Source organism: Streptomyces flavofungini (genome assembly GCF_014650815.1).
Taxonomy (GTDB): domain Bacteria; phylum Actinomycetota; class Actinomycetes; order Streptomycetales; family Streptomycetaceae; genus Streptomyces; species Streptomyces flavofungini.
Genome location: NZ_BMVR01000006.1, coordinates 516,415 through 630,218 on the forward strand (window position 1 = coordinate 516,415; position 113,804 = coordinate 630,218).

At 72.9% G+C, this 113,804-nt stretch carries 100 protein-coding genes, 3 pseudogenes and 1 riboswitch (2 of these 104 only partly in view); of the genes and pseudogenes, 57 read left to right on the forward strand and 46 right to left on the reverse strand.

The window, feature by feature from the left end:
- Nucleotides 1-303 carry the 3' end of a type I glutamate--ammonia ligase gene (glnA, locus tag IE274_RS18760; protein ID WP_190116929.1) on the forward strand. It extends 1,107 nt beyond the left edge of the window, so only the last 303 of its 1,410 coding nucleotides appear in the window; the start codon falls outside the window, past its left edge; its stop codon occupies nt 301-303.
- Nucleotides 304-468: 165 nt separating this feature from the next.
- Here glnA and IE274_RS18765 read toward each other — a convergent pair whose 3' ends face one another.
- A complete protein-coding gene (locus IE274_RS18765; protein ID WP_190116930.1) occupies nt 469-777 on the reverse strand; it encodes an antibiotic biosynthesis monooxygenase family protein in 309 nt (102 codons plus the stop codon).
- Nucleotides 778-967: 190 nt separating this feature from the next.
- Nucleotides 968-1,927, reverse strand: a complete 960-nt coding sequence (locus tag IE274_RS18770) for a GlxA family transcriptional regulator (protein ID WP_190116931.1) — start codon at nt 1,925-1,927, stop codon at nt 968-970.
- A gap of 199 nt (nt 1,928-2,126) precedes the next feature.
- On the opposite strand from IE274_RS18770, the gene IE274_RS18775 reads away from it, so the two are divergent.
- Nucleotides 2,127-2,858 carry a DJ-1/PfpI family protein gene (locus tag IE274_RS18775; RefSeq protein WP_190116932.1) on the forward strand — a complete coding sequence of 244 codons (732 nt, stop codon included), beginning with the start codon at nt 2,127-2,129 and terminating at the stop codon, nt 2,856-2,858.
- A 226-nt stretch (nt 2,859-3,084) separates the two neighbouring features.
- Nucleotides 3,085-3,246, forward strand: coding sequence for a hypothetical protein (locus IE274_RS18780; RefSeq protein ID WP_190116933.1), 162 nt, complete (start codon nt 3,085-3,087; stop codon nt 3,244-3,246).
- Between the two features lie 7 nt (nt 3,247-3,253).
- Here IE274_RS18780 and IE274_RS18785 read toward each other — a convergent pair whose 3' ends face one another.
- Nucleotides 3,254-3,823 carry a hypothetical protein gene (locus tag IE274_RS18785; RefSeq protein ID WP_190116934.1) on the reverse strand — a complete coding sequence of 190 codons (570 nt, stop codon included), beginning with the start codon at nt 3,821-3,823 and terminating at the stop codon, nt 3,254-3,256.
- Between the two features lie 65 nt (nt 3,824-3,888).
- Nucleotides 3,889-4,683, reverse strand: coding sequence for a helix-turn-helix transcriptional regulator (locus IE274_RS18790; RefSeq protein WP_229909632.1), 795 nt, complete (start codon nt 4,681-4,683; stop codon nt 3,889-3,891).
- A gap of 213 nt (nt 4,684-4,896) precedes the next feature.
- On the opposite strand from IE274_RS18790, the gene IE274_RS18795 reads away from it, so the two are divergent.
- Nucleotides 4,897-5,658, forward strand: a complete 762-nt coding sequence (locus IE274_RS18795) for an SDR family oxidoreductase (RefSeq protein ID WP_229909633.1) — start codon at nt 4,897-4,899, stop codon at nt 5,656-5,658.
- Between the two features lie 139 nt (nt 5,659-5,797).
- Here the strand turns inward: IE274_RS18795 and IE274_RS18800 are convergent, their stop codons facing one another.
- From IE274_RS18800 to IE274_RS18830, 7 genes are all read right to left on the reverse strand, one after another.
- Nucleotides 5,798-6,088: a DUF6355 family natural product biosynthesis protein gene (locus IE274_RS18800; RefSeq protein WP_190116936.1), complete on the reverse strand. Its 291-nt coding sequence runs from the start codon at nt 6,086-6,088 to the stop codon at nt 5,798-5,800.
- Nucleotides 6,089-6,204: 116 nt separating this feature from the next.
- Nucleotides 6,205-6,702 (reverse strand): MmcQ/YjbR family DNA-binding protein, encoded by a 498-nt coding sequence (locus IE274_RS18805; RefSeq protein ID WP_190116937.1) that lies wholly within the window; start codon nt 6,700-6,702, stop codon nt 6,205-6,207.
- 99 nt (nt 6,703-6,801) lie between these two features.
- Complete coding sequence (locus tag IE274_RS18810; protein ID WP_190116938.1) at nt 6,802-7,665, reverse strand: ABC transporter ATP-binding protein; 864 nt, start codon at nt 7,663-7,665, stop codon at nt 6,802-6,804.
- Nucleotides 7,662-8,720: a FecCD family ABC transporter permease gene (locus IE274_RS18815; RefSeq protein WP_372447247.1), complete on the reverse strand. Its 1,059-nt coding sequence runs from the start codon at nt 8,718-8,720 to the stop codon at nt 7,662-7,664. Before IE274_RS18815 ends, IE274_RS18810 begins: the two co-directional genes overlap by 4 nt.
- Before the next feature lie 110 nt (nt 8,721-8,830).
- Nucleotides 8,831-9,874, reverse strand: a complete 1,044-nt coding sequence (locus IE274_RS18820) for an ABC transporter substrate-binding protein (RefSeq protein ID WP_190116939.1) — start codon at nt 9,872-9,874, stop codon at nt 8,831-8,833.
- A 59-nt stretch (nt 9,875-9,933) separates the two neighbouring features.
- Nucleotides 9,934-10,118: riboswitch (cobalamin riboswitch) on the reverse strand.
- A gap of 8 nt (nt 10,119-10,126) precedes the next feature.
- On the reverse strand, nt 10,127-10,591 hold the full coding sequence (locus tag IE274_RS18825) for a VOC family protein (protein ID WP_190116940.1): 465 nt from the start codon (nt 10,589-10,591) through the stop codon (nt 10,127-10,129).
- A complete protein-coding gene (locus IE274_RS18830) occupies nt 10,588-11,499 on the reverse strand; it encodes an AraC family transcriptional regulator (protein ID WP_190116941.1) in 912 nt (303 codons plus the stop codon). The genes IE274_RS18825 and IE274_RS18830 overlap by 4 nt, the downstream gene beginning before the upstream one ends.
- A gap of 233 nt (nt 11,500-11,732) precedes the next feature.
- On the opposite strand from IE274_RS18830, the gene IE274_RS18835 reads away from it, so the two are divergent.
- On the forward strand, nt 11,733-12,881 hold the full coding sequence (locus IE274_RS18835) for an HAD family hydrolase (RefSeq protein ID WP_229909634.1): 1,149 nt from the start codon (nt 11,733-11,735) through the stop codon (nt 12,879-12,881).
- A gap of 108 nt (nt 12,882-12,989) precedes the next feature.
- On the opposite strand, the gene IE274_RS40230 is transcribed toward IE274_RS18835, so the two are convergent.
- From IE274_RS40230 to IE274_RS18845, 3 genes and pseudogenes are all read right to left on the reverse strand, one after another.
- On the reverse strand, nt 12,990-13,250 hold the full coding sequence (locus tag IE274_RS40230) for a hypothetical protein (protein WP_307822182.1): 261 nt from the start codon (nt 13,248-13,250) through the stop codon (nt 12,990-12,992).
- A gap of 272 nt (nt 13,251-13,522) precedes the next feature.
- Nucleotides 13,523-14,020: pseudogene (locus tag IE274_RS40235) on the reverse strand (asparaginase domain-containing protein); the annotation flags it as partial.
- 234 nt (nt 14,021-14,254) lie between these two features.
- Nucleotides 14,255-14,614 (reverse strand): hypothetical protein, encoded by a 360-nt coding sequence (locus IE274_RS18845; RefSeq protein ID WP_372447246.1) that lies wholly within the window; start codon nt 14,612-14,614, stop codon nt 14,255-14,257.
- A 221-nt stretch (nt 14,615-14,835) separates the two neighbouring features.
- On the opposite strand from IE274_RS18845, the gene IE274_RS18850 reads away from it, so the two are divergent.
- The 5 genes from IE274_RS18850 to IE274_RS18870 all read left to right on the forward strand — a co-directional run bounded on the left by IE274_RS18850 (nt 14,836) and on the right by IE274_RS18870 (nt 19,198).
- Nucleotides 14,836-15,204, forward strand: a complete 369-nt coding sequence (locus tag IE274_RS18850; RefSeq protein WP_190116943.1) for an arsenate reductase family protein — start codon at nt 14,836-14,838, stop codon at nt 15,202-15,204.
- Nucleotides 15,205-15,373: 169 nt separating this feature from the next.
- Nucleotides 15,374-15,844 carry a hypothetical protein gene (locus IE274_RS18855; RefSeq protein ID WP_190116944.1) on the forward strand — a complete coding sequence of 157 codons (471 nt, stop codon included), beginning with the start codon at nt 15,374-15,376 and terminating at the stop codon, nt 15,842-15,844.
- Nucleotides 15,845-16,036: 192 nt separating this feature from the next.
- Nucleotides 16,037-17,083: a glutamine synthetase gene (gene glnII, locus IE274_RS18860; protein ID WP_190116945.1), complete on the forward strand. Its 1,047-nt coding sequence runs from the start codon at nt 16,037-16,039 to the stop codon at nt 17,081-17,083.
- 379 nt (nt 17,084-17,462) lie between these two features.
- A complete protein-coding gene (locus IE274_RS18865; protein WP_190116946.1) occupies nt 17,463-18,077 on the forward strand; it encodes a winged helix-turn-helix domain-containing protein in 615 nt (204 codons plus the stop codon).
- Nucleotides 18,078-18,202: 125 nt separating this feature from the next.
- The gene (locus IE274_RS18870) at nt 18,203-19,198 is read left to right on the forward strand and encodes an NAD-dependent epimerase/dehydratase family protein (protein WP_190116947.1); all 996 of its coding nucleotides are present in this window, start codon (nt 18,203-18,205) and stop codon (nt 19,196-19,198) included.
- Between the two features lie 152 nt (nt 19,199-19,350).
- On the opposite strand, the gene IE274_RS18875 is transcribed toward IE274_RS18870, so the two are convergent.
- Nucleotides 19,351-21,537 (reverse strand): MMPL family transporter, encoded by a 2,187-nt coding sequence (locus IE274_RS18875; protein ID WP_190117068.1) that lies wholly within the window; start codon nt 21,535-21,537, stop codon nt 19,351-19,353.
- A gap of 248 nt (nt 21,538-21,785) precedes the next feature.
- Here IE274_RS18875 and IE274_RS18880 point away from each other — a divergent pair, with 248 nt between their 5' ends.
- The 3 genes from IE274_RS18880 to IE274_RS18890 all read left to right on the forward strand — a co-directional run bounded on the left by IE274_RS18880 (nt 21,786) and on the right by IE274_RS18890 (nt 25,306).
- Entirely contained in the window at nt 21,786-23,063 is a 1,278-nt protein-coding gene (locus tag IE274_RS18880) for a sensor histidine kinase (RefSeq protein WP_190116948.1), read from the forward strand.
- Nucleotides 23,048-23,698, forward strand: a complete 651-nt coding sequence (locus IE274_RS18885) for a LuxR C-terminal-related transcriptional regulator (protein WP_190116949.1) — start codon at nt 23,048-23,050, stop codon at nt 23,696-23,698. Before IE274_RS18880 ends, IE274_RS18885 begins: the two co-directional genes overlap by 16 nt.
- A 75-nt stretch (nt 23,699-23,773) precedes the next feature.
- Complete coding sequence (locus IE274_RS18890; RefSeq protein WP_190116950.1) at nt 23,774-25,306, forward strand: DUF1996 domain-containing protein; 1,533 nt, start codon at nt 23,774-23,776, stop codon at nt 25,304-25,306.
- A 117-nt stretch (nt 25,307-25,423) separates the two neighbouring features.
- Here IE274_RS18890 and IE274_RS18895 read toward each other — a convergent pair whose 3' ends face one another.
- Nucleotides 25,424-25,855 (reverse strand): hypothetical protein, encoded by a 432-nt coding sequence (locus IE274_RS18895; protein WP_190116951.1) that lies wholly within the window; start codon nt 25,853-25,855, stop codon nt 25,424-25,426.
- Nucleotides 25,856-25,968: 113 nt separating this feature from the next.
- On the opposite strand from IE274_RS18895, the gene IE274_RS18900 reads away from it, so the two are divergent.
- From IE274_RS18900 to IE274_RS18925, 6 genes are all read left to right on the forward strand, one after another.
- Entirely contained in the window at nt 25,969-29,106 is a 3,138-nt protein-coding gene (locus IE274_RS18900; protein ID WP_190116952.1) for an alpha-N-acetylglucosaminidase, read from the forward strand.
- 420 nt (nt 29,107-29,526) lie between these two features.
- A complete protein-coding gene (locus tag IE274_RS18905) occupies nt 29,527-30,024 on the forward strand; it encodes a tetratricopeptide repeat protein (RefSeq protein ID WP_190116953.1) in 498 nt (165 codons plus the stop codon).
- A gap of 77 nt (nt 30,025-30,101) precedes the next feature.
- Nucleotides 30,102-32,057: a hypothetical protein gene (locus IE274_RS18910; protein ID WP_190116954.1), complete on the forward strand. Its 1,956-nt coding sequence runs from the start codon at nt 30,102-30,104 to the stop codon at nt 32,055-32,057.
- Between the two features lie 132 nt (nt 32,058-32,189).
- Nucleotides 32,190-33,104: a metal-dependent hydrolase gene (locus tag IE274_RS18915; protein WP_190116955.1), complete on the forward strand. Its 915-nt coding sequence runs from the start codon at nt 32,190-32,192 to the stop codon at nt 33,102-33,104.
- A gap of 3 nt (nt 33,105-33,107) precedes the next feature.
- Nucleotides 33,108-34,205, forward strand: a complete 1,098-nt coding sequence (locus IE274_RS18920; RefSeq protein ID WP_190116956.1) for a PDR/VanB family oxidoreductase — start codon at nt 33,108-33,110, stop codon at nt 34,203-34,205.
- Nucleotides 34,206-34,330: 125 nt separating this feature from the next.
- Nucleotides 34,331-35,038 carry a TetR/AcrR family transcriptional regulator gene (locus IE274_RS18925; protein ID WP_190116957.1) on the forward strand — a complete coding sequence of 236 codons (708 nt, stop codon included), beginning with the start codon at nt 34,331-34,333 and terminating at the stop codon, nt 35,036-35,038.
- Between the two features lie 42 nt (nt 35,039-35,080).
- On the opposite strand, the gene IE274_RS18930 is transcribed toward IE274_RS18925, so the two are convergent.
- Nucleotides 35,081-35,440 carry a 5-carboxymethyl-2-hydroxymuconate Delta-isomerase gene (locus IE274_RS18930; protein WP_190116958.1) on the reverse strand — a complete coding sequence of 120 codons (360 nt, stop codon included), beginning with the start codon at nt 35,438-35,440 and terminating at the stop codon, nt 35,081-35,083.
- Between the two features lie 114 nt (nt 35,441-35,554).
- Nucleotides 35,555-37,321 (reverse strand): fused response regulator/phosphatase, encoded by a 1,767-nt coding sequence (locus tag IE274_RS18935; RefSeq protein ID WP_190116959.1) that lies wholly within the window; start codon nt 37,319-37,321, stop codon nt 35,555-35,557.
- A gap of 297 nt (nt 37,322-37,618) precedes the next feature.
- Here IE274_RS18935 and IE274_RS18940 point away from each other — a divergent pair, with 297 nt between their 5' ends.
- The 3 genes from IE274_RS18940 (at nt 37,619) to IE274_RS18950 (ending at nt 41,378) form a co-directional block, all read left to right on the forward strand.
- Nucleotides 37,619-39,328, forward strand: coding sequence for a glycoside hydrolase family 13 protein (locus IE274_RS18940; protein ID WP_190116960.1), 1,710 nt, complete (start codon nt 37,619-37,621; stop codon nt 39,326-39,328).
- Nucleotides 39,329-39,376: 48 nt separating this feature from the next.
- Nucleotides 39,377-40,414 carry a LacI family DNA-binding transcriptional regulator gene (locus tag IE274_RS18945; RefSeq protein ID WP_190116961.1) on the forward strand — a complete coding sequence of 346 codons (1,038 nt, stop codon included), beginning with the start codon at nt 39,377-39,379 and terminating at the stop codon, nt 40,412-40,414.
- A 94-nt stretch (nt 40,415-40,508) separates the two neighbouring features.
- The gene (locus IE274_RS18950) at nt 40,509-41,378 is read left to right on the forward strand and encodes a phosphatase PAP2 family protein (RefSeq protein ID WP_190116962.1); all 870 of its coding nucleotides are present in this window, start codon (nt 40,509-40,511) and stop codon (nt 41,376-41,378) included.
- Nucleotides 41,379-41,390: 12 nt separating this feature from the next.
- On the opposite strand, the gene IE274_RS18955 is transcribed toward IE274_RS18950, so the two are convergent.
- Nucleotides 41,391-44,420, reverse strand: coding sequence for a bifunctional [glutamine synthetase] adenylyltransferase/[glutamine synthetase]-adenylyl-L-tyrosine phosphorylase (locus tag IE274_RS18955; RefSeq protein WP_190116963.1), 3,030 nt, complete (start codon nt 44,418-44,420; stop codon nt 41,391-41,393).
- A 119-nt stretch (nt 44,421-44,539) separates the two neighbouring features.
- Between IE274_RS18955 and IE274_RS18960 the strand changes: the two genes are divergently transcribed.
- Together IE274_RS18960 and IE274_RS18965 are read left to right on the forward strand one after the other, a co-directional pair.
- A complete protein-coding gene (locus IE274_RS18960; protein WP_190116964.1) occupies nt 44,540-45,052 on the forward strand; it encodes a pyridoxamine 5'-phosphate oxidase family protein in 513 nt (170 codons plus the stop codon).
- A 54-nt stretch (nt 45,053-45,106) separates the two neighbouring features.
- Nucleotides 45,107-45,535 carry a VOC family protein gene (locus IE274_RS18965; protein WP_190116965.1) on the forward strand — a complete coding sequence of 143 codons (429 nt, stop codon included), beginning with the start codon at nt 45,107-45,109 and terminating at the stop codon, nt 45,533-45,535.
- Nucleotides 45,536-45,629: 94 nt separating this feature from the next.
- Here the strand turns inward: IE274_RS18965 and glnA2 are convergent, their stop codons facing one another.
- Nucleotides 45,630-46,991, reverse strand: a complete 1,362-nt coding sequence (gene glnA2 / locus IE274_RS18970) for a gamma-glutamylpolyamine synthetase GlnA2 (protein ID WP_190117069.1) — start codon at nt 46,989-46,991, stop codon at nt 45,630-45,632.
- Nucleotides 46,992-47,222: 231 nt separating this feature from the next.
- On the opposite strand from glnA2, the gene IE274_RS18975 reads away from it, so the two are divergent.
- Nucleotides 47,223-48,557, forward strand: coding sequence for a globin domain-containing protein (locus IE274_RS18975; RefSeq protein ID WP_190116966.1), 1,335 nt, complete (start codon nt 47,223-47,225; stop codon nt 48,555-48,557).
- Here IE274_RS18975 and IE274_RS18980 read toward each other — a convergent pair.
- Nucleotides 48,452-48,940 carry an RrF2 family transcriptional regulator gene (locus IE274_RS18980; protein ID WP_190116967.1) on the reverse strand — a complete coding sequence of 163 codons (489 nt, stop codon included), beginning with the start codon at nt 48,938-48,940 and terminating at the stop codon, nt 48,452-48,454. The two genes, IE274_RS18975 and IE274_RS18980, sit on opposite strands and share 106 nt — an antisense overlap.
- 221 nt (nt 48,941-49,161) lie before the next feature.
- On the opposite strand from IE274_RS18980, the gene IE274_RS18985 reads away from it, so the two are divergent.
- Both IE274_RS18985 and IE274_RS18990 read left to right on the forward strand, forming a co-directional pair.
- On the forward strand, nt 49,162-49,836 hold the full coding sequence (locus tag IE274_RS18985; protein WP_190116968.1) for a thioredoxin-like domain-containing protein: 675 nt from the start codon (nt 49,162-49,164) through the stop codon (nt 49,834-49,836).
- Nucleotides 49,837-49,843: 7 nt separating this feature from the next.
- The gene (locus tag IE274_RS18990; RefSeq protein ID WP_190116969.1) at nt 49,844-50,479 is read left to right on the forward strand and encodes a DUF305 domain-containing protein; all 636 of its coding nucleotides are present in this window, start codon (nt 49,844-49,846) and stop codon (nt 50,477-50,479) included.
- A gap of 95 nt (nt 50,480-50,574) precedes the next feature.
- On the opposite strand, the gene IE274_RS18995 is transcribed toward IE274_RS18990, so the two are convergent.
- Together IE274_RS18995 and IE274_RS19000 are read right to left on the reverse strand one after the other, a co-directional pair.
- Nucleotides 50,575-50,997, reverse strand: a complete 423-nt coding sequence (locus IE274_RS18995; protein WP_229909635.1) for a DUF5990 family protein — start codon at nt 50,995-50,997, stop codon at nt 50,575-50,577.
- A 66-nt stretch (nt 50,998-51,063) separates the two neighbouring features.
- Entirely contained in the window at nt 51,064-52,035 is a 972-nt protein-coding gene (locus IE274_RS19000; protein WP_190117071.1) for a hydroxyacid dehydrogenase, read from the reverse strand.
- 454 nt (nt 52,036-52,489) lie between these two features.
- On the opposite strand from IE274_RS19000, the gene IE274_RS19005 reads away from it, so the two are divergent.
- From IE274_RS19005 to IE274_RS19020, 4 genes are all read left to right on the forward strand, one after another.
- On the forward strand, nt 52,490-53,344 hold the full coding sequence (locus IE274_RS19005; RefSeq protein ID WP_190117072.1) for an ABC transporter permease: 855 nt from the start codon (nt 52,490-52,492) through the stop codon (nt 53,342-53,344).
- 29 nt (nt 53,345-53,373) lie between these two features.
- A complete protein-coding gene (locus IE274_RS19010) occupies nt 53,374-54,237 on the forward strand; it encodes a carbohydrate ABC transporter permease (protein ID WP_190117073.1) in 864 nt (287 codons plus the stop codon).
- Between the two features lie 34 nt (nt 54,238-54,271).
- Nucleotides 54,272-55,948: an extracellular solute-binding protein gene (locus IE274_RS19015; protein WP_307822181.1), complete on the forward strand. Its 1,677-nt coding sequence runs from the start codon at nt 54,272-54,274 to the stop codon at nt 55,946-55,948.
- A gap of 132 nt (nt 55,949-56,080) precedes the next feature.
- Complete coding sequence (locus IE274_RS19020; RefSeq protein WP_190116970.1) at nt 56,081-57,145, forward strand: LacI family DNA-binding transcriptional regulator; 1,065 nt, start codon at nt 56,081-56,083, stop codon at nt 57,143-57,145.
- A 105-nt stretch (nt 57,146-57,250) separates the two neighbouring features.
- Here IE274_RS19020 and IE274_RS19025 read toward each other — a convergent pair whose 3' ends face one another.
- Genes IE274_RS19025 through gadC form a run of 3 tightly spaced genes read right to left on the reverse strand, consistent with a single transcriptional unit; the run spans nt 57,251 to nt 60,343 of the window.
- Nucleotides 57,251-58,072: an alpha/beta hydrolase gene (locus IE274_RS19025; RefSeq protein ID WP_229909636.1), complete on the reverse strand. Its 822-nt coding sequence runs from the start codon at nt 58,070-58,072 to the stop codon at nt 57,251-57,253.
- A 2-nt stretch (nt 58,073-58,074) separates the two neighbouring features.
- A complete protein-coding gene (locus tag IE274_RS19030) occupies nt 58,075-58,830 on the reverse strand; it encodes a DUF998 domain-containing protein (RefSeq protein WP_190116972.1) in 756 nt (251 codons plus the stop codon).
- A gap of 13 nt (nt 58,831-58,843) precedes the next feature.
- Nucleotides 58,844-60,343: a glutamate/gamma-aminobutyrate antiporter GadC gene (gene gadC, locus IE274_RS19035; RefSeq protein WP_190116973.1), complete on the reverse strand. Its 1,500-nt coding sequence runs from the start codon at nt 60,341-60,343 to the stop codon at nt 58,844-58,846.
- A gap of 70 nt (nt 60,344-60,413) precedes the next feature.
- On the opposite strand from gadC, the gene IE274_RS40240 reads away from it, so the two are divergent.
- The 3 genes from IE274_RS40240 (at nt 60,414) to IE274_RS19050 (ending at nt 65,207) form a co-directional block, all read left to right on the forward strand.
- Nucleotides 60,414-61,061 (forward strand): hypothetical protein, encoded by a 648-nt coding sequence (locus IE274_RS40240; RefSeq protein ID WP_190116974.1) that lies wholly within the window; start codon nt 60,414-60,416, stop codon nt 61,059-61,061.
- Nucleotides 61,062-61,195: 134 nt separating this feature from the next.
- Entirely contained in the window at nt 61,196-62,872 is a 1,677-nt protein-coding gene (locus IE274_RS19045) for a multicopper oxidase family protein (protein WP_190116975.1), read from the forward strand.
- 583 nt (nt 62,873-63,455) lie between these two features.
- Nucleotides 63,456-65,207 (forward strand): NAD+ synthase, encoded by a 1,752-nt coding sequence (locus IE274_RS19050; RefSeq protein ID WP_190116976.1) that lies wholly within the window; start codon nt 63,456-63,458, stop codon nt 65,205-65,207.
- A gap of 343 nt (nt 65,208-65,550) precedes the next feature.
- Here IE274_RS19050 and IE274_RS19055 read toward each other — a convergent pair whose 3' ends face one another.
- From IE274_RS19055 to IE274_RS19070, 4 genes are all read right to left on the reverse strand, one after another.
- Nucleotides 65,551-66,774, reverse strand: a complete 1,224-nt coding sequence (locus IE274_RS19055) for an MFS transporter (protein WP_190116977.1) — start codon at nt 66,772-66,774, stop codon at nt 65,551-65,553.
- A 211-nt stretch (nt 66,775-66,985) separates the two neighbouring features.
- Complete coding sequence (locus tag IE274_RS19060) at nt 66,986-68,008, reverse strand: endonuclease/exonuclease/phosphatase family protein (protein ID WP_190116978.1); 1,023 nt, start codon at nt 68,006-68,008, stop codon at nt 66,986-66,988.
- A 304-nt stretch (nt 68,009-68,312) separates the two neighbouring features.
- The gene (locus IE274_RS19065; RefSeq protein WP_229909637.1) at nt 68,313-68,984 is read right to left on the reverse strand and encodes a TetR/AcrR family transcriptional regulator; all 672 of its coding nucleotides are present in this window, start codon (nt 68,982-68,984) and stop codon (nt 68,313-68,315) included.
- A gap of 123 nt (nt 68,985-69,107) precedes the next feature.
- Complete coding sequence (locus tag IE274_RS19070) at nt 69,108-70,709, reverse strand: MFS transporter (protein ID WP_190116979.1); 1,602 nt, start codon at nt 70,707-70,709, stop codon at nt 69,108-69,110.
- 285 nt (nt 70,710-70,994) lie between these two features.
- Here IE274_RS19070 and panB point away from each other — a divergent pair, with 285 nt between their 5' ends.
- From panB to IE274_RS19085, 3 genes are all read left to right on the forward strand, one after another.
- A complete protein-coding gene (panB, locus tag IE274_RS19075) occupies nt 70,995-71,876 on the forward strand; it encodes a 3-methyl-2-oxobutanoate hydroxymethyltransferase (RefSeq protein WP_190116980.1) in 882 nt (293 codons plus the stop codon).
- 281 nt (nt 71,877-72,157) lie between these two features.
- A complete protein-coding gene (locus tag IE274_RS19080; RefSeq protein WP_190116981.1) occupies nt 72,158-73,192 on the forward strand; it encodes an ATP-binding cassette domain-containing protein in 1,035 nt (344 codons plus the stop codon).
- Nucleotides 73,189-74,046: an ABC transporter permease gene (locus IE274_RS19085; RefSeq protein WP_190116982.1), complete on the forward strand. Its 858-nt coding sequence runs from the start codon at nt 73,189-73,191 to the stop codon at nt 74,044-74,046. The genes IE274_RS19080 and IE274_RS19085 overlap by 4 nt, the downstream gene beginning before the upstream one ends.
- 52 nt (nt 74,047-74,098) lie before the next feature.
- Here IE274_RS19085 and IE274_RS19090 read toward each other — a convergent pair whose 3' ends face one another.
- Nucleotides 74,099-78,142: an AfsR/SARP family transcriptional regulator gene (locus IE274_RS19090; RefSeq protein ID WP_190116983.1), complete on the reverse strand. Its 4,044-nt coding sequence runs from the start codon at nt 78,140-78,142 to the stop codon at nt 74,099-74,101.
- A gap of 583 nt (nt 78,143-78,725) precedes the next feature.
- Between IE274_RS19090 and IE274_RS19095 the strand changes: the two genes are divergently transcribed.
- Complete coding sequence (locus IE274_RS19095; protein WP_190116984.1) at nt 78,726-79,523, forward strand: site-2 protease family protein; 798 nt, start codon at nt 78,726-78,728, stop codon at nt 79,521-79,523.
- An 18-nt stretch (nt 79,524-79,541) separates the two neighbouring features.
- Here IE274_RS19095 and IE274_RS19100 read toward each other — a convergent pair whose 3' ends face one another.
- From IE274_RS19100 to IE274_RS19110, 3 genes are all read right to left on the reverse strand, one after another.
- Complete coding sequence (locus IE274_RS19100; protein WP_190116985.1) at nt 79,542-79,739, reverse strand: hypothetical protein; 198 nt, start codon at nt 79,737-79,739, stop codon at nt 79,542-79,544.
- 106 nt (nt 79,740-79,845) lie between these two features.
- Entirely contained in the window at nt 79,846-80,568 is a 723-nt protein-coding gene (npdG, locus tag IE274_RS19105; protein ID WP_190116986.1) for an NADPH-dependent F420 reductase, read from the reverse strand.
- Between the two features lie 47 nt (nt 80,569-80,615).
- The gene (locus IE274_RS19110; protein WP_190116987.1) at nt 80,616-81,728 is read right to left on the reverse strand and encodes a sialidase family protein; all 1,113 of its coding nucleotides are present in this window, start codon (nt 81,726-81,728) and stop codon (nt 80,616-80,618) included.
- A gap of 79 nt (nt 81,729-81,807) precedes the next feature.
- Here IE274_RS19110 and IE274_RS19115 point away from each other — a divergent pair, with 79 nt between their 5' ends.
- On the forward strand, nt 81,808-82,410 hold the full coding sequence (locus tag IE274_RS19115; RefSeq protein ID WP_190116988.1) for a hypothetical protein: 603 nt from the start codon (nt 81,808-81,810) through the stop codon (nt 82,408-82,410).
- A 98-nt stretch (nt 82,411-82,508) separates the two neighbouring features.
- The gene (locus IE274_RS19120; protein ID WP_190116989.1) at nt 82,509-83,783 is read left to right on the forward strand and encodes an MFS transporter; all 1,275 of its coding nucleotides are present in this window, start codon (nt 82,509-82,511) and stop codon (nt 83,781-83,783) included.
- A 252-nt stretch (nt 83,784-84,035) separates the two neighbouring features.
- Here the strand turns inward: IE274_RS19120 and IE274_RS19125 are convergent, their stop codons facing one another.
- Nucleotides 84,036-84,263 (reverse strand): hypothetical protein, encoded by a 228-nt coding sequence (locus IE274_RS19125; protein ID WP_190116990.1) that lies wholly within the window; start codon nt 84,261-84,263, stop codon nt 84,036-84,038.
- Nucleotides 84,264-84,321: 58 nt separating this feature from the next.
- Between IE274_RS19125 and map the strand changes: the two genes are divergently transcribed.
- Nucleotides 84,322-85,179: a type I methionyl aminopeptidase gene (map, locus tag IE274_RS19130; protein WP_190116991.1), complete on the forward strand. Its 858-nt coding sequence runs from the start codon at nt 84,322-84,324 to the stop codon at nt 85,177-85,179.
- Nucleotides 85,180-85,366: 187 nt separating this feature from the next.
- Nucleotides 85,367-86,044, forward strand: a complete 678-nt coding sequence (locus tag IE274_RS19135) for a biliverdin-producing heme oxygenase (RefSeq protein ID WP_190116992.1) — start codon at nt 85,367-85,369, stop codon at nt 86,042-86,044.
- A gap of 124 nt (nt 86,045-86,168) precedes the next feature.
- On the opposite strand, the gene IE274_RS19140 is transcribed toward IE274_RS19135, so the two are convergent.
- The 3 genes from IE274_RS19140 to IE274_RS19150 form a co-directional block, all read right to left on the reverse strand.
- Nucleotides 86,169-86,819 carry a PhzF family phenazine biosynthesis protein gene (locus tag IE274_RS19140; protein ID WP_190117076.1) on the reverse strand — a complete coding sequence of 217 codons (651 nt, stop codon included), beginning with the start codon at nt 86,817-86,819 and terminating at the stop codon, nt 86,169-86,171.
- A gap of 311 nt (nt 86,820-87,130) precedes the next feature.
- Complete coding sequence (locus tag IE274_RS19145; RefSeq protein WP_190116993.1) at nt 87,131-88,708, reverse strand: HtaA domain-containing protein; 1,578 nt, start codon at nt 88,706-88,708, stop codon at nt 87,131-87,133.
- Between the two features lie 202 nt (nt 88,709-88,910).
- Nucleotides 88,911-90,473, reverse strand: coding sequence for an HtaA domain-containing protein (locus tag IE274_RS19150; RefSeq protein ID WP_190116994.1), 1,563 nt, complete (start codon nt 90,471-90,473; stop codon nt 88,911-88,913).
- A 146-nt stretch (nt 90,474-90,619) separates the two neighbouring features.
- Between IE274_RS19150 and IE274_RS19155 the strand changes: the two genes are divergently transcribed.
- The 7 genes from IE274_RS19155 (at nt 90,620) to IE274_RS19185 (ending at nt 98,175) form a co-directional block, all read left to right on the forward strand.
- The gene (locus IE274_RS19155; protein ID WP_190116995.1) at nt 90,620-91,642 is read left to right on the forward strand and encodes a heme/hemin ABC transporter substrate-binding protein; all 1,023 of its coding nucleotides are present in this window, start codon (nt 90,620-90,622) and stop codon (nt 91,640-91,642) included.
- The gene (locus tag IE274_RS19160; RefSeq protein ID WP_190116996.1) at nt 91,639-92,760 is read left to right on the forward strand and encodes a FecCD family ABC transporter permease; all 1,122 of its coding nucleotides are present in this window, start codon (nt 91,639-91,641) and stop codon (nt 92,758-92,760) included. The genes IE274_RS19155 and IE274_RS19160 overlap by 4 nt, the downstream gene beginning before the upstream one ends.
- A complete protein-coding gene (locus IE274_RS19165; RefSeq protein ID WP_190116997.1) occupies nt 92,757-93,605 on the forward strand; it encodes a heme ABC transporter ATP-binding protein in 849 nt (282 codons plus the stop codon). The genes IE274_RS19160 and IE274_RS19165 overlap by 4 nt, the downstream gene beginning before the upstream one ends.
- Before the next feature lie 125 nt (nt 93,606-93,730).
- Entirely contained in the window at nt 93,731-94,888 is a 1,158-nt protein-coding gene (gene efeO / locus IE274_RS19170) for an iron uptake system protein EfeO (protein WP_190116998.1), read from the forward strand.
- Nucleotides 94,889-94,918: 30 nt separating this feature from the next.
- Nucleotides 94,919-96,241 carry an iron uptake transporter deferrochelatase/peroxidase subunit gene (efeB, locus tag IE274_RS19175; protein ID WP_190116999.1) on the forward strand — a complete coding sequence of 441 codons (1,323 nt, stop codon included), beginning with the start codon at nt 94,919-94,921 and terminating at the stop codon, nt 96,239-96,241.
- Nucleotides 96,242-96,245: 4 nt separating this feature from the next.
- Nucleotides 96,246-97,109, forward strand: coding sequence for an iron uptake transporter permease EfeU (gene efeU, locus IE274_RS19180; RefSeq protein WP_190117000.1), 864 nt, complete (start codon nt 96,246-96,248; stop codon nt 97,107-97,109).
- 91 nt (nt 97,110-97,200) lie between these two features.
- Complete coding sequence (locus tag IE274_RS19185) at nt 97,201-98,175, forward strand: SCO2278 family lipoprotein (protein ID WP_190117001.1); 975 nt, start codon at nt 97,201-97,203, stop codon at nt 98,173-98,175.
- 63 nt (nt 98,176-98,238) lie between these two features.
- Here the strand turns inward: IE274_RS19185 and IE274_RS19190 are convergent, their stop codons facing one another.
- Complete coding sequence (locus tag IE274_RS19190) at nt 98,239-99,009, reverse strand: bifunctional DNA primase/polymerase (RefSeq protein ID WP_190117002.1); 771 nt, start codon at nt 99,007-99,009, stop codon at nt 98,239-98,241.
- A gap of 170 nt (nt 99,010-99,179) precedes the next feature.
- Here IE274_RS19190 and IE274_RS19195 point away from each other — a divergent pair.
- A pseudogene (locus IE274_RS19195) lies at nt 99,180-100,034 on the forward strand (glycerophosphodiester phosphodiesterase); the annotation flags it as partial.
- Between the two features lie 26 nt (nt 100,035-100,060).
- On the opposite strand, the gene IE274_RS19200 reads toward IE274_RS19195, so the two are convergent.
- Complete coding sequence (locus IE274_RS19200; protein WP_190117003.1) at nt 100,061-100,693, reverse strand: TetR/AcrR family transcriptional regulator; 633 nt, start codon at nt 100,691-100,693, stop codon at nt 100,061-100,063.
- Between the two features lie 178 nt (nt 100,694-100,871).
- Here IE274_RS19200 and IE274_RS19205 point away from each other — a divergent pair, with 178 nt between their 5' ends.
- Entirely contained in the window at nt 100,872-101,051 is a 180-nt protein-coding gene (locus tag IE274_RS19205; protein WP_190117082.1) for a DUF6243 family protein, read from the forward strand.
- Nucleotides 101,052-101,179: 128 nt separating this feature from the next.
- Nucleotides 101,180-102,076 (forward strand): annotated as a pseudogene (gene ddaH / locus IE274_RS19210) (dimethylargininase); the annotation flags it as partial.
- A 90-nt stretch (nt 102,077-102,166) separates the two neighbouring features.
- Here the strand turns inward: ddaH and IE274_RS19215 are convergent.
- The 5 genes from IE274_RS19215 to IE274_RS19235 all read right to left on the reverse strand — a co-directional run bounded on the left by IE274_RS19215 (nt 102,167) and on the right by IE274_RS19235 (nt 109,897).
- Nucleotides 102,167-104,122, reverse strand: a complete 1,956-nt coding sequence (locus IE274_RS19215) for a glycoside hydrolase (protein ID WP_190117004.1) — start codon at nt 104,120-104,122, stop codon at nt 102,167-102,169.
- A gap of 377 nt (nt 104,123-104,499) precedes the next feature.
- A complete protein-coding gene (locus IE274_RS19220) occupies nt 104,500-105,504 on the reverse strand; it encodes a small ribosomal subunit Rsm22 family protein (RefSeq protein WP_190117005.1) in 1,005 nt (334 codons plus the stop codon).
- Between the two features lie 9 nt (nt 105,505-105,513).
- On the reverse strand, nt 105,514-106,659 hold the full coding sequence (locus IE274_RS19225; RefSeq protein ID WP_373305751.1) for a serine hydrolase domain-containing protein: 1,146 nt from the start codon (nt 106,657-106,659) through the stop codon (nt 105,514-105,516).
- Nucleotides 106,660-106,718: 59 nt separating this feature from the next.
- The gene (locus IE274_RS19230; RefSeq protein WP_229909639.1) at nt 106,719-108,089 is read right to left on the reverse strand and encodes a multidrug effflux MFS transporter; all 1,371 of its coding nucleotides are present in this window, start codon (nt 108,087-108,089) and stop codon (nt 106,719-106,721) included.
- A 179-nt stretch (nt 108,090-108,268) separates the two neighbouring features.
- Nucleotides 108,269-109,897 (reverse strand): alkaline phosphatase D family protein, encoded by a 1,629-nt coding sequence (locus IE274_RS19235; RefSeq protein ID WP_190117006.1) that lies wholly within the window; start codon nt 109,895-109,897, stop codon nt 108,269-108,271.
- Nucleotides 109,898-110,030: 133 nt separating this feature from the next.
- On the opposite strand from IE274_RS19235, the gene IE274_RS19240 reads away from it, so the two are divergent.
- From IE274_RS19240 to IE274_RS19250, 3 genes are all read left to right on the forward strand, one after another.
- Nucleotides 110,031-110,834, forward strand: a complete 804-nt coding sequence (locus IE274_RS19240; RefSeq protein ID WP_190117007.1) for an SDR family oxidoreductase — start codon at nt 110,031-110,033, stop codon at nt 110,832-110,834.
- A 171-nt stretch (nt 110,835-111,005) separates the two neighbouring features.
- Nucleotides 111,006-111,470: a lamin tail domain-containing protein gene (locus IE274_RS19245; protein WP_190117008.1), complete on the forward strand. Its 465-nt coding sequence runs from the start codon at nt 111,006-111,008 to the stop codon at nt 111,468-111,470.
- 67 nt (nt 111,471-111,537) lie between these two features.
- Entirely contained in the window at nt 111,538-112,422 is an 885-nt protein-coding gene (locus IE274_RS19250; protein WP_190117009.1) for a PhzF family phenazine biosynthesis protein, read from the forward strand.
- 74 nt (nt 112,423-112,496) lie between these two features.
- Here IE274_RS19250 and IE274_RS19255 read toward each other — a convergent pair whose 3' ends face one another.
- The gene (locus IE274_RS19255; protein ID WP_190117010.1) at nt 112,497-112,820 is read right to left on the reverse strand and encodes a nuclear transport factor 2 family protein; all 324 of its coding nucleotides are present in this window, start codon (nt 112,818-112,820) and stop codon (nt 112,497-112,499) included.
- 77 nt (nt 112,821-112,897) lie between these two features.
- Here IE274_RS19255 and IE274_RS19260 point away from each other — a divergent pair, with 77 nt between their 5' ends.
- Nucleotides 112,898-113,398 carry a MazG-like family protein gene (locus IE274_RS19260; protein WP_229909640.1) on the forward strand — a complete coding sequence of 167 codons (501 nt, stop codon included), beginning with the start codon at nt 112,898-112,900 and terminating at the stop codon, nt 113,396-113,398.
- 19 nt (nt 113,399-113,417) lie between these two features.
- Nucleotides 113,418-113,804 carry the 5' end (the start) of an SAM-dependent methyltransferase gene (locus IE274_RS19265; protein WP_190117011.1) on the forward strand. Its footprint extends 468 nt past the window's final position, so 387 of the gene's 855 nt are visible here — the first part of the coding sequence; the start codon lies at nt 113,418-113,420; its stop codon lies off the right edge, out of view.

Sequence of the window (113,804 nt, forward strand, 5' to 3'; positions counted from 1 at the left end):
GCCTTCTCCGCGCTGCTCCTCGCGGGCCTGGACGGCGTCAAGAACAAGATCGAGCCCGCCGAGCCGATCGACAAGGACCTCTACGAGCTGGCCCCCGAGGAGCACGCGGGCGTCCCCCAGGTCCCCACCTCCCTCCCCGCGGTCCTCGAAGCCCTCGAAGCGGACAACGAGTACCTCCAGGCCGGCGGCGTCTTCACCTCCGACCTCATCGAGACCTGGATCGACTACAAGCGCGCCAACGAGATCGCCCCGATCCAGCTGCGCCCGCACCCGCACGAGTTCGAGCTGTACTTCGACATCTAGACCGCAGGTTCGGGCGACCTGGGCCAAGGTTCTGGAAACCTGCTGTGACTTGCGGAAAGCCTTGCTGTTGAGGGCCGCCGTCCCCATTCCCGGGGCGGCGGCCCTCGACGTTCTTGTGCGCAGCAGGTCAGGCCTTGTGCCGATCTCCGGGGGCGCGCCCGTCCATCAGGGGCACTCGGCGACGACCTGGTAGAGGCCGGGGCTGGCGCTGGCGATTTGTTCTGCTTGGGAGACAGAAGCGAGCACGGTGGGGTTGGCGCCGGCGGCCTCGCATGCTTCGGCGCTGTCCCAGTGTGCGATGTTGACGAGCTGGAATCGCGCGTCCGGCAGCAGCGCGCGGTGCAGCCGGACGTCGCGGAACCCAGGCGCTGTGCTCATCAGGGCCACGCGTTCGCGCCACTGCTCGACGAATTCGTCGACCTGGTCGGCGGGTATTTCGATGACGTTGATGAAAGTGACGGCCTGATCAGTCATAGGAGGATTCCTTTTCTGTGATGACGCCCTGCTTCTGTGATGACGCCCTGCCCGCGCTGTCTGCTCACTCCTGCGCGGATCCGTCCAATCGCCCCAGCGGCTCGCGTCGAGGGTCATCTGCCAGGTGGTGTAGGGACGTTCGGGGTGGAGCTGGTGGAGGATCCCGCCCGGCAAGGTCCGTCGGGACCCGCTAGGCGGAGGCGGAGGAGGTCGTGCGGAATCGCGCGCGGTACGCCGCGGGCGGCGCGCCGAGTACGCGCAGGAACACCCGCCGCATCGTCTCGTCCGTGCCGAACCCGCAGGTGCGGGCAATGGTGTTCACACCGGCGTCGCAGGATTCGAGCATCGCCTGCGCCGCCTCCACGCGGACGCGTTCCACGTACTGCCCGGGGGTGCCGCCGACTTCGCGGCGGAAGAGCCGGGTGAGGTGCCGTTCGCTGACGGCGAGCCGCTCGGCCATGGCGGCGAGGGTGTGGTTCCCGCCGGGGTCGGCCACCACGGCGTCCAGTACCCGTCGCAGCCCGGCGTTGCGGGGCGGGGTCACCGCGCCGCGCACGCTGAACTGCGACTGGCCGCCGGGGCGTTGGAGGAAGACGACGAGATGCTTGGCCGCGGTACGCGCCAGCTCGGGGCCGTGGTCCTCCTCGACCAGCGCCAGTGCCAGGTCGATGCCCGCCGTCACCCCGGCGGAGGTGATGACCGGCCCGTCACGTACGTAGATGGCGTCGGGCTCCACCCGCACCCGCGGGAAGCGTCTCGCCAGCGTTTCGCACTCGGCCCAGTGCGTGGTGGCCCGCCGGCCGTCGAGCAGCCCGGCCTCCGCGAGGAGATACGCGCCGGTGCAGGCCGACGTCGTGCGCCGCGCGCCCGTGCCGAGGCGGCGTACGTGCGCGATCAGCTCCGGCGGATGCCCGTGGCCTTTCACCGTCGGATAGCCCGGCACCATCACCGTGTCCACGGTCTCGGGGACGTCCTCCAGCGCCAGTTCGACTCCCAGCGGGATCCCCGTGTCGCTCACCACCGCACGCCCGGAGGGCGAGGCGAGCCGGACCCGGTAGCCGGTCCCGTGCAGCACCTGCACCGGACCGGCCACATCGAGCAGCACCACCCCGTCGCCCACGACCACGACCACATCGCTCTCGGTCTTCACGCTCCTCAGTCTCGGCGCCCGGCCGGTATGTCCTCAAGGACAAGCAGCCCACACATCCGGACATCCCCTTCCCCGCACCTGAGGCCCGAGGGGACAGTCGTCTGGCCCGCGTTCCGCAGCCCGGAACCAGCGCGTTCCTGACGCTGACCACCTCACTCCGCCACTCCCCCGACACCGACCGGCCCAAGGAGCACACGACATGCAGCGCCGACACATTCTCCGTACGGGCGCCGCGGCCACGGCCGCGACCGCGCTCGGCCTCGGCACCTCCTCCACCGCCGCTTCTGCCGCCCCCGCCGCCGAGCAAAAGCGCGAGCGCACCCGCGAACTGCGCGTGCACACCGTTCTGTTCGACGCCGTCGAGGAGCAGGACTTCGCGGGCCCCGTCGAGGTGCTCGGCATCCTCGCGGACGCCGACAAGCGCCCGATCAAGCAGAGCTTCGTCACCGCCGACGGCCCCCGCACCGTACGGACGTCGTCCGGAATGCACATCGACGTACGCGACCCCTGGGCCCCACAGGACGCGGACGTCCTGCTCGTGCCGGGCGGGGGCTACGGGAAGGGGTCAGGGGTCGATGACGAGATCAGGCGCGGCGTACTGCCGCGCGCGCTGGCCAGGGCCGAGCGGCCCGGGCTGATCATGGGCGGGATATGCACCGGCGTGATGGTGATGTCGGCGGCGAAGATCACCCGCGGCAGGCCGTGCACGACGCATTTCGCCGCCCGCGAGGATCTCGCCAAGGAGGGCGGGAAGCTCACGTACGGGCGTGTCGTGGACGACGGGGACCTGATCACCTGCGGCGGCGTCACCTCGGGCCTCGACCTGGCCCTCTGGCTCGCCGAGCGCCTCTACGGCCCGCAGGCCGCGCTGCGTGCCGAGATGGTCCTGGAGTACGAGCGCCGGGGCACCGTCTGGCGCGCGAAGAGCTGACCGCGGCGGGCACGTTCTTCGCCGGGTGGCGGTCTCGTCAACGGAAGCCATTCGCCCTGGCCGAGGACCTGTTGTGGCTGTCCTTCGACATTTAAGAACGCCGCAGGTCAGGGCGGGTTCGTTCGCGCGCTCCTGGGCCGTCTGTGGGCCGTCGGCCGTGGCCTCCCTCCGCGAGGGGGCCACGACCGTCGGCATGTCCCCCTGTGAGGCCGGTTAGAGTGCGGGCATGAACGGGGGAACAAGGATTCGGACGCTGCCGTGCGGCTGGTGCCACGTGCCCGTGCCGCAGCCGCGCAGTCGGTGGCGTACGCGGCGCTATTGCAGCAAGGCGCACCGCCGCAAGAACCGCGTCGTGGAGGCCGTCGGGAACTTCCTGGACAGCGTCTAGGCGTCGGCTACCGCTCGTCGCAGCCGCTGATGTCGTCCGGGCATTCGTCCACGTCGTCCGGGGCGATGGTGTTCAGGCGCCAGACGATCCCGGCGAGGTTCTCGGACTGCCTCTTGTTGGGGGTGATGCGGGCCGTGAACGGGGTGGAGCCGGGCGGGATGTTGAACTGGTCCGCTTGGCGTTCGTTGCAGGGGACGGTCCACTCCTGCTCGTCGTCGCCGCGGCCGAGGGTGAGGGTGATGTCGCCGGTGTTCGGTGCCGCGCAGGTGATGTCGAGGCGGTAGGGGCGCTTTCCCGGGGTCGGGAACTTCTTCTCCAGTCCGTCGGGGAAGGAGGCGACTCCGGTGTCCACCAGGTCCGTTGGCGTGTCGTCGTAGGCGAGCGCCCTTTCGGCCCGCCGCAACCCGTCTTCCGCGTCGCCCTTGCCCCATTCGACGAGCTGACGCCGCTGGTCCGGGTGGTGCGCGCTGGTCGAGGGCGAGGCGTCGGAACGGTCCTCCGCGGGGGCGCCGCACGCCGTGGCCAGGAGTACGGCTGTCGCGCCGCCGAGCAGCGGGAGGGCGGGGTGGGGCTTCATGGTGCGCTTGTCTTGCCTTCTTCACGGGCCCCTGTCGGGGCGGCTCGGGGCGACTTCAGAGGTTCTCAGGGCTTGAGCGGGGTGTAGATCACCAGGGTGTGGGTGGGGTGGTCTGCCGAGTGGAACGCGGTGTACGCGAACTCGGTCACCTGGCCGTCGGGTGCGCGGAGGCGTTTGTGGCCGCTGTGGCGGGGCTGGACCTCGTGCTGGGGCCACCAGGCGCGTACTTCGGCGCTGCCGGTGTGGAGGTCGTCGATCAGGCGGCGGTAGTGGGGTGCCTCGGGGTGGTGGGTGGTGAGGGTGCGGAGGCGGGCCAGGAGGCCGCGGGCCTCCGGTTCCCAGTCCACCAGGGTGTGGCGGGCCGCGGGGTCCAGGAACACCCAGCGCGCCAGGTTCGGTGGATGCTCCGTGGGGGCGGTGAGGTTCGGGAAGAGGTCCGCGGCCGCCTGGTTGTGGCTGAGCACGTCGTACGTGCCGCCGATGATGTACGCCGGGTTCGGCTGGAGGAGGTGCGGGACGGCCGCCGCCTCCGGGGGCAACGGCTCCGCGGGCGCCGTCGGTTCGGCGGCCGACGTGTGGCCTGCCAGGTGGAAGAGGTGTCCGCGTTCGTGCGGGTCGAGCCGGAGCGTCGTGGCGAGGGCTGTCAGGACCTGCTCGGAGACACGGATGTCCCTGCCCTGTTCCAAGTACGTGTACCAAGTCGCGCTGATCCCGGCCAGCAGGACGAGTTCCTCCCTGCGCAGGCCCGGCGTCCGACGGCGGCCCGTGCGCGGCAGGCCGACCTGGTCCGGGGCGATGCGCTCCCTGCGGCTGCGCAGGAAGGCACCCAGGTCCCGGCGTCGGGCTTCGGCGGGGTGCACAGGACGGTTCGGTGGACCGGGGTTTCCCCCGCGCTTCGGGGTGAGGCTCTCCCCGTGCTTCGGGGCGGGGTTCTCCCCGTGCTTCGGGTCAGTGGCTGGCATCTCTGGTTCCAGGATAAATGGTCGTCTGGATACCAGGGTACGGGCGGGCCAGGGTGGAGCGCGGGGCGAACAGATCGCCCGGATGCAGGGGTTGGGAAGGAAGTGGTTCTCGTGGTCGCAAGCTCGGTGCGGGGTGTCCCGGGCGTCGAGGGCAAGGTCGTCGCCGTCACCGGGGCCAGTGGCGGCATCGGTGCGGCGACCGCCATGCTGCTCGCCGAGCGGGGCGCGCGACTCGTCCTCGGCGCGCGGCGCGACGAGCGGGTCGCGGAGTTGGCGGGGCGGATCGAGAAGGCGGGCGGCTCGGCCGTCGGAATCCGTACGGACGTGACCCGGCGGGGCGATCTGCACGCCCTGGTCGCCCTGGCCCGCGAGCGGTTCGGGCGGCTCGACGTGCTCGTCGGCAACGCCGGGTCCGGGGCCGTCTCGCCGCTCGACGACCTGCGCGTCGACGAGTGGGACCGGATGGTCGACGTCAACGTCAAGGGAGTGCTGCACGGCATCGGTGCCGCCCTGCCGGTGTTCCGCGCGCAGGGCACCGGGCACTTCGTCACCGTGGCCTCCACGGCGGCGTTCCGCGTCGTACCGGACATGGCGGTGTACGCCGCCACGAAGGTCGCCGTCCGGGCCCTGTGCGAGGGGCTGCGCCAGGAGGCGGGTGACCGTCTGCGGGTGACCACGGTCTCGCCCGGCTTCGTCGCGACGGGCTTCGCCGAGGCGTCGTCCAACCCGGAGGTCAGGGAGCGGCTCACGGAGTCGCGGGACCGGATCGCCATTCCGCCCGAGGCGATCGCGCGGGCCATCGCGTACGCCGTCGAGCAGCCGCCCGACGTCGACGTGAACGAGGTCGTGGTGCGGCCCACCGCCCAGGCTTGAGGGCTTGGCGGGCGGGGTGGGGGCGGGGGTGCGTGGATGGGGGGGGAACGGCGGCGGCCCGGGGCGCGCTGGTGCGCGTTCCCGGGCCGCTGGTGAGGCCGCCCGCCGGCAGCTTCACCTTCTCACCGAAGTTCGGGGATCAGCAGGTGCGGCCGACGTAGTGCGCGCCCTGGATCTTGCTCGCCGAGCCCAGCCACGTCTTGCCGGGGCCGACGCAGCGCTCGTAGTCGGGTGCCATGGCGACCCGGACCTCGATGACGACACGGGAGCCGTCCGACGTGCAGTGGTTGTAGAAGGCGTCGGCGGAGGTCTCGTAGAAGCCGCAGGGGTCGGCGGCCGCGGGCGTCGCGGTGACGGTCACCGCGCCCAGGGAGGTGAGGGCGAGGGCGGTGGAGGCGAGGGCGCTGGTCACCAGGCGGCGGACGGGCACGGGGGAACTCCTTGATCAGGGGGCCGGTACGGCCCGGATCGGTGAGCGGTCCGGGCCGGCTTTCGGCCTGAGGATCGCAGTCCCGTGTCAGCCCGGTTGGCCGAATTCAGCGCCGTTCACCTGGAAGAACGTTCACTCCTCCGCCGATCGGATGGATCTCCTCCGTTTTCCGGCGGGGGCCCGCTCGCCGGGAGCGCGCCGCCGACCCGGGCCGCGAGCCGCTTCGGTGCCTGAACGCAGTAGCTCTCGGTGAGGAGTTCCGTCACCTCGGCCCAGTCCGTCGCCTCGTCCAGGCGCATCCCCACGACGTTCCTGCCCCAGGACAGGCGGAAGAACGGGGCACCCGCGTTCGTCAGCGCCTCGAACTCCTCGCCGTGCGAGCGGAACGTGAGCGTGGTCGTGAGGCCCTGGGTGGCGATCGCCCGCGCCGACGGGGAGTCCGAGCGGGTCCAGTCGGTCAGGTACACGTGGGCGAAGGTCGCGGTGCGGATGCGCCAGCGGACACCGGTCCAGGCCGGTTCCTCGTACGCGTCGGGGAGGTTCAGACAGACGGCACGGAGGTGGGCGAGGACGTCGAGGGGGACCTCGTCGTCGGGGGTCCGTTGACGTGTCATGGGTGTCCCTCGCTGGCTGCGGACCGGCTGTGCGCTGTCCCGCGAGTCTAGGTACCCGGTCCCGCCCACGACATCGGCGTTCTCAGGACGGCCGCGCCCTCAGCAAGGCCGCGCCCTCAGGAACCGCACCGACGGATGGTCCAGCGGATCGTCGGGGTCCGCCGGAGGCATCACCCGCGCCCGCACCCCGTACACCTCCGCGATCAGCCCCTCCGTGACGACCTCGGAGGGTGTGCCGTGCGCGTACGCTCTGCCCTCCTTCAGGACCAGGATCTCGTCGCAGAACATGGCGGCCAGGTTCAGGTCGTGCAGGGCGATGACCGTCGTCACGGGGAGCGCGGCGATCAGGTTCAGGAGGTCCAGCTGGTGCTGGATGTCCAGGTGGTTGGTGGGTTCGTCGAGGAGCAGCTCGCGGGGGGCCTGGGCCAGGGCACGGGCGATGTGGGCGCGTTGGCGTTCGCCGCCGGAGAGGGTGTGCCAGGACTGGTCGGCCCGGTCGGTGAGGTCGGTGCGGTCCAGGGCGTCCCGGACGGCGCGGTCGTCGGCGGGCGTGGTGCCCGACCACGGCCTGCGGTGCGGGATGCGGCCGAGGGCCACCACCTCCCGTACGGTCAACTCCACCTGGGTCGTGGCGTGCTGGTCGACCACCGCGAGCCTGCGCGCCGTCTCCCTGCGGCCGAGCCGGGGCAGCGGCGTGCCGTCCAGCGTGACCACGCCCGCCGCGGGCGCGAGGACGCCAGCGAGGAGGCGCAGGAGCGTGGACTTGCCGGAGCCGTTCGGGCCGAGGAGGCCGAGGGTGGTGCCCGGCCGGGGGGCGAGGGTGATGCCGTCGACGATGAGGCGGCCGCCGGCCTCGTGGGCGACCCGGGCGGCGGCGAGGCCGGCGGGTGCCGGATTCTCGTACGTCGTCGGATTCTCACACGTCACGGGCTTCTCGCGCGTCACGGGCTTCTCGTACGTCATCGGCTCCTCCGCGTCCGGTACAGCACCGCCACGAACGCCGGTACGCCGATCAGTGACGTGACCACCCCCACCGGCACCTCCTGCGGGTCGAGGACCGTGCGGGCGAGGGTGTCCACCCAGATCAGGAACACCGCGCCCGCGAGGGCCGTCACCGGGAGCAGCCGCGGATGGCCCGCGCCCACCACCGCCCGCGCCGCGTGCGGCAGCGCCAGGCCCACGAAGCCGATCGCCCCGGCGCTGCTGACCAGGGCCGCCGTGAGGAGCGCCGTCGTGCAGAGCAGGAGCACGCGGACCCGCCCCACGTGGACGCCGAGGGTGGCCGCCGCGTCCTGGCCGAAGGCGAACGCGTCCAGCGTGCGGGCGTGCAGCAGGCAGACGGCGAGCGCGACGGCGAGGACCGCGCCGCACGTCCAGACGTCCGACCAGGCCGCGCCGCTCAGCGAGCCGAGGAGCCAGAACAGTACGCCGCGGGTCGTCTCGGCGTCGGCCGCCGTGAGGACGATGAACGAGGTGAGCGCGGAGAAGAGCTGCATCGCGGCGACGCCGGACAGGACCACCCGGTCCGTGGTGTCGCCGAGGGTCTGGCTGAGCAGCAGGACCAGGGCGAAGGACAGGACCGCGCCGATGAACGCGCCCGCCGACACCGTCAGCGCTCCCCCGCCGACACCGAGGACCACGACGGCGACGGCGCCCGTGGACGCGCCGGAGGAGACGCCGAGGACGAAGGGGTCGGCGAGCGGGTTGCGGAGCAGCGACTGGAGCACCGCCCCGCACACCGCGAGGCCCGCGCCGCACACCGCCGCGAGGACCGTGCGGGGCATCCGCAGGTTCCACACGATGCCGTCGCGGATCGGCGTCAGCTCGGCCTCGCCCCAGCCGAGGTGGGCCGCCACGGCCGACCACACGTCGGGCACGGAGATGTCGGCGGGGCCGATGGTGATGGCCACGGCGATGGAGAGGAACAGGACCGCGAGTCCGGCCAGGGTGAGGAGTCCGGCGCGCAGCGCGGCGCGCAGACGGCCGCCCGGGGCCCCACGCCGTACGTCACCGGGCACGGTCCCGCCCGACACGTCACCGGGCACGGTCCCGTCCGACACGTCACCGGACGCCGTCTCGTACGACGCGGCACCGGCCACGGCGCGTGGGCCTCCGCCCGCGGCGCCCCTCACTTCGCCAGGCCGAACTCGCGCAGCGCCGCCGCGACTTGTTCGATGCCGTCGACGGTGCGGATGCTCGGGTTCAGGGCCTGGCCGCTGAGCAGGACGTAGCGCTTCTTCTTCACGGCCGTGAGGTTCTTCGTGGCCGGGTTGGACTCCAGGAACTTGATCTTCTGGCGGGCGCTCTCGGCGGACTGGGACCTGCGGGTGAGGTCGCCGATGACGAGGACATCGGGGTCGCGGTCGGCGATGGTCTCCCAGTTGATCTGGGGCCACTCCTCGCGGGTGTTGGCGAAGGCGTTCCGCACGCCGAGTTCGCGGGTGATGACGCCGGGGGCGCCGCAGCAGCCCGCGATGTACGGGGCCTCGGAGTTGGCGAACCAGTACATGAGGGTGGTGTCGGAGGCGTCGATCGACCCGGCGGCCTTCGCGGCACGGGACTTGAGGTCCGCGATCAGCTTCTCGCCGCGCTTCTCCACGTCGAAGATCCGGGCGAGGTCGCGGATCTCGCCGTACACGGTGTCCATGGTGAGGGTCTTGGTGCGGGTGCCGTCGTCGTCACCGGCGTTGTCCTTGCCCGCGCAGTCGGTCGGCGAGACGTAGACGGGGACGCCGAGTTCGGTGAACTTGGCGCGGTCGGCGACGCCGCCCTTGCCGACGGTGTAGAGGAACGAGGCGCTGACGAAGTCGGGCTCCTTGTCGAGCACCTTCTCCAGGGCCGGGTAGCGGTCGGCGAGCCGCGGGACCTTGGCGTTCTCCTTCTCCAGGCCCTTCAGGACGGGGTCCGTCCAGGTGCCGGTGCCCACCATGCGGTCGGCGAGGCCGAGGGAGAGCAGGATCTCGGTGGAGCCCTGGTCGAGGGAGACGGCCCGCTTCGGCGGGGCCGTCACCTTCGTCTGTTCGCCGCACGCGGTGAGCGTGACGGGATAGCCCGCCCGCGCCTTGTCCGACGTCTTCGCGGGCGAGCCGCCGCACGCGGTCAGCAGGAGGAGGCCCGTGCTCAGCAGGGCGGTGAGGGGTATGCGGCGAACGCGTCGCGTGGTCGAAGGCACACGTCTTCCCGAGTCTCAGGGCTCATGCGCGGAGCCTGGTCTGCGAAACTCCGCCGCCCGTGCGGACGGCGGTGCCAGCAGGTCTTCGGACTCGGGTTCGTCCGGGCGGGGCCGCCTTCCCGGAATCCGTGGATCCCAGTGGCCGCTGGCCCCGCCTGTCCCCCTCACCGCTGCGCGTCAGTTCCGGATTCCCACCGGATTCCCCGACCCAGGTACGGGTACGACTGGCGTCCGCAAGCTATCACTCGGGCATCACCGCTGGTCGGGGCGGGGCTCGCCGCGGTACGTGCCGAAGGACCACTTGTTGCCCTCGGGGTCGGCGATCGCGAACTCGCGGCTTCCGTACGGCTGGTCCTCGATCGCGCGGATCACCTTCACGTCGGCCGCGGTGAGGCGGCGGTAGAGCTCGTCGACGTGGTCGGTGACGACGTACGCGCCGAACGTGCCCGGCGTCAGGCACCACTCGGCGGCCTTCGGGTCGTAGCTGCCGAGCATGACGCCGCCGCCCTCGGGCCAGTCGAGCTGGGCGTGCGCGACGCGGTCGCCGTCCTCGTAGACAGCGGTGCGCAGGAAGCCGAGGGTGCCGACGAGGAAGTCGATGAGGGCGGGGGCGTCGTGGGCCTGGAAGGTGGCCCAGACGTCGGGCGAGCGGCGGTTGCCGCCGTTCTGGTCGGTCTGGTTGTTCTGGGCGCTCTGGGCTGTTTCGTTGCTGTTCATGCGTCCCAGTCTTCGCCGTTCGTGTGCCCCCCGGCTTGGATATTCCGGCACTCCTCGGCCACCCAGGCGCTGGGGCTCACGTCCGTGTACTGCCGGAAGTCCCGTACGAGGTGGGAGTGGTCGTAGTACCCGCAGTCCGCGGCGATCCGGGCGAGGTCGGGGCGGCCGTCGGCGGCGACCGCACGGACGACGGCCGACTTGGCGTGCTGGAAGCGGATGAGGCGGGCGGCCTGTTTGGGGGTGACGCCGGTCTCGGCGCGGAACAGCGCGGAGAGGCGGCGTTCGCTGAGGGCGACGTGTGCGGAGAGGCCGCGCAGGGTGCCCGCGCCCCGGTGCCGGGCCAGCCAGGCCCAGGCCTCGCCGACCTCGGGCCGGACGCCCCCGGCGCGCTCGGCGTCGGCGACGCGGCGCGCCAAGTAGGCGTTGAGGAAGGCGAATCGGTCGCGCCAGTCGTCCTGCTCGCAGAGGCGTTCGCGTACGTCGGCGGCGACGCGGCCGAGGACGTCGGTGCCGTCGGTGACCAGCTGCCCGGTCAGCTCGGCGGCGGGCAGGCCGAGGAGCGCGCGGGCCGCGAGCGGGTGCAGGGCGAGCTGGATCCCGGCCTCGTGCTCGGGCTGGACGACGTACGCGGGGCTCTGGTGCAGGCCGCCGACGACGATGTCGGTGCGGACGGCGTCGGGGCCGGTGGCCTGGCCGGGGGTGCGGCCGGTGGTGACGGGGCCGTCGAGGGAGAAGATCAGGGTGAGGTACGGGGACGGCAGGCCGCGGTGGAGGGCGGGGCGCTGGCCGTGGGTGCGGTAGCCGACGGCGGAGACGACCAGGCCGCCGGGCGGGGGCGCGGCGCGGACGAACTCACGGGACGCGGCGACGCCGTCCCGGGCGGTGGTGTCCGTTGCCGTGGGGCCCATGCACCCATTGTGCGCGGGCGGGGGCGGGCCTGTCGTGCGCAGTGCGCGGGGACCGGGGCGGCCGTTGTCCGGTGCGCGCGGACGGGCCCGGCGTCCCGTGCGGCTACCCGCGTCCGCGCGTCCCATGCCCGGCACGCACGGTGACCTCGATCATGGGCATCCGGTACGGCGTCCTCGTACCATGACGCGCCGCTCCGGACGGGGCGGCTCAGCGCTTCCAGGGAACGGGAACCATGGCAATTCGGGCAAAGGGCAGGCTGGCGGTCGTCGGGGCGGCGGGGGCGCTGGCGGCGGCGGTGTTCGCGGGCGGCGCGCTGTGGCCGTCGGCCGACGCGGAGGCGGCGAGCCCGCAGGCGCCCACGGCGGCCGCCCGTGCCGCCGCGGCCGACCTCAAGCACTGGCCGAAGCCGGTGGCGGCGAAGCTCGGCAAGGTCATCGCGAAGAACCAGGGGAAGGGCGCGTACGCGGTCTTCGACGCGGACAACACGACGTACCGCCACGACCTGGAGGAGTCGCTCCTTCCGTTCCTGGAGATGAAGGGCGTCCTGACCCGCGAGTCGATGGCCCCGTCCCTGAAGGTCATCCCGTTCAAGGACACGGCGACGCACAAGGAGAGCCTGTACAGCTACTACAACCGGCTCTGCGAGGTCGACGACCAGGTCTGCTACCCGTGGGCGGCGCAGATCTTCTCCGGCTTCACGCTGAAGAAGCTGAAGGGGTACGTGGACGACCTCCTCGCGTACGACAAGCCGATCCCGGCGACGTACTACGAGAACGGCAAGGTCACCAGGACCACGGTCGAGCGGCCCGAGTTCTCCCCCGGCATGCGGGAGCTGTACGGGTCGCTGCGCGCGCACGGCATCGAGGTGTACGTGGTCAGCGCGGCCAGCGAGGACCTGGTGCGGATGGTGCTCGCCGACCCGAAGTACGGGTACGGGGTGAAGCCGCAGAACGTCATCGGTGTCGGCCTGCAGCTCAAGGACCCGAAGACGGGCCGGGTGACCAGCTCGCGCAAGGAGATCGCCGAGGGCCGGTTCGGCCCGAAGGACCGGGCGAAGCTCGCGAAGTACGAGCTGACGCCGAACCTGTGGGCGCCGCTGACCTGGTACCAGGGCAAGCCCGCGGCGATCTCGACGTACATCGACGAGTGGAAGAAGCCGGTCCTCGTCGCCGGGGACACCCCGGTGAGCGACGGCCCGATGCTGTTCCACTCGGCGGACGTGCGGCACGGGGGCGTCCGCGTGTGGGTCAACCGCAAGGACAGCTACATGAAGCAGCTCGACGGGATGAAGCGGAAGAACGCGGCGCGGCAGCGGGAGTTGGGGCAGCCCGTCACGGCGGACAAGCGGTGGCTGACGGTGACGCCGGAGCAGATCGGCTGACGGGGCGGAACGGTCGGGCCGAGGCCGGCCCATGCGAGAGGGGGCGGCCCACCCGTGGTCGGCCCCGGGAGGAGCCCCGGGGTCGGCCGGCCCCGGGGCTTCCCCGTGCTACCCGGCCCGCAGCCGGTCGAACGCCGCGCCCACCGCCGCCCGGCCGGCCCCGTCGGCGAGCAGCGCGTGCAGGAGCAGCCGGGCCTTGGGCGCGTCGAGCTGGCCCGCGGAGACCAGGCCGCGGGCCAGCAGGTCGGACTCCGAACCCGGCCCCCGGTACGTCTCGCTGAGCAGCGGGCCCGCGCCGGTGCGGGACGCGAGGACGACGGGCATACGGGCGGCCGCGGCGGCCGGCGGCTCGACCAGCCACCTCGGCACGTGCCCCGCGCCGAACGCGGCGACGACCAGGCCGTCAATGGGGCCTCCCCTGCTCGAACGGAGTTGAGAGCTCGGGGAAGGTCGTCCACGGCTTCGAGCAACTCGCCCCCGTCGCCCAGGGAGAGCGTGAGCAGGGCGACGCGGGCGGGGTCGCGCAGCCGCAACGGCCGCTCCACCGTGGGCTGTCCGGGGCGCAGCAGGATGCGCGGGACGCCTTCCACGACGCGGCCGAGGGGGCCCGCGCCGGGCGAGGCGAAGGTCGCCACGGACGTGGTGTGCGTCTTGCGTACGTGCCGGGCGGCGTGGATCTCGTCGGCGAGGACCGTGAGCACGCCGAGGCCGCGGCAGTCCGGGGCGGCGGCGGTCGCGAGCGCGGCGGCGAGGTTCGCGGGGCCGTCCGCGCCGGGCAGGTCGGGGCGGCGCATCGCGCCCGTGACGACGACGGGCTCGCGGGGCGCGCACACCACGTCGAGCAGGAAGGCCGTCTCCTCCAGGGTGTCGGTGCCCTGCACGACGACGGCGCCGTGCCCCGCCGACGTGGCCTCGTCCACCTTCCCGGCCAGCTCGGCGAGGTCCGCCAACGCCAGTGAGGAGCCGGGGAGTCGGCGGACGTCGTGCAGCTCGACGTCCACTCCGGCCGGGAGCGGCGCGGCGGCCAGGGTCTGGGCGCCGGTGAGGCGGGCGTGGTCGCCGCCCTGTGCGGAGATGGTGCCGCCGAGGGTGATGACGCTGACGGTTTTGGGCACGGGAGCTCGTCTCTCTTCGGGCATGAGGGGTGCGACGGGGTGGGACGGGTTGGGGCGGGTGGGCCCTGTGGGGCCTCTCCCCGCTCCCACCCCGTCCCGAAACGAGCGGGCCGCGCGTCCCGGGACGAGCAGGCCGCGCGTCCCGGGACGAGCAGGCCGCGCCACGCGGGCCGCGCCACGCGGGCCGCGCCACGCGGGCCGCGCCACGCGGGCCGCGCCACGCGGGCCGCGCCACGTGCGGCGCGGCCCCTCTCCGCGTCAGCGGCTGTAGCGCATCAGGGCCCGCACCATGTGGCAGGTGGTGTCCGACGGCGGGTGGATGCCGACCGTCTCCGCCATGGTGCGTATCCGTACGTTGCTCGCCTGGTTCGGCATCAGGACGCCCGCGTCGAGCAGGGCGATGGCCAGGCGCATGGCCTTGAGGCGGCGGTTGTGCGTGATGTACCAGTCGCGGGGGCGGCCGGGGGGCAGGGGGCGCTTCTCCATCGGGACGTACGGCACGTCGCAGAGCGTGGGGTGGTCCGGGCGCGGAGCGCGCGACCTGCGCGCGGAACGCGGGGCGGGAGTCGTGCGGGAGCGGGTGACACCGGGCTTCGACGGCAGTGCGGCAGCGGGCACAGGCATCCTCCTGTCGCGTTCAGGAGCCCTCGCGGCCCCTTCGAACATTGCTACCAGTTTACTGCCCACCACTGACAATCAGCAGTCCGCGCAGACCGCCAAACACGCAGGTGGACACGGAACTTATGACCCTGTCACGACAGTTCCACGAGATGCGCGTGGGGCGCCGCAAATTCGAACACCGCAGGCCGGCCGGGACGCCCGGAGCTAGCGTGTGCGGTATGGAGATCTGGATCAACCCCGCCTGTTCGAAGTGCCGCAGCGCGCTGTCCCTGCTCGACGAGGAGGGCGCCGCGTACACCGTGCGCCGCTACCTCGACGACGTCCCCGGCCCCGACGAGATCCGCGACGTCCTCGACCGGCTCGGCCTGGAGCCCTGGGACATCACCCGCACCCAGGAAGCCGCCGCCAAGGAGCTGGATCTGAAGGACCGTGCGCGCTGGCCCCGCGACGCGTCCGGGCGCGACGCCTGGATCGACGCGCTCGCCGCCCACCCCAAGCTGATCCAGCGGCCCATCATCACGGCCGACGACGGTACGGCGGTGGTGGCGCGGTCGGAGGAAGCGGTACGGGACGCGCTCTCCCGGTAACCGATCTCCCGTCGGCCGATCCCCCGTCGTCGGCCGATCCCCCGTCGGTCGATCGGCCCGTCGGTCGATCGGCCCGCAACCGAGCGGCGACAGCAGGTAAAACGTTACATACCGGCCCATAGGGTTGAGCGCTCCACCGTGGAAGCAGCACCGGAGGAAGGAGCGCACCGTGCGGAGCTGGTTGTCCGGGGGCGTATACGGCACCGTCCTCGCGAGCGCGCTGCTCGCCGCCCTGCAGTCCGAGGGCACGCCCTATACGCCGTACTACGACGCCGCCTGGGTCATGGTCACCGCCGGGACCGCCGCGCTCGCGCACGGGTACGCCCACCACATGGCCTCGCACCGGCCCGGCAGCGGGCTGCATCGGTGGCGGCAGCTCGGCTGGGCGCTGGCCGACGAGTGGCCCGTCGTCGTCGCCTGCTGGCCCACCGTCGCGCTCCTCGTGACCGCGGGGGCCATGGGGTGGCCCGAGAAGAACGTCACCTGCGCGGGGCTCATGCTGAACGCCGCGCTGCTCTTCGGGTGGGGGACGTTCGCCGCGCTGCGGGTGGGGTACCGGCGGGGGGCCGCCGTGCTCATCGGGGTCGCGGACGCGGCGATCGGGGTGGTGATCGCCGTGGCCAACGCGGTGATCAAGTAGGCCGGGGACGGGATCGGGGAAGGCCCCGACAGGGCGACCCCCGAGTGACCCCCGTCACCCCTGCCCCAGGTAACACGGGGTTCACAAACGGGCAACGGACGGGAAATCGCGGGTTGGCAGTCTGCGCAGCATCACCACGGCCCGCAGCACCCGCACGCCTGCGCCGTACACAAGTGTCAAAGGATGAGGCCCGTGACGTTCAAGGCTGAGTACATCTGGATCGACGGCACCGAGCCGACGGCCAAGCTTCGCTCGAAGACGAAGATACTGGCCGCCTCCCAGCACCCGGCCCAGGGCGCGGAGCTGCCGATCTGGGGCTTCGACGGCTCGTCCACGAACCAGGCCGAGGGCCACGCCTCGGACCGCGTGCTCAGGCCGGTCGCCAGCTACCCGGACCCGATCCGCGGCGGCGACGACATCCTCGTGCTGTGCGAGGTCCTGGACATCGACATGACGCCGCACGCGTCGAACACCCGCGCCGCGCTCGCGGAGGTGGCCGACCGGTACGCCGCGCAGGAGTCGATCTTCGGCATCGAGCAGGAGTACACGTTCTTCAAGGGCTCGCGCCCGCTCGGCTTCCCCGAGGGCGGCTTCCCGGCCGCGCAGGGCGGCTACTACTGCGGCGTCGGCGCGGACGAGATCTTCGGCCGTGACGTCGTCGAGGCGCACCTGGACAACTGCCTGAAGGCGGGCCTCGGCCTCTCCGGCATCAACGCCGAAGTGATGCCCGGCCAGTGGGAGTTCCAGGTCGGCCCGCTGTCGCCGCTGGAGGTCTCCGACCAGCTGTGGGTGGCGCGCTGGCTGCTGTACCGCACCGCCGAGGACTTCGGCGTCTCCGCGACCCTCGACCCGAAGCCGGTCAAGGGCGACTGGAACGGCGCGGGCGCGCACACCAACTTCTCCACGAAGGCGATGCGCGAAGGGCCCGAGGGCTATGCCGCGATCATCACCGCGTGCGAGTCGCTCGGCGAGGGCTCCAAGCCGATGGACCACGTCAAGAACTACGGCGCGGGCATCGACGACCGCCTCACCGGCCTGCACGAGACGGCCCCGTGGAACGAGTACAGCTACGGCGTCTCCGACCGCGGCGCGTCCGTGCGCATCCCGTGGCAGGTCGAGAAGGACGGCAAGGGCTACATCGAGGACCGCCGTCCGAACGCCAACGTCGACCCGTACGTCGTGACGCGGCTGCTCGTCGACACCTGCTGCGCGGCGCTGGAGAAGGCCGGTCAGGTCTGACCTGTTCTGTGCGGTCTGCCGGAATTCGTTCGGGGCGCCCACCCGCGTGGTGGGCGCCCCGAACGCGTGGCCCAACTCCCCGCGCGGAGTGGGCCGTTTCCGGCCAAGGGCACGTCAAGGGGTCGTATCAAGGGGCGAGAGGGATCCGCCGGACCCGTCCTCATCTGCTTCAATGGGGCCATGGGCAGCTTCCAGAACACCGCGACGGGTCACTGTGACCTCGAGCCTTTCTGGCCTTCCCGGCAGCATCACGACTTCGACCGGGTGTGTTGCCGCGCGCTGACCGCGCGGGCCCTCTGAAGCCGTATTCCCGGCCTCCGGCCCGACGCGCACGACGTACGTCCTCGACGACTCCCTCGCGCGAAAGAGCTGACCTCTCATGGCGAACTCCCGTTCCTTCTCCACCGCCACCGCTTCCACCGCCACCGCCCCGGTGGCCGCCCGTCCCGTCCCGCCCTCGGCGCGCGGGCGGCTGCGTGCCGTGGCCCCCGACGAGGTGGCCCAGGTGTCCGGCCTCGCCGGCATCTCCGGTTTCCTGCCGCCGGGCGCGACGCTGCTGCCCGCGCCCCAGCACACGCTGCCCGCCCGGCCGGGCCAGCCCCCGATGATCGGCTACCTGGTCCTCCTGCCCGCCGGTCAGGAACCCCTGCCCGCCGGACCGGTCGTCGCCGAGCCCGAGCCGGCGCTCGACGCGGACGGCCGCGGGCCCGTGCGCATCGACACCGTGCGGCGCTCCGCGCAGGTCGAGGGGCAGTCGCTGGACCTCACGTACCTGGAGTTCGAACTGCTCGCGCACCTCGTCGCGCATCCGTACCGGGTGCACACCCGCGACCAGTTGGTGACGACGGTGTGGGGGTACGGGCACGTGGGCGACGGGCGGACCGTCGACGTCCACATCGCCCGCCTCCGGCGCAAGCTGGGGGCCGAGCACCGCTCGACGATCCAGACGGTGCGGCGGGTCGGGTACAAGTACGCGCCGCCGACCGGGGGCTGACGGCCGCCGGGCCCCGTCCGTGACGGCCGTCCGGACCTGGCTGGATTCCTCCTGCGGCTGAACGATTCTTCCGCGGGCGGAATCCGGTTCCCTCCGAGCGCCCCCAGGCCGCAGAGTCGACGTCCATGAGACTTCTGATGCTGGGCGGTACGGAGTTCGTGGGGCGGGCCATCACCGAGGACGCGCTCGCGCGCGGCTGGGACGTGACGGTGTTCCACCGGGGACGGCACGCGGCGCCGGGCGGGGCGCGGGCCGTCCACGGGGACCGTACGACGGCCGCGGGCCTCGCGGCGCTCGCCGCCACGGACGGCACCTGGGACGCCGTCGTCGACACCTGGTCCGGGGCGCCGCGGGTCGTCCGGGACGCGGCCCGGCTCCTGGCCGGACGGGCCGAGCGCTACGCGTACGTGTCCAGCGCTTCGGTGTACCGCTACCCCGGCGAGGCCGGATCCGACGAGTCCTACCCCGTCGTGGACGGCGACCCGGACGCCGACGCCGTCGCCTACCCGGAGGACAAGCTCGGCGGTGAGCTCGCCGTCGACCGGGCCTTCGGGGCGGAGCGGGCGCTGCACGTGCGGGCCGGTCTCATCCTCGGGCCCTACGAGAACATCGGGCGGCTGCCGTGGTGGCTCAACCGGGTCGCCCGGGGCGGGTCCGTGCTCGCGCCCGGGCCGCGGGACGCCTCCATCCAATACGTGGACGTACGCGACCTCGCCGCGTGGACGCTGGCCGCGGTGGCCGCCGGGCGCTCCGGGCCCTACAACATCGTCTGCCCCCAAGGGCACGCCACCATGGGCGAGTTGCTCGACACGTGCGTGGCGGTGGCGGGGGCGCCCGGCGCCGGGCTGGTGTGGACGCCGCCCGAGGCGGTGCTCGCCGCGGGCATCGAACCCTGGCAGGAACTCCCCGTCTGGCTGCCGCCCGGGGAGCTCTACGACACGATGCACGACACCAGCGCCGAGAAGGCCCTCCGGGCGGGGTTGCGGTGCCGGTCGGCGTTCGACACGGTCGCCGACACGTGGGGCTGGCTCCAGGGGCTCGGCGGGGTGGCGCCGCAGCGGAGCGACCGGCCGGTCGTCGGGCTCGGGGCGGCGAAGGAGGCGGCGGCGCTGGGCGGCTGAGCCGGGCCTGGGGGCGGTGCGGGTGGGGGCGCCGGGCTGTCGCCCGGACGGGGTGGCCGCCGGCAGGCCTGCGGGCACGCGGCAGCGCACCCCGCACACGGGAAACCCCACCCACCCCGAAAGGTGAGTGGGGCGCCCCCGGTCCCCGGGTGTCAGACGCGCTGCCACGTGGGCGTCGGTGCCGGTGCCGCCGGCGCCGGAGCCTCGTGGGAGACGTGGGGCAGCCACCGCAGGTACCGCGGGGTGTGCCAGTTGCGCTCGCCGAGGAGGGTCATCACGGAGGGCAGGAGGACCATGCGGACGACCGTCGCGTCGAGGAGGACGGCGACGCCGAGGCCGACCCCCATCTGCTGCATGTCCTGCATGGACAGCGTGCCGAAGACGGCGAACACGGCCACCATGATCACGGCGGCTCCGGTCACCGCCCCGGCCGTCCGCGTGATCCCCTCGCGGATGGCCTCCGCGTTGCCCATGCCCCGGTCGCGGGCCTCACGGATCCGGGAGACCACGAACACGTGGTAGTCCATCGACAGGCCGAAGAGGACGACGAGGACGAACAGCGGCATCCAGTTCTCGATGGCGCCGACCTTCTCCGAGCCGATGAGGGATGCGCCCCAGCCGTGCTGGAAGACGGCGGTCATGACGCCGTACGCGGCGCCCACGGACAGCAGGTTGAGGGCGATGGAGGTCACAGCGATCACCATGGACCGGAAGCTGAAGAGCATCAGCAGGAACGTGACGGCGGCGATGAACAGGAACACCGGCACGATGCCGTCGGAGAGCTGGTCGCTGAAGTCCTCGGACTCGGCCAGGTCCCCGCCGATGTACGCCTCGACTCCTCCGCTGTCCCCGGCACGTACCTCACGTACGTCGGCACGCAGGTCCGCGAGGGCCTTCTTCGCTTCCGGGCCGGTGCCGGTGCCGGGCAGCGGTACGGCGATCTCCGCGACGTTCTGGCGTGCGTGGACGGTGACTTCGGCGCCCTTGCCCGCCTTCGCCTTCAGCGTGCTGAGCGCGTCGCGCGCCGGGGCGGACGCGATGTCGTCGGACTTGACGACGATCCGGGCGGGTGCGGGGCCGCCGGGGAACTCCTCGGTGATGGCCTTGAAGGAGACGGAGAGCGGCGCGTCCGAGCCGAACTGCTTCTCCAGGCCGAGCTGTTCGGTCTTCATGCCGAGGGCGGGCGCGGCGAGGGCGAGCAGCAGTACGGTCGCGCCGATCGCGAAGACCTTGGGCTTGGCGAGCACCGGCCTGACGAGCGATCCGGCGACGGAGCCGCTGGCGTGGACGCCCTTCTTGGAGCGGCGGTTGAGGAAGGGGATGCGGCCGGCGTCGATGCGGTCGCCGAGCCAGGCGAGCAGCGCGGGCAGCACGGTGACGGAGCCGAGCATGGCCACGCAGACGACCAGGATGGTGGCGACGGCGAAGCCCTTGAAGAGCAGCAGGCCGGACAGGAACATGCCCGCCATGGCCACCATGACCGTCAGGCCGGACACCAGGACCGCACGCCCGCTGGTCGCGGCGGCGATCCGCAGGGCCGTCTCCGCGTCGTGCCCCGCGGCCCGCTCGTCCCGCTCGCGCCGCAGGTAGAACAGGCAGTAGTCGACGCCGACGGCGAGGCCCATCAGGAACATCACGGAGTACGTGGTCTCGAACAGGTGCAGCGAGTGGCTGGCCATGGAGAGCAGGCCGAAGGCGGCGACGCACGCGGTCAGCGCGAGCCCGACGGGCAGCAGCGCGGCCACGACGGCGCCGAAGGCGACGAGGAGGATGCCGAGGGCCAGCGGTACGGCCGTGAACTCGGCCTTCTTCAGGTCGTCGGAGAGCAGGTCCTTGAGGTGCTTCTCGGAGCTGGCGTCACCGAACTGGTGGACGCTGATCCCGCGCTCCTGACCGGCGTCCTTCGCCTTGGCGACGGCGTCGAGCACCGGCTGCACCTGATCCGCGGCGTCGTCGGACTTGCCCTTCATCTGAAAGCGAAGCAGCGCCTCCTTGCCGTCCTCGGAGGGCAGCGGCGGCTGGATCTTCTCGACCTTGCCGGTGTCGCCGAGCGCCCGGGAGAGGTCGGCCGCCGCGTCCCGCCAGCCGTCGGCGGACTTGGCGCCGACCATGACGAGTTCGCCCGCGGGCTCGTCGATGCCGGCGTCGTCGAGGATCTTCGTGGCCCGGGCGGAGTCGCCGGTGCCCATCTCGTCGTCGGCGGCCGTGACGGTGCCGGTGGCACCGCCGATCACGGTGGCGAGGACCACGAACAGCAGCCAGCCGAGGATCGCCGTCCTGCGATGGTGTGCGCTCCACACCCCGAGTCGTGCCGCGAGGTTCCGCCCCTTGGCGCTCATGTCCTTCGCCCCCAGTTGAGTAAGCGTGAGATAAGCCGAACTGACGTGATCCACGCTAGAAATCAGGGGCGCGCCGCCCCAGCCGCCGAGCACCCCTGTCGGGGAAGCACAGGGCCCGGTGCGGGGGTGGTGCTGGCAACACCCCCGGCCGGGTGCGGGGCCCCATGCCCCGCACCCCCGTGAGCAGGGAGACTGTTCGAGTGCCGGACGCAGCGACCGCGTACGGGCCGTTTGAGGAGAGGGACACCATGAAGACGTCGAGAGTGCGCGAGGCACTGCTGTCGGGGGCGCGCGGCCTGTATCTGGCGATCATCGCGCTGGCCGGGTCGATCACGCTCTTCGTGCTCTCGGTCCTGTCGATCGCGTTCATCCTGCTCGGCATCGGCCTCTTCACGACGCCGGTGGTCCTCACCGCCGTGGCCAGGTTCGCGAACCTGCGCCGGGTGCACGCCGCCGAGTGGTCGGACGTACGCATCCCGATTCCGTACCGGCAGCCGCCCGCGACCGAGCCGCCCGGCGCGGCCGGCCAGGTCGCGCGCTGCATCCGGCTGCTGAAGGACCCGGCGACCTGGCGTGACCTGCAGTGGCTCCTTGCCGACATGACGGCGGGCTTCGTCGTCGTGATCTTCGCGCCCGCCCTGGTCCTCTACCCGGTGTACGGCTGGGTGCTCGCCCTCGGCGTCTGGAAGCCGATCTACAACGCGGGCGGCGGCGAGTGGTACGGCTTCATCCACGTCAACTCGCAGCTGGCGGCGAACGGCGCCGCCCTGCTCGGCACCGGTCTCGGCGTCCTCGCCCTCTTCGCCAACCCGTACATCGTCCGCGGCCACTTCCTGCTCACCCGCAGCCTGCTCGCGCCCACCACCTCGATGCGCGAGCGCGAGCTGGCGCTGCGCGTGGACCGCCTGGAGGAGACCCGGCACGACGCGGTGGACACCTCCGCCGCCGAGCTGCGCCGCATCGAGCGCGATCTGCACGACGGCGCGCAGGCCCGCCTGGTCGCCATGGGCATGGACCTCGGCACCATCGAGGCGCTGGTGGAGAAGGACCCGGCGAAGGCCAAGGAGATGCTCGCCAAGGCCCGGCAGAACTCCGGCGAGGCCCTGACCGAGCTGCGCGACCTGGTCCGCGGCATCCACCCGCCGGTGCTCGCCGAGCGCGGCCTCGGCGACGCGGTGAAGGCGCTGGCGCTGCGGCTGCCGCTGGAGACCGAGGTCGACGTGGAGCTGCCGGGCCGCCTGGAGGAGCCGGTGGAGGCGGCGGCGTACTTCGCGGTGAGCGAGACGCTGACGAACGCGGTGAAGTACGCGCAGGCGCAGCGGGTCTGGGTGGACGTGCACCACGCCGACGGCATGCTGCGGATCGCGATCACGGACAACGGCAAGGGCGGGGCGGAGATCGGCGCCGGGTCGGGGCTGAGCGGGATCGAACGACGACTCGGTACATTCGACGGCGTACTGGCCGTCAGCAGCCCCGTTGGCGGTCCGACCATGGTGACCATGGAGATCCCTTGCGAGTTGTCCTAGCCGAAGATCTCTTCCTGCTGCGCGACGGTCTCGTGCGGATGCTGGAGGCATTCGACTTCGAGATCGCGGCGGCCGTAGAGACCGGGCCGGAGCTGACGAAGGCCCTGGCCGAGCTGGCGCCGGACGTCGCGGTCGTCGACGTCCGGCTGCCGCCGTCCCACACGGACGAGGGCCTGCAGTGCGCGCTCGCGGCCCGGCGGGCGCGGCCCGGCCTGCCGGTGCTCGTGCTGTCGCAGCACGTGGAGCAGTTGTACGCGCGCGAGCTGCTGGCCGACGGCAACGGCGGGGTCGGCTATCTCCTCAAGGACCGGGTCTTCGACGCGGAGCAGTTCGTCGACGCGGTGCGCCGGGTCGCGGCGGGCGGCACCGCGATGGACCCGACGGTCATCCAGCAGCTCCTGTCGCGGCGCGCCAGCGACCAGCCGCTCGGGGCGCTCACCCCGCGCGAGCGCGAGGTCCTTGAGCTGATGGCGCAGGGCCGCTCCAACGCCGCGATCGCGGGGCAGCTCGTGGTGACCGAGCGGGCCATCGCCAAACACACGTCCAATATTTTCGCGAAGCTCGACCTGCCGGTGTCGGACGACGACAACCGTCGTGTCCTCGCGGTTCTCGCCTATCTCGATCAAGGGCGTTGATACGTACGGGAGTTCGCGCCGAGAATTTCCCGGCGAGGTTTGAACACGGCGGACCGCTGATGCGTACGTAGCCCCATGGGACGCACCTCACGACGCACGTCACGAAAACGATCAAAACTGGCCGGGCGGGCGATCGCCGCGTCGGCGGCGCTCATCCTGGGCGGCGGCGGACTTGTCGCGGTGAATGTCTACGCGAACGCCGACGAGGGCGGGGGTCCGCCGCCGGAAAGCCAGGCCCAGGGCGCCGGGCAGCAGGCGACCACCATCAGCTGCCCCGACGTCGGCAATCAGCTCCCGGAGGTTCCCGAGGGCGCGCGCGCCGAGGTCGACCGCGAACTCGCCACGCTCGACAGCCAGATCACCGACGCGTACGCGCGCTTCGCCGAGGCCGAGGACAAGAATTCCGTACTCGGCCCGCTCGCGGAGCAGCGGCGCCCGACCATCGAGAACATCCGCTCGGCCATCGACCAGGACGGCCGGGCGCCGCAGAACCTTGACGGCATGGCGCCGTGCACCCTGCGCGCCGACGACGACGGCGGCCGCGGACAGCAGGGCGGTGACCAGGGCCAAGACGGCCAGGACCAGGGCGGCCAGAACCAGGGCGGCGACGGCGACCAAGGGCAGAACGGCGGTCAGGACCAGGGCCAGAACCAGGGGCAGGGTGACGGCCAAGGAGGCGACCAGGGCGGCGACCAGGGGCAGGGTCAGGGCCAGGCGGGCAACGGCCCCGAGGCCGGTGACTTCGTCGACATCAAGTCGGTCCGGCCCAATGTCCAAAAGCCCCGTAAACAGCGCGGCGCGTCACGCGGCACCTTCACCACGAATTGCGGCACGAACGAGAACGGAAAGTTCAATCCGGACAATGTCATCGTCGCGCCCGGCGTGAGCAATGGCGCTCACCACATGCACGATTACGTCGGAAATCAGGAGACGGACGCCTTCTCCGGTGACGACGATCTCGCGAACGGTGATACCAGTTGCCGCAATCAGGGCGACAAGTCCACGTATTACTGGCCGGTCCTGCGGCTGCAGAACGGAAACAACGAGAACGACGCCGACGCGGACGGCGGCGGCCGGGACAAGAACGTCGGCGAGATCCAGACGCCGGACCAGGTCACGTTGAAGTTCGTCGGCAGTCCGGTGAGCAAGGTGACCGCGATGCCACGTTTCCTGCGCATCATCACCGGTGACGCCAAGGCGTTCACCAACGGTGACGCGAATGCCAACGCGTCCTGGAGCTGCACCGGATTCGAGAACCGGCAGCTGAAGGACAAGTATCCGATCTGCCCCCAGGGCAGCAAGGTCGTCCGGACGTTCAACTTCCAGAGCTGCTGGGACGGCCAGAACACCGACAGCGCCAACCACCGCACCCACGTCGCGTTCGCCGACCAGCGCAGCGGCCGCTGCCCGCAGGGCTTCCGCGCCATCCCGCAGCTCGTGCAGCGCATCGTGTACGACGTGCCGCCGGGCCCCGGCTTCGCGGTCGACTCCTTCCCCGAGCAGCTGCACAAGCCCATCACCGACCACGGCGACTTCATCAACGTGTTCGACGAGCGGCTGATGCAGCGCGTCGCCAAGTGCGTCAACGGCAACCGCCGCTGCACCTGACACCACCAGCTCCCCCCCCAGACTGCTGCGCGGTCGGCCCGCGCGGTGACGGTGGAAAGCGCCCCACGTGCCCAGGGCGCCTTCTGAAGGGGGCCTCGCTCCCCCCACCACCCTCCCTCACGGCGAGTGGTGCGAGGCCCGTTCCACCGTCCCGCCGAGCCGGCCGCGCAGCGCTCCGACCACGGCCGGGTCCCCGACGGCGACCCACTTCCTGCCGACGAGGTAGGTACCGCCGTAGTCCTTGGCCGCGTTCAGCCAGTCGCGCTCGCCCCGGTCGGTGGCGAAGGTCGCGAGGACGAAACGGCCGTCCTCGTTCTGGCACTTGGCCTGGCGCAGCTCGTCGGCGTTCGTCTGGAGGTCGGGCGCGCACTCGGCCTTCGCCGCCAACTGCTCCAGGGTTCCGGTCGCCGTCCGCGGCGCCGCATCCGCCGCCCGGGCCGCGCCGTCGCCGCCGGAGCCGCCACCGGAGCCCGCGGCGAGACCTCCCGCGATCACCAGGCCGAGCGTCGTGGCCGAAAGCGCTCCCGCCGCCCACACCATCTTCCTCATCTCTTCCTCCTGTCCCGTCCGGCGATGCGAACTCGCCTTCTCCGTAAGCACCGTTGAGCGCTGAAGGCCGCCCGGATACCGTGCGCCGCAGTCATCGACGCAGGGGGGTACACATGTCCGGACCGTCGCGACGCTCCATGCTCGGCACCGCCGGTGCCATCGGCCTGACGGGGCTCGGAGGCCTGGGGACCGCCATCGGCACCCCGGCTCCGGCCCGCGCGGCCGAGGGGCCCGCCGAGGGCCCCGCCCTCGATACGGATTCCGCGCGCTCCGTGCTCAATCGGCAACTCCCGCACCACGCTGATCAATTCAGACTGAGACTCGTGCCCGCCCAGGGCGGCCGCGACCGCTTCCGGGTCACCGGCTCCACGGGCCGCATCGAGGTCTCGGGCACCACGCCCGCCGTGCTGCTCACCGGCGTCCACTGGTACCTGAAGTACGTGTGCGGCGCCCACATCGCCTGGAACGGCGGCCAGCTCGACCTGCCCCGCCGCCTGCCCGCACCGGCCCGCCCGCTGACCCGCGCCACCGCGCTCCGCCACCGCTTCGCCCTCAACGACACCAACGACGGCTACACCGCCCCGTACGCCGACTGGCCGTACTGGGAGCGCATGATCGACGTCCTCGCGCTGCACGGCTGCAACGAAGTGCTGACCATCGCGGGCACCGAGGCCGTCTACCACCGGGTCCTGAAGGACTTCCACTACACCGACGCCGAGTCCCGCGCCTGGCTGCCCGCGCCCTCGCACCAGCCGTGGTGGCTGCTGCAGAACCTGTCCGGGTACGGCGGCCCGCTCTCCCCCGAGCTCATCCAGCGCCGCGTGGACCTGGGCCGGAAGATCGTCGACCGGCTGCGCGAACTCGGCATGGCGCCGGTGCTCCCCGGCTACTACGGGCACGTCCCGGACGAGTTCGTGGCCCGCAACGGCGGTGACGCGCGCGTCGTGCCGCAGGGCACCTGGCACGGCTTCGACCGGCCCGACTGGCTCGACCCGCGCACCGACACCTTCGCGCGGGTCGCCGCGTCCTTCTACCGCCATCAGCGCGAACTCTTCGGCGCCGCCGCCCACTTCAAGATGGACCTGCTGCACGAGGGCGGCACCGCGGGCGACGTACCCGTGCCGGCCGCCGCCAAGGGCGTGGAGGCGGCCCTGCGCCAGGCCCATCCCGGCGCGACCTGGGTGATCCTCGGCTGGCAGGAGAACCCGCTGCCCGCGCTCCTCGACGCCATCGACCGCCAGAAGATGCTGATCGTCGACGGCGTCTCCGACCGCTACCAGCGCGTCTCCGACCGTGAGAAGGACTGGGGCGGTACGCCCTACGCCTTCGGTTCGATCCCGAACTTCGGCGGCCGCTCCACCATCGGCGCCCGTACGCACCTGTGGCAGGAGCGATTCTTCGCCTGGCGCGACAAGCCGGACAGCGCGCTCGCGGGCACCGCGTACATGCCGGAGGCCACCGACCGCGACCCCGCCGCCTTCGAGCTGTTCTCCGAACTCGCCTGGATGGACGACGAGGTGGACCGCGCCGACTGGTTCTCCGGGTACGCCGACTTCCGCTACGGCGGCCGCGACCGGCACGCCCGCGCCGCCTGGCGGGCCCTGCACGACACCGCGTACCAGCACCGGGCCGTCGAACGCAGCGACCCGCACGACTCGCTGTTCGCCGCCCGCCCCGACCTCGCCGCGAACCGCGCCGCCGAGTACGCGCCGCGCGCCCTCACCTACGACCCCGGCCGCTTCGACGCGGCCCTCGCGGGCCTCCTCGGCGTCGCGGGCGGACTGCGCCGCAGCGCCGCCTACAAGCACGACCTCGTCGACGTCGCCCGGCAGGCCCTCGCCCACCGCAGCCGCCAGCTCCTGCCCCAGCTCAGGACCGCGTACGCCCGCAAGGACCAGGACACCTTCCGCGCCCTGTCCCACCTGTGGCTGCGCCTCATGCGGCTCTCCGACGACGTCACCGGTACGCACCCGGCGTTCCTGCTCGGCCCCTGGATCGAGGACGCCCGGCGGCTCGCCGCCAACGACACGGAGCGCGCCGAGTTCGAGCGCACCGCGAAGGTCCTCATCACCGTGTGGGGCGACCGGCCCACCTCCGACCCCGGCAACCTCCACGACTACGGCAACCGCGAATGGCACGGCCTCACCGGGGACTTCTATCTGCCGCGCTGGCAGAAGTGGCTCGACGAACTCGCCGACGCGCTCGCCGCCGGGCGCGCGCCCACGCCCGTCGACTGGTACGGCGCCGTGGAGGAGCCCTGGACCCGGGCCCGCAAGGACTACCCCCTGCGGCCCGTCGCCGACCCCCACCGCACCGCCGCCCGCGTCCACGACACCCTCGCCCGCGCCCCTTACCAGGGCACCCTCGACGTCACCGCCGAGCCGCCCTCCTTCCCGCCCGGCGGGCACGCGCGCGTCGCCGCCCTCTTCCGCAACGTCAACGGCCTGCGCGCCACCGGCCGCGTCGACTTCACCCTCACCGGCCTCGACGCCGAGCCCGACGGGCCGACGTCCCTGCCCCGGGTGCCCGCCGGGGGCACCGGCACCGTCGTCTGGCGCGCGAGCGCCCCCGACGTGCCCCTCGACCGGCCGCTGCGGCCCCTGCCCTACACCCTCACCGCCCGCTACGGGCCGCAGGGCGAGAAGCGCGTGCCCGCCGTCCACGAAGGGACCCTCTTCGTCGCCGGGCCCCTCAGCCCGGGCTGGGAGACCTACACCAACAGCGGGGCCGTCTTCGGGGAGCTCGACGGGCGGTACGCCATCGACGGGGGCGGGGCCGATCTGTGGCGGGGCACCGCCGAGTTCGGCACCCTCTTCCGGCCCGGGGGCCTTCGCGACGGGGTGTCCGTCACCGTCCGCGTCGACTCCCAGGCCGTCACCGGGCCCTGGGCCCGCGCCGGCATCATCGCCCGCAACTCCCTCCCCACCCCCGGCTCCCCCGGCTTCCTCAACCTCGCCGTCACCCCCGCCAACGGCGTCGTCCTCTCCTACGACACCACCGGCGACGGCACCCTCGACACCTACCAGCGCGTCACCGGCGTCAAGGCCCCCGTCCTCCTCCGGCTGTCCCGGACCGGAGGGACCTTCACCGGGGCCCTCTCCACCGACTCCGGCGCCACCTGGCGCACCGTCGCCACGGTCCCCGTCCCCGGGGTGGGCTCCGCCCAGGACGTGGGGATGTTCATGACGGCGACGCATGGCGGGGCGGGGGGCCGGGGCACGACGGAATTCAGCGCCTGGCAGCTGCCCTGACCCTCGCGGGGCGCCCCGGTCCCGCCCCTTCTCCGATCCCGGGGCTCTGCCCCTGGACCCCGGGGGTGGGTGTCCCCTTCGGGTGGGACGGGGCGCCGCCGAATCGGCGCTTCGCGCCTCGTCCTCAAACGCCGGACGGGCTGAGAACTTCCCCGGGGCGGGCCGGAGCAGCGGCTGCGGGTGAGGCGGAGCCGTGGTGCGGGGTGAGGTGTTCGGGGCTGATGATGCCGGGCTGTCGGGCTGAGGGTGCGAGTTCGGGCGGGTGGGTGGGAGAGAGCCCGTCGTGGGGGTCCCCCTGCTCCTTGAGAGCTCGGGGGGAGATTGAGGACGAGGCGCGGAGCGCCGATACGGGGGTGCCCCCGGCCCGGCCGCACGGGAAAATGAGCTGCTCAGGGAAAGGCGTCGTGCCAGGGTGTGGCGATGGACGCAGACTGGGAGAAGCGCATGTCCGCCGCGTGGGGCGAGTTCGACGCGTACGGGGAGGAGCGGGCCGGGGAGTTCAGGGAGCGGATCGACGAGCTGGTCCGGGAGCTGCCGCGGGACAGCGCCGTGGCCCCGTTCGAACGGGCCTGCGCCTTCGACTCGACCGGCCACTCGGACAAGGCGGTCCCTCTGTACCAGGAGGCCCTGACCCGCGGCATCGACGGCTACCGCAGACGCCGCACAGTGATCCAACTGGCCAGCTCCCTGCGGAACACGGGCCGCGTGGAAGAGGGCATCGCCCTGCTCACCCCGGAACTGAACGCGGAGCACGACGAGTTGGACGACGCCGTGCGCGCAACCCTGGCCCTGTGCCTGATCGACGCGGACCGGGGCCGGGAAGCCGTCTCCCTGGCGGTGGGCGCCCTGGCCCGCCATCTCCCGCGCTACCAGCGTTCGATGGCGAACTACGCACGCCTCCTGACCGACCCCGGGTAGCCCCCCGTGCTCCCGTCAAGGGCCCCGCGCCGACCAGCGTGAAGTGACCGCCGGACGATTCGCTCGTTCTGCTGAACGTGTCGTCATCGCAGTCCACGAAAGCCGCCTCCCCGAGCGGCTCCGCATCACCCGTCGTCGACGTGGAGCAGGCCGAGGCCGCCCTCGTCGAGCACTACCCGCGCCTGGTCCGCCTGGCCTACCTGGTGCTGCCCCCGGCCCTCGGCCGCAACCGCCGCGTCCTGACCGCGCACGCCCTGGTCCAGCGCGCCCTCCCCCGCGGCCGCGCCAGCGCCCCGCCGGTCCCCGACCAGCGCAGGCAGGCGGGCCGGGGCACCGACCCCGGCTACGCCTACGTTCGCTGCCAGGTGCTGCGCGCGGCGCTGGACGCCGGGCTGCCGCTGAAGCGGCGGGCCTGGCCCAAGCGGGCCCAACTGCCGCCGCTGCTGCCGCAGGTGTGGGGCCTCAGGCTGTTCCCGCGCTCCGGCGGCGCCGACGAACTCGCCCTGGACCAGCACCTCGCCGCCCTGTCCGGGCCCGCCCGCGCCGCGTACGTCCTGCGCGGCCTCGAACGGCTCACGGACGACGAGACGCGGCGGATCCTCGACGCGGTCGGCGTCGACACCGACGCCGACTCCGAGGAGGCCGACGGCATCGCCGCCGCGCTCGCCGAGGTCGGCGCCGAGGGGCCGCCCGGCGGCCGGGCGCCCGCCGCGCTGCTGGAGTCACCCGAGTTCGACCCGTGCTCCCTGCAGGCCCGGCCCACCGACCTGATGCGCCGCCGCCAGCACCTGAAGGCCGCCGCCGTCGCGGCCGTCGCCGCCCTCGTGTGCGGGGCGCTGCTCGGCATGCCCGGCGACGGCTGGGGCCCGGACGGCGCCGCCGCGCCGCCGTACGCGAAGAACCCCGCCGCCGAGGCCGCCCTCGACCCCGGGCGGCTCACCCGGGCCGCCCCCGCCGCCTGGAAGCAGTCCGCGCGCACCGACTTCTCCGTGTGGCCCGCCCGCGGTGAACTCATCGACGACAAGGCGCTGTTGCGGCGCGCCCTCGCCGTCTGGGCGCGGCCCGGCGAGACCGTGCAGGTGTCCGCGACGCCCGGCACCGCGTCGGGGGCGCCGCCCGGACCCGCGCAACTCCTGTTCGCGGGGCCCGTCGACGGGGCGCGCGTCGTGCTCCTGTACGACGGGCTGCGTGTCGTGCGGTACGCCGAGCCGCAGGACGGGACCGGCGGCGCCGCGCTCGACTTCGCCCGCGTCGACGGCGCGGACGCCGGTGACTCCGGGGCCGTCGTCGTCGGCCGCGCCGACGGCAACGTCCGCTATCTGACGGCGCCCTGGGTGCGTACCGCCGTCGTACGCGACCTGCTGAAGCCCGACGCCTCCGCCACCGCGCTGCGGCGCTCGCCCGACGGCGTCACCGACCCCTTCGCCAGCCCTGCCCTCGCCCGCGAGTGCCGGTCCTGGAACGCCCTGCAGCTCCGCGACCACACCGGGGCCTCGCGGCTCGCCACCGACCTCGGCGAGCTGACGCCCGCCCACCTCACCGCCGGGCGGCCCGACGCGCCCCGCGAGGCCGCGCCCGACGACTGGGCGCGGACCGCGTGTTCCCTCGCCGCCGCCCGGTCGCACGGGGTGCGGACCGTGAACTCCTGGCAGTACGCCCGGCAGGCGATGCCCGACGGGAGCGGCGGTGCGGCTTGGGTGTGCACCCGGGCCGAGACGTGGCGTGGCGGCGGCGGGCGGGTGCTCGCCCAGTTCCTCGCGCCCGGGGCGGCGGCCGGAGCCGTTGCCGCCAAGGCCGAAGGGGGGCCCGCCTGCGGGGTACGGGAGCCCCGGGTGCTGGCCGGGGTGGTGTGGAAGTCCCCGGCCGGGGGCTGGTACCTGCTGGCCGCGGGCAGCAAGGACGTGTCCTCGGTGGCGGTGTCCGGCGGCGAGCGCGCCGCCGGCAACACCCTCACCGCACGCACCCGCGAGGGCACCCGCCCCACGGTGACGGGCTCCCTCCGGGACGGCACCAAGCTGTCGACGCTGCGCTGAGCCCTCCCCGGCCCCCGCCCCTTTCCGGAACCAGAGGCGCCGCACCCCTGGTTCCGGGAAGGGGCGGGGGTCGCGGAATTAGCCGCCGCACACACCTGTACCCACCGCGCTACCCACCAGTACATTGACGCCATGTCTAATACGAAGGCCCGGCCCCCGCAGCCCGTCGCCTCCGAGCACATAGCGCTCAAGGCACGCAACGTCTCCTTCTCCTGGGAGAGCACCCCGCTCCACTGGCTTCCGGGGGACCCCTTCACGACGCACACGATCAACGTGCTGCACCTGCTGCTCCCGGCAGGGGAACGCTGGTTCGTGCACGTGTACAAGCAGGTGCTCCCGCACATCCGGGACGAGCGGCTGCGCGAGGACGTCATCGGGTTCATCGGCCAGGAGGCCATGCACAGCCAGGCCCACGACGAAGTCCTGCCGCACCTGCGGGAGCAGGGCCTGGACCCGACCCCGTACACCGCCCAGGTCGACTGGCTTTTCGAGAAGCTGCTCGGGGACCGCACGCTGCCGCCGGGGAAGGCGCGCCACTGGTGGCTGCTGGAGCGCGTGGCGATGATCGCGGCGATCGAGCACTACACCGCGTTCCTCGGCGACTGGGTGCTGAACGCGGAGGAGTTGGACCGCCGGGGGGCCGACCCGACGATGCTGGACCTGCTGCGCTGGCACGGCGCGGAGGAGGTCGAGCACCGGTCGGTCGCCTTCGACCTGTTCATGCACGTCGACGGGAGCTACCGCCGTCGCGCCCGCACCTGGGCCACCGCCTTCACCGCGCTGGTGTTCCTGTGGCAGCGCGGCGCCCGCTTCTTCATGGAGAACGATCCGACGCTGACCGACGGCAAGGCGTCCTTCCGGGACTTCCACCGCAGCGGCCGCGCGGGCACCCTGCCCACGACGGGCGACATGATCCGCTCCATCCCGCGCTATCTGAGCCGCGGCTACCACCCCTCCCAGGAGGGCAGCACCGCGCAGGCCGTCGCCTACCTCGCCTCCTCCCCCGCGGCCACCGCCGCCGAGGCCCGCACGAACGGGGCCGTCTGACCCATGTCCTCCAGCCTGCGTACCGCCCGCGCCGCCCGCGCCGCCCTCTTCGTGGTCGGCACCGCACTCCTCACCCGACGCGCCCTGCGCCGCCGCATCGGCGCCTCGCCGCTGTGGCCGCTGCCCGCCCTGGAGGAGCCCGTCTCCGGGCAGCCGCGCTCGCGGGCACTGCGGCTGCGCGTCGCCCGGCACGAGCACGTCGCCGAGGGGGTCGTACAACTGCGCCTGGAGAGTGGGCAGTCGGGCGCGCTGCCCGCCTGGGAGCCGGGCGCGCACCTGGATCTGGTGCTGCCTTCGGGGCTCGTACGGCAGTACTCGCTGTGCGGGGATCCCGAGGACTCGTCCTCGTACACCGTCGCCACCCGGCTCATCGGGGCGGACGAGGGCGGGCGCGGCGGGTCCCGTGAGGTGCACGAGGTGTTGCGGGAAGGGGTGGAGGTGGAGGTGCGGGGGCCGCGGAACCGGTTCCCGCTGCTCGACGGGGCCGCTTCGTATGTCTTTGTCGCGGGGGGCATCGGGATCACGCCCCTGCTCGCCATGGTGCGGGCCGTGGAGGCGGCCGGCGGTGACTGGCGGTTGCTGTACTGCGGGCGGAGTCGGGCCTCCATGCCGTTCCTGGAGGAGTTGGAGAAGTTGGGGGGTGCGGGTGAGCGGGTGCTTGTTGTCGCCGAGGACGAGTGCGGGCTGCCCGATGTGCGGGGATTCCTCGGGGGCGGTGGGGCCGGGGCCGTGTATGTGTGCGGGCCCGAGGGGCTCATGGACGCCGTGGCCGGGGCGCTGCCCGCAGGGGCTTCGCTGCATCTGGAGCGGTTCGCCCCGGCCGCGGCCGCCGGGGGCGAGAGCGCTTTCGAGGTCGAACTGCGGCGCAGCGGGCGCACGGTGACCGTGGGCGCGGACACCACGGTGCTCGCAGCCGTGCGCGCCGAGCTGCCCGACACCCCGTACTCCTGCGAGCAGGGGTTCTGCGGGACCTGCCAACACCGGGTCCTGGAGGGCGAGATCGACCATCGCGACGAGCTGCTCACCGACGGCGAGCGCGGGGACTCGATGCTGATCTGCGTGTCGCGGGCGCGCGGTACGCGGCTCGTGCTCGACGCGTAGCGGCGCGGGCGGGGCGTGGGTGTGGGTGTGCCGGGGCCGGGTCGGGCCTGGTCAGGCGCGGCTTCGGTGAACAGGCGGAGCGGGGGCGTCCGTTCACGGCCGGATCGCATCGGTAGAGTGTTCGCATGACTACCGGGACGCGCCGCAGGATGGGTGTCGAGGAGCGGCGGCAGCAACTGATCGGGGTCGCGCTCGAGCTGTTCAGCCATCGCTCGCCCGACGACGTCTCCATCGACGAGATAGCGGCGGCCGCGGGCATCTCGCGCCCGCTCGTGTACCACTACTTCCCCGGCAAGCTCAGCCTGTACGAGGCGGCGCTCAAGCGGGCCGCGGACGAGCTGGCCGAGCGGTTCCTGGAGCCGCACGAGGGGCCGCTGGGGTCGCGGCTGCTGCGGGTGACGGGACGTTTCCTCGGCTTCGTCGACGAGCACGGGCCCGGTTTCTCCGCGCTGATGCGCGGCGGCCCGGCGGTCGGCTCCTCGACGACGAACGCGCTCATCGACTCGGTGCGGCAGGCCGCGTACGACCAGATCCTCGCGCACCTCGGCGTCACCGCGCCGCCCGCCCGGCTCGAACTGGTGGTGCGGTCCTGGATCTCGCTCGCCGAGTCGACGGCGCTGATCTGGCTGGACGGCCGCCGCATCCCGCGGGCCGAGCTTGAGCTCCAACTCGTCCATGACTTCGCCGCGTTGGCGGCGGTGAGCGCCGCCTACGACGACGAGATGGCGCTGCTGCTCGGCGGCATCCTCGCGGACGAGCCCGCCGACGGGCCGTTCGCGGACCTGCTGACCCGCCTGGCCGCGCTCGCGCCGCGCGCGGCGCTGCCCTCCTAGCCCGTCGGGCGTCCGTCGGCCCGGCGCGGGTACGTCAGCGCCTCACGCGTCCGTCGCCTTGCGGTAGGACGCGTCGAGGTCGCACACCTCCGCCGAGATGTGCACCACGTGCCCCGCCACGGGCTTGAGATGGCGGCGTACGAGATCCACCGCCGCGTCCGTCACCCGCGCCTTGGCCTCGGCCGTGCGCCCCGGCAGCAGGCCGATCCGCACGTGCACCACCGCGTGCCCGTCCTCGTCGCCGCCCACGACGGCCGTCTCCGTGCGCACGAAGCGGGTCTTGCAGGCCGCCAGGGTGGCGGCCGTCTCCTCGACGAGCAGCGGGTGCAGCGCGAGCGCGAGGCCCCGCCGGTCGAAGGAGTCCGCGAGCGGCTCGGAGTAGTCGACGGTGATCTGCGGCATGGGTGCTCTCCTGTGTGCGCGTACGCGTGTGCCCGTACGCAGGTGTCCGTACGGCCTCTGCGTGATCACCCTGTCCCGGGGCCGCCGCGGTGCGCAAGAGCAGGCCCGGGGCCGCTACGCGCCGACGGACCGGCCGGTCAGACGCAGCGCCAAGAGCGCGATGTCGTCGTCCCGTTCGCGGCCGAAGCCCTCCAGGAGCGTGTCGCACAGGGCGGTCACGCCGGGCGGGGCGTCGGCCGCCGCGAGGCGCAGGTGCTCCATGGACACGGCGAGGTCCGTGCCGCGGGTCTCGATGAGGCCGTCGGTGACCATCAGCAGGCGGTCCGTGGTGGTGAGGCGGGTCTCCACCGGCGGCGGCCGGTGGAGACCGAGGCCGAGCAGCGGGCCGCTCGCCTTGATGTACGCGGCCGGGCCCGTGTCGCTCACGACGAGCGGCGGGATGTGGCCCGCGTTGGCGACGCGGGTGCGGCCCGTGGGCGGGTCGACGAGGGTGAGGCACATCGTGGCGGTGACGTCGGGGTGGTAGCGCTGCAGCATCCGGTCGAGGCGGGTGGCGAGGCGGCCGGGGTCGGGGTCCTCGACGCAGTACGCGCGCAGGGCGTGGCGCAGCTCCACCATCACCGTGGCGGCGTCGAGGGAGTGGCCGACGACGTCGCCGATGCCGGTGAGGACCCCGGCGGGCGTGGGCAGCGCGGCGTAGAAGTCGCCGCCGATCTCCGCCTGCCGGGACGCGGGTTCGTAGCGGACGACGATCTCGGTGCCGGGCAGGTCCGGCAGGCCGCTCGGCAGGAAGCTGTGCTGGAGGGTCAGCGCGATGTGGCGCTCCTTCTCGTACATCAGCAGCCGTTCCGCGACGCGAGCGGTGGCGTGGGCCAGCCGGCCGAGGTCGGGGGCGGAGTCCTGGGCGTACGCGGCGGTGGCGAGGCACACCGGCGCGAGGTCGTCGCGGGTGCGGGCGAGCGCGAGCAGCGCCCCCTCCCCCGGCCCGGTGAGCCCGGCGGGCGGCCGCGTGCCGCCGCCGTCCGGCCAGCGGGTCGGCCGCACGGCGCGGGCGGCGTCCGGGGCCCGTTCCGTGCGGCCCGGCGTCAGCTCCGCCGGGCCGCACGGCATCCCCACGAACCCCGCGGGCCACATCGGCCCGGGCACGGTCGCGGTGTGGACGCCGGTCCTGCCGGACATCAGGCGCCACATCAGGTGGGCCACGCTCTCGTGCGCGTCGGGTCCGGGCAGGGCCGCGGCGGCGCGGCGGTGGGAGCGGCCGCAGTGGATCTCGCCCTCCTCGCCGAGGACGAAGGCCGCGGCGGGGGCGTCGGCGAGGCGCGCCGCGCCGGCCGCCGCGGCGTCCACCAACTCGCGGACGCTGCTCACGGACTGCACGTCGAGGACGGCCTCGGCGAGGCGGCTGAGGCGTCCGGCGCGGGTCTGGGCGGCGCTGCGGTGCCGGGCGCCACGGGCGGCGGCGCGGACGACGGCGGCGATCTCCTCCGGTTCGGCGGGCACGGTCAGATAGGACTCACCGCCCGCGTCGAGGCCGCGGCAGCGGTCGGCGGAGCCGTGCGCGGCGGCGGAGAAGTGGACGACGGGCACGGACGCGGTGGACGCGGAGGCCTTCAGGCGGCGGCACAGGTCGTAGCCGCTCATGTCGGGCAGGCCCACGTCGACGAGGGCCACGTCGGGCAGTTCGCCCGCGCGCAGCCGCGCGTCGAGTTCGGTCAGCGCCTCCCCGGCGCTGGCGGCCAGGACCACGCGGTGGCCCGCGCGGCGCAGCACCGCGCCCAGCGCGTACCGGCTCGCGGCCACGTCGTCGACGACCAGGACCGTGGTGACCCCCGGCCCGGCCTCCGCTTTGTCACCCTTGACTGTTTTGTCCTTGACGCCCACGTGGACATCCCCCAGGAGCGGCGGACGGTAACGAGCCCTTGCGGGCTCGCTGTTCCACGCTAGCGCCCTAACACACCACCGGGGAGTACGTAGCCGCGGTACGACCTGGAACGGTGGAGATCACCCGACCCGCCGCGGGCCCGCCGGGCTTGCCGCTAGGATCCGCTCCCTCCCGGGCCGGAGCCGGTCCGGCGTTCGTGACCTTCGCCTCCCGCGGCCCGTTCATCCCAGTGCCCGGATCCGTCGGGGCGACACTGTGGGGAACGGCAGGGAATCCCCGTACCGGCAAGGGACTTCATGACCCAGCACATCACCGACACCAGCAGCGACATCACCACCCAGGCCAGCACCTCGGCCAGCACCGAGCCCGGCAGCGGCTGGTGGCACGACGCCGTCATCTACCAGGTCTACCCGCGCAGCTTCGCCGACGCCGACGGCGACGGCATGGGCGACCTGCCGGGCGTGACGGCCCGCCTGCCGCACCTCAGGGACCTCGGCGTGGACGCCGTCTGGCTCTCCCCGTTCTACGCCTCGCCGCAGGCCGACGCCGGGTACGACGTCGCCGACTACCGCGTGGTCGACCCCGTCTTCGGCACCCTCGCGGACGCCGACGAACTGGTGCGCCGGGCCCACGATCTCGGCCTCAGGGTGATCGTCGACATCGTGCCCAACCACTGCTCGGACCAGCACGAGTGGTTCCGCACGGCCCTGGCGGACGGCCCGTCCTCGCCGCTGCGGGAGCGCTTCCACTTCCACCCCGGCCGCGGCCCGGGCGGTGAACTGCCGCCCAACGACTGGGAGTCCGTCTTCGGCGGCCCGGCCTGGACCCGCACCACCGACCCCGACGGCACCCCCGGCGACTGGTACCTGCACCTGTTCGCGCCCGAACAGCCCGACTTCGACTGGGAGCACCCGGCGGTCCGCGAGGAGTTCCGCTCCGTCCTGCGCTTCTGGCTCGACCTCGGCGTCGACGGCTTCCGCGTGGACGTGGCGCACGGCCTGATCAAGGCACCGGGCCTGCCGGACGTCGGCCACGGCGAACAGGTCAAGCTCCTGGGCGCCGCGCCCGTGCCGTACTTCGACCAGGACGGCGTGCACGAGATCTACCGGGACTGGCGGGCGCTCCTCGACGGCTACGACGGCGAGCGCGTCGCCGTCGCCGAGGCGTGGACGCCGACGGTGGAGCGCAGCGCGCTGTATCTGCGCCCGGACGAGCTGCACCAGGCCTTCAACTTCACGTACCTGACGACGGGCTGGGACGCGGCCGCGCTGCGCGCCGTCGTCGACCGCTCGCTGGCCGCCATGAACTCCGTGGCCGCGCCCGCGACGTGGGTGCTCTCCAACCACGACGTGGTGCGGCACAGCACGCGCTTCGCCGACGGCGACCCGGCCCGCGGGCTGCGCCGGGCCCGCGCGGCGACGCTCCTGATGCTGGCGCTGCCCGGCTCGGCGTACCTCTACCAGGGCGAGGAGCTGGGGCTGCCCGAGGTGACGGACCTGCCCGACGAGGTGCGCCAGGACCCGGCGTTCTTCCGGGGCGCGGGGCACCAGGGGCAGGAGGGCACGCGGGACGGGTGCCGGGTGCCGCTGCCGTGGTCCGGCGCGCGGCCGCCCTTCGGGTTCGGGCCCGTCGAGGGCGGCCCGAGCTGGCTGCCGCAGCCCGCGGGGTGGCGGGACCTCACGGTCGAGGCGCAGGAGGGCGATCCGGCGTCGACGCTGGAGCTGTACCGGGCGGCGCTCGCGCTGCGGCGCGAGCATCCGGCGCTGGGCGCGGGCCGGGACGTGGAGTGGCTCGACGCACCCGAGGGCGTGCTGGCATTCCGCAGGGCCGCCGCGGGCCGCACCCTCGTCGTCACCACGAACCTCACCGGCCGCCCCGTCACCCTGCCCGCCCCCGGCACCCCGCTCCTGTGCAGCCTCAACTCGCGCGCCCCGGCGGCCGACTTGGGCGGGCCCGGCGCCAACGCCGTGCTCCCGCCGGACGCGACGGTCTGGTGGGAGCGGTGAGACCCGACTGGTGGGCAGCGTGAGGCACGACCGGTACAGTCCAATCCTGTGACCGCGCGACTGGCCGACATCGCAGCCCAGGCGGGGGTCAGCGAGGCGACCGTGAGCCGGGTCCTGAACGGCAAGCCGGGCGTCGCTGCGGCCACCCGTCAGTCCGTGCTCGCCGCCCTTGACGTGCTCGGCTACGAACGGCCCGTGCGGCTGCGGCAGCGGAGCGCGGGCCTGGTCGGCCTGATCACGCCGGAGCTGGAGAACCCGATATTCCCCGCCCTCGCCCAGGTGATCGGCCAGGCCCTGACCCGGCAGGGGTACACCCCGGTGCTCGCCACCCAGACCCCGGGCGGCTCCACCGAGGACGAGCTGACCGAGATGCTGGTGGACCGCGGGGTCGCGGGCATCATCTTCGTCTCGGGGCTGCACGCGGACACCACCGCGGACACCGAGCGCTACGAGCAGTTGCGCGCGCAGGGGGTGCCGTTCGTCCTCGTGGACGGCTTCTCGCCGAAGGTGCGGGCGCCCTTCATCTCGCCCGACGACCGCGCGGCGATGCGCCTGGCCGTCACCCACCTGGCCTCGCTCGGGCACACCCGGGTCGGGCTCGCCCTCGGGCCGCGGCGCTTCGTCCCCGTACAGCGGAAGATCGAGGGGTTCACGCGCTCCATGCGGGAGACGTTCCGGCTGGGTCCCGAGGACGTCGAGGACATCGAGGCGGAGCTGATCCAGCACTCCCTGTACACGCTCGAAGGCGGACAGGCAGCGGCGGCGGCGCTCCTGGACCGGGGCTGCACGGCCGTGGTGTGCGCCAGCGACATGATGGCGCTCGGCGCGATACGGGCCGCGCGGGAGCGGGGCCTGGAGGTGCCGGACGACGTCTCGGTCGTCGGCTTCGACGACTCGGTGCTCGTCGCCTTCACCGACCCGCCCCTGACGACCGTCCGCAAGCCGGTGCCCGCGATGGGCCAGGCCGCGGTCCGCACCCTCCTGGAGGAGATCGCGGGCACCCCCGCCCCGCACAGCGAATTCGTGTTCATGCCGGAGCTCGTGGTGCGGGGCTCGACGGCCGCGTGTGCCGCCCCGCGGGCGTAGGGGATCTCCTCGTACCTGGGACGTAGGGAATGCGGGCGGAACCCAACCGGGGGATGATCTGATCAGAGGTGGGTATCTGGCAGACTCTGTGCCTATGGGTGAGATGACTGTGACGACACTGGAAGGCCAACAAGGGCCCCCCACCTCATCACCCATGGCGGGCGAGGCAGATGACCGCGAGGGGCGGAATCTCCTGCGTCGGCTGCGCACTCCTCGACGCCCGAAGCTGTGGTTCGAGATCCTGCTGATCGCGGTGAGTTACTGGACGTACTCACTGATCCGCAACGCCGTCCCGGAGCAGAAGTCGGCCGCGCTGCGCAACGCCGACTGGATCTGGGACGTGGAGCACAGCCTGGGTCTCGCCTTCGAGCACTCCGTCAACCACGCCGTCGACTCGGTGACATGGCTCATCGTCGGCATGAACTACTACTACGCGACGCTGCACTTCATCGTGACGCTCGGCGTCCTGGTGTGGCTCTACCGCTGCCATCCCGGCCGGTACGCGGCCACCCGCCTGGTCCTTTTCGCGACGACGGCGGTGGCCCTCGTCGGCTACTACCTGTATCCGCTGGCGCCGCCCCGGCTGATGCCCGGCGGCGACTTCATCGACACGGTCGTGGTCCACAACACCTGGGGCTCGATGGCCTCCGGCGACCTGAAGAACATGTCGAACCAGTACGCGGCCATGCCGTCGATGCACATCGGCTGGTCCCTGTGGTGCGGCCTGACGATCTTCGCGCTGGCGTCGGTGCCCTGGGTGAAGGTCCTCGGCCTGCTCTACCCGACGCTCACCCTGGTCGTGATCGTGGCCACCGCCAACCACTTCTGGCTGGACGCGGTGGGCGGCATGATCTGCCTGGCGTTCGGCTACACGGTGGCGCGGCTCTGGTACGGCAAGCTGCCGTACGTCCTGCCGAAGCTGGTGCCGGAGCAACAGCCGCGGAAGAAGTCCTACGCCCGGTAGGCCCGCGCCCGGCTACGCCCCGTAGAACCGCTCCTCCATCACCGCCCGTGCCCGCCGGGTGATCCGCCGGTAGTCGTCCAGCATCACGCCGACCTGACCCGCGTCATAGCCCAGGTACCGCCCGACGGCCCCCAGCTCCCGGCCGTCCGACGGGAACGTGTCGCCCGCCCGGCCGCGCACCAGCATCACCGCGTTGCGCACCCGCGTCGCGAGCACCCAGGCCTCGTCGAGGATCGCCGCGTCCTCCGTGGACAGCAGCTCCGCCGCGCACGCCGCGTGCAGGGCCTCGCGGGTGCGGGTGGTGCGCAGTCCCGGCTCGGCCCAGGCGTGCTGGAGCTGGAGGAGCTGCACGGTCCACTCGACGTCGGAGAGGCCGCCGCGGCCGAGCTTGGTGTGCAGGGTGGGGTCGGCGCCGCGGGGCATCCGCTCGGACTCCATGCGGGCCTTCAGGCGGCGGATCTCGCGGACCGCGTCCTCGCCGAGGCCCTCGGCGGGGTAGCGCAGCGGGTCCACGAGGTCGACGAAGGCGCGGCCGAGGTCGGCGTCGCCCGCGACCGGGTCGGCGCGCAGGAGCGCCTGCGACTCCCAGACCAGGGACCAGCGGCGGTAGTACGCCTCGTACGACTTCAGGGTGCGCACCAGCGGCCCGGACTTGCCCTCGGGGCGCAGGTCCGCGTCGATGACCAGGGGCGGGTCGGCGCTCGGCAACTGCAGCAGCCGCCGCATCTCGGCGACGACGGCGTTCGCGGCCTTCGCGGCCTCCTGGTCGTCCACGCCCTCGCGGGGCTCGTGCACGAACAGCACGTCGGCGTCCGAGCCGTAGCTCAGCTCGCGGCCCCCGAAGCGGCCCATGCCGATGACCGCGAACCGGGTCGGCAGCTCGTCGCCCCAGCCCTCGCGGACCACCGCGCGCAGCGTGCCCGCGATCGTGGCGGCCGTCAGGTCGGAGACGGCAGTGCCGACGCGCTCCACGAGCGCGCCCACGTCGGCCTCGACGGGGCTCTCCTCGGTGCCGTAGGAGGCGATGATGTCGGCGGCCGACGTGCGGAACAGCTCGCGCCGCCGCACCCCGCGGGCCGCCGCGACCGCCTGCTCGGCGCCGTCGGCGCGGCCCACGGCCGCGAGGACCTCCTGCTCCAGGTGGGCACGTGCGCGCGGTTCGAGGCCGCGTTCGTCGCCGAGCAGCGCCACCGCCTCGGGCGCGCGAAGCAGCAGGTCGGGGGCGAGGCGACCGGCCGAGAGGACCCGGGCCAGGTTCTCCGCGGCGGCGCCCTCGTCGCGCAGGAGCCGCAGGTACCAGGGGGTCTTGCCGAGCGCGTCGGACACCTTGCGGAAGCCGAGCAGGCCCGCGTCGGGGTCGGCGGAGTCCGCGAACCAGCCGAGCAGGACGGGCAGCAGGGTGCGCTGGATGGCGGCCTTGCGGGTCACGCCGGACGCCAGGGCCTCCAGGTGCCGCAGGGCCGCGCCGGGGTCGGCGTACCCGAGCGCGACCAGGCGCTCCCGGGCCGCCTCCGTGCTGAGCCGGGACTCGCCGGGGGCGAGCTGGGCGACGGCATCGAGCAGCGGGCGGTAGAACAGCTTCTCGTGCAGGCGGCGGACCACGGAGGTGTGCCGCTTCCAGGCGCGGGCGAGGTCGGTGATCGGCTCGGTGCGCATGCCCAGGGAGCGGCCGATGCGGCGCAGGTCGGCGTCGTCGTCGGGGAGCAGGTGGGTGCGGCGCAGCCGGTAGAGCTGGATGCGGTGTTCCAGGGAGCGCAGGAAGCGGTAGGCGTCGTCGAGCTGGGTGGCGTCCACGCGCCCCACGTAGCCGCCCGCGGCGAGCGCCGCGAGCGCGTCGAGGGTGGTGCCGCTGCGCAGCGAGGAGTCGGCGCGGCCATGCACCAACTGGAGGAGCTGGACGGCGAATTCGACGTCGCGCAGGCCGCCGGGGCCGAGCTTCAGCTCGCGGTCGACCTCGCCCACGGGGATGTTCTCGATGACGCGGCGGCGCATCTTCTGCACGTCGGTGACGAAGTTGTCGCGCTCGGCGGCGTGCCACACCAGCGGCGCGACGGCGGCCACGTAGTCCGCGCCCAGCTCGGCGTCCCCGGCGACGGGCCGGGCCTTGAGCAGCGCCTGGAACTCCCAGGTCTTCGCCCAGCGCTGGTAGTACGCGAGGTGGCTGGACAGGGTCCGCACCAGGGGGCCGTTCCGGCCCTCGGGGCGCAGATTGGCGTCGACGGGCCAGATGGTGCCCTCGACGGTGGTCTCGGAGCAGATCCGCATCAGGTGCGAGGCGAGCCGGGTGGCGGCCTGCAGCGCCTTGCCCTCGTCGGCGCCTTCCCCGCCCGAAAGGCCCGGGGGTGCCTCCACGGCCTCGGCCACGAAGATCACGTCGACGTCGGAGACGTAGTTCAGCTCGTGGCCGCCGCACTTGCCCATCGCGATCACCGCGAGGCGGCACTGCGCGGCGTCGGCGGGCGCGGCTCTGCGGGCCATGGCGAGCGCGGCGCGCAGGGTGGCCGTGGCGAGGTCGGCGAGCTCGGCGGCGGTCTCGGAGACATCGGTGGTGCCGCACACGTCGCGGGCGGCGATGGACAGCAGACAGCGGCGGTACGCCACGCGCAGCGACACCGGGTCGTGCGCCTCGGCGAGGCCCCGCTCGAACTCGGCCACACCGGGGTGCAGGTCGGCGGCCTCGTACGTGACCAGGGCCCGCCAGTCCCCCGGGTGCCGGGCCAGGTGGTCGGCGAGGGCCTCGGAGGCGCCGAGGACGCCGAGGAGGCGGTCGCGCAGGGGCTTGGCGCTGATCAGGGTGTCGAGGAGTTCCCGGCGCGCGGTGTCGGCGCCGTCGGCGGGCTGCGCCTCGGCGAGCCGGACCAGGCCGAGCAGCGCCAGGTCCGGGTCGGCGGTGGCGCCGAGCGCGTCCAGGAGCACCGGGTCGGTGCGGACGGCGTCCAGTTCGGACGCGGCGAGGAGGCGTTCGGCGGCGGACGGGTCGGTGAACCCGTACCGCAGCAGCCGCGTGAACGTACTGCTCCTGCGCCCCTGCGGCACCGTCATCCCCGCGCCCTTCGCTCGCCCGTTCCTGGCCACGAGCCTACCCAGGGCCCCGCCGATGAGTTCCGCCCGCGTGCGGGGTCCCTACCGGGACAGGAGCATGGAGAGCAGGAGGCTACGTCATGCCGAGCCAGGAACCCCGTACCGATGTCGACGCCCGCTACAGCAGCGCGGGAGCCGCCCCGACGCCCTGGCCACAGGCCCGGGACGCGCTCGCGGCGGCCGGGCTGTGCTGGATCTCGACGGTACGTCCCGACGGGCGCCCGCACGTCACCCCGCTGAGCACCCTGTGGCACGGGGGTGCCCTGTACTTCTCCACCGGCCCGGACGAGCGCAAGGCCCGCAACCTGGAGACCAACCCCGAGGTGGCCCTGACGACCGGCGTCAACCTCTGGGACAAGGGCCTCGACGTGGTCGTCGAGGGCACGGCGGTCCGGACCACGGACGAGGCGCTCCTCCGGGAGCTGGCGGCGGCCTGGGAGGAGAAGTACGGCGGCTTCTTCCACTACGACGTGGGGGACGGCTGCTTCCTCCACGAGTCGGGACGCGCGTACGTCTTCGCGGTGGAGCCCCGGACGGCGTTCGGATTCGGCAAGGGCGAACCGTTCAGCCAGACGCGTTACCGCTTCGGCTGAAACGAACCGCGCCTTCGCCGGGACAGGGCACCCGATCGCTGCTGTACTCGTCGCATGGAATACACACTCGAAGTGATCGGCGTGCCCGTCAGCGACCTCGACCGGGCCAAGGAGTTCTACGAGTCCAAGTGCGGCTTCCACGTCGACCTCGACGGCGAGGTCATGCCCGGCCTGCGGCTGATCCAGCTCACCCCGCCCGGATCCGGCTGTTCGATCATGCTCAGCACCGCCCTCTGGGAGACCACCCCCGGCCCCACGCCCCAGCCGGGCTCCTACCAGGGCCTGCAGCTCTGCGTCCCTGACATCAAGCAGGCCCACGCCGAGCTGACCGCCCGCGGCCTGGACATCTCCGAGCCGGCCCAGTTCGCCGAGCAGGACGGGGCGACGTTCATGTACTTCACGGACCCGGACGGCAACGGGTGGGCCATCCAGGAGTACCGGGTCAGGGCGAAGACGCCGCTGCGGGACGCGATTGCGCCCTGAGGGGCGCGGGGAACTGCGCGAGCAACCGGCGAACGGCCGCAGACGCAGCTGCTGAGCACCCGGCAGACGCGTCTGCGGCTTCTCCTTACGGGGCCTACAGCACCGGCAGGTTCTTGCGGAGCTCGAAGGCGGTCACCTCGGACCGGTACTCCTCCCACTCCTGCTTCTTGTTCCGCAGGAAGAAGTCGTACACGTGCTCACCGAGCGTCTCGGCGACCAACTCCGACCGCTCCATGAGGGAGATCGCCTCGCCGAGGTTCTGCGGCAGGGGCTCGATGCCCATGGCCCGCCGCTCCGCGTCGGAGAGGGCCCAGACGTCGTCGTCGGCGCCCGGCGGCAGCTCGTAGCCCTCCTCGATGCCCTTGAGGCCGGCGGCGAGGAGAACGGCGTAGGTCAGGTAGGGGTTGGCGCCGGAGTCGATGGAGCGGACCTCGACGCGGGCCGAGCCGGTCTTGCCGGGCTTGTACATGGGCACGCGGATGAGCGCGGAGCGGTTGTTGTGGCCCCAGCAGATGTACGAGGGGGCCTCGCCCCCGGCGCCCGCGGTGCGCTCGGAGCCGCCCCAGATGCGCTTGTAGGAGTTCACCCACTGGTTGGTGACCGCGGAGATCTCGGCGGCGTGCTTGAGCAGGCCCGCGATGAAGGAGCGGCCGACCTTGGAGAGCTGGTACTCGGAGCCGGACTCGTAGAAGGCGTTGCGGTCGCCCTCGAAGAGGGAGAGGTGGGTGTGCATGCCGGAGCCGGGGTGCTCGGAGAAGGGCTTCGGCATGAAGGTCGCCTGGACGCCCTGTTCCAGCGCCACCTGCTTCATGACCAGGCGGAACGTCATGATGTTGTCGGCTGTGGAGAGCGCGTCGGCGTAGCGCAGGTCGATCTCCTGCTGGCCGGGGGCGCCCTCGTGGTGGCTGAACTCGACCGAGATGCCCATGGATTCGAGCATCGTGATGGCCTGGCGGCGGAAGTCCATGCCGACGTTCTGCGGGGTGTGGTCGAAGTACCCGGAGTTGTCGGCGGGGACGGGCCGGGAGCCGTCCAGGGGCTTGTCCTTGAGCAGGAAGAACTCGATCTCGGGGTGGGTGTAGAAGGTGAACCCGAGGTCGGAGGTCTTGGCGAGTGCCCGCTTCAGTACGTAGCGGGGGTCCGCGAAGGACGGGGAGCCGTCCGGCATGAGGATGTCGCAGAACATCCGGGCCGTGCCGGGGGCCTCCGCGCGCCAGGGCAGGACCTGGAAGGTGCCGGGGTCCGGCTTGGCGATCATGTCGGACTCGTAGACCCGGGCGAAGCCCTCGATGGCCGAACCGTCGAAGCCGATGCCCTCGTCGAAGGCCTGTTCAAGCTCGGCCGGAGCGACCGCGACCGACTTCAGGAAGCCGAGTACGTCCGTGAACCACAGGCGCACGAACCGGATGTCGCGCTCCTCCAGAGTGCGGAGCACGAACTCCTGCTGCTTGTCCATCTCGACTTCCACCCATCCTTGCTGGTCGGAACCGGCTGCTCCCCAAGCCACGGGACGTCGCCCCGGCACATGAGCATCCCACCACACGGTTTCGTGCGCGTTGCGGCTGCTCCTTGCCCATAGTGCCCGGTCCTCCGAGTGCGGTGACAGCGGCGTCGGCCCACTGCTTTAAAGTGGTATCTCAGATGCAAGTTAAAGGAGGGCCGGCCCCGGCCCCGGAGAGGAGGCACCTTGCTGTCCGAACAGTCCGCCGCCACCGTCCGCGCGACCCTGCCCGTCGTCGGCGCGGCCATCGAGGACATCACCGCGCGTTTCTACGACCGCCTGTTCGCGGCCCGCCCCGACCTCCTCCGGGACCTCTTCAACCGCGGCAACCAGGCCGCCGGCACCCAGCGGCAGGCCCTCGCCGGGGCCGTCGCCGCCTTCGCCGGACACCTCGTGGACCACCCCGACGAGAGGCCGGACGCGATGCTGGCCCGCATCGCCCACAAGCACGCCTCGCTCGGGATCGCGCCCGCGCAGTACGAGACCGTGCGCGAGCACCTCTTCGCCGCCATCGCCGAGGTACTGGGCGACGCGGCCACGCCCGCGGTCGCGGCCGCCTGGGACGAGGTGTACTGGCTGCTGGCGAACGCCCTGATCGCGATCGAGGCGCGCCTTTACGCCGAGCGGGGCATCGCGACGGGCGCCGGGGCCCGGCGCCCGTGGGAGGTGGTGGAGCGCGTCGAGGAGACACCGGACGTCGCCACGTTCCGCCTGCGCCCCGCCGACGGCACCCCGGCACCGGCGTTCCGCCCGGGACAGTACGTCTCCGTCCAGGTCCGACTGCCGGACGGGGCCCGGCAGATACGGCAGTACAGCCTGTCGGGAGCGCCGGGTACGGGGATGTGGCAGATCAGTGTGAAGCGGGTGCGGGGGTCCGACGGGCCGGGGGACGGGGGCGACGCGCACGCCCCCGAGGGCGAGGTCTCCACCCAGTTGCACGCCCACGTCCGCGAGGGAAGCCGTCTGGACCTCTCCGCGGCCTACGGGGACCTCGTCCTGGACGACCGGACGACAGGCCCGGCGGGGCCCCGGGCGGTCGCGGCGGGGGCGGGCGACGCGCCGCTGCTCCTCGCCTCCGCCGGGATCGGCGTCACCCCCATGATCGCGATGCTCCGCCACCTGGTCGCGGCGGGGCACCGCGCCCCGGTCACGATCGTCCACGGCGACCGCTCCCCCGCCGACCACGCCCTGCGCGCCGACCACCTCGCGTGCGCGGGTGAACTCCCCGACGCCGCCGCCCACTTCTGGTACGAGCACCCTGCCGCGGGGCATCCTGCGGGGCGGACGGGGCGGGTCGACCTGGCGGCGGTCGCGGTGGCGCCGGGCACGCGGGCGTACCTGTGCGGTCCGGTGCCGTTCATGCGGGCGGTACGCGCTCAGCTCATCGCCAAGGGGGTCGCGCCCGCCGACATCCACTACGAGGTGTTCGGGCCCGACCTGTGGCTCGCGAGCCCCAGCAGCAGCGGTCCCGTCGGCGAGGCGACGATGTCCTCGACGGTCACGGGGTCGAGGGCGGCGTAGAAGGCCTCCTGGGCCAGGCGCAGGGCGCCGCGCAGGCGGCAGCCGGAGTTCAGCGGGCACGGGGTCGCGCCCTCGCACTCCACCACATCGCCGTCGCCCTCGAAGTGCCGTACGACGGCGCCGACGGAGGCCCGGCGTCCCGGCTCCGTGATCGAGAGCCCGCCGCCCCTGCCACGGCGGGCCGCCACCAGACCGAGCCGGCGCAGCGAGGCGACGACCTTGGCGGCATGGGTGTAGGGGACGGCCATGTCGGCGGCGACCTCACGGGTCGTCGGCGCGGCGGGGCCCGTACCGGCCGTGGCCGCCGTACCGACCGTGCCGTCCGCGACGGCGAGCCGCATGAGGACGCGCAGCGCGAGGTCGGTGGAGTGCAGGAGCCGCATGCCAGCGAGCGTAGGTAATCGGCATCCACGGTTCAAACAGAGGTCACCCCGGCCCGGGGCCAGGTGGCGGGAACGGGATCCGCGTGTCCGGTATTTGCGGGAGCGGCCCTTCCCCCCGCCGGAGCGAAGGCTACGATCAACGCACTCGCACCGCACCGCACCGCCCCGGTTCCACTGTTCAACCCATTCCGATTCCGTCGCTTTCCGCAGAAGGACACACCATGGGTTCCGCCAAGAAGACGAGCAGCGCCGAGCGCAAGGCCCGGATAGAGGAGATGCGGCGCGCCGAACGCGCCCGCGAGCGCCGCAACAGCGTGCTCACCATCGCCTTGAGCACGGTCATCGTCGCCGCGCTCGGCGTCGGCGGCTACTTCCTCATCTCGCAGGCCGACGACGGCGACGAGGAGTCCGGCAAGGCGGGCGACGCCAAGGCGGTGGCCAAGTTCACCACGACCTCCGACGGCGAGCGGGTCTGGGACGCCAAGAAGCTGGGCCGCACCCACGTCGGCGGCAAGGTGAACTACCCGGTGACCCCGCCGGTGGGCGGCAACCACAACCAGGTGTGGATGAACTGCAACGGCGACGTCTACACCAAGGAACTCCCCAACGAGAACGCCGTGCACTCCCTGGAGCACGGCGCGGTGTGGGTGACGTACAACGACGAGGCGAAGCCCGCCGACTTGAAGAAGCTCGAAGCCAAGGTCAAGAAGACCCCGTACTCCCTGATGAGCCCCGTGAAGAAGCAGAAGGACCCGATCCTGCTGTCCGCCTGGGGGCACCAGCGGGTCGTGAAGGGCGCGGACGACTCGAAGGTCAACACCTTCTTCTCCACCTACGTCCAGGGCAAGCAGACCCCCGAGCCCGGTGCCGCCTGCACCAACGGCCTGGGGCAGTGATGACGTGATGAAGCGCAGGGACTGGCTGATCGGCGCCGTCGCCGGAGCGGTGCTCGCCGCGGGCGGCATCACCGCCGCCGTCGCCTCGGATTCCTCCGGCTCCTCCGACGCCGACGGTTCCGGCGACGCCCCGTCGACCTCCTCCGCCGACGCGGGCTTCGCCCGGGACATGGCCGTGCACCACCAGCAGGCCGTCGAGATGTCCTACGTCATCCGGGACCGCACCGGGAACAAGGAAATCCGCCGCCTCGCCTACGACATCGCGCAGACCCAGGCCAACCAGCGCGGCATGATGCTCGGCTGGCTCGACCTGTGGGACCTGCCCAAGGTGCCGCCCGGCGAGCCCATGGAGTGGATGGACATGACCGGCGTCCCCTCCGCGGGCGACGGCTCCCTCATGCCCGGCATGGCCACCAACGCCCAGATGAAGCGGCTCGGTGAGCTGAACGGCAAGCAGGCCGAGATCTTCTACCTGAAGCTGATGACCGCCCACCACAAGGGTGGGATCCACATGGCTCAGGGGTGTGTCGAGCGGTGCGACGTTCCTGTCGAGCGGCGGCTCGCACAAGGGATGGTGGAGTCCCAGGAGTCCGAGGTCAAGCTGATGGCGGACCTGCTGAAGGCGCGGGGCGCGAAGCCGTAGGGGGTGCGCCCACGCGGCGGAGCCGCACCTCGACGCAGCCGGGAACGGGCGGGATGGGGACCCCCACGACGGGCTGAAACCTTGCCGCACCGGCCCTACCCCCACACCACCCCCGGCGGCCGCACCCCCGCGCACAACGGCATCCCCGCCCGGTCCGTGAGCCCGACCTCCCCCACGACCGCCCCCGCCCCCACCCCCGCCTCCGGCAGATCGCCGAACCACAGCTTCGCCCGGCGGAACATCGCGAACTGACCGCCGGGAGGCAGCTCGCCCCAGGTGAGGTAGAAGAAGCGCTCACCCCGCTTGCCCTGGACGAAGGGCCCCTTGAAGTCGCGGCTGCCGTCCGGCCCGGCGACCACGGCCACCTCGAACTCAAAGACCGCCTCAGCCGCGTCGGCCCGAACCAACTGGTCGGGCTCCGCACCGCGCTGCACACCCACGTGCACGTCCCGATAGTCCCCGCACTCGGCCCCGGGCAGATCACGGCCGACGAGGCGCACGGTCAGCTTCTGTGTCATGGGATGAGTCATGGGATTCAGTCCACCACGGGGGTCTGACAGTCGCCCGCCCATGTGGGCGCGGCCTCAAGCGAGCCGCCCGAGGTCCTCCCTCCGCAGCCGCCCGAGCAGCACGTCCCCCCGCACGTAGCGCTCCACCTCCGCCACCGCGTACTCCCCGAGGCGCCGCACCTCACTGCCCTGCGCCCCCGCGATGTGCGGGGTGACCAGGACGTTGGGGAGGGCGAGGAGGGGGTGGCCGGGCGGCAGCGGCTCGGGGTCGGTGACGTCGAGGAAGGCGTCGAGGCGGCCGGCGGCGCAGGCGCGGGTGAGGGCGTCGGTGTCGAGGAGGGAGCCGCGCGCGGTGTTGACGACGACGCCGCCGTCGGGGATCAGATCGAGCATGTCGGCGCTCAGCAGGCCCCGGGTTTCGGGGAGTTGGGGCGCGTGCAGGGTGACGACGCTGCTGGCCCGGCAGAGTTCGGGCAGGCCGACGAGGTCGACGCCGAGGGTGCGGGCCTCGGCGGGGGTGACGTAGGGGTCGGTGAGCAGGACGCGGTGTCCGGCGTCGGAGGCGTTGAGGGCGGCGATGACGCGGCGGCCGATGCGCGAGGCGCCGATGACGCCGATGGTGCGGGCGTCGGCGCCGGTGCGTTCGGTGAAGGGCGGCCAGCGCTCGGCGTAGCGGGCGGCGGCGGGCAGCGCGCCCTTCGTGGCGAAGGTGATGGCGGCGAGGGTGTAGGCGACGACGGGGCCCGCGTTGGCGTCGGCCGCGGAGGAGACGAGGATGCCGCGGTCCCACAGGGCGTCGGTGACGACGGGTTTCACGGATCCGGCGGCGTGCACGACGGCGCGGAGGCGGGGTGCGTGGGCGAGTACGTCGGCGGTCAGGCGGGGGCAGTCCCAGCCGGTGACGAGGACTTCGGCCCGGGCGAGCACGGCGCGGGCGTCGGCGCCGGTGAGCCCGCCGGTGAGCGCGCCGGGCGCCAACTCGACGCTGCGGGCGAGGCGTTGGCGCAGCCCGGGGGCGAGGACGCGGTCCACGACGTCGGCCCCCATGGCGAGGGCGGCCACCGGCCTGCGCGGCTCCGGCTCCCCGGGCCCCGCGGCCTCCCCGGCCTCCCCGGCCTCCAGGGCCCCCGCGGGCTCCGCGGCTTCCCGCGGCTGCTCCAGCTGATCGGGCACGCGTCGCCACCTCTCGTAGAAAACGGTTACTGATCAGGGCCAGGAGGCTAGGCCCCTGCGGCGACGGAGGTCAAGGGCAGGCAGGCAGCACAAGGGGAGTCACTGCGAAGGGGGTTGACCGAGGACAGTAACCGCTTTAGATTCCCGGCACCTTGTCCCGACAGCAGCGTTCAAGACTGGGGGTTCCGTGTCAGCGGTGACGAAGGACCGGGCCGAAATCGAGGCGGTGACACCGCCAACGGAGCCCACCAATGGGGCAATTGCCAGCAAAAGCAGGCGCGGTGAGAGGTGGAAACGGTTTCATCGCACCCGGGTCCTGGTGCTGCTCATGGTGCCGGGCCTCGTGTACTTCCTGGTCTTCCACTACGGCGCGTTCATCGCGAACGCCGTGGCGTTCAAGGAGTACGTGCCCTTCGACGGCCTGTGGGCGAGCCCCTGGGTCGGCACCGAGAACTTCAGCCGGATGTTCGGCGACCCGGACTTCTGGCACGCGACGTGGAACACGCTGTTCATCGCGGTGCTCCAGCTCGTCTTCTTCTTCCCCGCGCCGCTGGCCCTCGCGCTCCTGCTGCACAGCCTGAGCTCGGACCTCCTGCGCCGCTTCACGCAGTCCGTGATCTATCTGCCGCACTTCCTGTCGTGGGTCGTGGTGGTGGCCCTGTTCCAGCAAGTGCTCGGCGACACCGGCCTGTTGAACGCGACGCTGAGCGACGCGGGCCTGCACACCGTCGACATCATCGGCAACCCGGACGCGTACAAGCCGCTCGTCGTCCTCGAAGTCATCTGGAAGGACGCGGGCTGGGGGACGATCATCTTCCTGGCCGCGCTGATGCAGGTGAACGAGCAGCTCTACGAGGCCGCCGCGATCGACGGGGCCGGGCCCTGGCGGCGCTTCTGGCACGTCACGCTGCCCAGCATCCGGCCCATCGTGATCCTGCTCCTGATCATGCGGCTCGGCGACATCCTGTCCGTCGGCTTCGAACAGATGCTGCTGCAACGGCAGTCGGTGGGCCCGGAGGCCGGTGAGGTCCTGGACACCTTCGTCTTCTGGCAGGGCATCGTCGGCGGCGACACCGGCTACGCGGCCGCCGCCGGACTCTTCAAGGGCGTCGTCGGCGCGGCGCTCGTCTTCACGGCCAACCGGGTCGCGCACCGGCTCGGCGAGCAGGGGGTCTACAAGTGAGCAGCCAGAGCCCCGTCCGCCCCGCCTGGATGGAGCGGCCCCGGCCGCTCACCAAGGCCGCCAAGGGCGTGGCGGTCATCATCGTCCTCGCGCTCGTCCTGATCCCGTTCCTGGTGATCGTCTCGACGTCACTGGCGTCCAACCGGGAGGTCGTCGACAACGGCGGCTGGGTGCTGTGGCCGACCGAGCCGACGCTGCGCGCCTACCGGACCGTCATCAGCGGCGGCATCGTCACCAAGGCGCTCGGCGTGAGCGTCGCCCTGACGGCCGCGGGCACTCTCTTCTCGCTCGCGTGCACCACCTTCCTCGCCTACGCCCTCGCCCGCCCCGGCGTCTTCGGCGGCAAGCCGGTGCTGCTCCTGATCCTGTTCACCTTCCTCTTCCCGCCCGGCATGATCCCGGCGTTCCTGCTGGTCAAAGGCATGGGCCTGATGGACACGTACACGGCTCTGATCGCCCCCGTACTCATCAACGTCTTCAATCTGATCGTCCTGCGGGGCTTCTTCCAGGGGATCCCCGAGGAGCTGTACGAGGCGGCGCGCCTGGACGGCGCGAACGACTGGCAGATCCTGTGGCGGGTCGTCCTGCCGCTGTCGAAGGCGGCGCTCGCGGTGGTCTCGCTGTTCTACGCGGTGAGCTACTGGAACGCCTGGTTCCATGCCTCGATCTACCTGGAGTCCGGCCACTGGCCGCTGTCCCAGGTCCTGCGTACGTACGTCATCGGCGGCTCCCAGATCGCCGACACCGGCCTCAGCGAGGCGGGCCAGGTCTCCGCGCCGCAGACGACGCAGATGGCCGTCCTCGTGATCGCGACCGTGCCGATCCTGCTCGTCTACCCCTTCCTGCAGAAGTACTTCACCAAGGGCGTGCTCACCGGCGCCATCAAGAGCTGAGTCATGTCCCCGTACCCGCCGAAAGGTTGACCCCGTGTCAGGTTCCCAGGGTTCCTCCCGTTTCCCGATGGGGCGCCGCACCCTGCTGCGCTCGATCGCCGCCGGCGGCGCCGCCCTCGCCGCCCCCGCCGTCCTCACCGGCTGCTCCACCGGCTCGGGCGGCGGCGGTGACGTGTCCAACGCCGGCAAGAAGATGGCCCCTTGGCCCACCTTCACGCCGACGCGGGGCCCGGCGCCCGATCTCGCGCCCAGCTCCGCGGGCGTGCAGGCGGGCTTCACGTCGTATCCGCAGCGCCTGGTGACGGCGACGGACGGCAGGGCGGGCACCGGCAAGGAGAAGATCCGCGTCCTGTCCATCACGTACGGCACGCCGCCGAAGCCCGCCGGGTCCAACAAGTACTGGCAGGCGATGAACGAGGCCCTCGGCGTCGAGGTCGAGTTCACGGTCGTGCCGGACGCGGACTTCCGCTCGAAGATGGCGACGCTGATGGCGGGCGACAGCGGGGACCTGCCGGACCTCATCAACATCGGCGGCGGGTACGTCCTGCCGCGCGAGGCGCAGTTCGTGAAGGCGCGCTGCGCCGACCTGTCGGAGTACCTGTCCGGCGAGGCGGTCAAGGACTACCCGAACCTCGCGGGCATCCCCACGTACGCCTGGGAGGGCATGGGCCGCATCGGGGGCCGCATCTACGGCCTGCCGGTCGAACGGGCCAAGGTGCAGGGCGCGATGTTCATCAACCGGGAGGCCTTCGACGAGGCGGGCTACCGGCCGGGCATGTCGGCGGCGGACTTCCAGGCGATGGCCAAGGAGGGCTCCGGCGGCGGCAAGCACGCCCTCGGCACGTCCACGGTCAGCTACTACAGCTACCTGTACCACGCCATGTGGCACGGGGCGCCCAACGAGTGGCGGATCAAGGACGGCAGGATCACGCCCATGTACGGCACCGACGAGTTCAAGGCCGCCCTGGAGTTCATGGCCCGGCTGCGGGCCGACGGCGCGTACAACTCCGACGCCACCTCGATCTCCCAGGTCGACCTCAAGACGCAGTTCTACAACGGCACCGTCCGCTCCATGACGGACGGCTGGGGCGCGGTGCTCGCCAACGCGCAGGGCATCAAGGGCGCGTACACCCTGGACGCCGCCGTGCCCTACGCGGTGCCCGGCGCGACGCCCGTCTACCAGCAGAACCGCGGCTGTTTCGGCTACACCGTCATCAAGAAGGCATCCAAGGAGCGCATCCGGCTCATGCTGCGCGTCCTGGACTGGCTGGCCTCGCCGTTCGGCTCCAAGGAGTACCAACTCACGCACTACGGAGTGGAGGGCACCCACTTCCGCTTCGACAAGGCGGGCGACCCCATCGCCACGGAGCGCGGCCTCGTCGAGTCCCGCACGAACCTGCCGTTCCCGTACCTGATGGACGCCCCGCAGCCGCTGTACTTCCCCGGGCAGGCCGCCCTCACCGAGCGGCTGCACGCCTGGGAGAAGAAGATCGTGCCGCTGCTCGTGCCCAACGACCGCTGGGGGCTGCAGTCGGCGACCTTCAACCGGGTCGGCGCGTCCCTCCAGCAGATCGTCGAGGACGGCGTCACGGCCGTCGTGTCCGGCCGCAAGAGCCTGTCCTCCTGGGACGACGTCCATCGCAAGTGGCGGTCGCAGGGCGGCGACAAGTGCGCCGAGGAGTTCGCGGAGGAGTACGAGGCGGCGCACTGAGGCGGCCGCGGGGCGCGATGATGGTCCCGGGCGGGCCGTACGTCCGTCCGGGACGCGCTGTCCGTACGTCACGCGCGGGCCGTCCGCCGCCCAAGGGCGGGCGGCACCGGGCGAGTTGAGGAGAGGCACACAGTGGGGGAACGGGTCACCATCCGCGAAGTCGCCGCACGCGCGGGGGTCTCCGTGGCGACCGTCTCGCGGGTCCTCGCGGGCAACTACCCGACGTCCGCGACCTCGCGGGCCAAGGTACAGCGGGCCGTGAAGGAGCTGGACTACGTCGTCAACGCGCACGCGCGCGCGTTGGCGGGCGCCGGGCGCAAGACCATCGCCGTGCTCACCTACGACGTGCTGAGCCCCTTCTACGCGCACGTCGCGCAGGGCGTCGAGATGGAGGCCGCCCGGCACGGGCGGCTCACCCTCGTCGCCTCCACCGGCAGCGATCCGGCGCGGGAGCTGGCCCTGGTGCAGATGATGCGGGAGCAGGCCGCCGAGGCCGTCGTCCTCGTCGGCGGGGTCATCGAGGACAACGAGTACCGGCAGCGGATGGCCCGGTACGCCCAGGTCCTCGCCGCCGCGGGCTCCCGGCTCGTGCTGTGCGGGCGGCCCGCGCCCGCGCCCGATGTGCCCGCCCTCGTCGTCGAGTACGACAACGAGGCGGGCGCGTACGCCGTGACCAGCCATCTGCTCGGCGCGGGGCACCGGCGGATCGCCCTCATCGGCTACCAGCCCGGCAACACCACCGGGGAGGACCGGGTGCACGGGTATCTGCGGGCCCTCGACGACCACGGGGTGCCGCGGGCCGACGCCATCGTCCACGGGGTCGGGTTCGGGCCGCACCACGGGTACGAGGCCATCCGGGATCTGCTGCGGGCCGCCGACGGGAAGCCGGAGTTCACCGCCGTGTTCGCCGGGGACGACCGGGTGGCCGCGGCCACGATGGTCGCCCTGCGCGAGTACGGGCTCTCCGTCCCCGGGGACGTCTCCGTCGTCGGCTACAACGACGATCCCGTCGCCGCGGACGTCACACCCGGGCTCACCACGGTCCACATCCCCGCCGAGGAAATGGGCCGCACCGCCGTCCGCCTCGCGCTGGCGGGGGCGCCGCCGCGGTCCGGGCCCGAGCGGCATGTGCTGGGTACGCACATCGTGGTGCGCGACAGCGTCCGCCGCCTTGCCGTGTCCCCGGGGCGCGTCTGAGGCGCGGGCCCGCCGGGGCAGGGGGAGGGTGGGCACAGCCCGGGCCGAGGGCGCCTTGCCGACAGCGGTTCGCCCTCCCTGCCGTGGGCACCGCCGACGCCGTCGTCAGGCCTCGCCCGTTGCGAGGATCGCCTCGGCCACCTCGCGGGGGCGGGCCCGCATCAGGAGGTGGCCCGCCGGGGCCAAGGCGCAGTAGGCCGCCCCGAGCTTCGTGGCCAAGGTGCGTTGGCGGGCCAGCCAGGGGTCGGAGCCGGGCGTGCGGGAGGCCGACGCCGCGAGGACCGTCACCGGGGCCGCGGTCGGCAGCGGCGTCCGGCGTCGCAGCACCGCGAGTTCGTACGCCACCTCGGTGTACGTCGCGTACTCCATGAGCCCCGCACGCCACACCCGGCTCGCGCCGTAGAGCGAGCGCAGCTCCCGTGGGGCCGGGCGCCCCGCCAGCCACCGCGCCGGCGGCCCCACAGCCCGCGGCACCCCCACCGCGGCCAAGAGCGCCCCGCCGACCCGGGCGGCAGCCACCCGTACGCCCCGCCCGGAAACGCCCCGCGCGGACTCCGCCACGCTGGAGTCGACCAGCACCACCCCGGCCGTCCGCCCAGGACGGAGCCGCGCGAACGCCTCCACGTGGAACCCGGCGAGCGAATGCCCGACGACGGTCACCGCCGCCCCGCCGAACCCCACCGCGTCCAGCACGAGCCCGATCCGCTCCGCCTCCCCCGCCAGCGTGGGCGCACCGCGCGGGGGCCCGCTGAGCCCGAGCCCGGGCCGGTCGAAGCGGACGACGGTGCGGGTGCGGGCGAGGAGCGCGACGACGGGGTCCCACTCGCGCCAGGCGAGCCCGAGCCCCGCGCTGAGCAGGCACACGGGCCCGTCGCCCACCACGTCCACATGATGCGGCACGCCGTCGATCCGTACGAAGGACCCCACGGTCACCCGCCCCGTGGCCGACGCCGGGACCCGGCCGCACCCCAGCCCCGTACCAGCCACGCCACCCCCACCAGCCACACCGCGATCGTGAGCAACTGGAGGCGCTGCGCGACCCCGAGCCCCCAGGTTCCGTGACCGGCGTCGAACGCGGCGACGGCGGCCAGCGTCCACACGGTGGCGGCCAGTTCGACGCCGAGGAGGAGAGCGAGGAGGCCGCCCGCGCGGACACCGGCCCGCGCCCCGGCCTTGCGTACGACCACGGTGAGCAGCACCATCCCCACCAGCGCCCCCGCCACGGCGACGCTGCTGCTGACCGCGTGCGCGGAGTGGGCGGCGGGCACGAGCCCGGCCCGCTCCCGGGCCGCGCAGGCCGCGTCGGCGGTGGGCGCGCAGCTCAGCGGGAGCCGCGAGTCGGCGGCGGTGGCCGCGCCGAAGACCGCGACGCCGACCCACCCGAGGGTGGTGAGGAGGGCGAGGCCGCGCGTGAGCCCGGCGGGCCGGGCGCCGCGCAGCAGGGCGAGGACCGCCCCCGCACACACCAGCACCCCCGCTCCGAAGTCCAGCGACCGGAAGAACGTCCCGTACGGCTGGTCGGTCGCGGCGAGTTCACTCACGTACGACCGCAGCGGCGACAGGCCGGTCGGCAGGAAGGCTTCGAGGACCCAGGTGGTGTAGGCGGCGGCGCCGAGCGCGAGGAGGGCGGCGACGGCCGTGCGGACGGCGCTGCGGGCCGCTCCGGCGGCGGGCTCGGGTGACATAGCGGGACAAAGGCTAGTCCGTGGTGTTCTTGCGCTGGTGGTCAGGGTGAATCCACTCCGGTCTGCGGTACTTGAGGAAGGCGGCGGGCGCGACGACGCCGAGCGCGAGGAGCCCGCCGCCGACGATGAGCAGATAGCGCCACAGGGGCGCGTTCCCGAACTGGTCGGGCGGTACGAAGCCGATGCCGAGCGCACAGGCCGAGGCGACGAAGCCGACCCCGGCGACCACCGTCACGGCGGGCACGACGAAGCCGCGCCGCACGTGCGGCTGGGTGGCGCGCAGCCGCACCACGGCCACGAACATCAGCAGGTAGGCGATGAGATAGATCTGCACGGTGATGACGGAGAACATCCAGTACGCGCTGGACACGTCGTCGCTGAACGCGTAGAGCACGCCGATGAGGGTGGTCACGACGCCCTGCGCGACCATGATGTTGAGCGGTACGCCGTGCCGGTTGAACTTCTGCAGGAACGGCGGCAGATACCCCTCCTGCCGGGCCAGCGTCACCAGGCCCTTGGCCGGTCCGGCCAGCCACGTCAGCATCCCGCCGAGTGCCGCGAGCACCAGCATGATGCCGACGACCTTCGTCAGCCAGCCGACGTGGAAGTGGTCGAAGAACGCCTGGAAGGCCTGCATCAGCCCGGCCGTGAGGCTGAGTTCGGAGGCCGGCATGACCCAGCTGATGGCGAGGGCCGGAAGGATGAAGATCAGGAGGACCAGGCCGGTGGCCAGGAAGACCGAACGCGGGTACTCGGCGCGCGGGTGGCGCAGCGAGGAGACGTGCACACCGTTCATCTCCATGCCCGCGTACGACAGGAAGTTGTTGACGATGAGGACCAGGCTGGCCAGGCCGGTCCATGGCGGTAGCCAGTGGTCGGCGGTCATGGGCGCCTCGGACGCGTTGCCCTCTCCCAGGAAGACGATGCCGAGCGCGACGAGCACGACACCCGGCACCAGCGTGCCGATCACCAGGCCGAGCGAGGACAGGCCCGCGACGGTCTTCGTCCCGCGCGAGGTCACCCACACCCCCGTCCAGTAGATGACGACGATGACGATGGCTACGTAGAGGCCGTCCTCGGCGAGGCTCGGGTGCACGACGTACGCGAACGTCGACGCGACGTACGCGAGCAGGCTCGGGTAGTACGCGATGGTCATCGCGAACTGGCACCACACCGCGACGAACCCGAGCGGCTTGCCCAGGGCCTCGCTCACCCACCGGTAGATGCCCCCGGACCAGCCGGAGGCGAGCTCGGCGCCGACGAGCGCGGTGGGCAGCAGGAAGACGACGGCGGGCAGCAGGTAGAGGAAGACCGCGGCGAGGCCGTAGAGGGCCATCGACGGGGAGGGCCGCAGGCTGGCCACCGACGCGGTGGTCATGAGGGCGAGGGTCAGCCAGGAGATGAACTGGCGCTTGGTCCCGGTGTCGGCGCCCGCCTCCTGTCCGGCCGCCTCCGCCGCGTCCGCGACCCCGGGCGTCGCCCCGTTTTGGCCAGGTTCGTCCGTGGTCGTCATGGGCTCATGATCGTCGGAGGGTGCCGGGCCCGCATGTCACCCGATACCTAGGAGGGGTAGGCTCCGGGCCGTGACCCCGAAGAGCCCGACGACGCGCGCGAGCCATCTCGCCCTGCTCGTCGCGCTGCTCTTCGGCATCGTGGCGATGCATACGCTGGGCCATCCCCGGGAGCACGGGGCGAGCGCCGAACGGGCGAGCGCGGCGGGGCAGACGGGGGTGGCGGACGGCGGCGGGCACGCGCGCGAGGGGAGCGGCGCGACGCACGCGCGCGAGGCGAAGGACGCCAGTCCGGCGGACGTGAGCCCGGCGGACGTCAGCCCAGCGGCCATGGACGCGTCAGCCATGGGCCCGACGGACATGAGCCGGATGGACATGGGCCCGACATCCCTGAGCCCGAGCCCCCTGAGCCCCACACCTCTGAGCCCGACGGACATGAGCCCGACGGACATGCGCCACGCGGCCACGGGCCCGACATCCATCGGCCCGGAAGCGGGCGACGCGACCGATGGCCACGGCTCCGGCATGGACCCCCTCTCCGTCTGCCTCGCGGTCCTCGGCGCAGCCCTCACCCTCGCCCTGCTGCACGCGGCGGTCCGCCACCGCCCGCTGGGGAGCCCCGTCCCCGCACCCGGCCTCGCCCGCCTCCTCGACGCCCTGCGCCCGAACCCTCCCCCGCCCCGGACGCTCCTCACCCGCCTCTCCGTGCTGCGCGTATAGGCCGCCGCACCGGCTGTTTCGCGCTGCCCGCACACCCCGGAGACGGAACGGGAACCTCCGACCGGCGAGCGGTGTACCAGAAGCAGCAGACGCGCCCTTCTGCACGCACCACACAGACGAGGTGTTCATCAACCATGCGCACACCCCTCTCGCGCACCCCGCACTCATCGCGTACGACACACGCCCCGGACACCACACGCCGGACGCTGCTCGGCGCGGCGATCGCCGCCGCGGGCACGGGACTTGTGACGGCCTGTTCCGGCGACGGCTCCCACTCCGGGCACTCCGGCGGCGGCCAGGGCGGTCCGTCCCCGTCCTCGAAGTCCCCGAAGGGCTATGTGACGCCCACCGGCCAGGAGGTCGCGGCCGCGGAGCAGAAGCGCCCCGGCGGCGGCCGGGTCCGCAAGCTGCGGCTCACGGCCGCGCCGACGACCCTCGACCTGGGCGGCCCCAGGGTGCGCACCTGGGCCTACGGCGAGGACCTGCCGGGCAAGGAGGTCCGCGTCACCGCGGGCGACACCCTGGCCCTCACCCTCGCCAACCACCTCCCCGAGCCCACCACGCTGCACTGGCACGGCCTGGCCCTGCGCAACGACATGGACGGCGTCCCCGCCCTCACCCAGCGCGAGATCCGCCCCGGCGCCGACTTCACGTACCGCTTCAAGGTCCCGCATCCGGGGACGTACTGGTTCCACCCGCACGCGGGCACCCAGCAGGACCGGGGGCTGTACGCACCCCTGATCGTCGACGACCCCAAGGAGCCCCTGGAGTACGACGAGGAGTGGGTCGTGGTCCTGGACGACTGGGTGGACGGCGTGGACGGCTCCACACCGGACACGGTCCTGACCGAACTACGGGCAGGAATGGACCACGGCGGCGGCCACGGAGGCGACGGCGGCGGCCACGACATGACTCACATGTCGATGTCCCGCCCCCGCGCGAAGGCGCCCACCAAGCCCACCGACCCACCCGGCCCCTCCCGCATGATGATGGGCGCCAAGAGCGACATCCTCGGCCCGGACGCGGGCGACGTGGCGTACCCCCACTACGTGATGAACGGACGCGTCCCCGCCTCCCCCACGACGTTCCGCGCCCGCCCGGGCGACCGCATCCGCATCCGCCTGATCAACGCGGGCGGCGACACGGCCTTCCGGGTGGCGCTGGGGGGCCACGAGCTGACGGTGACGCACACGGACGGCTTCCCGGTCCGGCACCAGAAGGCGGACGCGCTGCTCATCGGCATGGGTGAGCGGTACGACGTCCTGGTCACGGCCAAGGACGGCGTGTTCCCCCTGACGGCGGTGGCCGAGGGCAAGAAGGCGACGGCCCGGGCGCTGCTCCGTACGGGCGGTGGCGCGCCACCGCCCGCGTCCGCGCGGCCCGAGGAGCTGACGGGCCGCGTGCTGCTGGCCGACCGGCTCACGGCCGACGACTCCGTGGCCCTGAAGGCCCGCAAGCCGGACCGCACGATCAGGATCCGGCTGACCGGCGGAATGGCGAAGTACGACTGGGCCTTCGACGGAAAGCCCTACTCCCCCACCACCCGCCACCCGGTCCGCACCGGCGAACGGGTCCGGATCGCCTTCACCAACGCCACCATGATGTGGCACCCGCTCCACGTCCACGGCCACACGTTCGCCCTGGCAGGCGCCCCGGGACGCCCCCGCAAGGACACGGCGGCCGTACTGCCCAACGGCACCCTGACGGTGGACTTCGACGCGGACAACCCCGGCCTGTGGATGATCCACTGCCACAACGTCTACCACGCGGAAGCAGGAATGATGACGACCCTCGGCTACCGAACGACCTAGCCCGCAGCACCCCCACCGGCCGGTGCCCAAACACACAACCCACCGGCCGGTGGCCAACCACAACCCCCCACCGACCGACGACCAAACCCACACCCCCACCGGCCGACGACCAAACCCACACCCCCACCGGCCGATGACCAAACCCACACCCCCATCGGCCATCGACGCCGGCCGTCAGCCGTCAGCCGTCAGCCGAACGCTCAACCCCACCGGACCGCCAGCCGCCAAACCGTCCGGAGGGGACGTGCCGGTATGTCCGCGCGCAGCTCGGATGACCACGACGTACGTACACGAAACGCACACCAGGCCACACACGCGAGCACGGACATACCGGCACGGCCCCGCCCCACAACCGAACAATGGGCGGCGAAAGCGCCACAGACCGGCAGAGCGAAACAAACGCACACCGCCACCGCCACCGCCCCGCCCCCTCCTCCGCCCCGGGGGGGGCGTACGCCCCGCCACACCCGGCACAACCCGGCACCCCGGCGCACGGACAACCCCACCCTCAACGCCCCACGTGGCCCGCCCCACACCCATCCACAGAGGGCATCGCGTCGCTTTGACGATTAGACTGGGCGACGTGCCTCAACTACGCCTCGCCCTGAATCAGATCGACTCGACCGTCGGCGATCTCTCACAGAACGCCGAGGCGATCGTCCACTGGACCCGGCACTCCGCCGAGCAGGGAGCGCACCTGGTCGCGTTCCCCGAGATGGCGCTGACGGGCTACCCGGTGGAGGACCTGGCCCTGCGCGCGTCGTTCGTGGACGCCTCGCGCCGCGAACTGCGCGCGCTGGCGACCCGTCTGGCGGACGAGGGCCTGGGCGAACTCCCCGTGGTGGTCGGCTACTTGGACCGCACGGAGGAGGCGAAGCCGCGCTACGGCCAGCCCGCCGGAGCCCCCCGGAACGCGGGTGCGGTGCTGCACCGCGGCGGGGTGGCGCTGACGTACTCCAAGCATCATCTCCCCAACTACGGCGTGTTCGACGAGTTCCGGTACTTCGTGCCGGGCGAGACGCTGCCCGTGGTCCGCGTGCACGGGATCGACGTGGCGCTTGCGATCTGCGAGGACCTCTGGCAGGACGGCGGCCGCGTCCCGGCGACGCGCACGGCGGGGGCGGGGCTGCTGCTGTCGATCAACGCGTCGCCGTACGAGCGGAACAAGGACGACCAGCGCCTGGAGCTGGTGCGCAAGCGGGCACAGGAGGCGGGCTGCACGACGGCGTACCTGGCGATGATGGGCGGCCAGGACGAGCTGGTCTTCGACGGGGACTCGATCGTCGTGGACAAGGACGGCGAAGTCGTCGCGCGGGCGCCGCAGTTCACGGAGGGGTGCGTGGTCCTGGACCTGGAACTGCCGGCGGCGGGGCCGGTGCCGGAGGGGGTGGTGGACGACGGGCTGCGCGTCGAGCACGTGACGCTGTCCGAGGAGCCGCTGCCCGCGTACGAGGCGGAGTTCGAGGGCGGGTACGCGGACCGGCTGGACGACGCCGAGGAGATGTACTCGGCGCTGGTGGTGGGGCTGCGGGCGTACGTGGCCAAGAACGGCTTCCGGTCCGTGCTGATCGGGCTCTCCGGAGGGATCGACTCCGCGCTGGTGGCGGCGATCGCGTGCGATGCGCTGGGGGCGGAGAACGTGTACGGGGTGGCGATGCCGTCGCGGTACTCGTCCGAGCATTCCGTGGGCGACGCCGAGGAGTTGGCTCGGCGGACGGGGCTGAATCTGCGCAACGTGCCCATCGCGCCGATGTTCGACGCGTACATGGAGTCGCTCGGCCTGACCGGGCTGGCCGAGGAGAACCTGCAGTCGCGGCTGCGCGGGACGATGCTCATGGCGCTCTCCAACCAGGAGGGGCACATCGTGCTGGCGCCGGGCAACAAGTCGGAGCTGGCGGTGGGGTATTCGACGCTGTACGGGGACTCGGTGGGGGCCTACGGGCCCATCAAGGACGTGTACAAGACGGCTGTTTTCCGGCTGGCCCGGTGGCGCAACGACGCGGCGGCGGCGCGGGGGGAGACGGCGCCGATCCCCGAGAACTCCATCAGCAAGCCGCCCAGCGCCGAGCTGCGGCCGGATCAGGTGGACACCGACTCGCTGCCCGACTATCCCGTGCTCGACGGGATCCTCGAGCTGTACGTCGACCGGGACCAAGGGGCCGATGAGATCGTGGCCGCCGGGTACGACTCGGCGCTTGTCGCGCGGACGCTGCGCATGGTGGACGCCGCCGAGTACAAGCGGCGGCAGTATCCGCCCGGCACCAAGACCTCCACCAAGGGCTTCGGCAAGGACCGACGCCTCCCGATCACCAACCACTGGCGCGAATCGCCTTGACCGGCGGCCCGCCAGGGGCCGTCGGCCCCCGGGGCCGACGTCGCCTCCGGGCGGGACGGGGAACCCCCGATCGGCGCTCCGCGATCGGCGGCGAGGCGGCTCAGCCGCACGGAACACCCACCCCATCAGGCACCCGTCCGCAGGGCGGAGAAGGGCGGGTGGGTGGGGGAGAGCCCGTCCGGCGTTTGAGGACGAGGCGGAACGCCGATCGGGGGCGAGGTGGACCGCCCGGGCATCGGACGGGTGCCCAGCCCCGGTCAGGGGTGCGCCCCGGTCAGGGGTGCGCCCCGGTCAGGGGTGCGCCCCGGTCAGGGGTGCGCCCCGGTCAGGAGTTGCGCCCCGGTCAGAGGTGGGTCGCGTCGGCCGGGGCCGAGGGGACGTGTTCGGTCACCACACGCCCCGGGGCCCCCGGCCCGCCCCCGCGGCCACGGTCGACGGCGTAGGCCACCGCGGCGACCCCCAGGCCGAGGACGGCCAACCCCGCCCCGGCCACCGCCGGAGACGTCACACCGAAGCCCGCCGCCAGGGCGAGCCCACCGATCCAAGCGCCACCGGCATTCGCCAGGTTGAAGGCGGCCTGGTTGGCGGAGGAGGCGAGGGAGGGGGCGGCGGCGGCCTTCTCCATGACCATCAGCTGCAGGGGCGACCCCGTCGTGAACGCGGCCATGCCGAGCAGCGTCACAGCGACAGCCGCACTCCACTCGGCCCGCATGAGGACGGGGAAGAGGAGGAGGACGAGGACGAGCGCGCCGAGCCCGCCGAAGAGCGTCCCGCGCAGGGAGTGGTCGGCGAGCCGCCCGCCGAGCAGGTTCCCGGCGGTAGCGCCCACGCCGAAGAGGGCGAGCAGCAGCGTCACGCTGGCCTCGGCGAACCCGGCGGAGTCGGTGAGCATCGGGGTGACGTAGCTGTAGGCGGCGAAGAGGGCGCCGAAGCCCGCGACAGTGGTGCCCAGGGCGAGCCAGACGGGCATCGACCCGAGGGCGCGCAGCTCACCGCGGAGTCCGGCGTTCTCGCCGTGCCCGTGGTCGGCGGGCACGAGGAGCGCGAGCGCGGCGATGGCGGCGAGCCCGATGGCGCTGACGGCGAGGAAGGTGGCGCGCCACCCGAGCTGCTGTCCCATGAGGGTGGCGATGGGCACGCCGACGACGTTGGCGACGGTGAGTCCGAGGAACATCAGGGACACGGAGCGCGCCTTGCGCTCGGGCCCGACGAGCCCGGTGGCGACGACGGCGCCGACGCCGAAGAACGCGCCGTGCGGCAGCCCGCTCACGAAGCGCGCCACCAGCAGCCAGTGGTAGTCGGGCGCGGCCGCGGACACCGCGTTGCCGACGACGAACAGCGCCATGAGGCCGATGAGGACGCGCCGCCGGGGCAGCTTGGCGGTGACGGCGGCGAGCAGCGGGGCGCCGATGACGACGCCGAGGGCGTACGCGGAGACGAGGTGCCCGGCGGTCGGGATGGATATGTGCAGATCGTCCGCGACGTTGGGCAGCAGCCCCATCATCACGAACTCGGTGGTGCCGATGCCGAAGGCGCCCACGGCGAGGGCGAGCAGGGCCAGGGGCATGAGGACGTACCTTCCAGGGGACGGGGGCGCGAGGCGAGAGACATACAGAGCCGTACCGGCAGCCCCGTACGGACCGGATGCACGCACACGTACACGGACGTACACGGACACACGCAGACACGCGCAGACGCACAGAGCCGAATCTGTAAGTTTACCGCCGAAACAAAGACTCCCGGTCCGAGGGTTCCGCGGGGTTAAGGGCGGGTGACCGTCAGAGGTCGACGCTCGCGGCCACCGGCAGGTGGTCGCTGCCCGTCTCCGGCAGCGTCCAGGAGGACACCGGCTCGACGCCCTTGACCAGGATCTGGTCGATGCGGGCCATCGGGAACGAGGCGGGCCAGCTGAAGCCGAAGCCGTCGCCCGCGGCGCCCTGCGTGGAGCGCAGCTGGGAGGTGACGGCGTTGAGCGCGCGGTCGTTCATGGTGCCGTTCAGATCGCCGAGCAGGACGACCTTGCCGAGCTCCTCGTTCGAGATGGCCTTGCCGAGCGCGTCGGCGCTGTCGTCGCGCTGCCCGGCCGTGAAGCCCGCGTCGAGCTTGACCCGCACCGACGGCAGGTGCGCCACGTACACGGCGACCTGCCCCTTGGGGGTGTCGACGGTGGTGCGCATGGCGCGCGTCCAGCCGAGCTTGATGTCGACGGGCTTGGTCCCGGTCAGCGGGTACTTGCTCCACACGCCGACGGTGCCCTGCACCGAGTGGTACTTGTACGTACCGGCGAGCGCCTTCTCGTACGTGGGGACGGCGCCGGCGGTGAGTTCCTCCAGGGCGACGATGTCCGCGCCGGAGGCCGCGACGTCGCGGGCGGTGCCGGACGGGTCGGGGTTGTCGGCGTTCACGTTGTGGGTGGCGACGGTCAGGTCGCCGCCGCTGCCGGACTTGTCGGTGATGAGCCCGCCGAAGGCGCTGAACCACACGGCCACCGGCAGGATCAGCGCGATCAGGGCCGTCGCGGACTTGCGCACGACGGCGATGACCAGCAGGACCGGGACGAACACCCCGAGCCAGGGCAGAAACGTCTCGGTGAGACTGCCGAGGTTGCCCACGCCGTTGGGGATCTGCGCGTGCAGCAGCATCACGAGTCCGACGAGGACCGCGATCCCCGCCGTGATCAGCCCGCGCCGCCAGATGCCGGGGTCGCCCCGCCATCCGCCGACCAGGCGCCGCAGTCCGGAACCCCGGCGCTCGGGCACCGAGCCGCCGCTGTCCGTCTCCGCCTTGTACGCCTGCGCCATACTCTCGTCGCCTCACTGACTGCCGTGCACACCGTCTCCCCGCCCCTGCACCCTAGGCGATGATCGCGTGTCATCTCCGCCGTCCGGGGACGGCCGTATGGGCACGAGGACGAGCGGGGCGGCCCGCGAGGTTCCGGATGTGCGTGCGTGGCACGGCCTCTGTGACGAAACGCGCACATCGTCCATGGGGCTGGCGTACGCGGCCGGGGGGTGCGGGCGGAGCGGCCGGGGCCGCCGAGGTGGCGAACGACACGCGCCCCGCCGACGGTTCACCCCGGCTGCTCCCGTCGCTCCCGCCGACGGTTCACTCCGCGGGCCGCAGCCCTTCGAGGACCAGGTCGACGATGCGCGTCGGCAGGTCCTCGTCCAGCGGCGCGTCCGGGCGCAGCACGCTGCGTACCAGCATGGGGCCGACGAACAGCTCGTTGGCCAGCACGATGTCGACGTCCTCGCGGAGCTCGCCGGTCTCCACACCGCGGCGCAGCACCTCGAACGAGACGCGGCGCTGCGGGTCGATGACCGTCTTGTGATAGGCGTCCCACAGTTTCGGCAGACTCTTCATCTGCGCGAAGACGTTGTGCAGGATCGCGGACGAGCGCATGTTCAGGCCGCGGCGGCGGATGTGTTCGACGAGGACGATCAGGTCGTCGCGCATGGAGGTGCCGGGGAGCTCGGCGGGGGGTTCCTCCAGGGTGCGCAGTACGTCCACGAACATGGCCTCCTTGCCGCTCCAGCGGCGGTAGATGGTGGCCTTGCCCACTCCGGCGGTGCGGGCGACACGCTCGATGGACAGCTCCGCGAGGGGCACGCCGTCCTCGATGAGCTTGATGACGCCCTCGATGATCGCCCGCTCCACCGCCTCGCTCCGGGGACGGCCCCGGGCACCCGCGCCCTTGGCGGTGCCCTCGGGTGCGCCCTCGGCTGCGGCACTCCCGGCGGTGTCGCCTTCGCCCTCGGCGCTCCGGCCCTGCTGCACGATGTCGACTCCTCTGCGGTTGCGTCCCCCGCATTCTCCCTGGTCCCCGCACGGCCACGAGGTCCCGCCCGCACCAGGGGCGCCGTCACGACGGCGGCACCCCGTGGCCGTGCGACGGGACGGTCAGTGGTCGGCGCCCACCCGGTCCGGGGCCGGGGTGTCCGAGGAGGCGGCAGCTTCCTTCGGCGGCTTGCCGGGGAGGTACAGCGAGACGATGAGCACGCCCACGAGGGCGACCCCCGCGCCGCAGAGCGCGGTGATGTGCATCGCGTGCAGGAACGAGTCGTCGGCGGCGGCGACGAGCGCCTCACCCCGCCCCCCGAGCCGCCCGGCGGCGCCGAGCGTCGCCTCGATGGACTCCCCCGCGGTGTGCCGCGCCCCGGGCGGCAGCACCTTGAGCTCGTCCTCGACACCGCTCCGGTAGGCCGCGGAGAGCACGGACCCGAGCACGGCGATGCCGAGCGCCCCGCCCACCTGCCGGAAGGTGTTGCTGAGGGCCGACGCGGAACCGGCCTTCTCGCGGGGCAGGGCCTGCATGATGACGACGCTGGTGGGCGTCATGATGTGCGCCATGCCGGCGCCCATGAAGAAGAAGATGACCTCCATGACCCAGATGGGCGTGTCGGCGTCGAGGAGGGTGAAGGCGACGAGCGTGAGGGTGATGACCGCGAGCCCGCCCGCGCACACGGCCCGGACCCCGAAGCGGTCGACGACGAGCCGGGCGCGCGGCGCGAAGACGAGCTGGGCGACGGCGAGCGGCAGCATGAGCAGACCGGTCTCCAGCGGCGAGTACCCGCGCACGCTCTGGGTGTAGAAGACGGCGAAGAACGTGACGCCCATGAGGGCGAAGAAGACGAGCGCGATCGCGGTGATGGCCGCGGAGAAGACCCGGTTCTTGAAGTACGAGATGTCGATGGACGGGTGGTCGCTGCGCTTCTCGTACCAGACGAAGCCGATGAGCACGGCCAGGCCCGCGAGGATGGTGGAGAGGGCCTTGGGGTCGGTGAAGTCGGCGAGTTGGCCGCCCTTGATGATGCCGTAGACGAGCAGCACCAGGCCGATGACGGAGAGCACGACGCCGACCAGGTCGATGCGGCCGGGCTTCGGGTCCTTGGAGTCGGGGACGAGCGCGATCATCAGGCCGATGGCGACGATCACGATGGGGACGTTGATGAGGAAGACCGAGCCCCACCAGAAGTGGTCGAGCAGCACCCCGCCGGTGATGGGCCCGATGGCGACGGCGAGGCCGACGCCCGCGGCCCAGATGCCGATGGCCTTGGGCTGCTCCTCGCGCTCGAAGACGTGCATGAGGACGGCGAGGGTCGCGGGCATCACGAAGGCGGCGCCGAGCCCCATCAGGCCGCGGAAGCCGATGAGTTCGGCGGGCGATCCGGACTGGGCGGCGAGCGCGGAGCCGATGCCGAAGACGGCGAGCCCGGCGAGCAGGACCTTCTTGCGGCCGAGGCGGTCGCCGAGCAGGCCCGCGGTGAAGAGGAGTCCGGCGAAGACGAGCGTGTAGGAGTTGATGGCCCATTCGAGCTCGCCCTGGGTGGCGCCGAGGCCGGTGGGCTCGGGCGTCGAGATCGTCTTGATGGCGACGTTCAGGATCGAGTTGTCCAGGACGACGATGAGCAGGCTGAGCATCAGGACGCCGAGGATCGCCCAGCGGCGCCGGTGGACCGCCTCCGGTATACGAGGCGCGTCGGGGACGGCAGATGTTGTCATGAGCCTCACCGTAGACCTATTTCGATACGAGACCGTCTCGTATTGGAAAGGCTTTACGCGCTCTTTCCCCGCCCCTTCCGCGCCCTCCTCGCGTCCGCCATCTGGAATCTTTTCGTCCGCCTCTCGGAACCGGCGCTCCACCACCCCGTGAAACCCCACCGCCCGCCATCGGGGCGGAATCGGCCGAAAACCACCCCCTAGCATCCGGGCGGCACGCGATGCCACCATGGACGTGATCCGGGGACGCCGTCAGGGCGCCTCGAGACGACAGAAGGAGCCGTTGCGATGACGCAGCTTTCGGCTGCCCAGAGCCCCGCCCCCAAGGAGCGGACGTCCGACAGCAGCAAGACGCTGTACGGCGGCAAGGGCACGCGCCGCATCACCGTCCGCGACATCACCGCCGCCAAGGAGCGCGGCGAGAAGTGGCCCATGCTCACCGCGTACGACGCGATGACCGCGTCCGTCTTCGACGAGGCCGGGATCCCGGTCATGCTCGTCGGCGACTCGGCGGGCAACTGCCACCTGGGGTACGACACCACCGTGCCCGTCACCCTCGACGAGATGGCCATCCTGTCCGCGGCCGTCGTGCGCGGCACGAGCCGCGCCCTGATCGTCGCCGACCTGCCCTTCGGTTCGTACCAGGAGGGTCCGGTCCAGGCGCTCAGGTCCGCGACACGCCTGGTCAAGGAGGCCGGGGTGGGCGCGGTGAAGCTGGAGGGCGGTGAGCGCTCGCTGGCCCAGACCGAGCTGCTCGTGAGCTCCGGCATCCCCGTCATGTCCCACCTGGGCCTGACCCCGCAGTCCGTGAACACCATGGGCTACCGCGTCCAGGGCCGCGGCGAGGAGGCCGCCCACCAGCTCCTGCGCGACGCCAAGTCGGCCGAGGCCGCGGGCGCGTTCGCGGTGGTGCTCGAACTCGTACCGGCAGAGCTGGCCGCCGAGGTCACCCGGTCGCTGCACATCCCGACCGTGGGCATCGGCGCGGGCTCCGCGTGCGACGCCCAGGTCCTGGTGTGGACCGACATGCTGGGCCTGACCGGAGGCAAGATGCCGCGCTTCGTGAAGCAGTACGCGGACCTGCGCGGCGTCATGGGCGACGCCGCGAAGGCGTTCGCCGAGGACGTGGTGGGCGGCGCGTTCCCGGCCGCGGAGCACGCGGTCCACTGACGCCCGGGCCGCGGCTCCCGGCACGACGTGCCGTGGGGACCGCGGCCGACAGAACCATCGCGGCACCAACGGCAGCCCGCCGACCGTCCCCCGTCGGCGGGCTGCCCGCCTCCTCCAGGCCTGTCCGGATTACCGCCGTCGACATCGCGCCACCGCGCCCACGGCCGGCTCGCCCCGCTGAGCGGGGATTTCCCCGCATCCGTCCCCGAGGGCGGCCGCCGTCCCGCCCCTGTCGGTCGGCTGTCGGTGGCTTGTCGGTGGCATCTGCTCTCATGTACGGCATGACAGAAATCGACAACAAGCCCCAGCGGGGAGCGGACGGCGCCGCAAGCGCTGTTTCGGTACGGGGGCTGGTCAAGCACTACGGCGAGACCAAGGCGCTGGACGGCGTCGACGTGGACGTCCGCGAGGGAACGGTCCTCGGCGTCCTCGGCCCCAACGGCGCCGGCAAGACCACACTCGTACGCTGCCTCTCCACGCTCATCACCCCCGACTCCGGCAGCGCCTTCGTCGCCGGGTACGACGTGCTGCGCCAGCCGCGCCAACTGCGCCGCGTCATAGGCCTCACCGGCCAGTACGCGTCGGTGGACGAGAAGCTGACCGGCTGGGACAACCTCTACATGATCGGGCGGCTGCTCGACCTGTCCCGCAAGGAGGCCCGCTCCCGCGCCGACGGCCTGCTGGAACGCTTCTCGCTCACCGAGGCCGCCCGCAGGCCCGCGAAGACGTACTCCGGAGGCATGCGGCGCCGCCTCGACCTGGCCGCCTCGATGATCGGCAGCCCGGCCGTGCTGTTCCTGGACGAGCCGACGACCGGCCTCGACCCGCGCACCCGCAACGAGGTCTGGGAAGAGGTCAAGCGCATGGTCGGCGACGGTGTCACCGTCCTGCTGACCACGCAGTACATGGAAGAGGCCGAGCAGCTCGCCAGCGAGCTCGCGGTCATCGACCGCGGCAAGGTCATCGCCAACGGCGGCATCGAGGAGCTGAAGGCGAAGGTCGGCGGCCGCACTCTGCGCATCCGCCCGGCCGACCCGGCGCAACTGCGCCCCACGGCCGCCGCGCTCGACGAGGCGGGTCTCACGGGCCTCGCCACCACCACCGTCGACACCGAGACCGGCACCGTCCTGGTGCCGATCCTCAGCGACGAACAGCTCACTGCGGTCGTGGGCGCGCTCACCGCGCGCGGCATCACGCTCTCCGACATCGCCACCGAACTGCCCAGCCTGGACGAGGTGTTCCTGTCCCTCACCGGTCACAAGACCAGTGAGTCACAGGACGCCACGGCCACCGATCTGGAGGGGGTCGCCGCATGAGCACCACCACCGTCAAGGCGCCCTCCGCGCCGCCCGCGCAGCAACGGCCCGCGGCCAGGACCGAGCCCGACACCCGCATCGGCATGCGCGCCCATGTGCGGCACACCAGCGCGCTGGTCCGCCGCAACCTGCTGTGGATCAAGCAGGACGCGGAGTCGATGCTCGACGCCGTCCTGATGCCGATCATCTTCACCCTGCTGTTCGTGTACGTCTTCGGCGGCTCCGTCGGCCAGTCCCTCGGCGGCGGCCGCGACGAGTACGTCCAGTACGCGATCCCCGGCCTGATGGCCATGACGGGGATGAACATGGCCATGGGCGTGGGCACCGGCTTCAACCAGGACTTCCAGACCGGTGTCATGGACCGCTTCCGGTCCCTGCCGATCAGCCGCGCCTCCGTGATGATCGCCAAGATCGTGGTCGAGCTCCTGCGGATGCTGATCGCCACGGCGATCCTGCTGGCCGTCGCCCTGATCATCGGCTTCTCCGTGGAGAGCGTCCCGGGTCTGCTCGCTTCCGTCGGCCTCGCCCTGGCCTTCGGCGTGGGCCTGATGTGGATCTTCCTCACCATGGGTGTCGTCATGAAGAGCGCCCAGGCGATCCAGGGCATGGGCTTCCTGGTCCTGATGCCGCTGCAGTTCGGCTCGTCCATCTTCGCGCCGACGACGTCCATGCCCGGCTGGCTCCAGGCGTTCACGGACTACAACCCGCTGTCGTCGCTCGCCGACGCCGCCCGCGGCCTGATGAACGGGGGCACTCCGGTCGCCCACGACGTGTGGGTGACGCTCATCTGGTCGGTGGTCATGACGGGTGTGATGGCGCCGATCGCGATCCACAAGTTCCGCACCAAGACGTGACGCGGGCGACGCGCCACGACGTGCCCCGGGGCCGCCGCGCGGCGGCCCCGGATCACAGCCCCGCCGAGGCGACGGCCTGCTCCCAGGAGAGGCCGTCGCCTTCGGCGTACGCGACGGCGTAGTCCGCGTCGCCGAGCACCGCGCGGACCGCCAGTTCGGCGGCGCCGCGGATCTCCCGCTCCAGGGAGACCGGGACGTGACAGGCCGGCAGATGGGCGTCGGACACGGCGAGCAGCCGGGCGGCGGCCGCCGCCCGGCCGGGGTCGTGCGCGGCGAGCGCGCGGGCGGCGGTCGCCAGGTGCAGGCAGAGCAGTTGCGGGGCGACCATCTGCGCCAACGGCTCGGCGGCCTGCTCCACGGCCCGCAGGGCGGACCGGAGCGCGCGCTCGTACTGGCCGTCGACGGCGTCGAGCCAGGCGTGCGAACCGAGCAGGAAACCCTCGAAGAGGCCGTAGCCGAAGACCGCGAACTCGTCGCGCAGGCGCACCAGTTGCTCGCGCGCCTCGGCGACGCGGCCGGTGCGGCCGAGCAGGCCGACGAGGAAGAGCCGGGCGACGGGCAGCGCCCCGTTCAGACGGCTGTTCTTGTCGTCGGTGAACTGCCGGAGGAGTTGCTCGCCGCGCTCCTCCTGCCCCGTCTCGATGAGCACCGCGCCGAGCCGGGCGGTCAGCAGCGCCACCTGGCCCCGGGCGCCGACCTCCCGCGCGTGGTCCATGGCGGCCTGGAAGTCGTCGGCCGCCAGCAGGTACTCACCGCGTCGCTCATGGGCCTCGCCGCGCGACGACAGCGCCTCGGCCGCGCCGAAGGAGTCCCCGAGGCGGGTGCAGATCTCCAGGGCCTCGTCCGCGTCCTGGACGGCGTCGCCCGCCCAGTCGGCGCGGTTGGCGAGGATGTTGGCGCGCTGCTTGAGGGCGGACGCCAGCTCCCAGGTCAGGCCGAACTCGCGGCAGGCGTCGACGGTCCCGTCGATGACCTGGCGCAGCCGGTCCACGTCCCCCGTGATCAGGACGGCGAAGAACCACAGGTTGCCCGGGTTCCGGCAGGTCTGCGGCAGGCCCGGGTGGTAGGTGTCCCGGATGGCCCGCAGCTTCCGCTCGGCCGCCGGCGTCTGCCACCCCGTCGGCTCCATGTCCATGCAGGAGAGCTGGATGAGGTGCACGCCGCGCCGCGCCTCCTGGAGGAGTTCGCCGGTCAGCGGGGGCGGGGTGTCCGTGCAGTGTTCGTACAGCGGGACGGCGGGGGTGAGTGGTCCGGCGAACGGGTCGGGGCCGAGCGCCATCACCTCCCGTGACCAGTTCCGCGCCTCCTGCCGCAGATCGCGGATCAGCCAGAACCACGACAGGGACAGGACGAGGCACAGCGCCTCCTGCTCGTCCCGGGCGGCGACGGCGTGGCGCAGCGCGCTGCGCAGGTTCTCGTACTCCGTCTCGAACGCCGCGATCGCCTCGCGCTGCCCGCGACGCCGCAGCGCCGGGTCGGTGACCCGGGCGAACTCCCGGAAGTACGTCAGGTGCGCCCTGGTCACCCCGTCCCGCTCCCCCGCCTCGTCGAGCCGCTCGGCGGCGTACTCGGAGACGGTCTCCAGGAGCCGGTAGCGCATCACGTCGTCGTGGGCGGCGGGGGCGGCGACGACGAGGGACTTGTCGACGAGGGAGCCGAGGATGCCGGGGATGTCGTGGGGGTGCACGGGGCCCTGACCGGGCCCGGTACGGGGGCCGGAGGCGCTGCCGGTCGCTCCGGCGTGCCCCGTCGCCCCGGCGCCGCCCGTCGCCTCGGCGCCGCCCGTCGCACCCGCGCCGCCCCCGGCGTCGGGTGGTGTGGCGCAGACCGCCTCGGCCGCCGCGAGGTCGCAGCCGCCCGCGAACACCGACAGGCGGCGCAGGACGGCGCGTTCGGCGCCGTCCAGGAGCTCCCAGGACCAGTCCACGACGGCGCGGAGCGTCTGCTGGCGCGGCAGGACGGTGCGGGCGCCGCTGGTGAGGAGCCGGAAGCGGTCGTCGAGGCGGTCCGCGATCTGGCGCGGGGTGAGCATCCGCAGCCGGGCGGCGGCCAGTTCGATGGCGAGCGGCAGGCCGTCCAGGCGGTGGCAGATCTCGGCGGCGGCGCGGACGTCGTCGTCGATGCGGAAGCCGGGCCGGGCGGAGGCGCCGCGGTCGGCGAGGAGGCGCAGCGCGAAGGGTTCCGGCAGCGGTCCGACGGGGCGCACCAACTCACCCGGTACACCGAGGGGTTCACGGCTGGTGGCGAGGACGGTGAGCCCCGGGCACTCGGCGAGGAGCCGCTCCGCGAGGCGGGCCGCGGCGTCGATGACGTGCTCGCAGTTGTCGAGGACGAGCAGCATGCGCAGCGGGCCGCAGTGCTCGGCGAGGCGCACCATCGGGTCGTCGGCGTGCCGCTCCGACGCGGCCCGCAGCTCTTCGGCGCCCGCGCCGCGCAGCACGGTCTCCCGGGCGCCGAGCGCGGTCAGTACGGCCTCCGGCACATCGTCCGGGCCCTCCACCGGCGCGAGTTCGGCCAGCCACACCCCGTCCGGCGACGCGTCCCCCACGGCCTCGGCGGCCTCCTGCGACAGCCGCGTCTTCCCGGCCCCGCCGGGCCCCACCAACGTGACGAGCCGAGCCCGCGCCAGGTCGCCCCGGATGGCGTCGATGTCCCCGCTCCGGCCGACGAAGGAGGTGAGGCGGGCGCGGAGGTTGCCGGGGGCGGGGGGCCGGTGTGCCGGGGGCGCGGTGGCCGGGGCGGTGGCGACGGCGGGATCGCGGTCGGGGGCGGGGGCGATGTCGGGGTCGGCGGAGAGGCTGGGCCCGGCGCCGGAGCCGGTGGAGAGGCTGGGCCCGGCGCCGGGGTTGGGGCCCGCGCAGGTGCCGAGGCTGATGGCTGTGTCGCCGGTGCCCGTGGGGCGGGCGGGGTCGGCGTCGGGGGCCGTACCCGCACCCGGGTTCGGGTACGAGCCGGAGCGCGTGCCGCCGTCGGCGCCTGCCCAAGCGCCAGCGCTGCCCGCACCGCGACCGGAGCCGACACCCGCACCCGCACCGGTGCCCGAGTGCAGACCCGAACCCGCGCCCCCACCACCGCCCGCCGAAGAGCCGTCGCCGCCCACACCCCGACCCGAGTCGCCACCCACACCCCGACCGGCATCAGCACCCGCACCCACGCCAGTGCCCCCGCCGGAGCCAGAGCCGCCGCCCGTGCCCGTAGCGACGCCACGGCCGCCGCCGGTGGGGGCGGTCACCGCTCGCGGCAGGGCAGTTGGCCCCGCAATCCCGTCGACCGGGACACCCCCTCCCCCAGGCCCGGCGGTCGCAGCACCCGCACCACCACGCGCACCCGACACTCCCGCCCCAGACGCAGACCCGGCACCGGACCCGGCAGCTCCCCCGGGCCGCAGCAACTCCTCGTACAAGGAACGCAATTCGGGGCCCGGCTCGGCGCCGAGGCCGTCCGCGAGGGTGCGGCGTACGCCCTGGTACGCGGCCAGTGCCTCTGCCCCGCGGCCGACGTCCCGCAGGGCGCGCAGGCGCAGCGCCTGGAGGGGTTCGTCCAGGGGGTGGCCGTCGCACAGGGCGGTCAGTTCGGGCAGGGCGGACTCGGCCCGGCCGAGGGCCAGGGCCGCCGTGAAGCGGGCGCGCAGGGCGTCGAGGCGGCGCCCCGACCAGCGGGTGGCTTCCGCCGTGTGGTCCGGCAGGTCGGTGAAGGCGTCGCCGTGCCAGAGGTCGAGGGCGTCGTCGAGGAGCGCGGCGGCCTTGGTGGCGTCGCCGTCGGCGAGGGCGCGGGTGCCCTCGCCGACCAGGCGCTCGAAGCGGTGGGCGTCGACGTCGTCGGGGGCGGCGCAGAGGTGGTAGCCGCCGTCGGCGGAGGCGATCGCGTCGGCGCCGAGCGCGCGCCGCAGCCGGCCGACCAGGGCCTGCAGGGCTCCGGTGGCGTCGGCCGGGGGCGCGTCGCCCCACACCCGGTCGATGAGGAAGGACGGAGGGACGGTACGCCCGGGTCGCAGGGCGAGCGCCGCGAGGAGTGCGCGCAGGCGTGCGCCGCCGACGGGCACAGTGGTGCCGTCGGGGCGCAGGGCCCGGGTGACGCCGAGGACGCGATATCGCACCCGCCCATTGTCCCCTGCCCGCGCGGCGCCCCGGCCCCGCACCCGCACCGGTTCCGGCCACCACGCCCACCACCGCACCCCCAAGGACCCACCACCGCACCACCGCACCCCCAAGGACCCACCACCGCACCACCGCACCCCCAGGGGCACACCACCGCCCCAACCCGCCGGGTCCCCAGACCCCACCGCTCCACCCCGCCCCGCCCCGCCCCGCCCCGCCCCGCCCCGCCCCGCCCCGACGAAGCCCTACGGCACGTTCCCGTCCCCCGGGGCAGGCGGCGGTCGGCGGCGGGTCGGGGTGGCACACCCGCCCCGGCCCGCCGACAGGTCCTCGCCGACACCCCGGCCCTCACGCCCCCTTCCCGGGCCACCCCGTTCCACAGCCCGCCCGGGTAGCCTCCACCAGCAACGGCATCCCGTTCCGCGGCCGTGCGGGGCGGGGTAAAGGGCGGGTGGGTGGGGAAGCATCCGCCGCGAGGCGGGACGGCGAGCGCCGACCGGGTCCGCCCCGGGCCCGCCCGAACCCACCAGGGCCCGCCACCGAGCCGCCCGCCGCGGCCTCGCGCACGGACGAAGGAGCACCATGACCACCGCCCCCACCCGGAGCGACCGCCGGATCAGCCCGGTCTTCCTAGGGATCGCCGCGGTCACCGCGGCCTCGGGCTGGGCGGCCTGGACCGGGTTCGCGGACAACCCGGGCTTCGCCGTCTTCCTGTTCGTCACGGCGGCCTGGATCGTCTCGCTGTGCCTGCACGAGTACGCGCACGCCCGCACCGCGCTGCACAGCGGCGACATCTCCATCGGCGCGAAGGGCTATCTGACCCTCAACCCGCTGAAGTACACGCACGCGCTGCTCAGCATCGTGCTGCCCGTGCTGTTCGTCATCATGGGCGGCATCGGCCTGCCCGGCGGCGCCGTGTTCATCGAGCGCGGCCGCATCCAGGGCCGCTGGCGGCACAGCCTGATCTCGGCGGCGGGCCCGCTGACGAACGTTCTGTTCGCCGTCGTCTGCACCGCGCCGTTCTGGCTGGACGCCCTGGACGGCGTCCCGGACACGTTCCGGTACGCGCTCGGGTTCCTGGCCCTGCTCCAGGTGACGGCGGCGATCCTGAACTTCCTGCCGATCCCCGGCCTGGACGGCTACGGCGTGATCGAGCCGTGGCTGTCGCTCAACATCCGCCGCCAGGTGGAGCCGTTCGCGCCGTTCGGGCTGCTCGCGGTGTTCGGCATCCTGTGGATCCCGGAGGTCAACGACGTGTTCTTCGACGCGGTGGACGCGATCCTGCGCGGCCTCGGCGTCACCGACTGGGACACGTACTGGGGCCAGCGCCTCTACCGCTTCTGGCAGGGCACCCCCGACATCCCCGTGCTGAACGGATAGGCGGCAGGGGCGCGGCCGCTACTGGCCCGCGGCGGCGGCCTTGTCGCGCTGCCGCAGCGCCTTCGCCCTGCGGGCGTAGTACCAGGTCATGTTGGACGAGAGTCCGGCGAGCAGCACCCACACGATGCCGAGCAGGCTGCCCTGAGCGAAGGAGACCACGGCGGCGGCGACGGACAGGACGCAGACGACGAGGGCGTACAGAGCTAGGCGGGGCATGGGGTGCGGCTCCTGTTGCGGCAATCCGGGGGACGTACCGCACCAGTGTCCCCCATGCCCCGCGGCCACCGGAACGCGGTGCTGGGACCTGTCCGACGGGTCGGCCCTAGACGTCGGTGACGCGCAGCCCCGCGTGCGCCTTGTACCTGCGGTTGACGGAGATCAGGTTGGCGACGAGGGACTCCACCTGGTGGGCGTTGCGCAGGCGGCCCGCGAAGACGCCCCGCATGCCGGGGATGCGGGCGGCCAGGGCCTGCACGACGTCGGTGTCCGCGCGGCGCTCGCCGAGGACCAGCACGTCCGTGTCGATCTCCTCGATGGCCTCGTCCTGGAGCAGCACCGCCGACAGGTGGTGGAAGGCGGCGGTGACCCGCGACTCGGGGAGCAGCGCGGCGGCCTGCTCGGCGGCGCTGCCCTCCTCGGGCTTCAGGGCGTACGCGCCCTTCTTGTCGAAGCCGAGCGGGTTGACGCAGTCCACGACGAGCTTGCCCGCGAGGTCGTCGCGCAGCGCTTCGAGGGTCTTGGCGTGTCCGTCCCACGGCACCGCGATGATCACGATGTCGCTGCGCCGCGCGCACTCCGCGTTGTCGGCACCCTCGATGCCCTCGACGCCGCGCCCGAGTTCGGCGGCCGCGGCGGCGGCGCGCTCGGCGGCGCGGGAGCCGATGATCACCTTCTGGCCCGCGCGGGCGAGCCGGTAGGCGAGCCCGCGGCCCTGGTCGCCGGTGCCGCCGAGCACGCCCACCACGAGCCCCGACACGTCGGGCAGGTCCCAGGGGTCCTTGGCCGGGGCCTGCTGCGGGCTTTCAGATGAAGACGAGGTAGTCATGGTCCGACCTTACGTCCGGGTCGGGCGCCCGGCCGGACCGGGCGGCCTCAGTCCGGCAGGCCGAGGAGGCCGAGCGGGACGCGCCGGAACGTGATGGTCTCGTACGCGCTGAAGTCCCCCGTCTCGTACAGGAGCCCGACCGCGTCGTCGTCCAGGCGGACGAGGTCGCTGTACGCGGCGGGCAGCCCGTCGACGGTGTGGGCGGCGTACCAGGTGGTGCCGTCGTCGTGGCTCCTGCGGATGGTCATCAGGGCGCGGAAGCCGGGGTCGGCGGGGCCGGAGTACAGCAGCACGTCGGGGTCGAGCAGTTGCAGGACGCTGGCCTCGACGACGGGGCCGGTGAGGCCGGACTGCGGCCGGAAGGGCCTGCTGAGGGTCTGGCCGCCGTCGCGGGAGTGGGCGTCGGCACGGGTGCCGGGGGACGGCGAGTCGTTGCGGGTGTTGAAGTAGACGCGGCCGTCGGGGAGTTCCGCGGCGGTGGTCTCGTTGGCGTTGATGTAGCCGTCGGTGTTGTCGTCGACGTACCCGATGCGCCAGGTCTGGCCCCGGTCGTCGCTGAGCAGGCAGTGTCCGCCGTTGTACTTCCCCTCGGTGCCGTTGTCCGCACCGGCGGGCGGCAGGGAGTGGTTGGCGGGGACGACGACGCGGCCGTCGGCGAGCTGGATGGCGTGGCCGGGCGTGGTGGCGTACCAGCGCCACGCGGGCTTCTTCGTCTGCTTGGTGATCTCGCGGGGCGCGGACCAGGTGAGGCCGTCGTCGTCGCTGTGCCGCACCCAGACGCGGCGGCCGTTGGCGGCGGTCACCTCGCCGCGCCGGATGGCGTTCTCGGTGGCCGCGGCGGCGTTCCTGACGTGCACGAGCAGGATGCGGCCGGTGTCGAGGACGACGGGGGCCGGGTTCCCGGCGAGGTCGGTGCCGTTGGCGCCGACGACCTGCAGCGGCCCCCAGGTGCGGCCGCCGTCCACGGACCGTTTCAGGACCACGTCGATGTTCCCGAAGTCCTCCTGCGAGCCGACGCGGCCCTCGCAGAAGGCGAGGACCGTGCCGTCCTGGGTCACGACCACGGCAGGGATCCGGAAGCTCGCGTACCCCTCGCGTCCCGCGCGGAAGGGAACGGACGTCTCGACGGTCCCGGTTGTCTCAGCATTCTCCACTGGCATCCGTGCCCCTTCCCCAACGTGGGGGAATTCGCGGTGAACTCCCGCTGACGAATCTCCCGTTGAGGCAGTATGCGCCCCCATGGACGCCGTACGGGTCGCGCTGCTGCGCGAAGTGCTCGCCGGGACCGAATGGCCGGGTGCCACGCGCCGCTTCGCCGGGGCGCTGCGTGCCAGCGTGCTGCCGCACGGCGGCGGGCTGCTGCTCGTGGGCACCCGGGAGTACGAGCCGTGGCACCTGGCCGCGCACCTCGTGGACGAGGCCGCCTGGTCCGGCACCCCCGAGCTGACGCCCACGCTCGTCCGGCACCGGCCGCGCCCGGACGCGCCCGCGCAGCTCTCGGTGGGCCTCGGCCGGATCGAGGCGGCGCGGCGCGGCGAGACGCTCCTGGTGGTGGCGCCCACCGCGCCCCCGGCGGGACTCCTCTCCCGGGTGCACGACGCGCGCCGGGCGGGCGCCGCGGTGTTCGCGCTCGGCGAGCGCGACGGCGATCTGGGAGCCCTTGCCCACGAGTCGTTGACCGTGCCCGACGCGGCGGGCCTGGACCTGGACACCGTGCAGCACCTGGTGAGCGCGGCGGCGGGCGAGAACAGCCTGCCCGCGCAGCGGGGGCGGCGGCGGCTGCGGGACCGCTTGTCGCGGCTGGCGGACCAGCTGACGGCGCCGCCGCCGTCGCGGTGGTGAGGGCTGCGGCGCCGGGCGGAGGGTGGGGTGCGCCCGGAGCCGCGGGCGGGAACAAATCGTTTGCGCCGCGCCTCGGCCGCCGCCGAACATGACCCCTTGTGAAACGTTCCGCCGCGATACTGCCCGACCTGTCCCCCTGGCACTCCACCCGCGACTTCCGGCTCCTGTGGGTGCAGGGTCTGGTCACCTACTTCGGCAGCTTCATGGCGATGATCGCCCTGCCGCTCCAGATCAAGCACCTCACCGACTCGCCGCTGGCCGTCGGCGCGATGGGCGCCGTCGAGCTCGTACCGCTGATCGTCTGCGGTCTGTACGGCGGGGCGCTCGCCGACGCGGTGGACCGCCGCAAGGTGATCCTGCTGACCGAGGCGGCGCTCGGTCTGCTCGCGGTCGTGCTGTTCGTGAACGCGTTGCTGCCGGAGCCGATGCTGTGGCCGCTGTACGTCGTCGCGGCCGGTGTCTCGGGCCTCGCCGGACTGCAGCGGCCCGCCCTGGACTCGCTGATGGCCAGGATCGTGCCGCACGACCAGCTCACGGCGGCCGCCGCGCTGAACTCGCTGCGCTGGAACGTCGGCGCGATCGCCGGGCCCGCGCTCGCGGGTGTCGTCGTCGCCTACGCCGGGCACGCCAGCGCGTACGCCGTGACCGTCGTCGGGTTCGCCGTGTCCGTCGTGCTGTGCACCCGCCTCTCGCCCGCGCCCGCGACGCACGGGGCGCAGAAGCCGTCCCTGCGGGGGCTCGCCGAGGGGGCGCGGTACGCGTGGTCGCGGCCCGTGCTGCTCGGTACGTACGCCATCGACGGGGTCGCGATGCTGTTCGCCTTCCCCAACACGATCTTCCCGTTCCTCGCGGACGACCTGGACGCCGAGTGGTCGCTGGGGCTGATGTACGCCGCCGGGGCCGTGGGGTCGCTCGCCCTCAGCCTCACCAGCGGGTGGACGTCGCGGGTGCGGCGGCACGGGGTGCTCGTCGTGTGCGGGGCCGCGGGGTGGGGGCTCGCGATCACGCTGGCCGGGGTCCTCGGCAATGTGTGGCTGGTGCTGTTCTGTCTGGCCCTCGCCGGGGCCGGGGACATGCTCAGCGGGCTCGCCCGGTCCACGATCTGGAACCAGACGATTCCCGACGAGCTGCGGGGGCGGCTCGCGGGGATCGAGGTCCTCTCCTACAGCGTCGGCCCCCAGCTCGGCCAGGTCCGCGCGGGCGCGGCCGCGGGCTGGTCCGGCACCCGCCCGGCGATCTGGTCCGGCGGCCTCATCTGCGTCGGCGCCGTGGGTGCGCTGGCTGCCGCGATGCCGTCGCTGCTGCGGTACGACGCGACGACGGACGCCGACGCCCGCCGCCGCAGGGAGGCCGCGGCGGCAGCAGCCGCCTAGGCCGGTCGGGGCCGTCCTCGCGGTACCTGCGCCCCCGACCGGGCACATGGCGCACGCCTACACGACCGGCACCGTCGGCCGGGGGGGGGGCTGTGCCCACCCTTCCTGGTCCCGGTCCCGCACCCGCCGATGGCGAGCAACCCCCGCAGGAGACGTCCACCCTGCGGTCAACTGGAAAGGGGCGGGCGGGTGGGAGATGTCCGCCGCGAAGCAGCGGGACAGGAACGGTCCCCGCCGGGCCGCAGGCCGGACTCAGTCCTCCTCGCCCCGCGCAGCGGAGTCGTGCCAGCGGGGATCCGTGTCCCACTCAAGATTCCGCTCGGCCGCCGTCTCCATCGCCCGGGTGGCCTCCTCGCGGGAGGCGTAGGGACCGAAGCGGTCCTTCCCCGGGCAGTCCGGCCCCTCCTCGACCTTGTTGTGCTGCAGGCAGTAGTACCACTCGCCCGGCTTGCCGACGGTCCGCTTCTTGAACAGGGCCATGTCCGGCTCCTCTCTCTCCCGCCATGCTGCCCCACGGACGCTCGTTAGACTCGCTGGCATGTCTGGCCAGTCACTGCTCGTTCCAGGGGAGCTCTCTCCCACCCGCCCCGTGCCCGGAAACATCAGGCGCCCGGAGTACGTCGGCAAGCCCGCGCCGACCCCGTACAGCGGACCGGAGGTGCAGACCCCGGAGACCGTCGAGCTGATGCGGACCGCGGGCCGCATCGCCGCGCGCGCGATGGCGGAGGCCGCGAAGGCGATCGCGCCCGGCGTGACCACCGACGAGCTGGACCGCATCGCGCACGCGTACATGTGCGACCACGGCGCCTACCCGTCGACGCTCGGCTACCGCGGCTTCCCGAAGTCGCTGTGCAGTTCCGTCAACGAGGTCATCTGCCACGGCATCCCCGACTCCACCGTCCTGAAGGACGGCGACATCATCAACCTGGACGTCACGGCGTACATCGGCGGCGTGCACGGCGACAACAACGCGACGTACCTCGTGGGCGAGGTGGACGACGAGTCGCGGCTTCTCGTGGAGCGCACCGAGGAGTCCCTGAACCGCGCGATCAAGGCGGTCAAGCCCGGCCGCCAGATCAACATCATCGGCCGTGTCATCGAGTCGTACGCCAAGCGCTTCGGCTACGGCGTGGTGCGCGACTTCACCGGCCACGGCATCAACACGTCGTTCCACTCCGGGCTGATCGTCCCGCACTACGACAGCCCGCACGCGACGACGGTCATCCAGCCCGGCATGACGTTCACGATCGAGCCGATGCTGACGCTCGGCACGCACGAGTACGACATGTGGGACGACGGCTGGACGGTCGTGACCAAGGACCGCAGGCGGACGGCGCAGTTCGAGCACACGCTGGTGGTGACGGAGACCGGCGCGGAGATCCTCACGCTGCCGTAAACGATCAAAAAAGGCCGCCCCAGGTCCTGGGGCGGCCTTTTTTGATCGTTTACGCATCCCCGACGGGGGACGGGGTACCGTTTTTACCGACAGGATGTCGGGAACCAGTTGACTTAGGTAAGCCTAACCTTGGATGATCGGTCCTGGCCACACTGGTTTCCCGCCTTCTTCGGCTCCGGAGGACCCCATGGACTCGGCGATCACTCAGCCCCCCACGTTCTCGACGCTCATCCGCACCGCGTCCCACGAACAGCACACCGAGGCGGAGTCGTCGACGTTCATGAGCGACCTGCTCGGCGGCCGCCTCGACGTGCGCGCGTACGCGAGGTACACGGAGCAGTTGTGGTTCGTGTACCGCGCGCTGGAGGACGGCGCGCAGGCCCTGCGCGAGGACCCGGTGGCGGGGCCGTTCATACGGCCCGAGCTGGCCCGGGTCGCCGAGCTGGAGCGCGACCTCGCGCACCTGCGGGGCGCCGACTGGCGCGCGGGGCTGGCGGCGCTGCCCGCCACGGCGGCGTACGCGGCGCGGGTCGAGGAGTGCGCGCGGACCTGGCCGGGCGGCTATGTGGCCCACCACTACACGCGCTATCTGGGGGACCTGTCCGGCGGGCAGATCATCCGCGGCAAGGCGGAGAAGACCTGGGGCTTCGACCGCAAGGGCGACGGCGTGCGGTTCTACGTCTTCGAGGACATCGCCAACCCCGCCGCGTTCAAGCGGAGCTATCGCGAGCTGCTCGACGGCCTCGACGTGGTCGTCCCCGACGACCTGGAGAAGCAGCGCATCGTCGACGAGTGCAAGCGGGCGTTCGCCCTGAACACGGCAGTCTTCCGGGAGCTCGGCGCCGAGTTCCCGCTGTCGGCCTGACCGCCGCCCCCACGTCGGTGGACGTCTGTCGCGCCGCGCGCTCGTCCTCGACCTCCCCCAAGCCCTGACGGAGCAGGGGACCCCCACGACGGGCTCCACATGCCCGTCCCGCCGCGTTCAGCTGTCAGACGAGTGTCGGCGGCTGAGGGAACGTCACCCGGCCGCCCAGTTCGATGAAGTCGTCGGGGCCCGGGGCCGTGAGCAGTTGGGAGCCGCGGCCCTGGGTGATGTTCAGGGCGCGGCCCAGTTCGCGGGTGAGCAGCAGCGCCGCCGCCCCGGTGGCCTCGTCCTCGGTGATGCCGTCGCCCCGCCCGGGAAACCCCCGCGCCCGTACGCGCCCCGCCGCCTCGTCCTCCCACGCCCAGGCGTAGATCCACTCCCCCGCCGGGGGCACCGCGAGCGCCTCCACCTCGGCCGCCGACGCGTACCGGCGCAGCGTCCGCCCCGGCGCCCAGTCGGCCCGCGCCACGATCCAGCTGAACTCCCCGTCCTGGTGGGCCTCGACGGCCCCGGCGGCGGTGACAAGCTCGGGCACGTCGAGCAGCCAGGCCGCGCCGACGCACGGGTAGCCGGCGAACGGCAGCCGCGTCGAGGGCGTGTAGATGTCGACGGCGCCGCGCTCGGGGTCGTCGACGAACACCGTCTCGCTGAAGCCGAGTTTGGCGGCGAGCGCCTGCCGGTCCGCCCGCTCGGGCACCCGCGTGCCGTCCCGTACGACGCCCAGCTCGTTGCCGTACCGGCCGTCCGGGGCGCAGAAGACCCGCAGGACGTCGATGCCGTGGTGCACGTCGGGCAGGCCCGCCGTGTCCCGCGTGTCCGGCCCGCCCCAGGCGTGCGCCGCGTCCCGTGCTCCCGGCCCGTCCGACGCACCCTGCGTGCCCTGCGCGCGGTACGAGGCGTCCGTGCCATGTTCGTTCTCTGCGTTCACCCGGGCATTGAAGCATCACGCGCCCCACCCTGCACACGGCTGACGGCGGGTACCCGGCGCGCCAAGCGCCGGGTACCCGCCGTCAGTTCGGCCGAGCCCGCCAGGTCGGCCGGGTCAGCCGGTACGGCCCGTACGACCGGTTCGGCCAGTGCGGACGATCACGCGTGGCGGCTCGGGCGGACGACCTGCCGCCGTCGCGCCGCGTACACGACCCCGGCCCCGGCCACGACGACCGCGCCCGCGGCGCCGAGCAGCGCCCCCGACGGCGTGTCGGAGCCCGTCGCGGCGAGCGACCCGCTGCCGCCGACCGAACCGCCGCCGCCCACACTGCCGCCGCCACCGCCGCCCACACTGCCGCCGCCACCGGCGGCCGCACTGTCAGCGCCGTCAGCGCCATCGACGGAGTCACCGGCGCCGCCCGCGGGCGACGGGATCCGGGCCGCGTCGGACAGGGTGAGCGCGACCGTCATCGGGTCGAGCTTCTCGCCCTTCTTGTACGGGGACCCGGCCGCCTCGCTCTCGAACTGCTTGGCGCCCGCCGCCGTGAGCCGCGTCGGCACCTTGCTGAGCACGACGACGTCGTTCTTCGCCTGGTACGAGGCCCGGGAGAGGTCGAGGGTCGCGAACTTCACGTCGTTGCTGGTGCGGCCCTGGGCCTTCACGTCCACGGACAGCGTGCCGGTCTTGCCGCGCGCCCGGACCTTGAAGTCGCTGAACTTCACGTCGATGCCGTGGCCCTTGTACAGGAACCGCACGCTGCCGCCGTAGGACGCGTCGATCTTCTTGGCCCCGGCGTTCCAGCTCGCCTTGGCGTACGGGAAGGCGTACCCGGCCGACGTCTTCTTCGCGCCGCCGGACGTCTGGATGCTGCCGCCCGTGGAGATGTAGCGGCGGAAGGACTCCTTCAGGCCCCAGGACAGTTTGCCGCCGACGGCCTTGTCGCCCGCCGCCCCGCCGGTGCCGGACGACGGCTTCGCGGTCGGCTCCGTCGGCTTGGGGGTGGGCTTCGAGGTCGGCGTCGTGGGCTTGGACGTCGGCTTCTGGGTCGGCTTGGTGGGCGTCGGCTGCGGGGCCGGGCCGCCGGGCTTCACCGTCAGCGTGGCCGGGTCGAGCACCTGGCCCTTCTGGTACATGCCGTTGAACGCCTTCGCGCCCTTCTCGGTGAGCGCCGTCGGGATGTCCTTGAACGTCATCGCGCCGCCCTGGCCCTGCCCGGGCCGGACCTCGCTGAGGTCGAGGGTCGCGAGGTCGATGTCGTTCTGCTTGGCGCCGTTGAGCGTGACGTCGGCCTGGATCGCCCCGGTCTTGCCCTTGGTGTGCACCTTGACGTCCGCGATGCTGATGTCGAACTTGTGCTGCGTCGAGGTGAAGCGGACCTGGCCCTTGAAGGCGACCTTCAGGGCGTGGTCCGCCATCGCGTACGTGCCCTTGCCGCCGGTGTACGTGAACACCCCGTTGCCCGGCGCCTGCTCGGCACCGCCCGTGGCCTTGATCTTGCCGTGCGCCATGCCCGTGACGTACTTCCGGAACGACTCCTTCAAGCCCCAGTCCAGGGTGCCGTCCGTGATCGTGAAGGCCGACGGCGCCTTCTGCTCGGCGGCCGTGCTCGGCGCGCCGGACGCGGCCCCGGAGGGCGCGTCGGCGGCGACGGCGGGCAGGGCGAGCGCGGCGGCGCCCAGCGCGACGGCCGTCGCTACGGCGGCCGCGCGGGCTATGGGGCGACGGGTGACTGCCATGGCTGTGTGCTCCTCGGGAAGGGAGAGGGATAGGGGGATTGGGGGGAATGGGGAGTTGGGGGGGTGCTGGGGACGGGGGTGCGGATGCGCGGGCGTTGCGGGGGGGGAGCCCGGGAGCGGGGAGGGGGCCGGAGGGGGTGGGGCGGGGCGGTTCCGTGGCGGCAGGTGTCCCGGCCTCAACCGCCCTCCGCTCCCCCGGGGTTCAGCCGGATGCGGCGGAGCCGGTCGGGCCGGAGGAACCGTCGCCCCCGTCACCATCGCCGCCCCCGTCACCACCGGCGGACGCCGCCCGTGCCGCCCGGCGCCGCCGTTCGAAACGGACCGCGAACGCCGCCGCGACGAGCAGCGCGGCCACCGCCGCGAGCGTGATGGGGAGCGCCTTCGACGAGCCGCCGGACTCGTCGGAGTCGGCGAACTCCGGCTTCGCGGCCGCCTTCGGCTTCGCGTCGGACGTAGCCTTCTTCGGGTCGGGGGTGGAGCCGAGGTCCGGCAGCGCGGGCAGTTCCGCCTCGTCGTCGACGGCGACGGCGAGCGAGACGGGGTCCATGGCGGTGCCCGGCTTGTACATCGAGCCGAACGCCTTGGAGCCGTCGGCGGTGAGTTTCGCGGGGGCCTCGGTGACGGCGAACAGACCGTCGCGCGGCTTGAGTTCCTTCAGTCCGGCGCCCGCGAAGGTGACCAGCGGGGCCTTCTTCTTCTTGAAGCCCGCGCCACCCGCGCCGCCCGCACTCTCGACGTCGGCGTACAGCGTGCCCTCGCCGTCCTTGACGCCGACGGCGACCTCGCTCAGCCGGATGTCGAGCCCGTGCTTGCCGGTGAAGCGGACCGCACCGGCGAAGTCGGCGCCCAGGGTGTGCTTCTTCTCGTCGTACGAGCCCTTGCCCTGGGGGAAGCGGAACAGCGCGCCGCCGTCCTCGGCACCGGACGACAGCGTCCACTTGCCCTTGGCGATGGACCCGGAGACGTACTCGCGGAAGGTGCGGCGCACGCCCCAGTCGACGGCGGCGTCCTCGATGCGCCCGGCGGCCCGGTCCTTCTTGGCGTCGGCCTTCTCGTCGGACTTCTTGCCGGGCTTCTTCGACGGCTTGTCGCCGGACCCGCCGGGCTTGTCGGCGCCGCCCTTGCCCGCGACCAGGTCCGTCGACAGGCTCACCGAGTCGAGCCGGGTGCCCGCCGTGTAGTACCCGGCGAAGGCCTTGGCGCCCTGCGAGGTGAGCGTGGCGGGCAGGTTGGTGAGGGCGACGGGGCCGGTGCCGCCCTTCATGTCGATGCCCGAGACGTTCAGGTTGGCCAGCGGCACCTGGGCGGTCGAGGTGACCTTGCCGGTGCCCTTCTCCTTGCTGACCATGTCGGCGTAGAGCGTGCCGGAGCCGCCGGAGACCTTGACCGTGGGGCGGCTGATCGTCAGGTCGAGGGCGTACGAGCCGCCCTTCTTGTGCCCGGTGAAGTGCACTCCCCCGGAGAAGCCAGCCGTGAACGCGCCGGTGTCGGGGTCGTAGGAGCCCTTGGCGGAGTGGAAGCGGAACTGGCTGCCGCCGACCGTCGCCGCGCCGCCCTGGAGGTTCCAACTGCCCTTCGCGATGGGCCCGGTGACATAGCTCTGGAAGGAGGACTTGACGCCCCAGTCGAGCCTGCCGCCCTGCACGGTGCTCGGTTTCGCGTGCGCGGCGGTCGTGGGGAGCAGCGCTCCCAGGAGCGCGGCCAGGACGGCCACGGCTCCCACGCGGGCGCCGCGGCGCGGGCGCGGCTGTCTGGGCGACGGCATCGGACCCCTCCAGGTCTAGTCAATAAGGTAAGGCTAACCTAAACTACGATCATCGTGGCGCGGAACCCCACGCCACACCGGCCTCGGACGTCCGGGACACCTCGACGGCCACAGACCTCAACAGCACGACAGGACGGTGGACTTCGGTGCGCAAGCCGCGCTCACTCCGTATCGGCGGCCTCGTCAGCGCGGTGACCGCCGCGCTCGCGCTCACCCTCGCGGGGTGCGGCTCGTCCGGCGACGGCGGCGGCACCGGAGGCGGCGGGACGCGGGCCAAGGCCGCGCCCGCCGACCGCGTCGAGCCCCTTGCGGCCAAGGCGGAGCCGAAGCTGCCCGCGACCGTGAAGTCCGCCGACGGCAAGCGGGTCACCGTCGAGGACACCAGCCGGATCGTGCCCCTGACCGGCAGCCTGAACGAGATCGTCTTCACGCTCGGACTCGGCAGGAACGTGGTGGCGCGCGACATCACCGCCACCTTCGACCAGGCCGCGAAGCTGCCCGTGGTGACGCGCGCCCACGACGTCTCGGCGGAGAGCGTGCTGTCCCTGAAGCCCACGGTCGTCCTCGCGGACACCACGACGGGCCCCGCCGAGGCCATCGACCAGATCCGCTCGGCGGGCATCCCCCTCGTCGTCCTCGAACCGGCCAAGAGCCTCGCCGACGTCGGCCCGCGCATCGAGGCGGTGGCCCGTGCCCTCGGCGTCGAGAAGGCGGGCGCCGCGCTCAAGTCCCGTACCGAGCAGCGGATCTCGAAGGTACGCGGCACCGTGCCGAAGCACTCGAAGAAGCCCAGGGTCGCCTTCCTCTACCTGCGCGGATCGGCCTCCGTCTATCTGCTCGGCGGGCGCGAGTCCGGCGCGGGCTCGCTCCTGGAGGCGGCGGGCGCGGTGGACGCGGGCAAGGCGTCCGGCCTGCGGAAGGACTTCACCGCCATCACCAGCGAGGCCCTGGCCAAGGCCGCGCCGGACGCGATCCTCGTGATGTCGAAGGGCCTCGACTCCGTGGGCGGCATGGACGGCCTGGTGAAGATCCCCGGCGTGGCCGAGACGCCCGCCGGCATGGACCGCCGGGTGGTGTCCATCGAGGACGGCGTCCTGCTCAACTACGGCCCCCGCACCGACCAGGTCCTCAAGTCCCTGGTGGACCAGCTCTACAAGGACGCCAAGTGACGCTCGCCGCACGACCGGGCACCGGGCAGGACGCCCCCGCGGCAACCGAAGCAGCCCCCGCCGATCCCACCGACCTTCCGCGCCCCACCCGCCGCAACGCCCCCTTCCTCCTCACCACCGCCCTCACCGCCGCCCTCGCCCTCCTCGCCCTGCTCTCCGCCGGGATCGGCGCCTACGACATCCCGCTCGGCGACGTGCTCGCCTCCGTCCAGCACCGCATGGGCCTCGGCGGGCACGCGCTCGACCGGGTCGGCGAGAGCGTGCTGTGGAACGTGCGGCTGCCGCGCGTGGTGCTCGCGCTGCTCGTCGGCGCGTCGCTCGGGTGCGCGGGCGCGCTGATGCAGGGCGTGTTCGGCAATCCCCTCGCGGAGCCGGGCGTCATCGGGATCTCCTCGGGCGCGGCGGTCGGCGCGGTCGCCTCGATCGCCCTCGGGCTCAGCTTCTTCGGGAACTGGACCGTCACCGTGTGCGCGTTCGTCGCCGGGCTCGCGACGGTGCTGCTCGTGTACGTCCTGTCGCGCGACGGCGGCCGGACGGAGGTCGTGACGCTGATCCTCACCGGCATCGCCGTGAACGCCTTCGCGGGTGCGCTCATCGGCCTCTTCCTGTTCTTCGCGGACAACGCGCAGGTCACCCAGATCACGTTCTGGCAGCTCGGCTCGCTGGCGCAGGCCACCTGGCCGAAGGTGCTCGCCGTCCTGCCGTGCGCGGCGGCCGGGCTCCTCGTCGCGCCGCTGTACGCCCGCAAGCTGGATCTGCTCGCCCTCGGGGAGCGGCCCGCGCGGCATCTGGGCGTGGACGTGGAGCGGCTGCGGATGGTGCTCGTGCTCGTGGTGGCGCTGCTCACGGCGGCGGCCGTCGCGGTGGCGGGGATCATCACGTTCGTGGGGCTGCTGGTGCCGCATCTGCTGCGGATGGCGGCGGGGCCGGGGCACCGGTTCCTGGTGCCGGGCAGCGCGCTCGGCGGGGCCGTGGTCCTGGTAGGCGCCGACCTCGCGGCGCGCACGGTCGCCGCGCCCGCCGAGCTGCCCCTCGGCGTGCTCACCGCGCTCTTCGGCAGCCCGTTCTTCTTCTGGCTGCTGCGCAGGACCCGCCGCAAGCAAGGGGGCTGGGCATGATCGGGACACTGAGCAAGCGGATCTTCGGGGTACGCGACCGGGTGCTGCCCGAGCCCGTCGCACCCGGCGACGTGCTCGCCGAGGCGGCGGACCTGCGGGTGCGGCTCGGCGGCCGTGAGGTGCTGCGGGGCGTGACGGTGGCGGCCCGCGCGGGCGAGGTGCTCGCCCTGGTCGGCCCCAACGGCGCGGGCAAGTCCACCCTGTTGGCCGCCCTCGCCGCCGACCTGCCCGCCGACGCGGGCACCGTGCGCGTCTGCGGCCGCCCCGCCCCGGACTGGCCCGCGCGCGAACTCGCCCTGCGCCGGGCCGTCCTGCCGCAGTCCGCCACCCTGTCCTTCCCCTTCCCGGTCGAGGACGTCGTCCGGATGGGCCGGGCGCCGTGGGCCGGGACGCGCCGCGCGGACGACGACGACCGGATCGTGCGCGCGGCGATGGCGGCGACCGAGGTGGGCGCGTTCGCGGCCCGGCCGTTCTCCGCGCTCAGCGGCGGCGAGCGGGCGCGGGTGGCGCTCGCCCGGGTGCTCGCCCAGCGCGCCCCGCTGCTGCTGCTCGACGAGCCGACGGCCGCGCTCGACCTGCGCCACCAGGAGCTGGTCCTGCGGGTGTGCCGGGAACGGGCCGCGGCGGGCGACGCGGTGGTGGTCGTCCTGCACGACCTGGGGCTCGCGGCGGCGTACGCGGACCGGGCGGTGATCCTGGACGGCGGGGTGGTCGCGGCCGACGGGGCGCCCGGGGAGGTCTTCGAGGACGGGCTGCTCTCGGACGTGTACCGGCAGCCCATCGAGGTGTTCCCGCACCCGCGGACCGGGGCGCCGCTGGTCACGCCGCTGCGCACCATCGCTTGACCCGCGCTTTACCTCCTCGTGAATAAGCCCGAAGTAAGGGTCGGTTAAGTTAGGTCCACCTCACTGGCCCGACACGCCAGTTCTTCTGTGTGCCTTCGTGCCAGTTCGCCCCCTTTGGAGTTCCCATGCGCCGCGCCCGTCTCACCGCCCTCACCGCTGTCACCACGGCCGCGGCGCTGGCCGCCGTCACGGGCTGCACCGAGAAGAGCAAGGCGGGCGACGACGCCGTCAAGGTGACCGCGAGCGACAAGAAGTGCGAGGTGTCGAAGAAGGAGTTCCCGGCCGGCCACGTCGAGCTGGCCGTGGAGAACAAGGGCTCCAAGGTCACCGAGGTGTACATCCTGTTCCCGGACGACCGCATCGTCACCGAGCGGGAGAACATCGGCCCCGGCACCAAGCAGAACCTCACCGCCGAGGTGAAGGCCGGCGCGTACCGCATCGCCTGTGTGCCCGGCATGAAGGGCAAGGGCATCCGCCAGGACGTGCGGGCCACCGGCGGCGGAAAGGTCGCCGAGCGGGACCCGCGCCTGGACAAGGCCGTCGCCGAGTACCGCGCGTACACGCAGGCACAGGCCGACGAGACGATGCCCAAGGTGAAGGTGTTCACCGACGCCGTGCGCAAGGGCGACCTGGCGGCCGCCAAGAAGGCGTACGCGCCCTCCCGCATCGGCTGGGAGCGCACCGAGCCGGTCGCGGAGTCCTTCGGCGACATCGACCCGAAGGTCGACGTGCGGGCCGATGGCCTCGAAGAGGGCCAGGACCTGGCGAAGGACTGGACGGGCTGGCACCGCCTGGAGCGCGCGCTCTGGAAGGACAAGAAGATCGGGCAGCGCGAGAAGGACCTCGCGACCCGGCTCGACAAGGACCTCACGGACTGGCAGAAGCGCGTCGGCAAGGCCGAGATAACGCCGTCCTCCATGGCCAACGGCGCCAAGGAGCTCCTCGACGAGGTCGCCACCGGCAAGGTCACCGGCGAGGAGGAGCGCTACTCGCACACCGACCTGGTCGACTTCAAGGCCAACGTCGAGGGCGCCGAGAAGGCGTACGCGCTGCTGCGGCCCGTCGCCGCCGAGAACGACCCGGCGCTCGCCAAGGAGCTGGACAAGCAGTTCGCCGCCCTGGACAAGCTGCTCGACACGCACCGCGCGGGCCCGGACTCGTACACCTTCACCTCCTACGAGAAGGTCGGCAAGGCGGACCGCAAGGAGCTGCACGACGGCGTGAACGCGCTCGCGGAGCCGCTGTCGAAGCTGGCGGCGGCCGTCGTCAAGAAGTCCAAGTGAGGCGCAGCTCCACCGCGGGGAGGCACAGCCATGACTGAGGACACCAACCAGACCGGCCAGACCGGCCAGACCGACGACACCCAGCACACCGACCGCGCCGACGCGGGCGCCCCGTCGCGGCGTTCGCTGCTCGGCTGGGGCGGTGCCGGGCTCGCGCTCGGCGCCGCGGCGGCGGGCGGCGCGGTGGCGATGGCACGCTCGGACTCCGGCGACGACGTGGTGCCCGCGGGCGCGACCGGCGCGGCCGTCGCCTTCCACGGCGCGCACCAGGCGGGCATCGCGACGGGCGTGCAGGACCGGCTGCACTTCGCGGCGTTCGACGTGAAGACGGACGACCGCGAGGAGTTCGTCACGCTCCTGAAGGAGTGGACGAAGGCGGCCGCGCGGATGACCGCCGGGCACGCCGTCGGCGAGGGCGCGTTCGGCGGGCTCGCCGAGGCGCCCCCGGACGACACCGGCGAGGCCCTCGGCCTGAAGCCCTCCCGCCTGACCCTCACGATCGGCTTCGGCCCGTCCCTGTTCGAGAAGTACGGCGACGCGTTCGGTCTGACGGGCAAGCGGCCGAAGGCCCTGGTCGACCTGCCGAAGTTCCCCGGCGACAACCTGGACCCGGCCCGCGGCGGCGGCGACCTGTGCGTCCAGGCGTGCGCCGACGACCCGCAGGTGGCGGTGCACGCGATCCGCAACCTCGCGCGCATCGGCTTCGGCAAGGTCGCCATCCGCTGGTCGCAGCTCGGCTTCGGCAAGACGTCGTCGACGACGCCCGAGGCACAGACGCCGCGCAACCTGATGGGCTTCAAGGACGGCACCCGCAACATCTCCGGCACGGACGGGAAGGCCCTCGCCGAGCACGTGTGGGTCGGCGCGAAGGACGGCCCCGACTGGATGGTCGGCGGCTCCTATCTCGTGGCCCGCCGCATCCGCATGCACATCGAGACCTGGGACCGCACCTCGCTCCAGGAGCAGGAGGACATCTTCGGCCGCGACAAGGGCGAGGGCGCCGCCGTCGGCAAGGCCAAGGAGCGCGACGAGCCGTTCCTGCGGGCGATGAAGCCGGACGCGCACGTGCGGCTCGCGCACCCGAGGAGCAACGGCGGCGCGACGATCCTGCGCCGCGGCTACTCCTTCACCGACGGCACCGACGGCCTGGGCCGCCTGGACGCGGGCCTGTTCTTCCTGGCCTACCAGCGCGACGTCCGCAAGGGATTCATCCCGGTGCAGCGCTCCCTCGCCGCGTCGGACGCGCTCAACGAGTACATCCAGCACGTGGGTTCGGCGGTCTTCGCGATCCCGCCCGGCGTGCGGGACACGAACGACTGGTGGGGCCGCGCGCTGTTCACCGGGAAGGCATGAGGCGATGTTCGGCAACTACCTGATCGGCCTGCGCGAGGGCTTGGAGGCCAGCCTGGTCGTCTGCATCCTCATCGCCTACCTGGTGAAGACCGAGCGGCGGGACGCGCTGGTGCCGGTGTGGACCGGCGTCGGGGTCGCGGCGGCGCTCTCGCTCGGCTTCGGCTGCGCGCTGACCTTCGGCTCGCAGGAGCTGACGTTCAAGGCGCAGGAGGCGCTGGGCGGTTCGCTGTCGATCGTCGCGGTGATCCTGGTGACGTGGATGGTCTTCTGGATGCGGCGCACCGCCCGCCACCTCAAGGCCGACCTGCACGGCAAGCTGGACGCGGCGCTGCGGATGGGCACGGCGGCGCTGGTCGCCACGGCGTTCCTGGCCGTGGGGCGCGAGGGCCTGGAGACGGCCCTCTTCGTGTGGGCGTCGGTGCGGGCGTCCAACGACGGCACCCACGCGCCGCTGCTCGGCGTGCTCCTCGGGCTGCTCACGGCGATCGCCCTCGGCTGGCTGTTCTACCGCGGCGCGGTGCGCATCAACCTGGCGAAGTTCTTCACCTGGACCGGCGCGATGCTGGTCGTGGTGGCGGCGGGCGTGCTCGCGTACGGCGTGCACGACCTGCAGGAGGCCGAGTTCATCGGCGGTCTGCGGAACAAGGCGTTCGACATCAGCGCGACGATCCCGCCGGACAGCTGGTACGGCACGCTCCTGAAGGGCGTGTTCAACTTCCAGCCGAACCCGACGGTCATCCAGGTCGTGGTGTGGTCGCTGTATCTGGTGCCGGTGCTCGCGCTGTTCCTGGCCCCGTCCGGGGCCCGGCCGCGCACGCCCGCCCCGGAACCGGCGAATCCGGCCAGTGCGGACACTGCGGGCTCTTGAGGACGTCTGCCGCACTGCCGGAGCCCGGCGTCCGGCGCCTTCGGGGCCCCGATAGGGTTCGGGCCCGGGAAGGGGTAGGTGAAGGTATCCGATGAGCAGGGTTCGCAGGCTCGGCCGGCCGGTCTCGTACGCGGCGGCGGTGGCGGTCCTCTCGCTGACGGCGAGCGGATGCGTGACGGTGCACGGCGAGCGTGAGGTCGTCCGCACGGCCACCAAACCGGAGGCCGCCCGCGCGCTGAAGGACTTCCTCACCGCCTACAACAAGGCGGACAAGGCGTACGACCCGGCGCTCGACGCCGCCCGCGTCACCGGCCCGCTCGGCGCCATCAACCAGGCGGGCCTGAAGGCCCGGCAGGTGCAGCACCCGGACGGCAACGCCCGGTACGTGCCGCTGAAGCTGACGGATGTGACGTACTCCATCCCCAAGAAGGCCGGCTGGCCGCGGTGGTTCGTCGTCGACGCGGAAGCCAACCGCAAGCCGCACGGCTACCGCTGGCTGATCGCGTTCACCCGGGACAGCGCGGACGCGCTGTGGGAGGCGACGTATCTGAACCTGGTGCGGCCGGACCAACTGCCCGAGCTGAAGAAGGACGGGGACGGCCACGTCGTGCCGGTCGCCGTCGGCGGCGCGGGCCTCGCGGTGGCGCCGCGGCGGCTCAGCGGGGAGTACAGCACGTACCTGAAGTCGGGCGGCGACACGTTCGCGCCGGGCCCGCACACCTCGCAGTGGAAGGAGGCCCGCGACCGCAACAAGCGGCGCCTCGGCCTCGCCGTCCAGTACATCGACGAGCCGCGCACCGAGGGCGCGTTCGCCCCCCTCGGCCTGCGCACGAAGGACGGCGGCGCGCTGGTGTTCTTCGCCACGCACCACTACGAGAAGCAGACCGCGTCCAAGGGCCTCAACGTCACCGTGGACGCGGACGTGAAGGCCCTGATGAAGGGCGAGGCCAAGCAGTCCGTGATGCTGGAGCGCGTCTCGAACCAGGTGGCGCTCGACCCCGGGGGCACGGGCAGGGTGAAGGTGCTCAGCCGGATGCAGGGGCTGGTGGGGGCGAAGGGCGAATAGCCCGCGGCGCTTCGGCCGGACCGGTTCGCCGCCCGTCGCGGGACCGGCCCCGCGACCGCCGCGCTACCCCCGCAGCGGCCAGGCCGCCGCGCCCGCCTCGTCGTCGGCGCCCTGCCCGGGCGCCTCCGCGTACCGCGCGCACTCGTCGGTGAGGATCTCCAGGAGCGTCAGCGGGTCGGGCAGCGGGAACTCGGGCCCCCGGACCCAGCCGACGGCGAGGTCACCGGGCAGCCGTGCGGGCGGCACGAGCACGTACGACCCGCGGCAGTGCCAGCGCAGGCCGGGGTGCTCGTCCATCGTCTCCGGGTGGCAGTCCAGCTCGCACGGCCACCACTCGTCCTCGTCCTCGGGGGTGCCGCGGGTCGCCGTGAAGAACAGCATCCGGCCCTGGTCGCCCACGCCCTCGGACTCGGCGACGGGGCCCACCTCCACGTCGGCGGCGAGCAGCCGCGCGAGGGCGGCGCGCCCTGCGTCCAGCGGCACGTCGAGGACGTCGTGCACCATGCCGGTCGCGGTGATGAAGTTGGCCTGGGGCTGGTGCCTGGCCCAGCGTTCGAGCTGCCCGCGGTCGGTGGTGGACTGCGTCTGCCAGGCGAAGGACACGGGGTGCCGGGCGGGGGTGGGGCAGCCGATGCGGTCGCACGAACATCGGTACCCGGCGGGGTGGGCGGCGGGGGCCAGCGGCAGCCCCGCGGCGGCGACGGCGAGCAGCAGGTCCTCGCGGCGGGCACTCTCGACGTCCGCGCTCGCCTCGGCGCCACCACGCGCACGTCGGCGAAGCCACTGGGAGATCCTGCCCTGCGCGCCGGACGGCCGGCCGAACTCTGCGCCCATCTATCCCCTCACCTCGCCATCGTGCGGAACAGCATGACCTATGGTCCCACCATCCTGCTCCCCGGGTGGCCGTAGTCCACATCCGGGGTACCTGGGGTGATGCCAGCCGCTGGGTGACATAGCGCGTCATTTCACGCTGTGCGGCGAATCGCGCACCTACGGTGTTCGACATGGTCACTAGGACTGTGCTGACGGGCCTCACCGCCCTGGCCCTCGCAGGACCGGCCGGCTTCCTGACTCCCCTGGAGTGGGGCGGCGGTCCGCTGACCGTCGACGCGCTCCCCCGGCTCGTCTACACCGCGCACCGGGGCGGCGCCCTCGAAGTCCCGGAGAACAGCATGTCCGGCCTGGTGGCCGCCTTCGAGCGGGGTACCGCGCAGGTCATCGACGTGGACACCAGGATGCTGCGCGACGGCACGCTGGTGGTGATGCACGACGCGACGCTGGACCGCACCACGTACACCAGGGGGCCGGTGCGCGAGCTGACGCTGCGGGAGTGGCAGCGGGTGCGGCTGCGGCCGCCGACGGGCCTGCCGGGCCGCTGGCGCGCCGAACGGCCGCCGACGGTGGCGGAGGTCCTGGACCGCTTCGGCGGCCGCGTGATGCTGATGCTGGAGGCCAAGGACCCGCAGAGCCTGGCCCGGCTCGGCACGATGATCCACGCGCGCGGCCTGGCCCGCTCGGTGTTCGTGAACTCCAACAAGCCCTGGGTGGCCCGCCGCGCCCACCACCTGGGCCTGCTCGCGCAGCTCTGGCGCTCGCAGGCCCAGCTGCGCACCGACCGCCCGCGCGACTGGGCGTCGTTCGTCGACGTCCTCGACGTGGACTACAAGGCACGTGACGCGGATCTCGTACGGGCGGTCAACTCGGGCATCCCGCGGGTGTGGGCGCACACCGTGACCACGCCGCGCCAGCGCGACCGGGTGCTGCGGCTCGGCTGCAACGGCGTGATCACGGACGCGCCGGGGCTGCTCTCGCGCACACCGATCAGGGACCGGGCGAAGGCGGCGCGGACGGCGGGTCGACGGGCCGCGGGCCGGCGGGCCGCGGCTCAGCGGGGCGCGATGCCGTACAGGGCGTACTCGACGAGGGTGTCGGCGTACTCGTGGGTGAGCGGGCCGACGCGCTGGAGCCAGCGCTGGGCGAGCGGCCCGGTCCAGAGTTCGAGGGCGACGCGCGGGTCGATGTGGGCGGCGACCTGGCCGCGCTCCTGGGCGGACCGCAGCCGGTCGACGTAGAGCTGGAGCTGCGGCTCGAGCAGCTTCTCGAGGAATTCGCGGCCGAGCTGCTCGTTGACGACGCCCTCGGCGGCCAGGGCGCGGGCCGGGGCGTCGAACTTCGGGTTGATCATCTCGTCGACGGTGGCGCGCAGCACGTACTTGAGGTCGGTCTCCAGGTCCCCGGTGTCCGGGATGGCGGTCGCGACCTCGTCGAGCCCCGCCTTCGCGCTCAGCTCGGCGGAGGCCTGCTCGGACAGGTCGAGGAAGGCGTCGAGGAGGACGGCGCTCTTGGAGGGCCACCAGCGGTAGATGGTCTGCTTGCCGACACCGGCGCGGGCGGCGATGGCCTCGATCGTCATCTTGCCGTAGCCGACCTCGCCGACCAGGGCGAGGGCGGCGTCGTAGATCGCGCGGCGCGAGCGCTCACTGCGGCGCGTGGAGTCAGGGGCGGTTTTCTGAGCCATGACAACGAATGTAGCAGCGCCGCGAGACGCCGCGTCTCACCAGCGCCCCGGCCTCCCGTAAAAGCACTCGACAAGACGGCACGTCTCGCTTAGAGTCGAGAACACGACGAGACGATACGTCTCGCCAATTCGTCCAGCTCGTCCAGCTCGTCCACTCGCTCATCACGGAGGCAATGACATGTCACGAGGCGGATCCGGAATGCTCGGCGTCGGCGGTACGCGCACCAACCTCTCCCGCAAGGCGCTGCGCGGCGGACGCGGCTCCGGCCGGGTCGGCGGCGGGCTCAGCCCGCAGGAGCAGAAGCGCGAGCTGCTGCGCAAACTCCAGGAAGGCCGGTCGGCGAAGAACGAGTCATGACCCCCGAGCGCCCGGCCGAAGAGCGGCCCCCGGCCCCGAAAGCGCTGGTCGGAATACAACTCAGGGCCCCAAAAGCGCCCGGTTCATGAGTAAATACCCGCCCAGATCGCAGCACATAGGGCCCGGATCGATGCACGAAGGCTCCTCAGACCGCACCATGGGCAGCAACAGCCCCTGCGGTTCGTGAGGAGCCTTCGTTGCATCGAGTTGCCCGGCGCGCCACATCCCGGCGCTACCTGATGTGCGCACCCGCACACTTCAAGGTCACGTACTCCATCAATCCCTGGATGGACCCCACCAAACCCGTCGACGTCCCGCTGGCCGTCGCCCAGTGGGAGGACCTGCGCGACCGCTACCGCTCGCTCGGCCACACGGTCGAGGAGCTCAAGCCGCACCCGGACCTGCCGGACATGGTCTTCGCGGCGAATGGCGCGACCGTCGTCGACGGCCGCGTCCTGGGCGCCAGCTTCGTCCACCCCGAGCGGCAGCCCGAGGCCGCCGCGCACCTGGAGTGGTTCCGGGCCAACGGCTTCACCGAGATCCACGAGCCGACCCACATCAACGAGGGCGAGGGCGACTTCGCCACCACCTCCAGCTACGTCCTCGCGGGCCGGGGCTTCCGCGCCAGCCCGCTCTCGCACGGCGAGGCCCAGGAGGTCTTCGGCCGCCCGGTGATCGGCCTCGACCTCGTCGACCCGCGCTACTACCACCTGGACACGGCGCTCGCGGTCCTCGACGACGCCACGGACGACGTCATGTACTACCCCGGCGCCTTCTCCCCCGGCAGCCAGGCGGTCCTGCGCCGCCTGTTCCCGGACGCGCTGATCGCCACGGAGCCGGACGCCGTGGCCCTCGGCCTGAACGCGGTCTCCGACGGCCTGCACGTGCTGCTCCCGCAGGCCGCCGTCGGCCTCTTCGAGCCGCTGCGCGAGCGGGGCTACGAACCGATCGGCATGGACCTGGGCGAACTGCTCAAGGGCGGCGGCAGCGTGAAGTGCTGCACGCAGGAGCTGCGCGCCAAGTAGGGCGCGGCGCACCGGAAGTGCGGGTGGTCACCGACCACCCGCACCTCTTTTTTTCGGTTCGCCCGCGTCAGCTTTTCCTGTCCGCGTACGTCAGCTGAGATCCGCCGGACACAGGCGGCGCGGCCGGTCGTCGCCGCGCAGCCGGGCATCGGCACAGCCGCCGGGCAGCCCGTCGTGGGCCTTGGTGCCGAAGTTGGCGGTGACCGTCAGGGTGCCGTCGCCGAAGACGGTGCGCTGGACCCGGCGGTCGGCGGTCAGGAACCGGAAGGACGCGAGCCGTTCGGTCCCGGCCGCGCGGTGCAGCGGCGCGAAGTACTTCTGCAGCGCCGCGATCTCCCGCCCCTGCCGGGCCAGTACCCGCCCGTCGAGCACATGGTTGAGCGGCCGGTTGTAGAGCATCGCGAGCAGCGCGCGCCGGGGCTTCTCCGCGGGCAGCTTCTCGTACGACAGCTCCCAGCGCTCGGCGCTCACGGTCGACCCGTGCAGGGCTGTCCCGTACAACGGGACGCGGTAGCGCGGGTCGTACATGGCCTTGGAAAGCGAGGCGGGGAGCCGCACCGGCTTGAAGAAGATGCCGGGAGCGGCCTCCGGGAAGTAACCGCCCCACTTCTCCCGGTCCTTCTGCAACGCCCACAGGCCGTCGGCGACGGGCGTGGCGCTGCCGTGGTCGAAGGCGACCGCCTCGTTGGCCCAGGCCTGGGCGGACTCGGAGCCGAGGACCAGGCCGGAGTCGGCGATGCGGCGCATCCGGGCGAGGCGGTGGGCGCGGTCGCCCGCCTTCGTCATCGGGTGCGCGGCGGAGTGGTCACGGAACAACTCGCCGGTGGCGTCGACGTCCAGGAAGTAACTGTCCGCGCCGTTGCGCACCATCGCGCGGGTGCGGTTCGCCAAGTGGTGGCTCTTCGGTTCGGCCCGCTCGAACGCCGCCGAGCTCAAGTAGCAGCCCCGGCCGCCGAATCCGGGGCGGGGGCGGCCGTCGGCGTCGCGGACGCAGAAGTCCGGGTAGACGGTGCCCGGCCACACCGAGGTGGGGCTGTCGGCGGTCTTCGGGGGCTGGCCGTTGGCGAAGGTGTCGTAGGGCCCGACGAGGTACCCCGCGTCCTTCGCCGCGGCGACAGCGGCCTTGCCCATCGGGTCGGGCCCGGCGTCGTACCCGAGCCACATCCGGTCCACGCCCAGGTCGTGGAGGCGTCGGATGCCCGCCGGGGTGCGGGCCGCCCCCCACACGTACGCGTGCGAGGCGCCGAGGAGGCGCGCTGTCGCCGGGTTGCGGCGGATCTTCTTCTTCAGGCTGCCGAGGCGGCCTCGTTCCGCGAGATACGCGCGGTAGTCGGCGGCCGGGGCGACGGGGTCGCCGTCGGTGAGGGCGAAGTCGACGGTGTAGGTGCGGGTGCCGTCGCCCTGGTCGAAGGTGTGGGCCGCTGTGGTCCGCAGGTGGCCGTCGGGCCCCGTCTTGAACGTGAGGTTGGTCCCGATATCGGTGGGCATGAGGTAGCTGACCCCGTGCCGTCCTGCCGAGTAGCCCCAGAGGGGCAGGGTCAGATCGGCGCTCATGTCGAGGGTGGTGCCGGTCAGCTTCTGCTCGCCGGAGGTCCAGAAGGGGTCGGCTGTGGGGATGTCGAGGCCCTCCCCGCGCGGGAGTTGAAGACTCCCCTTGGCCCCCGTCACGGGCCAGCGGAGCTCGGTGTCCCTGCTGGCGGTGAGGGTGACGGCCAGGCGGCCGTGGTCGGTGGCGGCGGTGGCCGTCAGGCCCTTGTCCGGGTAACTCCACTGCGTGCGGCCCTCGGTGGTGCGGTGGAGGGGGCCGGGGGCGCCGAGGCGCGTGGCCGCGGGGGCGGTGAGGCGGCGGGTGCGGCCGTCGTGCGTGCGGGCGCTGATCGCGAGGGTCGCGGGGTCGATGAGGGCGGTGCCGCCGTCGACGGTGAGGGTTACGCGGGGGGTGTGGGGTGCTTGGGGGGTCCGGGAGGTCTGGGGGGTGGCTGCGGCGGTGAGGGTGGTGGCCGCGGTGAGGGTCAGGGCTAGGGCGAATGTGCGCTTGGCAGGCATGGGGATGTGGATAGTCGGTGGGGCTAAGAGGGTTCTAAGAAGGTGCGGTCGGGGCCCCTGCGGGGCTTCGGCTCCGCCCTCGGGGAGCCCCCGGCAGGGCTAGGGCCTGTCCGATGGGTCGGCGTGGAGCAAGGAGCGGTGCCATGGGGGGCCCTGTTCGAGCGAAGCCGAGAACTCGGGGGAGCGTGCGATCGCAAGGCGCCGGAACGTCCTCGGATGGGGTCTCCCCCGCTCGAACGAAGTTGAGAGCGTGGGGATGGAGCTACTAGGGCTTTTCGGCAACGCGGCGAGCAATGGGGCCTCCCCTGCTCGAACGAAGCCGAGAGCTTGGGGAAGTGCCAGGCGCCGCGACGCCGCGCCGACCCATCGGACAGGCCCTAGGCCCCGGCCGGGGGCCAGGTGTCGCCCCAGGCCGCGTCCCGCGCCTCGCGATACAGCGCACCGTGCCGCTTCGTCACCGTCTCCCGCCGCAGCGCACCCTCGGCGTCGCACAGATCGAGCAGCACCATCCCCTTGCGGAGCTGCGGCTTCCGGACGACACGCCCCGCCGCGGGGGCAGCCGGAACGGCCCCGGGCCGGACAGCCGCGACGTACGAGAACTTCTCGTCCTCGTAGGCGAGGGAGCCCCCCTTGACCTGCCGGTGCAGGGAGGACCGGGCGACCCGGACGGAGAAGTGGCACCAGTCGTCCCCGGGCACGATGGGGCAGGAGTCACTGTGGGGGCAGGGCGCGGCGACCCGGAACCCGGCACCGAGCAGCCGCGCACGGGCGTCGAGGACACGCGCGTACCCGTCGGGCGTACCGGGCTCGATGACCACGACGGCGTCGGCCGCGGCCCGGGCGGCCGCCGCCACGACGGCCCCCCGGTCGTCCGGAGTGAGCTCACCGAGGACGTAGGAGACGGTGACGAGGGAGGCGGGCGGCACGTCGAGGGAGGCGCTGATGCGGGCACGCTGCCACTGTGCGGACCCGAGCTCCGGGTTCGCGGCGGCGATCTCCCGGCCGAGGGCGAGCGCGGGCTCGGCCCAGTCGAGGACGGTGACGGGCCGCGCACCGGGCCAGGTGGCGTGGACGGCCCAGGTGGCGGCGCCGGTACCGCCGCCGATGTCCGTGTGCCCGGCGGGACTCCAGTCGGCGGGCGCCGCGGCGGCGAGCGCGCCGAGGGCGGCGCGGGCGGCTTCGAAGGTGGCGGGCATGCGGTACGCGGCGTAGGCGCTGACGTCGGCGCGGTCGCGCAGGACGGGCGCGCCGGTGGGGGTGGTGCCGCGGTAGTTCGCGATCAGCCGGTCGACGGCCTGGGCGGCCGCCTTGGGCGGCAGGTCCTCCAGGAGGCCCGCGAGGGCGGTACGGAGGGTCTCTGCGGGGGAAGCTTGGTCGCGCACCCCGTGAGTTTAGTGGCCCGGTGGGGCGGGTGGCCGCCGGGCGGCCCCGGGCGGCGGCCCCGCCGCCACCGCCCGCGCCAGCGCCGTGGCCGCACCGCGCCGGGGACCGTTGTCCAGGGGCTGGCGCCGGGGGTGGACGGTGTTGGCCAGCAGCACCAGGAACGTGTCCGTGGCCGGGTCGAGCACGAGGGACGTACCGGTGAAGCCGGTGTGCCCCGCCGCGCCGCGCCCCGCCAGCTCCCCCATGAACCACGCCTGGTCCACCCCGAAGCCGAGCCCGGGCGCGGCCAGCATCAGGTCGACGGAGTCGGAGCCGAGAATGCGGGCGGCGCCGTAGGTACCGCCGTTCAGCAGGGCCCGGCACAGCACGGCCAGGTCACGCGCGGTCCCGAACAGCCCGGCGTGCCCGGCCACGCCCCCGAGCGCCCACGCGTTCTCGTCGTGCACCTCGCCCCGCAGCATGCCCCGGTCCGCCTTGGCCCACGGCCGCCGCTGGTCCTCGGTCGCGGCGGCGCCGGGGCACGGCCCGAACCGGGTGGCGGCCATCCCGAGCGGCCCGGTGATCCCCTCCCGCACCAGCCGGTCAAGAGGACGCCCCGTGACCCGCTCAAGCACCTGCTGCAGGAGCAGCATGTTCAGATCCGAGTAGACGTACGCGCCCACCTCACCGGACGGCACCTCAGCACGCAGCGCCCGCAGCCGCGAGGCCGCATCCGGCAGCTCGTACAGCGGGAGTTCGGGCCGCAGCCCCGAGGTGTGCGTGAGCAGCTGCCGCACCGTGATGCCGTGCGCGGCGGCGCCCGTGCACTCGGGGGCGTACCGGGCGACCGGCGCGTCGAGGGCGAGAGCACCGCGCTCCAGCTGCTGCACGGCGGCGATGGCGGTGCAGAGCTTGGTGAGGGAGGCGAGGTCGAAGGGGGTGTCGACGCCCATGGGGACGCGCTCGGACGGGGGCAGCTCGACGGGGGTGCCGTCGGCCGGTCCTCCGGTGGCGCGGGGCGCCGCGCTCCCGCCCGCCCCGGCGTACCGCACGGCCCACCCGACCGCCTCCGCCACCGCGATCACCGAGCCGCGCCCGGCGAGGACGACGGCACCGGCGCACCACGGGCGGGGCCCCTGGGGCAGGGCCCGTACGTCGCGGACGAGGCGGCGCAGCTCGTCCGCGTCGAGTCCGGCGCGCTCCGGGGAGCCGGGCCGCAGCACCGGGGCGGCGGTCAGCGGTCCGTCTTCCGGGCGGCGGGCACGGTCGCGGTCCCGCCCTCCGCCACCGACGCGGTCCCCGACTCCGTCACCTGCGCGTTCTGGTTGTGCTGCCACGGGCGGCACAGTGCCACGAAGCAGACGACGGCCGCCAGCGCACACGACAGCTGGACCACGGCCATCGGGACGGCTGTGTGTTCGCCCGCGATGCCCACCAGGGGGGAGGCGATCGCGCCGATGAGGAAGGAGGACGTACCGAGGAGGGCGGAGGCGGAACCGGCGGCGTGGCGGGTGCGCATCAGGGCGAGGGCGTTGGTGTTGGGCATGGCGAGGCCCATGGCCGACATCAGCACGAACAGGCCGACGGCGATCGGCGCGAGGCCGATGTCGTCACCGAAGACGCCGCTGGTCATCAGGAGCAGCGCGGTCGCGGCGAGCGTGATGACCGCGAGCCCGAAGCCGAGGGCCTTGTCGAGGCTGACCCGGCCGACGAGGAGCTTGCCGTTGATCTGGCCGACGACGATCAGGCCGACCGAGTTCACGCCGAAGAGGAGGCTGAACGTCTGCGGCGACGCCCCGTAGATCTCCTGGATGACGAACGGCGAGGCCGAGATGTACGCGAACAGCGCGGCGAAGGCGAAGCCGCCCGCGACCATGTAGCCCGTGAACACGCGGTCCGCGAGCAGGCCGCGCATCGTGCGCAGCGCCTGTGCCGTGCCGCCGTCGTGGCGGTCCGCCGGGGCCAGGGTCTCCGGCAGGCAGCGCCACACCAGGACCGTCAGCGCGATGCCGATGACCGTCAGGACGACGAAGATGCCGCGCCAGTCCGTCAGGCGCAGGACCTGGCCGCCGATCAGCGGCGCGACGATCGGGGCGACGCCGGAGATCAGCATCAGCGTGGAGAAGAACCTGGCCATCTCCACGCCGTCGTACAGGTCCCGGACCACCGCCCGCGCGATCACGATCGCCGCCGCGCCCGCGAGGCCCTGCAGGAGGCGGAAGGCGATGAGGAGTTCCGCGGTGGGGGCGAGGGCGCAGATCGCGGTCGCGAGGAGGTAGACGAGGAGGCCGCCGAGGAGGGGGCGGCGTCTGCCCCACTTGTCGCTCATCGGGCCCACGACGAGCTGGCCGAGGGCCATGCCGGTGAGGCAGGCCGTGAGGGTCAGCTGGATGGTCGCCGCGGGGGCGTGCAGGGCGTCCGTCACCTCCGGCAGGGCCGGGAGGTACATGTCCATGGACAAGGGGGGCATGGCGGTGAGGCCGCCGAGGATGAGGGTGACCAGGGCGCCGGTGGCCACGCGCAGGGCGGCGGGGTCGGTGGGCCCCGCCGCCCCGGGTATCCGTCCCTCGGCCTGTCTCTCCGCCGCCTGCCCGCGCTTCGGCATCGCGCCCCTCCCCGGTAGTTGGTAGTGCCCCCTATCGTCTCAGGGCGCGGGGGGTGGTTGTGTCCCCGCGGGTGCGCCCCAGACCCGCCCATAGACAGCCCCTCCGGCGTTTGAGGAGCGGGGTCCGGGGCGGAGCCCCGGTTTCGGAGAAGGGGCGGGCCTGGGGCGTCCCCCGCGGGCTACGCCGGCCGCAGCCCCGGATTCCCCGCCTCCACCACGAACGACGCCGCCGTCGTGATCGGCGCCCCCGGCGTGGTGACCGCCGACACCGTCTTGAAGTCGGCCCGGGCCTCGGAGCGGTCGAGGGCGACGGTCACATAGCCCCGGCGTCCGCTGTAGAACTTCAGGTGCGGGTTGGCCTTCATGTACGTCTCCCAGTTGGCGGGCCGCTCGGCCCCGTCCTTGCCGCTGGCGATGGAGGTGGCGACGATCTCGGTCCCGACGACGTCGGACGACGGGTCGTCGAAGTCGTCCTTGATGTCGAAGGCGTACCCGACGTGCACGTCTCCGGTGAGCACCATGAGGTTGTCGACACCGGCGGCCTCGGCCCCGGCGAGCACCCGCTGCCGCGAGGCGGCGTACCCGTCCCAGGCGTCCATGCTGACCTTGGCGGCCGGGTTGAGGTCGAGCTTGCGCTGGGAGAAGGTGACCTGCTGCGGGACGACGTTCCAGAGGGCGCGCGAGCGCCGCCACCCGTCGATGAGCCACCGCTCCTGGCCGGCGCCGGTGATGGTGCGCCGGGGGTCGAGGGATTCGGGCCCGGGCACGTGCGCCTTGTCGCCGTAGGCCTGGTCGGACCGGTACTGCCGGGTGTCGAGGATGTCGAACTGGGCGAGCCGGCCCCAGTCGAGGCGGCGGTAGAGCCGCATGTCGGAGCCGGTGGGCCGCTGCGGGCGGCGCAGCGGCTGGTTCTCCCAGTACGCGCGGTAGGCGGAGGCCCGGCGGAGCAGGAACTCCGCGGGCGGGTTGCCGTTCTCGTCGAGGTCGTCGGCGTAGTTGTTCTCGACCTCGTGGTCGTCCCAGGTGACGACGAAGGGGTGGGCGGCGTGGGCGGCGCGCAGGTCGGGGTCGGACTTGTAGAGGGCGTACCGGCGCCGGTAGTCGTCGAGGGTCTGGGTCTCGCGGTTGAAGATGTCGGGCAGCACGCGGTCGGTGTACTTGCGGGCGCCGCCGACGGAGTTCACGGCGTACTCGTAGAGGTAGTCGCCGAGGTGGAAGACGACGTCGACATCGTCCTCGGCGAGGTGTTTGTACGCGGTGAAGTAGCCGTCGTGGTAGGCCTGGCAGGACACGGCGGCGAGGGTGAGCGCGGCCCGGCTGGAGGCGGGCGGCGCGGTGCGGGTGCGGCCGGTGTCGCTGACCCACTTGCCGGTACGGAAGCGGAAGTAGTACGTCCGGTCGGCGTCGAGGTGCTCGACCTCGACGTGCACGGAGTGGTTGAACTCCGGGTGCGCGGTGGCCGTGCCGCGTCTGGCGATCCGGCGGAAGCGGGCGTCGCGGGCCAGCTCCCAGTGGACGGTGACGCGCTCGGCGGGCAGCCCGCCGTTCTGTTCGAAGGGTCGGGGCGCGAGCCGGGTCCACAGCAGTACGGAGTGCGGCTGCGGGTCGCCGGAGGCCACGCCGAGGGTGAAGGGGTCGGCGGGGATGCGGGCGGCGTCCAGCTCGGCGGCGCCCGCGACTCCGGCGGTGGGCAGGTTGGTGGCGAAGGCCAGGGCGGCGGCCGCGCCGGTGCCGGTGAGGAACCGGCGGCGCCCCAAGTGGCGGGCGGCGGCGCGGAGTTCGGGTGCGTGCTGTCCTGCGGGTGTCATATGCCCCTCCCCTGAAGATGGTTGCAAGATGCATTGGAGTGGCCGGGGGCGACACCCGCCTGTCACGTACACAACAGCCAAATGGCGGGCAGATGAGGTCCGTGCGGCGGACCCTCCCGTACGCTGCGGGGCCATGAACGCTGAGCGAACGGCACCCCCGAAGAACGCCGTGGTCACCGGGGCGGGCTCCGGCGTCGGCCGCGCCGTCGCCCTCGAACTGGTGCGCGCGGGCTGGTCGGTGGCGCTCGCGGGCCGCCGCGAGGAGACGCTGCGCGAGACGGCGGCACTGGCGGCGGCACCGTCCGACGGGACGTCATCGCCGGAGGACCCCGGCGCCCGCACCCTCTGCGTCCGCACGGACGTCACGTCCCCCGACGACGTGGCGGCCCTCTTCGCCGCCGTGGCCGACCGCTTCGGCCCCCTCGGCCTGCTCTTCAACAACGCCGGCACGTTCGGCCCCGGCGGCGTGCCCGTCGAGGAACTGCCCTACGACGCCTGGCGCCAGGTCGTCGACACCAACCTCAACGGCGCGTTCCTGTGCGCCCAGGCCGCGTTCCGGCGGATGAAGGAGCAGGACCCGCAGGGCGGCCGCATCATCAACAACGGCTCCATCTCGGCGCACGTCCCGCGCCCGCACTCGGTCGCGTACACCGCCACGAAGCACGCCCTGACGGGCCTGACCAAGTCCCTGTCCCTGGACGGCCGCCCGTACCGCATCGCCGTCGGACAGATCGACATCGGCAACGCCGCCACCGACATGACCGAACGCATGCGCTCCGGCATCCCCCAGGCCAACGGGCAACTGGCGGTCGAGCCGGTGATGGACGTGGCGGACGTGGCCCGCACCGTGCGGCACATGGCGGAGCTGCCGCTGGCGGCGAACGTGCAGTTCGCGACCGTCCTCGCGACGACGATGCCGTACGTCGGACGGGGCTGACGGCGAGGTCCCCCGAGCAGCCGGGCGGGCCATGCGTAGGACCGGCCGGGCCGATTGCAGTACGGCGGGGAGGGCTGAGTTCCAGTCATATGCCCGGAGCGGCCCCCAATGTCGTACAACGACGGACTAAGCTCGCTGCTCTCCACGGGAACTTCACATACGGAGCACAAGTTGCGCATACGTTCGATGGCCACGGCCGTCCTCGCCGCCACCGCTGTCGCGGCCCCGCTGCTCGTCGCCGCCCCGGCGTCGGCCGCCGCCCACCAGGGCGGCCTGCACCTCGGTTTCATCCAGTACGACAGCCCGGGCCGTGACACCGGCTCCAACAGCTCGCTCAACGCGGAGTGGGTGAACATCCACAACAACACCCGGAGCGCCATCCAGCTCAAGGGCTACAAGCTGAAGGACAACACCGGCTACACGTACACCTTCGGCAGCTACAAGATCGGCGCGGGCAAGACCGTGAAGGTCCGCACCGGCAAGGGCACCAACGCCTCGGGCGTGCGCTACTGGGGCCGGGGCTCGTACGTCTGGAACAACACCAGCGACAAGGCCCGGCTGCTGAAGCCCAGCGGAGCGCATCGGGACTCGTGCTCCTGGACCACCCGGGACCACGGCACCAAGAACTGCCACTGAGAAACACGGGGTGAGAGCCACCGCGCGCCCGGGAATGGACCCGGGCGCGCGGCGGTTGTCGAGCGGCATGAGCCACAGTGAACCCGCCCCGGACCGCCCCGACGTGCTGCGCTACACCGCCTTCGCCACCGACCCGGCGGGCGGCAACCCCGCCGGTGTCGTCCTGGACGCGCGCGGCCTCGACGACAAGGCGATGCTCGCCGTCGCCGCCGAAGTCGGCTACAGCGAGTCGGCGTTCCTCACCCCGGGCCCCGACGGCGACGACCGCTCGTTCACCGTGCGCTACTTCAGCCCGCTGGCCGAGGTCCCCTTCTGCGGGCACGCCACCGTCGCGACGGCCGTCGCCCTCGCGGAGCGCGACGGACCCGGCGACTTCGTGTTCGCCACCCCCGCCAGAACCGTGCCGGTGAGCGTCACCGAGTCCGGCGGGACGCTGCGGGCGACGCTGACGAGTGTGGCGCCGCACGTCGAGGAGGCCGCCCCGGCCGACATCGACGAGGCACTCGCCGCGCTCGGCTGGCGCGCCGACGAACTCGACCCCGGCCTGCCGCCCCGCATCGCCTTCGCGGGCGCCCGGCACCTGGTCCTCGCGGCCGCCACCCGCGCCCGCCTCGCCGACCTCGCGTACGACTTCGACCGCCTGAAGACCCTGATGCTGCGCCTCGACCTGACGACCGTCCAGCTGGTGTGGCGGGAGCAGGAGTCCGGCACGGTCTTCCACGCCCGCGACCCGTTCCCGGTCGGCGGTGTCGTCGAGGACCCGGCGACGGGCGCGGCGGCGGCCGCCTTCGGCGCGTACGCCCGCGAACTCGGCCTGGTCCCGGCCACGGCGGAGCTGACCCTCCACCAGGGCGTGGACATGGGGCGCCCCGGAGTGCTCACGGTGACGCTGCGGGACGGGGACACGCGGGTGCGGGTGGCGGGGGCGGCGGTACGCATCCCGTCGGAGTGACCCCCGCCGGGGCCCGTCGGCCAGGCCCGGCCCCTCTCGAAGCGGGGCCAGGCCCGGCCCTTATCGAACCGGGGTCAGGCCTGGCCCGTCTCGAACCGGGACACCTTCTCGCCGGTCACGACGAACCGCCACTTCGTGCGCATCTCGCCCCAGGTGTCGTTGCGGTAGCTGACCAGGAGCGTGCGCCCGCCGTCCGACTCCGACTCGACGTCCATGTGACCGTTGGAGGAGAAGATCTCGCGGTCGGTCCAGTCGGCGATGTCCCGGTCGGAGCCGTCGTCGGACATGGTCGCGTCCGGTGTGAGTACGGCCTGGAAGGCGGACTGGTCGTTGGCGTTCACCGCGGTGACGAAGGCCCGGACCGTGGGGTCGCTGAGCCGGTTTGTCTGAATGCTCATGCGCCCACGCTCGCACCGGGCCCACCGCTCCGCCACCCGGGCACGCCCGCCCTCGCGGCCGTGGCAGGCTGCACCCCATGCCCGATCCGACACCCGCACCGCCCGTACCGCCCGCGCCCGACGCGGCGGCGCGGCCCCCCGCCGCCGACCCCGTGCCCCTCGACCTGTGGGAGACCGTGGACCGGCTGCACGGCTGGCTGGAGTCCCACAACCGGCACCCGGCCCGCGAGACCCTGCTGCTGCGGATGCTGAAGCTGTCGGAGGAGGTCGGCGAGGTGGCGCAGGCCGTCGTGGGCGCCACCGGCCAGAACCCGCGCAAGGGCACCACCCACACCTGGGACGACGTGGAGTCGGAGCTGTGCGACGTGGTCATCACGGCGCTGGTGGCCCTGCGCACGCTCACCCCGACGCCGGAGCACGCGCTCGACGCCCGGCTGCGCGCGGTGGCCGCCCGCTCCACGTCGTCGCCGCCGTCGCCGTCGTCGCCACCCTCCGGTCCCGCACCCGCACCCGCGCCCACGTCCGCCGCGTACGTACGCCCCGGAGCAGCCGAAATCCAGGAGCGCTCCACCCCTTGACGGGTTAGCGTCACCCGCCATGACCTCCAGCACTGACGCAGGCACCACCGGCACCCACGCGAGCCCCCACGGCACCACCCCCCACGTGACCGACGCCGACGCCTCCCCGCCCCGTCTCACCCGGCTCACCTTCCACGGCCCCCTGTCGGAGGCGCGCGCCGACCGCATCGTCCGCCGGGCCGCCGAGCCTCTCCTGCGCGCGTCCGGCGGCACCGTCCTCGACCTCGGCAGCGGCTGGGGCGAGGTGCTGCTGCGCGTTCTGGAGGCGGCCCCCGGGTCCACCGGCGTGGGCGTCGACCTCAACGGCGCGGACCTGGAGCGGGGCCGCGCCTCGGCCCGGGCGCGCGGGCTCGGCGGTCGGGTCGCGTTCGTCGAGGAGTCCGCGACGGACACCGCGCGCGGCCCC

Coding starts and splice junctions, on each gene's coding strand:
- IE274_RS18765 (WP_190116930.1), bottom strand. CDS start 777: ATGACTGATCAGGCCGTCACTTTCATCAACGTCATCGAAATACCCGCC.
- IE274_RS18775 (WP_190116932.1), top strand. CDS start 2,127: ATGCAGCGCCGACACATTCTCCGTACGGGCGCCGCGGCCACGGCCGCG.
- IE274_RS18780 (WP_190116933.1), top strand. CDS start 3,085: ATGAACGGGGGAACAAGGATTCGGACGCTGCCGTGCGGCTGGTGCCAC.
- IE274_RS18785 (WP_190116934.1), bottom strand. CDS start 3,823: ATGAAGCCCCACCCCGCCCTCCCGCTGCTCGGCGGCGCGACAGCCGTA.
- IE274_RS18805 (WP_190116937.1), bottom strand. CDS start 6,702: ATGACACGTCAACGGACCCCCGACGACGAGGTCCCCCTCGACGTCCTC.
- IE274_RS18810 (WP_190116938.1), bottom strand. CDS start 7,665: ATGACGTACGAGAAGCCCGTGACGCGCGAGAAGCCCGTGACGTGTGAG.
- IE274_RS18825 (WP_190116940.1), bottom strand. CDS start 10,591: ATGAACAGCAACGAAACAGCCCAGAGCGCCCAGAACAACCAGACCGAC.
- IE274_RS18830 (WP_190116941.1), bottom strand. CDS start 11,499: ATGGGCCCCACGGCAACGGACACCACCGCCCGGGACGGCGTCGCCGCG.
- IE274_RS18835 (WP_229909634.1), top strand. CDS start 11,733: ATGGCAATTCGGGCAAAGGGCAGGCTGGCGGTCGTCGGGGCGGCGGGG.
- IE274_RS18850 (WP_190116943.1), top strand. CDS start 14,836: ATGGAGATCTGGATCAACCCCGCCTGTTCGAAGTGCCGCAGCGCGCTG.
- IE274_RS18865 (WP_190116946.1), top strand. CDS start 17,463: ATGGCGAACTCCCGTTCCTTCTCCACCGCCACCGCTTCCACCGCCACC.
- IE274_RS18870 (WP_190116947.1), top strand. CDS start 18,203: ATGAGACTTCTGATGCTGGGCGGTACGGAGTTCGTGGGGCGGGCCATC.
- IE274_RS18875 (WP_190117068.1), bottom strand. CDS start 21,537: ATGAGCGCCAAGGGGCGGAACCTCGCGGCACGACTCGGGGTGTGGAGC.
- IE274_RS18880 (WP_190116948.1), top strand. CDS start 21,786: ATGAAGACGTCGAGAGTGCGCGAGGCACTGCTGTCGGGGGCGCGCGGC.
- IE274_RS18890 (WP_190116950.1), top strand. CDS start 23,774: ATGGGACGCACCTCACGACGCACGTCACGAAAACGATCAAAACTGGCC.
- IE274_RS18895 (WP_190116951.1), bottom strand. CDS start 25,855: ATGAGGAAGATGGTGTGGGCGGCGGGAGCGCTTTCGGCCACGACGCTC.
- IE274_RS18900 (WP_190116952.1), top strand. CDS start 25,969: ATGTCCGGACCGTCGCGACGCTCCATGCTCGGCACCGCCGGTGCCATC.
- IE274_RS18905 (WP_190116953.1), top strand. CDS start 29,527: ATGGACGCAGACTGGGAGAAGCGCATGTCCGCCGCGTGGGGCGAGTTC.
- IE274_RS18915 (WP_190116955.1), top strand. CDS start 32,190: ATGTCTAATACGAAGGCCCGGCCCCCGCAGCCCGTCGCCTCCGAGCAC.
- IE274_RS18920 (WP_190116956.1), top strand. CDS start 33,108: ATGTCCTCCAGCCTGCGTACCGCCCGCGCCGCCCGCGCCGCCCTCTTC.
- IE274_RS18925 (WP_190116957.1), top strand. CDS start 34,331: ATGACTACCGGGACGCGCCGCAGGATGGGTGTCGAGGAGCGGCGGCAG.
- IE274_RS18930 (WP_190116958.1), bottom strand. CDS start 35,440: ATGCCGCAGATCACCGTCGACTACTCCGAGCCGCTCGCGGACTCCTTC.
- IE274_RS18940 (WP_190116960.1), top strand. CDS start 37,619: ATGACCCAGCACATCACCGACACCAGCAGCGACATCACCACCCAGGCC.
- IE274_RS18950 (WP_190116962.1), top strand. CDS start 40,509: ATGGGTGAGATGACTGTGACGACACTGGAAGGCCAACAAGGGCCCCCC.
- IE274_RS18955 (WP_190116963.1), bottom strand. CDS start 44,420: ATGACGGTGCCGCAGGGGCGCAGGAGCAGTACGTTCACGCGGCTGCTG.
- IE274_RS18960 (WP_190116964.1), top strand. CDS start 44,540: ATGCCGAGCCAGGAACCCCGTACCGATGTCGACGCCCGCTACAGCAGC.
- IE274_RS18965 (WP_190116965.1), top strand. CDS start 45,107: ATGGAATACACACTCGAAGTGATCGGCGTGCCCGTCAGCGACCTCGAC.
- glnA2 (WP_190117069.1), bottom strand. CDS start 46,991: ATGGACAAGCAGCAGGAGTTCGTGCTCCGCACTCTGGAGGAGCGCGAC.
- IE274_RS18980 (WP_190116967.1), bottom strand. CDS start 48,940: ATGCGGCTCCTGCACTCCACCGACCTCGCGCTGCGCGTCCTCATGCGG.
- IE274_RS18985 (WP_190116968.1), top strand. CDS start 49,162: ATGGGTTCCGCCAAGAAGACGAGCAGCGCCGAGCGCAAGGCCCGGATA.
- IE274_RS18990 (WP_190116969.1), top strand. CDS start 49,844: ATGAAGCGCAGGGACTGGCTGATCGGCGCCGTCGCCGGAGCGGTGCTC.
- IE274_RS18995 (WP_229909635.1), bottom strand. CDS start 50,997: ATGACACAGAAGCTGACCGTGCGCCTCGTCGGCCGTGATCTGCCCGGG.
- IE274_RS19000 (WP_190117071.1), bottom strand. CDS start 52,035: ATGGGGGCCGACGTCGTGGACCGCGTCCTCGCCCCCGGGCTGCGCCAA.
- IE274_RS19005 (WP_190117072.1), top strand. CDS start 52,490: ATGGTGCCGGGCCTCGTGTACTTCCTGGTCTTCCACTACGGCGCGTTC.
- IE274_RS19010 (WP_190117073.1), top strand. CDS start 53,374: ATGGAGCGGCCCCGGCCGCTCACCAAGGCCGCCAAGGGCGTGGCGGTC.
- IE274_RS19030 (WP_190116972.1), bottom strand. CDS start 58,830: ATGTCACCCGAGCCCGCCGCCGGAGCGGCCCGCAGCGCCGTCCGCACG.
- gadC (WP_190116973.1), bottom strand. CDS start 60,343: ATGACGACCACGGACGAACCTGGCCAAAACGGGGCGACGCCCGGGGTC.
- IE274_RS19045 (WP_190116975.1), top strand. CDS start 61,196: ATGCGCACACCCCTCTCGCGCACCCCGCACTCATCGCGTACGACACAC.
- IE274_RS19055 (WP_190116977.1), bottom strand. CDS start 66,774: ATGCCCCTGGCCCTGCTCGCCCTCGCCGTGGGCGCCTTCGGCATCGGC.
- IE274_RS19060 (WP_190116978.1), bottom strand. CDS start 68,008: ATGGCGCAGGCGTACAAGGCGGAGACGGACAGCGGCGGCTCGGTGCCC.
- IE274_RS19070 (WP_190116979.1), bottom strand. CDS start 70,709: ATGACAACATCTGCCGTCCCCGACGCGCCTCGTATACCGGAGGCGGTC.
- panB (WP_190116980.1), top strand. CDS start 70,995: ATGACGCAGCTTTCGGCTGCCCAGAGCCCCGCCCCCAAGGAGCGGACG.
- IE274_RS19080 (WP_190116981.1), top strand. CDS start 72,158: ATGACAGAAATCGACAACAAGCCCCAGCGGGGAGCGGACGGCGCCGCA.
- IE274_RS19085 (WP_190116982.1), top strand. CDS start 73,189: ATGAGCACCACCACCGTCAAGGCGCCCTCCGCGCCGCCCGCGCAGCAA.
- IE274_RS19095 (WP_190116984.1), top strand. CDS start 78,726: ATGACCACCGCCCCCACCCGGAGCGACCGCCGGATCAGCCCGGTCTTC.
- IE274_RS19100 (WP_190116985.1), bottom strand. CDS start 79,739: ATGCCCCGCCTAGCTCTGTACGCCCTCGTCGTCTGCGTCCTGTCCGTC.
- npdG (WP_190116986.1), bottom strand. CDS start 80,568: ATGACTACCTCGTCTTCATCTGAAAGCCCGCAGCAGGCCCCGGCCAAG.
- IE274_RS19110 (WP_190116987.1), bottom strand. CDS start 81,728: ATGCCAGTGGAGAATGCTGAGACAACCGGGACCGTCGAGACGTCCGTT.
- IE274_RS19115 (WP_190116988.1), top strand. CDS start 81,808: ATGGACGCCGTACGGGTCGCGCTGCTGCGCGAAGTGCTCGCCGGGACC.
- IE274_RS19125 (WP_190116990.1), bottom strand. CDS start 84,263: ATGGCCCTGTTCAAGAAGCGGACCGTCGGCAAGCCGGGCGAGTGGTAC.
- map (WP_190116991.1), top strand. CDS start 84,322: ATGTCTGGCCAGTCACTGCTCGTTCCAGGGGAGCTCTCTCCCACCCGC.
- IE274_RS19135 (WP_190116992.1), top strand. CDS start 85,367: ATGGACTCGGCGATCACTCAGCCCCCCACGTTCTCGACGCTCATCCGC.
- IE274_RS19145 (WP_190116993.1), bottom strand. CDS start 88,708: ATGGCAGTCACCCGTCGCCCCATAGCCCGCGCGGCCGCCGTAGCGACG.
- IE274_RS19150 (WP_190116994.1), bottom strand. CDS start 90,473: ATGCCGTCGCCCAGACAGCCGCGCCCGCGCCGCGGCGCCCGCGTGGGA.
- IE274_RS19165 (WP_190116997.1), top strand. CDS start 92,757: ATGATCGGGACACTGAGCAAGCGGATCTTCGGGGTACGCGACCGGGTG.
- efeO (WP_190116998.1), top strand. CDS start 93,731: ATGCGCCGCGCCCGTCTCACCGCCCTCACCGCTGTCACCACGGCCGCG.
- efeB (WP_190116999.1), top strand. CDS start 94,919: ATGACTGAGGACACCAACCAGACCGGCCAGACCGGCCAGACCGACGAC.
- efeU (WP_190117000.1), top strand. CDS start 96,246: ATGTTCGGCAACTACCTGATCGGCCTGCGCGAGGGCTTGGAGGCCAGC.
- IE274_RS19185 (WP_190117001.1), top strand. CDS start 97,201: ATGAGCAGGGTTCGCAGGCTCGGCCGGCCGGTCTCGTACGCGGCGGCG.
- IE274_RS19190 (WP_190117002.1), bottom strand. CDS start 99,009: ATGGGCGCAGAGTTCGGCCGGCCGTCCGGCGCGCAGGGCAGGATCTCC.
- IE274_RS19200 (WP_190117003.1), bottom strand. CDS start 100,693: ATGGCTCAGAAAACCGCCCCTGACTCCACGCGCCGCAGTGAGCGCTCG.
- IE274_RS19205 (WP_190117082.1), top strand. CDS start 100,872: ATGTCACGAGGCGGATCCGGAATGCTCGGCGTCGGCGGTACGCGCACC.
- IE274_RS19215 (WP_190117004.1), bottom strand. CDS start 104,122: ATGCCTGCCAAGCGCACATTCGCCCTAGCCCTGACCCTCACCGCGGCC.
- IE274_RS19230 (WP_229909639.1), bottom strand. CDS start 108,089: ATGCCGAAGCGCGGGCAGGCGGCGGAGAGACAGGCCGAGGGACGGATA.
- IE274_RS19235 (WP_190117006.1), bottom strand. CDS start 109,897: ATGACACCCGCAGGACAGCACGCACCCGAACTCCGCGCCGCCGCCCGC.
- IE274_RS19240 (WP_190117007.1), top strand. CDS start 110,031: ATGAACGCTGAGCGAACGGCACCCCCGAAGAACGCCGTGGTCACCGGG.
- IE274_RS19250 (WP_190117009.1), top strand. CDS start 111,538: ATGAGCCACAGTGAACCCGCCCCGGACCGCCCCGACGTGCTGCGCTAC.
- IE274_RS19255 (WP_190117010.1), bottom strand. CDS start 112,820: ATGAGCATTCAGACAAACCGGCTCAGCGACCCCACGGTCCGGGCCTTC.
- IE274_RS19260 (WP_229909640.1), top strand. CDS start 112,898: ATGCCCGATCCGACACCCGCACCGCCCGTACCGCCCGCGCCCGACGCG.